The following is a 114040-nucleotide window of genomic DNA, read 5'->3' on the forward strand; positions in this document are numbered from 1 at the left end:
CATTTCCGCCGCCTGCGCCGTCAACAGGTCGGTAAGTTCCGGATTATCCAGATACCGCGCCGCCTTTGACGCCTTGGTCAGCGCCAGACGCCCCTCGCCAGAGGCCAGCGCCATCATACCATCGGACAGCGCCTGATAGCCCTTGCGCTCGCGTCCCTTGTCAAAATAGCGCGACATCGCCGTTTCGTCCCCGTTGAGGAACTTGAGCGTGGCGATCAGCAGGGTCAGCAGCTTCAGGAAGATCCAGACCCCCAGCACCAACAGACCCAGCGCCAGCACCGATTGCAGCGCCCCCAGGGTGTATTCGGTCCCCGCCACGGTGATCTGCACCCCGCCTGCAGTTTCCATCAGAATACCCGCTCCAAAGGCAAGCAAGGCCACGAGGGCAACAAAGACCAGAATTTTCAACAATGACCAGAGCATGGCGGCTTCCTTATTTTGCGTTCAGGCTTTGGGCCAGTTGATCAACAGCGGCGATCGCTGCCAGACGAGTTTGCGCGGAGGCCAGCCAATCAGCAAAGGCTGCGCGGGCGGGCGCGGGCAGGGTCTCTACCTCTGCCAGTGCATCGGCGATTGATCCGGACTGCAAAGCAGCCTCGGCGCGGGACAGCACAGCGTCCGCCCCGTCGCCGTCTTGTGGTGTCACCGAACGGGCCCCCAGATGGCGGTTGACGTAGTCCATCAGGCTACCGCTTCCTGCGCTGTCCTGCCGCGCCAGGGCCAATGCCTCGCGGGCGAGGGCCGGATAGCTGGCCTGCAGGCCAGACAGCGGGGTCACACCGGCGTCACCGCTGCCGGACAGGGCGGCGGGAACCGAGACCTGCAATCCCTGCAACTCAGCCAATGGCGCGGCAAAGCTGCCGCCGGCATCCAGCGAGATGCGAATTTTGGCCAAGGCCAATTGCGCCGAGGCAATACGCGCCGATTCCAAACTTGCCTGTTCCGTAAGACGGGCCTCGGCCAGCATGTCTTCGACCTCAGACCGCTGGGTGGCCAGGCTTTGTTGCAGCTTGGCCAACTCGCCCTCAAAGGCGGCAACCGCCTCGGGGGAGGCCGCATCGGTGAGCGGGCGCGCCTCAATCTGGTCCAATCTGGCGGTCAAAGCGGCAATTTCATCTGCACTTGCAGACCCGGACGCCGGATCATCGCGCAGGGCTGCTACAGTAGTTTCAAGCTCATCAAGCCGGGTCTGCAAAGGCGCTAGATCTGGCAGCTCAAGACCGCCCAATTGCCCCTGCAGCGCAGCAAGCTGCTCCTTGATCTCCGCCTGTTCCTTTGCATGAGCCGCCATATCGGCCTCATAAGAAGCCTTATCAAAGCCGGCGGATCCCAGCAGGCTGCTTGGCAATACCGAGTTGAGAAGCCCGCCTTGACCAACCGCAAAGCCCAAGACAGCGGCCACAGCCCCACCCAGGAGCGCCGCGCCGAAGCCACCGCGTTTTTCGATGATGCGTTCAATTTCGGGCTGAGCTGCGGGGGGTGCAGTCGCGTCGGAAGACACGTCTTCCTGGTCTTTGGCCTCGTCGGGATCTCCTGATGTCTCAGTCTCAGTCTCAGTCTCAGTCTCAGTCTCAGTCTCAGTCTCAGTCTCAGTCTCAGTCTCAGTCTCAGTCTCAGTCTCAGTCTCAGAAGAGATCACCGCGTCATCCGCGTCCTGATCAACCCCCTCGGCTGTGATCTGATCCTCAGCAACCGCGCTCTCTGTTTCAGAGATTGGTGCATCTTTTGCCCCAGGGTCCTGCGTGCCAGCCGCAGGCTTGGTCACTTCATCCGCAGTTGTCTTGTCAGCCACACCGGCCTCCCCTCGATTCTCAAATCACCTAAACGCCCTACAATGCCCCGACCCTACTGCGCCGGATTGCCACCCTCAAGGTGCGTCAATCGAACTGCGGCATCGCGGACCATCACAGCCATACTACTGGCATCTGGCGTCCTACTTACCTGCAAGTCCTTGTAGTTCAAACCCTTCAGCTCAGCCGCAACGGCCTGACTTAACGCAATCAAAGACAAATTAACTTGATCCAGCCCCAGACAGGCAAAATGCCGCGCAGTTCGTGGTGAAAAAAGCGGCGCTATTACGGCGTCTTGCGCCAGGATGCGCTGCTTTGCCTCCTCGCTGGGCGATAAAAGCTGCTGATCGTAGATCACCTGCCCTTCACAGGGCAGACCAGCACTGGTCAGCTTTTGCGCTATATCGCCACGGGTATGGCGCCCATGCAGATGCAACAGGGGCGTGACAGGTCTGGCTTTGGAAAGATGCGCAATCAGCTCTGCTGCCGAGGCACCACAATACCGCGCCTGCCACCCTGCCTGTTCAGCCGCTTGGGTCGTGCGCTGCCCAACGCAAAAGGCGGGCAGCGCGGCGGGTGCGCTACGGGCAGCGGCCACCCCATTGGCGGAGGTGAAAATCACACCCTGGTAGCCCGTGAGATCAACCGCTGTGGCAAGCGGCGTCACCTGCATCAGCGGTGCATGAATCACCTCTAACTGTGCCAGAATCTCCGCAGGCAGCTGCGCTACAAACCGCAAAGAGCCCTCCTGTGGCCGCGTCATCAACAGGGCAACCTTGGGCATTTTGCTACGGGATCCAGAGACCGGGGCGTCAGGCATGCTTTGGGCTCCTGGGATTGTTTGCATCACGTATAGGTGCTAGCTCCACCAGCAATCTGATGCAACGGGTAGACCATGACACAAAGCCTGACACTTTTGGGGTTGGAAAGCAGCTGTGACGATACTGCCGCCGCCGTGGTGCGGCAAGAGCCGGGTAAACGCGCCCAGGTGCTATCTTCCATCGTCTTTGGCCAAACCGAACTACACAGCGCATTTGGCGGTGTTGTCCCCGAAATTGCCGCCCGCGCCCATGCGGAAAAACTGGATCTCTGCGTTGTAGATGCACTGCAGGCTGCCGGGGTAACCCTGCAGGATCTGGATGCCATCGCCGTCACCGCCGGGCCCGGACTGATTGGCGGGGTGATGTCTGGCGTAATGTGCGCCAAGGGCATTGCCGCCGCCACCGGTCTGCCGCTGGTGGGGGTCAACCATCTGGCCGGTCACGCCCTGACCCCGCGGCTGACCGATGATGTGGCCTATCCCTATTTGATGCTGCTGGTCTCTGGTGGTCACTGCCAATATCTAATCGCCCGTGGCCCCGAGGATTTCACCCGGCTGGGCGGCACCATTGATGACGCCCCAGGCGAGGCCTTTGACAAGACCGCGCGACTGCTGGGCCTGCCGCAGCCCGGTGGTCCTTCGGTGCAAAAAGAGGCCGAGACGGGCGACCCCAAACGCTTCCGCTTTCCCCGCCCGCTAATCCAGCGGCAGGATTGCAACCTGTCCTTTTCCGGGCTAAAAACAGCGCTAATGCGGATGCGCGACCAGATTGTCGATGAAAAATCCGGCCTGACGCGGCAGGACCGCGCCGACCTTTGTGCTGGGTTTCAGGCGGCTGTGGCGGATGTCCTGGCCTCCAAAACCCGCCGGGCGCTGGCCATCTATCTGGCGGAAAACCCCACCACGCCGACCTTGGCCGTGGCCGGTGGTGTGGCGGCAAATACCGCCATTCGCGCCGCGTTAGAGACTGTTTGTGACGAGCTGAACACCCAGTTTACCGCGCCTCCGCTGGCCTTGTGTACGGATAATGCCGCAATGATCGCCTTTGCAGGTCTAGAGCGGTTCCGGGCCGGGGCGCGTGACGGCATGGATCTGACCGCCCGCCCCCGTTGGCCGCTGGATCAAACCAGCCCCGCCATGCTGGGATCAGGCCGCAAAGGAGCCAAGGCATGACAATTTCCGTGCTGGGCGCCGGCGCCTTTGGCACCGCCCTGGCCATTTCCCTGGCAAAGGAAACGCCAGTTACCCTATGGGCCCGCGACAGTGTTCAGGTGGCGGATATGCAGCGGCAGCGCTGCAACACAGCGCGCCTGCCCGATGTCCCTTTGCCAGCGCGTTTAACCCCGACCGGTGATTTCAGCCAGGCGACCGAGGCAGAGGTGCTGCTGCTGGCGGTCCCCATGCAAAAACTGCGCTCCGTTCTGCAGGCCCATCGCGCCGATTTGACGGGTAAGGTGCTGGTGGCCTGCTGCAAAGGGATAGAGCTGGAAACCGGGTTTGGCCCCATTTCGGTAATCAGCCAAGTCCTGCCCGCTGCCAAACCCGCCTTGCTGACCGGCCCCAGTTTTGCCGCTGATATTGCCCGGGGCCTGCCCACGGCCCTGACTCTGGCCTGCGGTGATGCCGAGCTGGGTCACCAGCTGCAACAGCAGCTCACCACCGCCAATCTGCGGCTTTACCGCACCACCGACACCAGCGGCGCCGAATTGGGTGGGGCGCTGAAAAACATCATCGCCATTGCCTGTGGCGCCGTCATTGGCGCCGGATTGGGCGAGAGCGCCCGCGCCGCCCTGATGACACGGGGCTATGCCGAAATGCAGCGTATGGCGCTGGCCTGTGGGGCAAAGCCGGAAACCCTGGCCGGGCTTTCAGGCTTTGGCGATCTTACCCTGACCTGCAGTTCCCCCCTGTCGCGCAACTATCAATTGGGATTGTCCATTGGCCGGGGCGACGGGTTTGATCCAAACATCACCGTCGAAGGTGCCGCCACCGCGCGCGCCACCGCTGCCAAAGCAAAAACCATGGGGCTGGATATGCCCCTGACCGAGACCGTCGTTGGGTTACTGAATGGTGACTTGACGATTGCCACTGCCAGCGCTCAACTGCTGGCACGCCCTTTGAAAGAGGAATAATATGCTGATAGCCCTGATCGCCCGTGACAAGCCGGATCACCTGCAAACCCGCGTGGACAACCGCGCCGCGCACCTTGCCTATATTGAAGACACCGGCGTTGTTGCACAGGCAGGACCCCTGCTGGACCAAAACGGTGAAATGGCCGGATCACTGGTTATCCTCGACGTTGAGGATATGGCCGCGGGCGAGGCATGGGCCGCAGAGGACCCGTATAACAAGGCCGGTCTGTTTGAGGCGGTTGAATTGATCACCTGGAAGAAAGTCATCGGCTGATGCGCTACTGGCTGTTCAAATCGGAGCCTTCGACCTGGAGCTGGCAAGACCAGATCGACAAGGGCGGGCAGGGCGAGGAATGGGACGGCGTGCGCAACTACCAGGCCCGCAACTTCATGCGCCAGATGGCCCTGGGCGACCGGGGCTTTTTCTATCATTCGCAAAAAGAGAAAGCGGTGGTGGGTATCGTTGAGGTCTGCGCCGAAGCACATCGCGACAGTACTGCCGAGGATGACCGCTGGGACTGCGTCGATATCAGGGCTGTTCGCAGCTTTTCCCAGCCCGTGACCCTGGATCAAATCAAATCGGACCCGCGCCTGGAAGAGATGAGTCTGGTCAAGAGCTCCCGATTGTCGGTGCAACCGGTCAGCCCGGAGGAATGGCAGCTGGTCTGTGCCATGGGGCAGACAGAAGCGGGCTGATCTGCCAATCTTGACCAAGACCTGATCTGGTTATGGGAGAGTAACTGTGGAAATTCTGAATGTTCTGGTGGCCGCCGCAGCAGGTTTTGCCCTGGGCGCGGTATATTACGGAATCCTGGCAGAGCCCTGGATGGTCGCCGCCGGGATAAGGCGCGGCACCGATGGCAAGCCTGAAAGCGGCCAGACTGCGCTGACATTTGCGATCGGTTTTGTGTTGCAACTGGTTGTCGCTGGCATGATGCGCCATGTCTTTACCATATCGGGAATCAACAGCGCCGGGGCCGGGTTTGTGGCTGGGCTTGGCGTGGGATTGTTCTTCATCACGCCCTGGATTGCGCTGAACAACCTGTATGCAGGGCGCCCGGTCAAACTGACAGTGATTGATGGTGGCTATGCCACCTTGGCCTGTGCTGTTATCGGCCTGGTGCTGTCGCTGTTCTGACAACCAGGCCGGGCAAAACCGCGCCAGGGTCGGCTGTCACTACAGCGCCCCAAAGCCTTTAAAATAGAAAAGGGAAGATCCAACCAAACAGTAGGATCTTCCCTTCCACCCCGCGTGCTCCACAGTCCACCACACGCGTATGAAAATTCCGTCCTAGCCATCCTGGCTGGTCTCTCTGTGGTAGCTTACTTGCAGTTGTTTTGGCAAACCCAATGCCCGGACAATACCATTCAAATGCAAGACACCCGGCAATATTGCCGGGTGTCTGGATCCTAAAGTCCTGAAATTTAAACAATTAAAACAGTATATTAGGATATAAATACTGACAAATCCACCTCAGCCGTAGACGGATTCTTTGCCGAAATGCTTGGTAAGCATGTAGTAAACGACGGCGCGATATTTGTTGCGCTCGGATTTGCCATAGGTCTCAACAACCTTGCCAATGGCTTCCATCAGCTCTGGCCCGTCCGCCAAGCCCAACTTTTTGATCAGGAAGTTGTCTTTTACGGTTTCCAGCTCGCTCTCCTGGCTGGAGGCAACGGTGGAGGCGTCGGCATTATAGATCGCAGGACCACAACCAATGGTGACCTTGGTCAGCAGGTCCATATCGGGTTCCATACCGCATTTGTTTTTCAGATCATCAGCATATTGCGCGATCAGATCGTCTCTCTTACCCATAAACGTTCTCCAGCTACAGTGTTGTGGTCGGCCAAAATCAAGAAATTGCAGAGGCTTAACATAAGCCTAACGCCAGACGCCCGAGAGACAAAGGAAAAGATTCGCCTGCTTTTCCCCGCTGAAAGAACTCTGGGGCTCTTATGCTAGGCAGCAAGGTGCGAACAGGGATCAGCAAGCAACAGAGACATCGCAGACTTACATTTCAACATGGAAGCTGCTGAGAATATCGCTTGGGTAAAACAGCGCGTTCAAAAAGGCACTGAAATGCAGAGCGCCACCCAAAGATTCTCTTGGGTGGCGTTCTTTCTAACAAGCTCTAAATGTCAGGCCCGGCTGACAGGCCGGGCAGTGCCCGACCCTCCCCACGGGAGGGCGCTTACGGCACCCACCCAGGGTCAGGCGATGCCCTATTAGGGATCTTAGTAGCGGTAATGCTCTGGCTTGAAGGGGCCTTCTGGGGTCACACCGATATAGGCGGCCTGCTCAGGGGTCAGGCTCGACAGTGTCACGCCGATGCGCTCAAGGTGCAGACGGGCAACTTTCTCATCCAGGTGCTTTGGCAGGATGTAGACTTCGTTTTTGTACTCATCACCACGCAGCCACAGCTCGATCTGAGCCAGAACCTGGTTGGTGAACGACGCCGACATCACAAAGGACGGGTGACCGGTGGCATTGCCGAGGTTCAGCAGACGCCCCTCGGAGAGCAGGATCAGACGGCTACCCGAAGGCATCTCGATCATGTCGACCTGTTCTTTGATGTTGGTCCACTTGTGGTTCTTCAGGCTTGCGACCTGAATTTCGTTGTCAAAGTGACCGATGTTGCCAACGATCGCCATGTCCTTCATCTCGCGCATATGCTTGATGCGGATCACGTCTTTGTTGCCGGTGGTGGTGATGAAGACATCAGCGCTGGAAACAACATCTTCCAGACGCACAACTTCAAAACCGTCCATGGCGGCCTGCAGGGCGCAGATCGGATCAACTTCGGTGACTTTGACGCGGGCGCCAGCACCAGCCAGCGAAGCGGCAGAGCCTTTGCCAACATCGCCATAGCCACAAACAACGGCAACCTTGCCGGCCATCATGGTGTCGGTGGCGCGGCGGATGCCGTCAACCAGCGATTCCTTACAGCCGTATTTGTTGTCGAACTTCGACTTGGTGACCGAATCGTTTACGTTGATCGCAGGGAAGGGCAGCTGGCCGTTCTTCTGCAGTTCATACAGACGGTGAACACCGGTGGTGGTTTCCTCGGACACACCCAGGATCGCTTCGCGGGTCTTGGTGAACCAGCCGGGGCTTGCCGCCATACGCTTTTTGATCTGGGCAAAGATGGCTTCTTCTTCTTCCGAAGTTGGCACTTCGATCAGATCGGTCTCACCTGCTTCCACACGGGCGCCCAGCAGCACATAGAGTGTTGCATCGCCACCATCGTCGAGGATCAGGTTGGCGCCTTCGGGGAACATGAAGGAGCGGTCGAGATAGTCCCAATGCTCAACCAAGGTTTGACCCTTGATGGCAAACACGGGAACACCGGCCTGCGCGATGGCGGCAGCGGCGTGGTCCTGAGTCGAGAAAATGTTGCAGGACGCCCAGCGTACATCGGCACCCAGCGCCACCAGTGTTTCAATCAGAACAGCTGTCTGAATGGTCATATGCAGCGAGCCAACGATGCGCGCGCCCTTCAGCGGCTTTTCTTCACCGTATTCAGCACGCAGCGACATCAGGCCCGGCATTTCGGTTTCTGCGATGTCCAATTCCTTGCGGCCAAACTCAGCAAGCGCAATGTCTTTTACAATATAATCCTCGGCCATGGTCCGCTCCGTTCTGGTTACGAGTTCACTTTGTCGCCGCAGGTAACATTGCAATGGTTTATAAGCAACGAATATAGGGGCATTCTCTGCCCAGAGCCCGCGTTTCCTGATGAAATTTTTATTTTCATCGCCGCAGCCCCGGGTTGGAAAGCCACCCCGGGGCGTGCAGGCTATCCGGCAAGACCTCGACCTGAAATAGCCTCGTCGCCCCCATAAAACCGCTTCCACAGCAGGACCCAAATCGCTAGGCAGGGGCAATCGCCCTACCACCGGACTTTACCCATGCCCGCTAAACCCGCCCGCGCCTGGCAACGTATGCTTTCAGGCCGCCGCCTGGATCTGTTGGACCCGACCCCGATGGATATCGAAATCAGCGATATTGCCCATGGGCTGGCCTTTGTGGCCCGCTGGAACGGTCAGACGCACGGCGATTTTGCCTATTCGGTTGCAGAACATTCGCTGCTGGTAGAGGTGCTGTTTTCGCGCATGTACCCCAAGGCGCCGGTAAAGTGGCAGCTGGCAGCCCTGCTGCATGATGCGCCTGAATATGTCATCGGCGACATGATATCTCCGGTGAAAGCCGCCGTGGGGCCGGGCTATAGCGAGCTGGATCAGCGCCTGACCTCCGCCATTCACATCAAATTTGGTCTGCCAGCGCTTTTGCCAAAAACCATCAAGGCGCAAATCAAACGGGCGGATAAGGTCAGCGCCTGGATGGAGGCGGTACAGATTGCCGGGTTTTCCGAATCCGAAGCAAACAAGCTGTTTGGCCGCCCCAAACCCGAAGTCATTTCCGGGCTGGCCATTGATCTGCGGCCGCCGCTGCAGGTGCGTCAGGCCTTTGTCGCCCGCCATGCAGATCTGTTGCGCAATCTGTAACAGCGCAACAACGCCCGGATCAGTCAGGTTTCTTGTTTTTGCGCTTTGGCTTGGCCTCGACAAAACCGCTCTGCCCACCGAGACCTTTTTCGTGCAAAATCTGGTCGCGCTCTTCCTCGGACAAGACCTGCCACTCAGCTGTTTCAGAGATGAAACCAAGGCGCGACAGGGTTTCGCCAATGATCTTGTGATTCAATTCACCAAAGCTCAACCGGCTGGATTTGCCGCCTTTTTCGGGCACCCATTCGGCGCGTAGCCCACCAATCACCACCGGATTGCATTTGCAAAAACTCTCAACGTGTTTTGCCAACAGATTGTTGGCACCGGAACTGCGCCGCAGGATCATCGCCACCTTTTGGTCAGGCCGGCCAACCATGGCAAAAAGATGTAACGCAGAGCCATCGGCGGCAATCACCTTTTTGGCGGCCTTGTAGCGGGCAACCTGCACCGTGAGACTGTGCTCCTGAGGATGGAAGATCTCATAGCCTTCGCCCTCAAGCAGGGACTCCAGCTGTTCTTCCCCCAACAACCCGCCCTTGCCCAGGCCCAGTTTTGAGCGGGAAATATAGATCTTTTCCGGGCCCTCGGGCTCTATGTGGGTGGCAAAACGGTCATGCACTGCGCGACGGAATTTGCGCGTCCCAACGGTGATCTTACCCAGGCCAAAGCCCTGCCCCGGCACCACCAGCTCTTCGACACAGGTTGGCCTGTCGACAACCTGAATAGGCAAATCCGTGCCAAACAGTGAGAGATACTCACGATGATAACCGCGCACCTCTTTGCCGACTTTGGGACGTTTGGGAATAAAGATAATGCCTCTGATATCCTCTTCGACACTGGGCAACGCCCACAGACGCGAAGAGCTTTCGACCAGGAAATGGCCAAAATGTGCCCAAAGCACCCCTCCCCAGAGCCAACGCCCCTGCAGGGTTTCCCGCACCCTTTTGGGCCGTTCCGGTTCAATGGAAATGGGGCGAAACTTGCGCCATAACGCAGCTTCGGGGCAATAACTGCCATCTGCGTAAAAAACCCCCGCCGGCTGCACCAAGGCGCTGATCTTGGGGGGCACCACACAGGCGTCCGCCAGATTCAGCATCTCTTCGGACCATCCTCCCGTTGGCAGGGGCTGGCCATCCGGATCAATTTCCGGTCCGCTGGTGTTGTTTGACATTATGATCCCTACCGAGGGCTGCGTTTTGCCAGAATACGCTGCAGCGTCCGGCGGTGCATATTGAGCCGCCTCGCGGTCTCGGAAACATTGCGGTCACACAGCTCATAGATGCGCTGGATATGCTCCCACCGGACCCGGTCGGCACTCATCGGGTTTTCGGGGGGTGGCGGCAATTCGTCGTCGCCGCTCAGCAGAGCATTCATAATATCCGCCGCATCCGCAGGTTTGGACAGATAATCCGTCGCGCCAATTTTCACCGCAGCAACAGCGGTGGCAATAGCGCCATATCCGGTCAGCACCACAACCCGGCTGTCAGGGCGCTTTTCACGCAGCACTTCGACCACATCCAACCCATTGCCATCTTCCAGCCGCAGATCAACCACGGCAAAGGCCGGGGGGCGGGCGGTGGCGATGGCGCGCCCGCCGGCTACGGAACCAGCAGTTTCTACTTCAAAACCGCGTTTTTCCATAGCTTTGGCCAACCGCCGCAGAAAAGGTTCGTCATCATCAACAAGCAAAAGTGACTTGTCTGGTCCAATGTCCTGCAGTGCGTTCTCGGCCATGCCCGGTTCTCCGCCAATTTTGCGCGTATTTATAAGCACATTCTTGAATTTGATACTAGCGACCCGGGCAGGAAGGTCAAACAGCTCATCCGCTGTTACATGTTTTCGACAAAGCAGCTGACCTTGTCCGCAATCTGTTCGGGGGTTTCATCGCGGCGGAAGAAATCGACAAAGCCAATTTCTGGAAGCACCAGATAGGCAAAGGTCGAATGATCGACCAGATAATAACCGTCATCGCCGGGCTGGCGTTTGAAATAGGTCTTATAGGCCCGGCTCGCCGCCTTGATCTGCTCCAGAGAACCCGTCAGACCGATCATCTTTTCATGCATGTTATAGGCAAAATCACCCACCACTTCGGGGGTGTCGCGCTCTGGGTCGATGGAGACAAAAACCGGCGTGGCACTGATGCCCTGCTCAGCCAGAACGTCAATGGCTTCGGCATTGCGCGAGACATCCAGTGGGCAGACATCCGGGCAGAAAGTGTAGCCAAAGTACAGAATCGACGGCTCGGTGAAGACGTCTTTGTCCGTCACCGTCTCGCCCTTGCTATTGACCAGCTCAAACGGGCCACCAATGGCATCACCACCGCTGGCGATCGTGCTGCCACGACATTGTGCAAACTGATCCGTCTCCCCACCACGGGTGAAAAACCAAGTGCCCCCAGCGAGGGCAGCGATAAATGCAACAGCAAGAAGAGAGTAGAGGCGAGCCATGTGATCACACTTTATGTTGGAGGAGGAGAGTTGATCGTTTTCGCCGCCAGACCTATCAAGAAACTCAGGCAATGCAACTGGGCGAGATGGTCACAGGTCTGCGAGCCGTCGTAAAATATCTCAAGCTCCAGGAGCTTTCGCATGCCCGACACAGAATTTGGCCTCATGCAGGGAGAAGACCGCAGCCATTGGATCCGGCTGCGGACCCTGATTATGCTGCGCTGGATCGCTATTGCAGGGCAGCTCATCGCCATCACCGTGGCGCAGCTGCTTTACAATCTGCAACTGGATCTCGGCCTGTGCCTTTTGGCCATTGGTGTTTCGGTGATCAGCAATCTGCTGGCGATCTTTGTCTTTCCTGAAAATAAACGCCTGTCAGAGTTTGAAAACTTTCTGATGGTGCTGTTCGACCTGCTGCAGCTGGGCTTCCTTCTCTACCTCACAGGTGGGCTGCATAATCCCTTTGCCCTGCTGGTGCTTGCGCCTGTGACCATTTCCGCTGCGATGATGGGGCTTCGGTCGACCCTGATCATTGGCGGCACTGCCATCATTCTAGTCACCCTGATGGCCGAATTCCACATGCCGCTGCGCACGGCGCAGGGCTTTGTCCTGCGCATCCCGGACATCTTTATTTTTGGCAATTGGACTGCCATCGTCATCGCCATTTTGTTCATGGGTGCCAACTCCTTTCGCATCAGTACAGAAATGCGACGCATGTCTGATGCGGTCGCCGCCACTCAGCTTGCCCTGTCGCGCGAACAAAAGCTCACCGATCTGGGCGGCGTCGTCGCTGCTGCCGCACATGAGCTGGGCACCCCACTGGCCACCATCAAGCTGGCCAGCGGAGAGCTGATTGACGAACTGGAAGACCATCCCGACCTGCGCGATGACGCCCAGCTTATCCGCGAACAGGCAGAGCGCTGTCGCCATATTCTGCGTGACATGGGCCGGGCTGGCAAAGATGACCTGCATCTGCGCCAGGCGCCGCTGTCGACGGTGATACACGAAGCCGCCGAGCCCCATCTCAATCGCGGCAGGGAGATCCTGTTTGATGAAGGTCCGCTGGAAGATGGCAGTTTTCAGCATCCAACTATTTTGCGCAAACCCGAGATCATTCACGGGCTGCGCAATCTGGTGCAAAACGCCGTCGATTTCTCCCGCACCAGAGTGTGGATTGATGCGACCTGGAACGACGATCAGATTTGCCTGCATATCTATGACGACGGGCGCGGGTTTCCACCACATCTGATTGGCCGCATTGGCGATCCGTTTATGCGACGGCGACGCAGCGAAAGTGATCGAAAACAGCGCCCCGAGTATCAGGGCATGGGTTTGGGATTGTTCATCGCCAAAACCTTGTTAGAGCGTACCGGAGCCGAGCTGACCTTTGCCAATGGCGCCAGTAAACCACTGCCACATCCAACGGAGCGGCGCGGGGCCATTGTCAACGTAACCTGGCCGCGTGAGAAAATTGACGCCCTGGTGGGTGAAAATGCTGTACCCAAGGGAGAAAATAAATGGATAGAAGTTTAACTATTCATTTTTAGGTAATTAATTAAACTACAGTTAACCATTTCTACGCCATCATAGGGAAAACCAGTCCAGACTAGAGGCAGAAAAATATGCAGAACATCATCTCGATTGAGTGGTTGATGCTGGCCACACTTTGCTGCGCCACTGCAGCCGTAGCCGTCTGGTGGCTGTCGCCCGAACAGCGTTCCAAAGGAATGGAGCAGGATCTGTTGGTCGGCGACGGGCGCACGGATGCCGTCTTTCTTTTTGACGACACCAACCTGATTGGATGGTCCTCTGGTGCGCGTAAATTCATCGGTGAACACGCGGAACATTTCAGCTGGAACATGCTGCGGGACCAACTGGCCCGGAACTACCCCGGTCTGCCGCAAAGCCCCGGTTTTCTCAAGGATGTGGGGCCGCTGGTTCTGTCTGGCACCGCCTCGGCCGAAAGCCGCGAGGCCCATTGTGAATGGATTGACGGCATCACCCGTGTGCAGCTGCGCCGCAGCACCTTGGAAGAACAAAACAAAAGCCTGGATCAAGAGCTCACCACCCTGCGCGCTACAGTCCATCAGGCCCCCTATCCGGTCTGGCTGCAATCCGACGAAGGCGCCGTGACCTGGTCCAACCTGGCCTATGATGATCTCAGCCATAAACTTCGCGGCCGCGACGCTGAATTCTCGGAACCAATGTTCGACAATCTGGATGAGCCGAAGAAGAGCGGCAAGGCCGAGCGGATCTCGATCCCGATGCCAGAAAGCACCAAACGCCTGTGGTACAATATCTCCACCACCGAAACCGAGGCCGGCTGGCTGTGCCATGCGGTGGATGTGAACGCCGTGGTCGATGCCGAGGTCGCCCAGCGCAACTTTGTGCAGACACTGGCAAAAACCTTTGCCCAGCTCTCCATCGGGCTGGCGATCTTTGACCGCAACCGTCAGCTGGTGCTGTTCAACCCGGTTTTGATTGATCTCACCGCCCTGCCCGCCGGCTTTCTCAGCTCGCGGCCAACTTTGATGACCTTCTTTGATCGGCTGCGCGACCAGCGCATGATGCCCGAGCCAAAGAACTATTCCAGCTGGCGCCACCAGATCGAAGACCTGCTCGAGGCCGCCGCCGAAGGCCGCTATCAGGAAACATGGTCGCTGCCCTCGGGCTCTGTCTATTCGGTGTCGGGACGCCCCCACCCCGATGGTGCCATTGCCTTTTTGTTTGAAGACATCACCGCCGAGGTCACCCTGACCCGTCAGTTCCGCTCTGAGCTCGAAATGGGCCAGTCGATCATGGACCAGATGGGCGAAGCCATTGCAGTTTTTGCCAATGACGGCACCATGACCTTCTCGAATGAGACCTATCATTCGCTGTGGAAAATGGACCCCGATGCCAGCTTTGCCAAGGTTTCCATCATGGATGCCGCCCGCATTTGGCAAGACACCTGCAGCGCAACCCCCGTCTGGGGAGAAATCCGCGACTTTGTTGCCGGCAGCGATGGCCGCACACCCTGGTGGGCACGGGTGCAGCTGCGAGACGGCACACCGCTGCTGTGCAAGGTGACTGCGATCCAGAACGGCGCAACCATGGTCAGCTTTCAGACCCCAGAGCCGGGCCTGCCGCCAAAAGAACAACAAAAGTTCGCCATCACTGATCAAAGCGGCTCTGTCTGACGACTACGGCAAGTCTCCAAAATCCAGACCCCAGAAGGGCGCGATCATCAACCAGGTGATTGCGCCCTTCGCGCTTGCAGCCCGTGCAGCCCAGAGGCATTGTACGGCCATGACCAAACCCAGTGATCCAGCCCTCTCTGACCCGCCCTCTGCAACACCGGCACAGAGTCCAGTTTCCTGTCAGCTGACCTCTCCCGAGGCAACAACACAGCTGGCCAAACAGCTTGCAGCACAGTTGTACCCCGGCGACTGTCTCTTGCTGGAGGGGCCGATTGGGGCAGGCAAAACCCATTTTTCCCGCAGTCTGATCCAATCGCTGATGACACATCCCGAAGATGTGCCTTCTCCCACATTCACTTTGGTGCAAACCTATGAGGTCCCCTCGGGTGAGCTGTGGCATGCGGATCTCTACCGTCTTTCTGCCCTCGAAGAGATTGAGGAACTTGGCCTGTCCGAGGCCTTTGATGACGCCATCTGCCTGATTGAATGGCCCGATCGTCTGGCCGAGCTGACACCGACGCATGCCCTGCACCTGGAGTTCTCGCTTGATCCGGCAGAGGAAGATTGCCGACACCTGACCCTGACCTGGAGCGATGCCAAATGGCAAAGCCGCATGGATGAGATTGCACATGACAGACCGTGACAGCCAGATATTGGCATTTTTGCACCGCGCTGGCCGGGGAAACTGGAGCCGTGCACCCTTGGCCGGCGATGCCTCGGCGCGCCGCTACGAGCGGCTGACCAGCCCGGATGGCCGCCGCTTAATCCTGATGGATGCCCCCCCGGGCAGTGGCGAGACCATTCGCCCCTTTGTCCGCATCGCCAATTACCTGCGCTCCCTTGACGTCAGCGCCCCCGCCATCCTGAGCGAGGATGCGGATAACAGCCTTCTGTTGACCGAAGATCTGGGCGATCAACGGTTCTACGAGGTGCTTGAACAGGACCCCAGTCAGGAAAAACAGCTCTATGCACTGGCCACCGATTTTCTGGTCCAACTGCACAAAGCCTCAGACGCAACTCCCCTGCCCGGCCTGGACACTCTGGGGCCCCGCGGCATGGCCGAGCTGTCCAGCCTGGTGATCGAGCGCTATTGCGACGCCATCACCGGATCGGCAAACTCGGACATGAAAGCCCGGTTTGAAAACCAGTTTGAGGATATCCTGCGCGACACCGTGAAAGAGAGCATGGTTTTTGTGCACCGGGATTTTCACGTGCAAAACCTGATGTATCTTCCAGAGCGCGACGGGTTGGCCCAGGTGGGCGTGATTGATTTTCAGGACGCCCTAATCGGACATCCCGCCTATGATCTTGTCTCGCTTCTGCAAGACGCCCGCCGTGATGTGCCAGCCGCCATCGAGGCGCAGATGATCAACCGTTACCTGCAGGCCACCGGATTGGACGACTCGGGGTTTCGCAGTGCCTATGCGGTGATTGGCGTCCAGCGGAACCTGCGCATTCTTGGTGTTTTTGCACGGTTGTCGCAGGATTTTGGCAAACCGCAATATCTGGAGCTGATGCCACGGGTCTGGACTCATGTCATCAACGGCTTGGAGCACCCTGCTCTCGCCCCTCTGGCGCAATGGCTGCTGCCAAAACTGCCTGCGCCAACCCCCGAAAACCTGGAAAAGCTGCGCTGATGAGCGGCGCAACTTCCCCCCGCAGCTGCCCCAATGTGATGCTTTTTGCCGCCGGCTTTGGCACCCGCATGAAGGCGCTGACCCAGACCTGTCCCAAACCGATGATTCCCGTCGCTGGCCAGCCGCTGATCGACCATACGCTACAGCTGGCTCAGGCAATCCAGCCACAACGGATCGTTGCCAATCTGCACTATCTGCCGCAACTCCTAGAGGCGCATCTCACACCCAAGGCGGTGCTGCTGAGCCATGAAAGCCCGCAGGTGCTCGATACCGGCGGCGGGCTGCGTCAGGCGCTGCCGCTGTTGGGGACGGACCCCGTCTTTACCGCCAATACCGATGTGATCTGGAAAGGGAATAACCCATTTCAGGTGGCGCTGAACGCCTGGGACCCGGCGCGAATGGACGCACTATTGGTCTGTATCCCGATCAGCCGCTGCCGCGGCCGCACAGGCAGCGGCGATTTCACCAGCGACAGCGAGGGCCGCATCAGCCGGGGTGGAGATCTGGTCTATGGCGGCGTGCAGATTCTCAAAACCGAAGGGCTGCACCGGATTAAAGAAGATGTGTTTTCCCTCAACCTTTTGTGGAACGATATCGCCAGCCGGGACCATCTGTTTGCGGTGGAATATCCGGGCCACTGGTGCGATGTGGGCCATCCCGAAGGGATCGCCATTGCCGAGGATCTGATTGCCAATGATGTTGTTTGAACCTCAGGACAGCCCACGCGTCTTTGCCGTTCCAAACGGAGTTGATTTCCCCCGCGCCCTGGCCCAGGGGTTGATCCAGCGCAGCAGATCGTTGCCGCCAGAAAACTTGGCGCGGGTCGAGGTTATCCTCAATACCTCGCGGATGATGCGCCGCTGCCGTGCCCTGTTTGAGGAAGGCCCGGCCCTGTTGTTGCCGCGCATGCGTCTGCTCACCGATCTGGCGCGCGAGGCCAGCCTGCAGGGTTTGCCCCCGGCACTGCCACCGCTGCGCCGTCGGTTGGAGCTGTCGCAGCTCATCGCCAAACTGCTGGATGCCCAGCCCGATCTGGCAGCGCGGTCCTCGCTCTATGATCTGTCGGACAGCCTGGCAAATCTGGTCGATGAAATGCAAAGCGAGGGCGTCAGTACCGAGGTCATTCGCAACCTGGATATCTCTGATATGTCCGGGCATTGGGCACGGGCACAGCAGTTTATCGGCATCGTCGACCAGTTTGTTGATCTACATAGCGACACCGTCGACACCCAGGCCCGGCAACGCCAGATGGTCGAGACCCTGATCGCCAAATGGCAAGTGGATCCGCCGCAGCATCCGGTGATCCTGGCCGGCTCTACGGGTTCGCGCGGGACCACGCATATGCTGATGGAAGCCATCGCCCGCCTGCCCCAGGGCGCGGTGGTGCTGCCAGGTTTTGACTTTGAGCAACCGCCCGAGGTCTGGCATCACCTGCGCGATGCGCTCACCTCCGAAGACCACCCGCAATACCGCTTTGCCAAGTTGGTGGCGGATCTCGACATGGACCCCGGCGATGTGCAGCGCTGGAGCCCGGATCAGCCCGCGTCACCAGCGCGCAACCGTCTGGTCTCGCTGGCCCTGCGCCCCGCTCCCGTCACCCACGCCTGGATGAGCGAAGGCCCAAGGCTCACCGAACTGGACAAGGCCTGCGCCGATGTCACCCTGGTGGAGGCTGCAAACCCCCGTGCCGAGGCCCTGGCGATTGCCTTGCGCCTGCGCCAAGCCGCAGAGGATGGCAAAACAGCCGCGCTGATCTCGCCGGATCGGATGCTCACCCGGCTGGTGTCCGCCGCATTGGATCGCTGGGGCATCTTGCCCGATGATTCCGCCGGCCTGCCGCTACAGCTGACGCCTCCGGGGCGTTTCCTGCGCCACGTGGCAGAGCTGTTTTGCCGACCGCTCACGGCGGATGCATTGCTTACCCTGCTGAAACATCCGCTCACCCATGATGGCACCAGCGCCGCGGCGGCGCGCGGCGAACATCTGCGCCACACCCGTGATTTTGAGCTGGACCTGCGCCGCAATGGCCCGCCCTTTCCCGATGCGGCAAGCTTTGAAGCCTTTGGGACGGACCGCGCCCTGACACCCGGTTGGACGGCGTGGCTATCGCAAAACTTTGCCGACCAGCAGGTCGCCAAAACACTGCATCTGACCGATTGGGTGGCGCTGCTGCGCACCCGCGCCGAGGCCATTGCCGCCGGCAGTCAGGTGCTGGCAGAGGGTGAATGCGGCACCCTGTGGGATAAGAAAGCCGGGCAAGAGGCGCGCGCGGTCTTTTCCAACCTGGAGGCTGAGGCCGCCTATGGCGGTGCGATGTCAGCCCGTGATTTTGCCGACCTTTTGTCCGCCATCCTGTCCCAAGGAGAGGTCCGGGACCGCGACGCGCCCTATGGATCTATCATGATCTGGGGCACGCTGGAGGCCCGTGTGCAGGGCGCCGATCTAGTGATTCTGGGCGGCCTGAATGAGGGCAGCTGGCCGGAAGCGGCCAAACCCGATCCTTGGCTGAACCGACAGCTGCGCCATCAGGCCGGATTGCTGCTGCCCGAACGCCGTATTGGCCTGTCGGCGCATGATTTCCAGCAGGCCATTGCCGCACCCGAGGTCTGGCTGACCCGCGCCGCCCGCTCGGATGAGGCCGACACAGTGGCCTCCCGTTGGCTCAACCGCCTGACAAACCTGCTCTCCGGGCTGCCGGATCAGGGCGGGAAAGCGGCCCTGGATGCGATGCGGCAACGTGGGCAGGAATGGCTAGACTGGGCAGAGGCTTTGGAACAACCAACCGAGTTGCCAAGTGCCCCACGCCCCTCCCCGCGCCCGCCCGTTGCCAGCCGCCCGCGCCGACTAACCATCACCGAAATCCCGCGCCTGATCCGTGACCCTTATGCGATCTACGCAAAACATGTGCTGCGCCTAAAGCCTTTGAACCCGCTGGTGCAGGAACCAGATGCCCTGCTGCGCGGCATCGTGGTGCATGAAATTTTTGAAGTGTTCATTCGTGACAGCCTGGAAGACCCCAGCCGCCTGACCCCTGAAAACCTGATTGAAACCGCCCGCAGCCTGCTGGAGCGGGATGTGCCCTGGCCGGTGGCGCGGATGTTGTGGCTCAGCCGGATCCAACGACTGGCAGGGGATTTCCTCCTGGCGGAACAAAACCGACAGTCCCGCGGCAAACCCCTAAAACTGGAAGCCCTGGGCGAGGCCCGGTTGCAGCCTTTGGATTTCACCATCGCCTGTCGCGCTGACCGCATTGATCAGGACGATCGCGGCTTTTTGCATCTTTATGACTACAAAACCGGCGCCCCCCCCTCGGAAGCGCAACAAAAGAAGTTTGAAAAACAGCTGCTGATCGAGGCCGCCATGGCCGAAGAAGGCGCCTTTAAGGAGATCGGCCCCGCCGAGGTCGCCAGCGCCGCCTTTATCGGGCTGGGCAGCACCCTGAAAGAAGTGCCCGCGCCGCTACAGGATCAGCCCCCGGCCAAGATCTGGGAAGAGTTGAAACAGTTGATCGGTGCCTATTTTGAACAGGACCAGGGCTATTCCAGCCGCCGCATGGTGCACCGGGATGACATTGCAGGCGATTATGACCACCTGGCCCGGTTTGGCGAATGGGACCGCAGCGCCACGCCCGAACCCGAGGATCTGACATGAGCAGCAGTGCCCCAAAACACCGCGATGCCGCCTCTGAGGCGCAGTTTCGCGCCGCCCGGCCTGACGCCTCCACCTGGCTGGCGGCCAATGCCGGCTCGGGCAAAACCAAGGTTTTGACGGACCGGGTGGCGCGGCTGCTGCTCAAAGGTGTGCAGCCGCAGCATATTCTTTGCCTCACCTATACCAAGGCCGCCGCCAGCGAGATGCAGAACCGTCTGTTCCAGCGGCTGGGGGAATGGGCGATGCTGCGCGATGATCAGCTCACCGCTGCGCTCAGCGAGTTGGGGGAAACCAATACCGCTTCTGAGGATCTGGCCCAGGCGCGCACCCTGTTTGCCCGCGCGATTGAAACCCCGGGTGGGCTGAAGATCCAGACCATCCATTCGTTTTGCTCCTCCCTGCTTCGGCGTTTCCCGCTGGAGGCCGGCGTCAGCCCGCAGTTTTCCGAGATGGAAGACCGCGCCGCATCCCTGTTGCGGGCCGAGATTGTCGAGGACATGGCCAAGGGTGAGCTGGCGCATCTGGTAGAACCGCTGGCGCGCCATGTTGGCGGCAGCGATTTTGAAGACCTCACCGCCGCCCTGTGTCAGCGCCGCGCCGAGTTTGAAACAAAGCTGGATTGGTCTGCATTGCTGGCCCGGTTTGATCTTACCGATGGGTTTGATCAGGCCGCGCTGGAGGCGCTGGTGTATCTGGGCGGCGAGGCAGAGCTGCTGTCACGCACCCGCGCCATGTTGGAAACCGGCGGCACCACAGACCAACGCGCCGCCGCCAAGCTGACGGGGATCACCACCCCGACACTGGGTGATCTGGCCACACTGGAAGACATCTTTCTGACAGGGGCCGGCGCCACTGAGCCGTTTACAGCCAAGATTGGCAAATTCCCCACCAAGAAGCTGCGCGAAGCAAATGTCAGCCTGATGGATCAGCTAGAGCCGCTGATGCTACGAGTGGAAGACGCCCGCGCCAAACGGCTGGCCCTGGTGGCGGCGCGAAAATCCCACGACCTGCATCAGTTTGCCCAGGCCTTCCTGCCGGAATATGAGGCGCGCAAACAGCAGCGTGGCTGGCTCGACTTTGATGACCTGATCCTCAACGCCCGCCAGTTGTTGAACGATCCGGCAGTGGCGGCCTGGGTGCTGTACCGCCTGGACGGGGGCATCGACCACATTCTGGTGGATGAGGCCCAGGACACCAGCCCGGTGCAATGGGACGTGATCGAAAAGCTGGCGCAGGAATTCACCGCCGGGATCGGCGCGAGATCGGACGTGGAGCGAACGATCTTTGTGGTCGGCGACAAAAAGCAGTCGATCTATTCCTTTCAGGGCGCTGACCCGGATGCCTTTGACCGGATGCAGGTGGAATTTGCCAATCGCCTGTCCGAATCCGGCTCAAACCTGCAAAATGCCGCCCTGGAGTTTTCCTTCCGCTCCTCTGCCGCGATCCTGCGGCTGGTGGATCTGGTGTTCAAGGACAGCCCGCGCGCCGGGTTCCACAGCGACGCCCTGCACCGTGCCTTTAAATCTGACCTGCCTGGCCGGGTGGACCTGTGGCCTGCCGTGGACAAAACCGACGACGACGATGACAGTGATTGGACCGACCCGGTGGATCGCCCCGGCAGCCGCCATCACACGGTTATTCTGGCGGAACGCATTGCCGGCCAGATCAAGGCGATGATCGACAGCGGCGTGACCATCCCCGAGGATGGCCCCACCCGTGGAACCTTTCAGCGCCGCCCGGTACATGCAGGTGATTTTCTTATTCTGGTGCAACGCCGGTCTGAGCTGTTTTCCGAGATCATCCGCGCCTGCAAGAATGCCGAGCTGCCCATTGCCGGCGCCGACCGGCTCAAAGTCGGGGCAGAACTGGCAGTCAAGGACATCGCCGCGCTCTTGTCCTTTTTGGCGACACCAGAGGATTCGCTCGCCCTGGCCGAGGTGCTGAAGTCGCCGCTGTTTGGCTGGTCCGAACAGATGCTGTTTGATCTGGCCCACCGCCGCAGCGGCAAACATCTGTGGCCGGCCCTGCGCGACCGGCGCCAAGAGTTTCCAGACACCCTGGCGGTGCTGGATGACCTGCGCGATCAGACCGATTTCCTGCGGCCCTTTGATCTGATCGAACGCATCCTGACCCGCCACCAGGGGCGGCAGAAATTGCTGGGCCGATTGGGACCTGAGGCCGAGGATGGCATCAATGCGCTGCTGTCTCAGGCGCTGGCCTATGAACGCTCTGATATTCCCAGCCTCACTGGGTTTCTGGTCTGGATGCAGACCGATGATCTGGAGATCAAACGCCAGATGGGGGCCTCGGGTGATATGATTCGGGTGATGTCGGTGCATGGCTCCAAAGGGTTGGAAGCGCCAATTGTGATCCTGCCCGACACCGCCAAACGCAACGCCCCCAGTGATGCGGAAATCATGGTGGCGGATGGCACCCCTGTGTGGAAATTGCCCAAGGATCAGATGCCAGAACTGTTGTTTTCTGCCCGCGAGGCGGCGCAGGAAAAGCAGCAAAACGAACGGCTCAGGCTGCTCTATGTGGCGCTGACCCGGGCCGAGAAATGGTTGATTGTAGCCACGGCCGGAACGCTATCGAAAGAGGGCGACAGCTGGTATCAGCGGGTCGAGGCGGCGATGCGCGAAGGCGGGGCCACGGCCTGCGATCTGCCCGGCGGCGAGGGCCTGCGGCTGGCCCATGGCGACTGGGAGGGGCTGGATTTTGTCGCGCGAGACGTGGCGGAAAAATCCACGTCAGTGTTGCCCGAGGTCTTTACCCGACCAGCGCCCAGCTATCTGCCGCCGGCGCAGACGCTCAAACCCTCCGACCTAGGTGGTGCCAAGGCCTTGCCCGGGGATCAGGGGCTGGACGAGGAAGAAGCCATGGCACGTGGCAGCAGGCTGCATCTGCTGCTGGAGTATTTGCCGCAAACGCCCCGTGCCGACTGGCAGACCCTGACCGAGCGCCTGCTGCCAGAAGCCGCTGATCGGGAGGAGCTATTATCTGAGGCACGCGCGGTTCTGGAAAACCCGGCGCTGGCGTCCATTTTTGCCCCTGAGGCCCTGGCAGAGGTGCCGATCACAGCCCAGCTGGGAGAGCAGCGCCTTTATGGTATCATTGACCGGCTTATTGTGACGTCGGACAGGGTGTTGGCGGTGGATTTCAAATCCAATGCGCAGGTTCCCGAAAGCGTGCGACACTGCCCCAAGGGCCTGTTGCGGCAGATGGCGGCCTATGGCCATGCCCTGACGCAGATCTACCCCGGCCGCCAGATTGAGACTGCGCTTTTGTGGACCCGCACCGCCAGCCTGATGAGCCTGCCGCACGATCTTGTGACAGATGCGCTCAAGGAGGTGTTGGAACCTTGACGATCTGTTACGCTCTACCTAGGTTCCAACTCCAGTTGCCATAGATCTCAGGAGACATTCCCATGTCCACCGTAGCCGTCACCGACGAAACATTTGACGCCGAAGTCAAGAATTCCGCAGTCCCCGTTGTGGTGGACTTCTGGGCCGAATGGTGTGGTCCTTGCAAACAGATCGGCCCCGCTCTGGAAGAGCTGGCGGCAGAGTATGGCGACAAGGTAAAAGTCGTCAAAGTGGATGTGGACAGCAACCCGAACTCCGCAGCTGCCATGGGCGTGCGCGGCATTCCAGCGCTGTTTATCTTTAAGGATGGCCAGGTTGTGTCGAACCGTGCCGGCGCCGCCCCCAAGGCCGCGCTGCAGAGCTGGATCAACGAGTCCATCTGATCCGATCCGCACAGAATTTTCGAAAGACGTCCCCGGGTGGGGGCGTCTTTTTCATTTCAAGGACAGTTTTATGACACCGGAATTTCGCCAAAAGGCCATTACCACCTGCAGCGATAAGATCGCCAAGAAAGGGGAGGGCGTTGGTCTGTCCTTTTACGCCTTTTTCAAGAACCGCAACGATGACCCTGAGCTGTTGATGCAGGTGGCAACCTGGTGGATTCGGGACCATCAGCTGGACCATTTTGAAAAGGCGGTAAAAATTCGCGATATGATGCGGGCCATATGATACGAGCCGGTGCCTGAGCCTCGCTGATCTTTCCAGATCGCGGCATGCATTCGTCAGGTAGGGCGCTGCCCCCGTCGCCGCAGGCGGCTCCCCCGGGATATTTTTGGCCAAATGAAGATATGGGGTTTTCTTTTGGGCCGTGGCGCGGAGAGTGGCGGAAGAAAACGACTGGGAGACAGCCATGGCCAAGACACGAGTATTGGTGGAATTCGGAATGGGCAGCTCGCTCAGACGGCAGGATTACACCGAGGCAGCAAAGCGCGCGATCAAGGATGCGCTGTGGCATAATTCGGTAAGCATCGCAGAGCTGTTTGATTTCCCCAAAGAAGCCATGATCATTGATGCGGAAATTGGTCTGGCAAAACCGGAACTGGTGGATGTCTTGGCGTTGAAAGCAATCTTTCCCTATGGCCAACCCAATATCACGGTGACAAAGGGCGGATTGGACGTGGCAAAACCTGATGGCGCGGGCGTGACCATCATTGCCAATGCTGCAGTCATTGTTTCCTTTGATATGGAGCGCCAGTCATGAGCGAAAAACGTATCATTTTAGAAATGGGCACCGGCAACGATCTATATGGTCAGGACTACACCAAGGCAGCGCGCCGTGCGGTGCAGGATGCCTTGCACCATTCCTCGATCACGCTGTTTTCCAAGCTGGGCATTGATCATAGCGAGATGCGGGTTGATGTCACCATTGCGGTGCAGGATCCGGCGCAGGTGGATTGTGATCTGGTGGCACAGGATCTGCCGCGCGGACGGGCCACAGTGCGGGCTGTCAAAGGCGGCTTGAATGTCACTGACCCCGCGTCCGATGGGGTGCATGTGGTGGTCACGGCCGCGATTGAAGCCTGGTTGCCGGATCAGTCTGCCAGCTACAAGCTCAGCTCCTGAAAAAGACAAAGCCGCCCCAAACTGGAGCGGCTTATCGCGTCTGGTGCTTCTGCACCCGGTCTGTGGGTCTCACAGTTTGTCGATATCCGCGCGGGTCACGCCGATGTCTTCCAGCTGTGCCGCAGAGAGCTGAGACAGCGCCTTGCGGGTCTGGCGGGATTCATTCCACTCAACCAGGTTGGTTTTGAAATTCATGATTCCGTCAACCAAACGAAGAACGGAGACTGCGCCCAGCGGCGCATGGAGGTTTGCGGTCGTCATTGCACTAGTCCTTTAAATTCGTGTGTGTTCGTGTTGTCTGTTTCTACGCCCCATGTAGGAGGGCTTACTGAGTCCTACAATTGCCCATTAAACAGCCCTGATTTGCGTTCTGTGCATAGCAAGTAAGCAATTTATTAACACCCTCTTTAGGCGTCATGCTGATTGGGCATCATGCTGAAAGCCGGGAAAACACGCCGCCCCGACCGAGCCTTGTACCGGATCGGAGATGGATCCATATAGAAGGCAACAAAACTGGAGGCATAAATGGCAGATGATCAATTTCCCGGCTGGCACGGAACCACCATTATTGGTGTCAAAAAGGGTGATGAAGTGGTTGTTGCCGGCGATGGCCAGGTCTCGCTGGGGCAGACCGTGATCAAAGGCACCGCCCGCAAGGTGCGTCGTCTGTCCCCAGGAGGCTTTGACGTTGTCGTTGGCTTTGCTGGATCCACCGCAGATGCCTTTACCCTGCTGGAACGGCTGGAGGCCAAGTTGGAAGCCTCGCCGGGTCAGCTGGCGCGGGCCAGTGTTGAACTGGCCAAGGACTGGCGAACCGACAAATACCTGCAAAAACTCGAAGCCATGCTGATTGTCACCGACGGAACCGAGCTTTTGGTGATCACCGGGGCAGGGGATGTGCTGGAACCAGAGAATAATGTGGCCGCTATCGGCTCGGGCGGGAATTTTGCCCTCGCTGCTGCCCGTGGTATGATGGACAGTGACCGCAACGCCGAAGCCATTGCCCGCGACGCCATGGCGATTGCCGCTGATATCTGCGTCTATACAAATGGGCAACTGACCGTCGAAAGCATCGCTGCCGAAACTGGCACAGATAAAACCACCTCGGAGAGTTGATGTGAGCCAGATCGACCAGAACGACATTCGCGCCGCCGTTGGGTCTGGCCTGATCAGCGAGGCCCAGGCGGCCTCATTGCTGGCGATATCTCATAGCCGGCGTGGTGCGCGCGAAGATCTGGCACCGGGTGATGAACCCTTTGAGCTATTCAAAGGGTTCAACGAGATATTCATCGTCATCGGTATGCTCATCCTGGCTTCGGGCTGGGCAGCGGTCACCGCTGCCTATATCGCTGGCTCTTTGGGGGGGTATGTCGAGAAAACCATCTCCTCTGCGGCTCTGGGGGCCGTGGTGCTGTGGATCCTTGCCGAGTATTTTATCCGCCGTCGCCGCATGATCGCCCCGGCCATTGCCCTGTCTCTTATATGGGCTGCAAATGCCGGGACCGGCATCACCGCCTTCTTTTCCGAGCCCTTTATGGTGGCGCAGAACGATCTTTCCAGCCTGCCGCTGCCAATGGCGCTGACCACTGCTGCGGTGGCGCTGTTCTGGCTGCGCTTCCGCGTGCCCTTTGCCATGGCGCTGATTGCCCTTGGCGTCTTTGCGCTGACCCTGATGGTGGCAGCAGAACAAGCGGGCCGCCCGGAGGGGATCAGCGACTTCTTCCTGTTTTCCGCATCTGGTCCCTTCGCCTGGGTGACACTGGCCGTTGGGATTGCCGTTTTTGCGGTGGCGATGCTGTTTGACCTCAGCGATCCTCATCGTGTCACCCGCCGCGCGGCACAGGGGTTCTGGCTGCATGTTGTTGCCGCCCCCGCACTGGTCAATACTATCGCGCTCAGCCTGCTGGAAAGCGGCACCTCCAGCGCCCAGATGACACTTGTTGCGGTGCTGCTAGGTTTTGCCCTGGTGGCCATTGTGATTGACCGCCGGTCTTTCCTCATCGCCGCAATCGGCTACAGCGTGACCCTGGCCGGCACCGTTTTTGACGGCGAGGGTGCCGCTATGACCGTCCTTCTGCTTGGCTTCTTCCTGGTGATCCTTGGTGCCTTCTGGGCCCGGATTCGGGCGGCCTTGCTCTCTCCTTTGGCTGGTGTGTTGCCGCTGCACCGCCTGCCTCCCTCTCACTAAACGGGACATCCCATGACAGACCTGACCCCCCGCGAAATCGTTTCTGAACTTGACCGCTTTATTATTGGCCAAGCCGATGCAAAACGCGCCGTGGCTGTAGCCATGCGCAACCGCTGGCGCCGTAAGCAGCTGTCAGACGATCTGCGCGACGAGGTATACCCAAAGAACATCCTGATGATCGGGCCCACCGGTGTCGGTAAAACTGAAATCTCGCGCCGGCTGGCAAAGCTGGCCCGGGCGCCATTCATCAAGGTGGAGGCAACCAAATTCACCGAAGTCGGCTATGTGGGCCGCGACGTGGAACAGATCATTCGCGATCTGGTGGACAGCGCCATCGTTCAGTCCCGTGCCTTCATGCGCGAAGACGTCACGGCCAAGGCTCAGAAAGCCGCTGAAGAGCGGGTCATCAGCGCCCTGGCCGGCGAGGATGCCCGCGAAATCACCCGCGAAGTATTCCGTAAAAAACTACGTGCAGGGCAGCTTGACGATGCGCTGATCGAACTGGATGTCGCTGACAGCTCCAACCCGATGGGCAATATGTTTGATGTCCCCGGCCAGCCTGGCGGCGGCAATATGGGGGTGCTCAACATCGGCGATCTGCTGGGCAAGGCAATGGGCGGGCGTACGGTGCGCAAAAAGATGACCGTTGCCGAAAGCTATGATGTGCTGATCGGCGACGAGGCTGACAAATTGCTGGATGATGAGGTCGTTAACCGCGCCGCCATTGAATCCGTAGAGCAAAGCGGCATCGTCTTTCTGGATGAGATCGACAAGGTCTGCGCCCGATCAGATGCCCGCGGCGGCGATGTCAGCCGTGAAGGTGTGCAGCGGGATCTGTTGCCGCTGATCGAGGGCACCACTGTCAGCACCAAACATGGTCCCATCAAAACCGACCACATCCTGTTCATTGCCTCCGGTGCCTTTCATGTCGCCAAACCCTCTGATCTGTTGCCAGAATTGCAGGGGCGTCTGCCGATCCGGGTCAATTTGCGCAGCCTGAGCGAAGCCGATTTTGTCCGCATCCTGACCGAAACCGACAATGCGCTCACCCTGCAATATACTGCGCTGATGAAAACCGAAGATGTCGAGGTGACCTTTACCGAAGATGGCATTTCTGCGCTGGCCAAGATCGCAGCCGAGGTAAACCATTCTGTGGAAAACATCGGCGCGCGTCGTCTGTATACGGTGATTGAACGGGTGTTTGAGGATCTGTCTTTTAATGCCCCGGAGCAGGGCGGCGAAAAGATCATCGTCAATGCCAGCTTTGTCAGCAAACACCTGGGCGAGCTGGCCAGCAAAAGCGACCTCAGTCGCTACGTGCTGTAGCAAAGGGTGTAGCGCCGGGACCTTCCCCCAACAGAGATGTGTTTTCATCTGGCTGTAGGCTTGCTAGCCTATGGCCAGTTCATCCGGCATTTTTCACCAAAGGTTATTTATGATTTTCCTCCGTTTGGCTGCTGGTCTCAGCCTTTGTCTGACTCTGGGCTGTACCGATCGCAGCCTGTCTCCGGTCACCCCCGAGGCATTGGAGCTTGGCACCGCAAAAACCATATTTGTCGCCACAAACCGGGTTGAACTGCCAGATGGATCCTTTGGCCCGGAACGCAGCGAAGACAACAGCCTGCTGGAGCTGACAGTCTCCATTCCGCCAAATCACACGCTGGGAAAACTGGAATTCGGATATGCCGACCCAGACCCAGAAACCCAATTCACCCTGGCCGCGCGTCACCGGTTTCAAAACCCTGGTGATTTTGACCGCCGCCTGAATGCTGTGCTGCGTCAGTCCCCTGCCAACAGCCGGGACGTGGTAGTCTTTGTGCATGGATACAACAGCACCCAGGCCGAGACCGCTTTTCGTGCGGCCCAGCTTACCCATGATCTGAATACGCCGGGCGCAACGGTGGTGTATTCCTGGCCAAGCCTGGGCAGTCCTTTGGGCTATGCCTATGACGGCGACAGCGTGATGTTTGCCCGCGATGGGTTGGAGCAGCTTTTGCGTCGCCTGAAAAACTCAGAGGCGCGGCGGATCATCCTGGTGGCCCATTCCATGGGCTCTGTCCTGACAATGGAGGCCCTGCGGCAGATCGAAATCAGATCCCCAAATTGGGCAGAGCAGAACCTAGCCGGGGTCATCCTGATCTCGCCGGACCTGGATCTGGATGTGTTTCGCAGTCAGATACGGCAGTTCAACAAGGTGCCTGAACCCTTTGTCGTCTTTGTGTCGAGCAAAGATACCATTCTCAACATCTCAAGACGTATTCGCGGAACCTATAGCCGCGAGCGCCTCGGTAGTCTCAGCTCCATCGAGGCGGTGTCAGACCTGCCCATAGATATTATCGACACAACTGCCTTTTCTGAAAATGCGGAATCTGGTCATTTTGTTGCGGCCACATCGCCCACGCTTTTGACCTTGTTGGTTGAGGCACAGGTCACCGAAAAAGCCTTTGATGCCAGACCCCATGATGTAGCGGAGTTCACAAAAGTTGTGCCAAGCGCTGGTCTAGGTAAAACAAATGTGGGCGAGGCCGTGTTGTTCACCCTCACCGGCGGCGAGCGCTGAACTGGTTAAGATCCTGACCCTGGCCTAACGGGTGCGACGCAGGTAGACATAATACGCGCCTTCGCCCCCATGGGTGACATGGGACTGGCTCACTTGCAATACGGCCTGCGCCAGTGGCGGCAGCGCCAGCCATTGCGGCACGTGATGGCGCAACACACCACGCGGTACCGGGATAGGGCCGGGCTCATCGCGATCTTTACCCTTGCCCGTGACCACCAGAACCAGACGTTTGCCCGAGGCCTGTGCAGACAGGATAAACCGGGTCAGCGCCGGATGGGCGCTATCCACCCGCATCCCGTGCAGATCCAGTTTCCCTTCGGGTTTCAATTTGCCACGCTTCATCCGGCGAAAGGCTTTTTCGTCCATCTGCAAGGGGCTTGCAGCCAGCGCCTTGGCTGGCGTTGGTTTCAGACTATGCCGTTGCGGTTTTGGCTTTGCCTTACTTCCCAGCTCAAAAGCCTCCAAGAAGCTTTCAGGGCGCACCTGAGGCGCCTTTGCTGGTTTTGGCTTGGGCAAGGGCAGGCTGGGCGGCGAGGAATGGCTGCCCGGATGCAGGCGCTCGGTGTGCTCTACCACCTGATGCCAGAGTTCAACCTCTTCGGAAGTCAGCTTGCGCCTGCTCATTAGTATTCATCCGGTACCAGCGCAAAGGCGCGTTGAATTGGCAACAGAACCACCATCCGGCCCGGATCGCGCAGCCGACCTGCCGCTTGGCCTGCACTGTCGCCGGTGCCGTAGAAAACATCGGCGCGTTGCGCGCCTTTAATAGCGGATCCCGTATCCTGCGCAATCATCAAGCGGTGCATTTTTGTCTCACCGCCCTTTTCCATCCAGACCGGCGCACCAAGCGGCGTGTATCTGGGATCAACAGCCAGCGTGCGCAGCGTCGTCACCGACCTGTTCATGGCACCAACCGGACCTTTGGAGGGACGGATTTTGCGGATTTCCCGGAAGAAGACATAAGAGGGGTTATGCAACAACAACTCGCGGCCAGCAGCCGGATTGCGCCGTACCCAGGCCTTGATCACCTGAGCACTGACCTGATGGGCCTTGTAGATCCCACGCCGGACCATTTCGGTGCCAATTGACCGATAGGGGTGCCCATTGGCACCACCATAACCGATCCTGATCGTACCGCCGTCAATCAGTCGGATACGGCCGGAGCCTTGAATTTGCAGAAAGAACAGCTCAACCGGGTCATCCACCCAGGCGATTTCCAATCCCCGCCCCTGCATCACCGGCCCGGTGAGGATATCGCGACGCGGCAGCCAGGGGTTACTGTGCTTTGCTTCGGGAGGCATGCGGTAGACCGGGTAGCGAAACCGCGACGTGCGATACCGCGAGCCCTCCAGCTCGGGTTCGAAATAGCCGGTGAACAAACCCGGCGTTCCATCCTCGATCAACACGGGTCGAAAGAACAACTCAAAGAAACTACGCGCCCCGGCTTTGCCCTGCTCCTGCGCCAAGGTCTGCGCCTGAGCCTGCGCCAAGGCACACAGGTTTTGCCAGTCCTGATCCTTGAGATCGGGACAGGTCTCCAGAAATACCTTCAGAGCCGCTGCGTGGTTGTCTTCCTCCCAGCCATCCAGCTGAGAGAAATCCAACATTTTGTAAGTGGTTTCGGCACCTGCGCCGCTGGCCGTCATCGCAGCCCCCGCAAGAACCGCTGCCCGGAAAAAATCCCGGAGCACTGCACTCATCCGTCCGTGGCCACCAACTGCCAGTTCGGATCATCACCGCCCATGCTGCGCGCAAAGACCCAGGTATCTTTCTGGCGTTTGATCGCTTTGGCATCGCCTTCGACGATTTCGCCCTCACGATTGCGCACAACCGAGGTCAGCTCGCCGACAAACCGCATGGTCAGTTCTGCCACGCCGCTTGCCTCATCAAAGATCGCATCCACCACGGCGGTTTCCCGCACACCAATGAACTCAGCCTCAATGGTCAGGCCCTGATCTTCGCGCTGTGCAACGGCTTCGACAAAGCTGTCGAACACATCTTCGGCCAGAAAGCCCTGAAGATCGTTCAGCTCACCGTGTTCAAATCCCATCAGGATCATCTCATAGGCGCTGCGGGCGCCCTGGACAAATTCGCCCACCTGAAACGAAGGTTCCACCCGCTTCATTGCCGCCAAAGCCTTTGCCGGCTGCGATCCTTCTTCGACATAGTCTGTGATGTCGCGGTCTGGTCCGCCCTCGATCACCTCGAGATCAGGTCCGCTGCTGCGCTTTTGCGAGGGGGCAACGGCTGGTTTTTCAAAACCCTCGCGAGTGCCCAGAACGCTTCTGAGACGCAGGATCAAAAACACCGCAATACCGGCCAAAACCAAAAGACTAATCAAAGGCGACTCCATAAGAACCTCTCGCTGGATATTCCAAGCCCGGTTTGAAACCTGGGCGATCTCTCCTTATGTAGGGTGTCGGGGGTGGCAAGTCTACCGTCCAGCGTCTGTTCAGAGGAAACCGCTATATGTATATTTTTCTCGCCTTTCTGATGGTGCCACTTATTGAAATTGGCCTGTTCATACAGGTGGGCGGCGCCATTGGCCTATGGCCGACATTGGCCATTGTGGTGCTGACTGCAGTGCTGGGAACTGCCCTCGTACGGTCGCAGGGGCGGCTGGCGCTGGGACAAATGCGTAACTCATTTCAAAACCTATCGGATCCGGCTGAACCTCTGGCCCATGGTGCGATGATCCTGTTTGCTGGTGCGCTGCTGCTCACGCCCGGTTTTTTCACTGATGCCATTGGCTTTGCCCTGTTGATGCCCCCGGTGCGGGTTGCGGTGTATCACTATATCAGCAAGCGGGTCACAGTGGCGCAGTTCCAGATGGGATCCGGCGCCATGCATGGGCAACGGCCAGGACAGGAGCGCGGACATCCCCACAGGGGCCACCCTGCTGGAAGCGACGACATCATTGATGGCGATTTTGAAGACGTAACGCCAAACCGTCCCGGAAAAAAACCTTCGGGCTGGGTTGAAGGGCCAAAATAGACCCTGCCGTCTTTGCAGATCTTCCTAGCCGTTGAGATACCGGAACCAAGCTGTTAAGCACGGATCAAACAAAATTTTAGGAGTATCTCAATGGCCGAAAATGGCGCAAACGGGGGCGCACAACAGCCCCAGGTTCAGATGAATATTCTGGGTCAATATATCCGTGATATGTCATTTGAAAACGTCATGGCCCAAAAAGGGGCCGGTGGCGAAGTTCAGCCCGACGTCAGCGTTGCGGTCAATCTGGATGCCAAGAAACGCTCGGTCGAGAACCAGTATGAGGTCATGACCAAGCTGAATATCGAATCCAAAAACAAAGAGGACGGCGACGTTCTGTTTGTGTTGGAACTGGAATATGTCGGCGTTTTCAACATTGAAGGCGTTCCAGAAGACCAGCTGCACCCCTTTTTGCTGATCGAATGCCCGCGCATGACCTTCCCCTTCCTGCGGCGCATCGTGTCGGATGTCACCCGTGACGGCGGTTTCCCACCGCTAAATCTGGACAATATCGATTTTGTCGCGATCTACCGCAACGAACTGGCGCGCCGTCAGGCCGACGCCGCTCCGCAGCAGTAATCTGCACTGACACCAAAACAAAAACGCCGTTGACCAAAGTCAGCGGCGTTTTTTTGTAGCTCTGAGGTATATTAGACCTAGGCCGGCTTTTGGTTCCAAAGGGCATCTTCACCCATCTTAGCAACAAAGGCCTCATGGGCCTCTGACTCCTGCGCTGTAAGGCGCGATGGCAGCGGGGTAGGGCGCGGGGTAGGGCGCCAATCTTCGGCCATCTGCCCACCAGAGGAGGCATTGGTCGACAGACCAAAGTCCGGCTGACGGCCCCCGATGAGCTCCAGATAGACCTCTGCCAAAATTTCGGAATCGAGCAGGGCGCCGTGTAGGGTCCGGTTGCTGTTATCAATCTGAAACCGTCGGCACAGGGCATCCAGCGTCGCCGGCGAGCCGGGAAAGCGTTTGCGGGCAATGGCCAATGTATCCAGCGCCTGCTCCATCGGCAGCTTGGGCAGGCCCATCCAGTCCAGCTCGGCATTGAGGAATTTCATGTCAAAGCTGGCGTTGTGGATCACCATCCGGGAATCACGCACAAAATCCAAGAAAGCCTGACCAAATTTGGCAAAAACAGGCTTATCCCGCAGGGTGACCTGGCCTTTTTCAGGTTTTTGCGGCGGCTCCAACAGGTCGGGACCAATGCCATGCACGCCAAAAGCTTCCTGCGGCATGCTGCGTTCGGGATTGATATAGACGTGAAAGGTCTCTCCGGTTGGCATGTGGTTCAACAACTCAACCGCGCCGATTTCGACGATGCGATCGCCGGAAAACGGGTCAAAGCCGGTGGTCTCGGTATCGAGAACAATTTCACGCATCTGCTGATGTCTTTCCGCCCAAAGCCGGTTTCGCCTGGGTCTGTCTGATCTGGTCCAATATCGCGCTCACCTGGGTCTTTGCATGGTCCAGTGTGTCCGTTTCAATGACATAATCTGCTCGGGCAGATTTTTCATCAATGGGCATCTGTTTTGCCAGGATCTGTTCAAACTGGGCCTCCGTCATGGTGCCCCGCTCCAACACCCGGGCGCGCTGCGTAGCGGCGTCGACCCGAACACAAGCCACCGCATCCATCGCGGCCTCACCACCGGTTTCAAACAGCAGTGGAATATCAAAAACCAGTATATCGCTGGTGGCGGTGTCTTTGAAAATCTGACGGTCCGCTGCCAGCAGCGGGTGCACTATTGCCTCCAGCTGCGCAAAAGCTGCGGGATCAGCGGCTAGAATCTGTTTCAAGGCCTCCCGGCTGACCGCGCCATCAACAATCGCCGATGGAAAAGCCTGCTGCAGGGGCGCAACAGCCGCGCCGCCCGCTGCATACAGCCGATGCACCGCAGCATCAGCATCCCAGACGGCACAACCCGCCTGCGCAAAGATCGCTGCGGTGGTGCTTTTGCCCATGCCAATGGAGCCCGTCAGCCCAAGATAAAATGTCATCGCAAAGCCGCCGCCCTGGTCGCGTCATCCACATCCGGGCGCTGACCAAACCAACGTTCAAATCCCGGCACCGCCTGATGCAGCAACATGCCCAAACCATCAACCACAGTGCAGCCGACATCTTCGGCGGCCTGCAACAGGTCGGTTTTGAGTGGGGAATAGATCAGATCAGTCACCACCATATGCGGCTTTAACCCATCCAATGGCACCCGCAGGCGCGGTTTTCCCACCATACCCAGCGAGGTGGTGTTTACCACCAAAGCTGCCTCTTCGATAATGTTGCCGGCCAGAACCCAGTCAACAACTTGAATACGCTTGCCAAATTCCTTTTGGAGCTGCTCAGCCCGGTCGCGGGTGCGATTGGAGAGCAGGATTTCCGGCACTCCAGCCTCAATCAGCGATGCCACCACCGCGCGGCAGGCCCCACCAGCCCCAAGAACCGCTGCAGGGCCACTGCCCGGAACCCAATCCGGCGCGCCCTGATGCAGGTTGGTGATAAAGCCATAGCCATCGGTATTATCTGCCAGGATACTGCCATCACTGCGAAAGATCACGGTATTAGCAGCACCCATCAATTTGGCCCGGTCGGTGACTTTATCCGCAATCTTCATCACCGCTTCTTTGTGCGGGATGGTGACGTTGACGCCAACAAACCCTGCCTTTGGCAGGGTGCGGATCACAGTCTCCAGGTCTTCCGGCTCCACATGCATCGGGATATAATGCCCAGCGATGCCATACGTCTCGAGCCAATGCCTCTGTAACTGTGGCGATTTGGAATGCGCTACCGGACAGCCAATCACACCGGCCAGAGGGATTTTTTTATCACTCATTGTTCAATGACACCCTGTAGTCCCAAGTAGTTGAGGAGTTCTACCAGAGGTAGACCCAAAACATTAAAGTAACTCCCTTCAATGTTAGAAAACAAGCGTACGCCTTCTTCTTCCAACTTATAAGCGCCCACCGCGTGCTGGATGCTCTGCCAGTTGCGCGCCACATAAGAGGATAGATAGCTGTCCGAACAGTTGTGCATTCGCAGCCGCACCTGACCAACATGACGCCAGATCGGTTCCCCATCCTGGTAGATCACAGCAGCCGACAGTAGCATGTGACGTTTGCCACGCATGGCGCTAAGCTGAGCCAGCGCTTCTTCTTCGCTTTTGGGCTTGGACAGCAAGCTGCCTTCAAAATCCAGCACCTGATCACACCCCAGGACCAGCGGGCCGGGGGTTTTCATGCTCACCTTGCGTGCTTTTGCCTCGGCCAGGGCATCGGCAATATCGCGCGGATCAGCGGCTTCGGCCAAAAGCGCCGCTTTGATCGCTTCTTCATCAACGCGGGCGACCTGGACCTCAAAGGGCACACCAGCCTGACGCAGAAGCTGCGCTCGGATCTCGGAACCAGAAGCCAGCAGGATGTGGGCAGACATGTGGAAAACCCCATGGAAAAGATGCGAAAGTTTATAGGATGGTTTGTATGGTTTTCCCAGATTTTGGCAAGTGCACAGGGAAAAGGGAAATTCCACCAAACTGCGCGCTGATTCCTCCGCCGGGGATTGGGATAACTTCTGAAGTCGGGATATCTTGTTCGTCCCCGATTCCTCCAAAGGTTATCCCCATGGTAATCTAGGTTAAAAAATCGTTAATTATCCTTATTCATAAGGGTGTTAACCAAAGTGTCACCAATGTGGCGGCAATGAGGCCGCCTAGTTTTCCCCACTGGGGATAAGCGGGTGAAAAACTGAATAATCCACTGAAATCCTTGTCCCTACAAAAACATCATCCTTTAAATCTTTCTTTATTATTATAAGGGTGGGTCATCTAAGCGTGAGAGAGAGACCGATGGACCTGACAGACTGGATGTTCACCCTCTACCCATATGCCAAATCGCTGCACATCATGGCGGTGCTCAGCTGGATGGCGGGTTTATTCTATCTCCCACGGCTGTTTGTGTATCACGTGGAGCAGGCTGAGAAGGTTCCTGAAAGCCTGTCGATCTTTGTGACCATGGAACATAAATTGCACCGTTTCATCATGCGCCCAGCGATGATGGCGACATGGGGGGCAGGGCTGTTCATGGCGGCGACGCCTGGATTGGTCGATTGGGGCTCTGTGTGGCCCTGGAGCAAGGCTCTGGCGGTGATTGGTATGACCTGGTTCCACTATTGGCTTTTGATGCGTCAGCGGGACTTTGCTGCAGGGAAAAACAGGTTCACTGGGCGACGCTACCGCCTGATGAACGAAGTCCCGACGCTTTTGATGGTGGTGATTGTGATCTCGGTGATCTTCAAGTTCTGACACAACCGCCCCATGGCCGCTCTGGACGGGACTCAGAGCGACTTTAAGCCTCTGTGAGAGGGTTTGACTTACGAGGTCTCACCCCCTATGTATGGCGTCCAACAGGCCCGTCCGGGCCCTCGTGTTCTCCGAACTTGATAATAATCGCTCTCCCCAAATAGCCGGGGCAAAAAGGCCATATGTTAATGACCGTCGAATCCCTCAATCTTTCTGATCTCAAGGCGCAAAGCCCAAAAAACCTTCTGTCTATGGCGGAGGAGCTAGAGATCGAAAACGCCTCGACCATGCGCAAGGGCGAGATGATGTTCCAAATTCTGCGTGAACGCGCAGATGAAGGCTGGGAAATTGGCGGTGATGGGGTTCTGGAAGTGCTGCAGGATGGATTCGGTTTCCTGCGCTCACCCGAGGCCAACTATTTGCCGGGTCCGGATGATATTTATGTTTCTCCGGAAATGATCCGCAAACATTCGCTGCGCACTGGCGATACCATCGAAGGCCAGATCAAGGCCCCGCTGGAGGCAGAACGCTATTTTGCCATGACCAGCGTCACCAAGATCAACTTTGAAGATCCTGAAAAAGCGCGTCACAAGATCGCCTTTGACAACCTGACGCCGCTGTACCCGGATGAGCGTCTGAAGATGGAAATCGAAGATCCAACGCTCAAGGATCGCTCAGCCCGGGTGATCGACCTGGTTGCGCCTATCGGTAAAGGCCAGCGTTCGTTGATTGTGGCGCCGCCACGCACCGGTAAGACGATGATTTTGCAGAACATCGCCAACTCGATCGAACAGAACCACCCAGAGTGTTATTTGATCGTTCTGCTGATCGACGAACGCCCTGAAGAAGTCACCGATATGCAGCGATCGGTCAAAGGCGAGGTTGTCTCCTCTACCTTTGATGAACCCGCAACACGCCACGTTGCAGTGTCGGAAATGGTGATCGAAAAGGCCAAGCGATTGGTCGAACATAAGCGAGATGTAGTTATCTTGCTTGATTCGATCACAAGACTTGGTAGGGCCTTCAACACCGTTGTGCCCTCATCAGGCAAGGTTCTGACCGGTGGTGTGGATGCAAATGCCCTGCAACGCCCCAAGCGATTCTTTGGTGCAGCCCGGAATATCGAAGAGGGTGGTTCGCTCACCATCATCGCGACCGCACTGATCGACACCGGCAGCCGTATGGATGAGGTGATCTTTGAAGAATTCAAAGGGACCGGTAACTCTGAACTGGTTCTGGACCGCAAAATTGCCGATAAACGGGTCTATCCTGCCATCGATATTCTCAAATCCGGTACCCGGAAAGAAGAGCTTTTGGTGGACAAGGCCGATCTGGCCAAAACCTTTGTCTTGCGGCGGATCCTCAACCCGATGGGCACCACCGACGCTGTCGAGTTCCTCCTGGGCAAGTTGAAGCAAACCAAATCCAACGCGGATTTCTTTGATTCGATGAACACCTAAAGCGCGAAGGCCAGTTAAAGAGGAAGGCCAAGATGGATACGATCTTTGCACTGGCCTCCGCACAGGGGAAGGCTGGAGTTTCAGTCATTCGCATTTCTGGCCCTCTGGCACTGACCGCAGCCAATCAGATTTGTGACCATCCTCTGCCTGCAAAAGGGCGGGGGCTGCGCTGCCTTCTGGATTTGGACGGCAGTCAGCTGGACGAAGCTTTGGTTCTTAGCTTTGCGGCGCCGGCCAGCTTTACCGGCGAAAACATTGTCGAATTTCAAGTCCACGGCAGTACAGCCGTGGTTTCGGCAGTTCTGGACCGTTTGACCAAAACCCCTGATCTTCGTCTGGCAGAGCCTGGTGAATTCACCCGGCGGGCGTTGGAAAATGGAAAATTGGACCTAGCACAGGTCGAAGCCCTGGCAGATCTGATTGACGCGGAAACCGAAGCCCAGCGTAAGCAGGCTCAGGTGGTTCTGTCTGGTGGTCTGGGACAGTTGGCCGAAAGATGGCGGGTGGATCTCATCCGGGCAGCATCGCTGATTGAGGTGACCATAGATTTTGCTGATGAAGACGTCCCTGTGGATGTAACACCCGAGGTGACAGCCCTGCTGAGTGCAGTCGCCCAAGACCTGCAGGCAGAGACCGAAGGCGTCAAGATAGCAGAACGCATTCGAGACGGTTTTGAGGTGGCGATCATCGGCGCGCCAAACGTCGGAAAATCTACGCTTCTCAATATGTTAGCGGGTCGTGAGGCGGCTATCACTTCAGAATATGCCGGCACGACGCGGGATGTGATCGAGGTCCGAATGGATCTTGGCGGGTTGCCGGTGACACTTCTGGATACTGCCGGTCTCAGAGATACTGACGATCACGTTGAAGGCATCGGAATTGAGCTTGCTCGCAAACGCGCTGAACAGGCCGATCTTCGTGTTTTTCTGGTAGAACCGGATGAAGCGATTGATTTGAAAATGCAGCCTGGGGATATCCGTCTTCAGCCCAAGGCTGATATGCGGCAAGATTCGGATAGCTCCATTTCCGGGAAGACAGGGCAGGGCGTAGATCGCCTGGTTTCCCATATCTCTGATACATTGAAAGATCGCTCCACTCAGGTTGGCGTCGCCACCCGGAATCGTCACCGTGAGATGATGCTTGCCGCAATGCACAGCTTGACCGAAGCTCAGCTTGTTTTGCAACGGGGATCGGAGTTCTATGAAATTGCCGCTGAAGATATACGGTCCGCCGTTCGATCCCTCGAAATGCTTGTGGGTCGTGTTGGCGTCGAGAATCTCCTTGATGAGATTTTCTCAAGTTTCTGTCTTGGAAAATAAGGAGTGTTTCACGTGAAACATTCAGATTTTGATGTCGTCGTCATTGGTGGAGGTCACGCAGGAAGCGAGGCAGCCCATGCTTCGGCGCGCATGGGCGCGCGTACAGCCCTCATCACACTAACACGCGATGGTATTGGGGTGATGTCCTGCAACCCAGCCATCGGTGGCCTGGGTAAAGGCCACCTTGTTCGCGAGATTGACGCGATGGATGGCGTAATGGGGCAAGTAGCTGATCTTGCCGGTATTCAGTTTAGACTGCTCAACCGCCGCAAAGGCCCTGCTGTTCAGGGCCCCCGTGCGCAATCTGACCGCGGTATCTATCGTCGTGAAATGCTCAAAAGAACAGAATCCCAAGAGAACCTTGAGATCATCGAGGGGGAAGCGACAGATTTTTTGATGCAGGGCGCTAAAGTGGGCGGCGTGGTCCTGTCAGATGGAAGTGAAATTCACAGCAGGTTCGTAATCTTAACGACTGGGACGTTCCTACGGGGGGTGATCCATATTGGCGATGTGTCAAAGCCTGGTGGCCGAATGGGGGATCGACCTTCGGTAAAACTGGCAGAACGGTTGGACAGCTTTGAACTACCGATGGGTCGACTAAAGACCGGCACGCCACCGCGCCTGGATGGGCGCACGATCAACTGGGATATCCTCGAAGGACAGCCAGGAGATGAGGATCCCACCTTCTTCTCCTTTATGACAAAGGCGTTGTCGGCCAAACAGGTTATCTGCGGCATTACGCACACCAATGAAAAAACCCACGACATTATTCGGAAGAACCTTTCTCGATCAGCCATGTATGGTGGGCATATTGATGGTGTTGGTCCCAGGTACTGCCCTTCAATCGAGGACAAAATTGTCCGATTTGCAGATAAGACCTCGCATCAGATTTTCTTGGAACCCGAGGGGGCGACGGATCACACCGTTTATCCAAACGGAATTTCGACAAGCCTACCAGTGGATGTACAGTCGGATTACGTTCGTTCAATTGTCGGATTGGAAAAGGCAGAAATTCTGCAGCCGGGGTATGCGATCGAATATGACTATATTGATCCTCGGGCGCTTTCCTTGGACCTATCACTTAAAGATGTTCCAGGTCTATATCTAGCGGGGCAGATCAACGGCACTACAGGATATGAGGAGGCGGCTGCGCAAGGTTTGGTTGCTGGCCTTAGTGCTGCCGCTAAATGTCGGGATGAAGAGCCGGTAATGTTTGGCCGGTCCAACAGCTACATTGGTGTCATGGTTGATGATCTTACCACGCATGGCGTTACAGAACCCTACCGTATGTTTACCTCGCGGGCTGAATTCCGTCTATCCCTGCGCGCGGATAATGCGGATCAAAGGCTAACACCTCTTGCGATTGAGGCAGGGTGCATCTCTGAAGAGAGAAGGATAGCCTTTTCGGAAAAGCTGGACCGTTTGGAAACCACCCGAAACGGTCTGGAAGCTGCTGTATTCACACCAAAGCAGATTTCGGCAGCGGGGATCTACGTCAATCAGGACGGGAACAAGAGAACATGTTTTGAAGTTCTTGCTTTCCCTGATGTAGGGTTTGAAGATCTCATCCCTTTGCTTCCAGATATCGCTGATACAGATATCGAGACAATGCGGCAATTGGAGAGAGACGCGCTATATGTGCACTATATTGCGCGTCAGGAGAAAGAGATCGCAGCGGTCAAGCGTGACGAAGGCCATGTGATCCCAGATGATTTTGATTATACAGCTATCGAAGGTCTTTCGGCGGAGTTACAACAGAAACTGACCGTCGCAAGACCTGAGACCTTGGCAAAGGCCAGTCGTATCAATGGGATGACGCCAGCAGGGCTGGCTCTGGTGTTGGCGCGGTTGCGTAAGAATATGCGTTCACAGGAGAAACTTGGATGAGCGAGAGAGCTCTGTTAGATCAGTTGAATGTTTCACGTGAAACAATAGAGCGGTTAGAAAAATTCGAGGAGGTTCTGCTAAAGTGGAACCCGAGAATTAATTTGGTCTCAAAAAGCAGCTTAACAGATCTTTGGCAGAGGCATATCGTAGATTCGGTGCAGGTCTTCACCTGCGTAGAAGATGCAGGTGAAAGCTGGGTGGATATCGGCAGCGGCGGCGGGTTCCCGGGAATTGTTGTCGCCATCATGGCTGCAGAACGCTCACCAAAAACCAGGGTTACGTTGATCGAAAGCGATCAGAGAAAATCGGCTTTTCTGCGAACTGCAGCGCGGGAATGCGGGGTTTCAATTTCTGTACTGACCGAGCGAATTGAACAGGCTGTGCCACAGAATGCAGATATACTATCCGCGCGTGCGGTTGCTGATCTAGATGCTCTTCTCGAATTTTCCCAACGCCACCTGGCTGTTGACGGTACAGCTGTGTTCCCCAAAGGGGTGAACTGGAAAAAAGAAGTGGATAAGGCAGCTCAGCGATGGCGATTCGACGTTGAACCAATTACAAGTTTGACTGAGACTGAAGCAGTTATTCTTAAGATCAAGGGAGTCGCTCGTGCCTGATTTATCCCGCCCGGAGGGGCCTCGAATTATCGCGGTTGCAAATCAAAAGGGCGGGGTGGGTAAGACAACAACAGCAATCAACCTCGCGGCCGCTTTGGTTGAGACAGGACTACGAGTGTTGGTGGTGGATCTGGACCCCCAGGGGAATGCTTCCACCGGCTTGGGCATCGAGAGTGCGGATCGAGACGCCACTACATATGATCTGTTGGTTGATGACGCCCCACTAAATGAAGTGATTCGTACTACGGAAATCGAAGACCTTTGCGTGATTCCTGCGACTGTCGACCTTAGCTCCGCTGATATTGAGCTTTTTGCCAATGAAAAGCGGAGCTTCTTGCTGCATGATGCGTTGCGGCAAACGGCGATGGACGAATACGATTGGGATTATGTGCTGATCGACTGTCCACCTTCTCTTAACCTGTTGACCGTCAATGCGATGGTAGCCTCCCATTCGGTGTTGATCCCCTTGCAGAGCGAATTTTTTGCCCTGGAAGGTGTGTCGCAACTGCTGCTCACAATTCGGGAAGTGCGGCAATCGGCCAATCCGGATCTGCGGATAGAAGGGGTGGTTTTGACGATGTTTGACCGCCGCAATAACTTGTCGCAGCAGGTTGAACAGGATGCGCGAGACAATCTGGGCGATCTGGTTTTTCAAACAAAAATCCCACGCAATGTGCGGGTCAGCGAGGCCCCGTCCTACGCTTTGCCAGTGCTCAACTATGATAGCAACTCCCTAGGGGCAAAGGCGTACCGTGCTTTGGCGCAAGAGTTGATATCGAATAACCAAACAGTCGCGGCTTGAGAGCGGAGTAGAAAATGTCAGAGAAAAGAAACAAACCCCGCGGATTGGGCCGTGGCCTGTCTGCCTTGATGGCGGATGTGAATTCGGAACCGGTGAGCACAGAAGTGCAGGCCGCACGAAACGCAGAGGTTCTGGTCCCGATCGAGAAGGTGATTGCCAACCCTGATCAGCCGCGCCGTCAATTCCTGCAAGAGGATCTTGATGATCTGACGGCATCGATCAAGGAAAAGGGGGTCCTGCAGCCCCTGATCGTGCGGCCTCGGGACGGCGACATGTATGAAATTGTTGCGGGTGAGCGGCGCTGGCGCGCGGCCCAGGCGGCACAGCTGCACGAAGTTCCGGTTCTTATTCGGGACTATTCGGATGTCGAGATGATGGAAGTTGCCATCATTGAAAACATCCAGCGCTCTGATTTGAATGCAATGGAAGAAGCCCAGAGCTATAAACAGCTGATGGAACGCTTTGGCCATACCCAGGAACGCATGGCAGAGGCGCTGGGGAAAAGCCGGAGCCATATTGCCAATTTGGTCAGGCTGCTGCACCTGCCAGAGGACGTGCGCGCCCTGGTCAATGACCGTAAACTGTCAGCGGGCCATGCGCGGGCTTTGATCACCTCGGACAATGCCTCTGAACTGGCGAGTAAAATTGTCAAAGGCGGGTTGTCGGTCCGGGCTACGGAAGCTTTGGTGAAAAAGGATGCCGCCGGGCTTCAGGCTTCTGCGGCTCCGCGCAGGTCGCCACGGTCAACAGATAAGGATGCAGATACCAAGGCGTTAGAGGGCGATCTTTCTGCCATTCTACGGATGAAGGTGTCGATTGATCACAAGGCAGGTGGCGAAAGCGGATCTGTCACCATTAGCTATGAGACGCTCGATCAGCTGGATGAGATTTGTAACATCCTGAGCAAATAGTCAGGCGCCAGGGCGGGTCCAGATAAAGGTCAGGACTGCTGTCAAGACGACAACCTGGATGAGCACCACATGGGAGGGGGCTCCCAATATAAGAGATAGCAACAGAACGGCGGCAATCGAAACGGTTGCCGCCTTTTTTGCGGCTGGACGAATGGCGCCACGTTCATTCCAATCCAGGATCATAGGGCCAAATGTGCGGTGGTTGATCAACCAGGAATGCAGGCGTTCGGATGAGTTGGCAAAGAAGAAGGCCGCCAGCAGAAGAAAAGGAACGGTGGGCAGAAGCGGCAGCACGATACCTATGACGGCCAGACCGAGTGACAGTAACCCAAGCGCGGCATAGAGAAATCTCATCTGTCTAATCCAACTTCAATTAGGTCAATCAACCAGAAGTTCCCGAAGCACCGCATTCAGGACTGCGCGGCCCTGATCTGTCGCGCGAATTACCTGATCCGATGTAGTTACCATGCCAAGATTAACAAGGTCGTCAACGCGGTCCTGTGGCAGGGCCTGACCCGACAGGGCAGTATAGCGTGGGATGTTCATGCCTTCGGCAAGGCGCATCGACATCATCATGTACTCAATTGCGGTATCTTCACGGGGTAGGGCTTGGCACAGGCTCTCCCCGGAGCCATCGGCCACCGCTTTCAGCCAGGCGCCGGGGGCGCGATGTGTTTCGGTGGCATAGCGCTGGCCGTTGCGTGTGACGCGGCCATGGGCCCCCGGACCGATGCCGAGGTAGTCGCCATAACGCCAATAGATCTGGTTGTGACGGGATTCTTCTCCAGGGCGGGCGTGGTTGGAGATCTCATAGGCGGGCATGCCATGGGCGGCACAGATTTCTTGTGTGGCCTGGTACATGTCAGCTGCCGTGTCATCTGTGGGCAGGTCGCGCAGTTTTCCACGGGCGTAGCGATCGCCAAAGGCGGTGCCTTCCTCGATGGTGAGCTGATAGAGCGACAGATGGTCAATCGCCATATTCAGGGCTTGGGAAAGTTCGCGCTGCCAATGGGCCAGGTCCTGTCCCTGACGCGCATAGATCAGGTCAAAGCTGACCCGGTCAAAACAGGTGCGGGCAATGTCAAAGGCGGCGCGGGCCTCCTCCACGGAATGGATACGCCCAAGGCGGCGCAGGTCCTCATTGTTGAGCGCTTGAATGCCCATCGAGATACGGTTGACGCCGCCGTCGCGATAGCCGGCAAAACGTCCTGCCTCAACAGAGCCTGGATTGGCTTCAAGAGTGATCTCGATGTCATTGGCAAAGGGCCATATTTCACGTGCGCCTTCAATCACGGCGGCGACGGTTTCAGGCATCATCAGCGAGGGGGTGCCACCGCCAAAGAAGATAGAGTTAAGAACCCGACCCTCCATCCCCTGTGAGACTCTTTTGAGCTCACTCAGGTAGGCTCTAACCCATAGTTTCTGGTCTATATTTGCGGTGACATGACTGTTGAAGTCGCAATAGGGGCATTTGGCCTGACAAAAGGGCCAATGCACATATAGGCCAAAGCCCCCATGTCGCCAATCATCCACTAAAACAGCCTTTGATAAAGGCGCTGACCGCGCGGCCACGGTGGCTGATACGGTTCTTTTCGGCCTTGTCCATCTGGGCGCAGGTCACGTCATAGCCCTCGGGCATGAACATCGGGTCATAACCAAACCCAGCTTCACCGCGAATGGGCCAGACCAGATCGCCGGCCATGACGCCTTCGAATACTTCATCATGGCCATCGGGCCAGGCCAGAACCAGGGTACAGCGGAACTGGGCGCTGCGCGGAGCATCGGGGCCTTTTGCGGTGATTTCATCATTGGCGCGAGTCATCGCCATCATAAAATCACGCCCATTGCCGGTTTCGGCCCAATCGGCGGTATAGACACCGGGGGCGCCATCCAGCGCATCAATGGTGATGCCGCTGTCGTCGGACAGGGCAGGGAGGCCGGTAGCCTGTGCTGCCGCATGTGCCTTGATCCGGGCATTGCCGACAAAGGTGTCTTCGGTTTCTTCCGGTTCCGGCAGGTTCATCTCGGCTGCGCCGACAACCTTGACGCCAAAGGGCGCAAGGATCTCGGTGATCTCCTGCAGCTTGCCTGCGTTGTGAGTGGCGACCAGAATCTGGTCGCCTTCAAACTTGCGGCTCATGCGCAGGCTGCCTTTTGCAGGGCTGCCAGCTCTGAGGTGCCTTTTTCGGCCAGATCCATCAGCTGGTTCATTTGATCGCGGGAAAAGATTGAGCCCTCGGCAGACATCTGCACTTCGATCAGTTTACCAGAACCGGTCATGATAAAGTTGCCGTCAACGCCGGCCTCAGAATCTTCGGGGTAGTCCAGATCAAGCACTGGCTGGCCGGCATAGATGCCGCAGGAAATTGCCGAGACAGGATCCATCAGCGGATCAATTTTTACGTCACCGGCTTTCATCAGCTTATTTACCGCCAGACGCAGGGCGACCCAGCCACCGGTGATCGCGGCGCAGCGGGTGCCACCGTCTGCCTGCAAGACGTCGCAGTCGATGGTGATCTGGCGCTCACCCAGGGCCACCCGGTCAACGCCGGCGCGCAGGGCGCGGCCAATCAGGCGCTGGATTTCAACGGTGCGGCCACCCTGTTTGCCTGACGCGGCTTCGCGACGCATACGGGTGTTGGTGGCGCGAGGCAGCATGCCGTATTCAGCAGTGACCCAGCCCAGACCGGAGCCTTTGATGAAGGGTGGCACCCGTGGTTCCAGGCTGGCGGTGCACAGCACATGCGTATCACCCATCTTGATCAGGCAGGATCCTTCGGCATGTTTGGTAAAGCCGGTCTCGATCGACACGGCGCGCATTTCATTTAGGTCTCTCTTTGAGGGGCGCATGGGCTATCCTTCTTTTTGCTGCCCATCCGATAGCCGCCGGGAGTGCGGGGATGCAAGCATGATTGACCTTTTCCCTGATCGCTCTTTAATGCAAATTGGCAAACAGGGTGTTCTCCAGCCAGAAATGATCGAAAAATTACAGATGACAGATGCCAAAGAGATACTGAGTGACATGAATGATCGCTCCCGGGAGGTATTCCGGGTGGTTGTTGAAAGCTATCTTGAAAGTGGCGAACCGGTTGGCAGCCGTACCTTGACGCGATCTCTCAATGAGAAGGTCAGCGCGGCGACGGTGCGTAACGTGATGCAGGATCTGGAGTATCTTGGATTGCTGGACAGCCCTCATGTCAGCGCCGGCCGCATTCCCACCCAACGCGGGCTGCGGATGTTTGTCGATGGCTTGTTGGAGGTCGAGGATCTGAAGGCCCATGACCGGGAAAAGATTGATGCCACTTTAGGCAAGAACGCCGGAGATGTTGGTGGCATGTTGGATCGGGTGGGCGCGGCCCTGTCCGGGGTGACTCAGGGTGCGTCCCTGGTGCTGACGCCGAAACAGGAAAGCGAAATCCGCCATATCGAATTTGTGTCGTTGGCACAGGATCGAGCGCTGGTGGTTTTGGTGTTCTCCGACGGTCATGTGGAAAACCGCCTGTTCACCCCACCACCGGGTCAAACCCCCAGTTCAATGCGCGAGGCGGCAAATTTTCTCAACGCGCTGATTGAAGGGCGCACCCTGAGCGGTGTACGGCGCGACATGCAGAAAGAGATTGATGCGCGGCGGCAGGAAATTGATGTTCTGGCGCAGGACATGATCGAAAGCGGGCTGGCCGCCTGGGAAGACGACGGCAATGAACAGGCCCGTTTGATCGTGCGGGGACGGGCGAATCTATTGGGCGAGGGTGGTGGAGTGCCAAAGGAGCTCGATCTTATTCGCAGCCTGTTTGATGACCTGGAGCGCAAGCAAGATATTGCTGAATTTCTTGAACTGACCGAGGACGGCGAAGGTGTGCGCATTTTTATCGGTTCAGAGAACAAACTTTTTTCACTTTCGGGTTCCTCTTTGGTGGTCTCTCCCTATATGAACTCGGATCGAAAGATCATTGGCGCGGTTGGGGTGATTGGCCCGACTCGCCTGAATTACGGACGGATTGTGCCGATTGTGGATTACACGGCGCAACTGGTTGGGAAATTGCTTTCTGACCGGAGCTAGAGGTTGAAAAAATGGCAGAGCCCAGAAACGACGATTTTTTGGACGACATCGAAAATGTCGAAGCGGAAGAGCTGGCGGCGGAAATGGCTGAAATGGACGATGCTGCAATTGAGTTGGATGAGCTGCGGGCAGAACGGGACGAGTATAAAGACCGGTTTATGCGTGCGCTGGCGGATGCCGAAAACTCCCGCAAACGCGGTGATAAGGCACGTCGCGAAGCGGAGCAATATGGCGGCTCAAAACTGTCGCGTGATATGCTGCCGGTGTTTGACAACCTGAAGCGCGCGGTTGAATCCGCCACGGATGAGCAGAAAGAAGTTTCTGCGGCGCTTATCGAGGGTGTTGAGCTGACCATGCGCGCGCTTGTTGGTGTGTTTGAAAAACACGGGGTGCGGGTTGTGTCACCCCAGGTTGGCGATCGTTTTGACCCGCAGGTGCATGAGGCGATGTTTGAGGCTCCGGTGCCTGGCACCAAGGCTGGCGATATCATTCAGGTCTCGGCTGAGGGCTTTATGTTGCATGACCGGCTGTTGCGGCCGGCCCAGGTTGGTGTGTCCTCCACTCCGGCCTGATGCTGGCAGCTGTAGCGGAACGGGCCCGCGGGGACCCGTGCCTGCGGCGCAGGTATTTTTGGTAAGATGAAAGAGCGGCGCCCAATCGGCAGCCGCCCTTTTTATTTTCTGGTTATTTGCTTGCTTCTTTTAGGCGGTAAAGCGCCTCCAGGGCTTCACGTGGGGAAAGCTCATCCGGGTGAATGTCGCTGAGCAGCTGGTCAACAGGGGAGGGACCAGCGGCAGGTTTTGGTTGTGGAGGCGGGGCAGCGGCAAAGAGTGGCAGATCATCGATCTTTATCTTTGCTCCTGCGCCTTCGCGGCTGCCTTGTTCCAACAGGTCCAGCACATCGCGGGCGCGGGCCACCACGCTGGTTGGCAGGCCGGCCAGCTGCGCCACCTGCACCCCGTAAGAGCGATCTGCGGCGCCCTTTTTGACTTCGTGCAGGAAGATCACCTCGCCCTCCCATTCCTTGACCGAGACCGTGGCGTTTTCGACGCCGGACAGCGTGGTCGAGAGCTGGGTCAATTCGTGGTAATGGGTGGCAAAGAGGGCACGGGATTGGTTCACCGCGTGGAGGTGTTCCAGCGTCGCCCAGGCGATGGAGAGCCCGTCATAGGTGGCGGTGCCGCGGCCGATTTCGTCGAGGATGACCAGAGCACGGTCGTCCGCCTGGTTGAGGATGGCGGCGGTTTCTACCATTTCCACCATAAAGGTAGAGCGGCCCCGCGCCAGATCATCTGAGGCTCCAACCCGACTGAATAGCTGGCTGACCAGGCCGATATGGGCGGTTTTCGCTGGTACGTAACTGCCCATCTGGGCCAGGAGAGCAATCAGTGCGTTTTGCCGCAGGAAGGTCGATTTACCCGCCATATTGGGACCGGTCAAAAGCCAGACAGCGGCGCCGTTGGTGGCCGAGAGATCACAATCATTGGCTACGAAGGTATCGCCGCCCTGTTGTCGCAGGGCGCGTTCCACAACCGGGTGACGCCCGCCGGTGATGGCAAAGGCACGGGAGGCATCGACGCGGGGCCGCGCCCAGTTTTCGCCGCGCGCCAGATCCGCCAGGGCGGTCAGCAGATCCAGCTCTGCCAGGCCTCGCGCGGCACCGTTTAGGCGGGCAGCCTGGTCCATGATGGCAGTCGAAAGTGCGGAATAGAGCCGCTTTTCAATCTCTAACGCGCGATTTCCTGAGTTCAGGATCCGGGTCTCAATCTCGCTGAGTTCAACCGTGGTGAACCGCACCTGATTGGCGGTGGTTTGGCGGTGGATGTATTTTTCCGACAGCGGCGCAGAGAGCATTTTTTCCGCATGGGTGGCTGTGGTTTCAATGAAGTAACCCAGCACATTGTTGTGTTTGATTTTCAGCGAGGTGATGCCGGTATGGGCGGCATATTCCTGCTGCATGCCAGCAATAATCGAGCGACCCTCGTCGCGCAGGGTGCGGGCCTCATCCAGGTCTTCATCATAGCCGACGGCGATAAAGCCGCCGTCGCGGGCCAAAAGCGGTGGCTCGGCGATCAGGGCGGCCTCCAGCAGATCCAACAGAGCCTCAAACCCGGTGAGATCCGTCGTGGCGGCGCTGACCAGCGGTGGCAGGTCTTCGCTGGCGTTTCTGTCAGCGATGGCATTGGCCTGGGCCAGGCCGTTGCGGATGGCAGCGAGATCCCGCGGGCCGCCACGTTCCAGGGCCAGCCGCGACAGGGCGCGGTCCAGGTCCGGGGTTTTGCGCAGGGCATCGCGCAGGTCTTCGCAAAGCTGATCGTGGTCTACCGCAAAGTCGAGCGCCGCAAGCCGGGCATTGATCACGTCCAGGTTTCGCGAGGGGCTGGAAAGGCGCTGTTCCAGCAGCCGGGCGCCGCCGGGGGTAACAGTGCGATCCACAGCCGAGAGCAGAGAGCCAGCCCGGGCGCCAGAGAGCGACCGTGTCAGTTCCAGGCTGGCGCGGGTGGAGGCGTCAATCTGCACTACACGGTCTTCGGCTTCCTGCACCGGCTGTTGCAGCAGTGGCAGTTTGCCTTTTTGGGTGATCTCCAGATAGTCGATCAGGGCTCCCATGGCCGAGATTTCAGCGCGGTTGAAGCTGCCAAACCCATCAAGCGCGCTGACGCCGAACAGGCTGCAGATCCTCTTTTCCGCTGCGGTGCTGTCAAAGCTTGCCTTGCCCAGCGGAGTCACGGGGATTTTGTATTCCTCAGCCAGGGGTGCGGTTGCTTCATAAGTGGGACCATCTGCCACAATCAGCTCTGAGGGCGCCAAACGGGCCAGTTCAGGCGAAAGGCGCACTTGGCTGATGGGCATGACGTGAAAGGCACCGGTTGAAATATCGGCCCAGGCCAGGGCGGATTCATCCCGCAGTTCGGAATAGGAGACGAGAAAATTATGGCGGCGGGCCTCGAGCAGCGAGTCCTCTGTCAGGGTGCCGGGGGTGACAAGCCGCACCACGTCGCGTTTGACCACCGATTTGCCACCGCGTTTTTTGGCTTCGGCCGGTGTTTCCAGCTGTTCACCCACAGCAACGCGAAAGCCCTTGCGGATCAGGGTGAGCAGATACCCCTCGGCGGCGTGGAACGGCACGCCACACATGGGGATGTCTTCGCCATCGTGCTTGCCCCGTTTGGTCAGCGCGATATCCAGGGCTTCAGCGGCGTTGACCGCATCATCAAAGAACATCTCGTAGAAGTCGCCCATCCGGTAAAACAGCAGCGCATCTGGATACTGTGCCTTGATGTCGAGGTATTGTGCCATCATCGGCGTAACTGACATTCCTGCTCTCCCGGTGGTGAATGCAGGATGTCTACAGTGGGGGCCGGGGAAGGAAAACCAAAATCAGAACGAGATGTCCCGGCGGTGAGAAGAGACACGCCGGGACAAGGCCGCTGGAGGAGTTGTGCTAGGTCTGAAACGGATCAGGAGATCGCCAGCAGGGTCTGGGGCGAGGCATTGGCGATGGCAAGCGAGGTTTGGCCCAGCTGGACCGCGACGCTTGCAGATTTTAGCCTGGCGGCGGCATCTTCGATGTTTGCATCCCGAAGTGCACTGGTGCCGGCTCGCGTGGCATCCGCAAGTTTACCAATGAATTCATTCTGACTGGTTATGCGACTGGTGGCGGCCCCCATCCTGGCAGCGCCTTCGCTGGCAAAGTTGAAGAACCCCTCGATCTCACCCAGAGCGGTCAGGGCCGAAGCACTGTCGGTGATCGCGGTACGGCTGTTGATATCGAAATCGGCGCTGCCTTCAAAATCGAGACTGTCGACAGAAAAGCTGGCCAGCCCGGCGAGCGCTGAGGAGCCGTCGCGTGACACGGCCTCTGGCACCGTCAAAGATGTATTGCCGGTGCCGTCAATATCCGACTTCAGCAGATTGACCCCGTTGAACTGGGTGGAAGAGATCACATTGTTCAACTGTTCTGTCTTTTGGACCATTTGCTCTTCTAGTTTGGCAAAATCCACCAGACCGGAGGTTCCAAGGATCGCCAGTTCTTTCATTTCTGTCAGAATCTCGGTGGCTTGCTCGGCCCCCAAGGCGGCAACAGATGTGGTCGCTTCGTTCAAGGACAGTGTGTCAGAGACTGCGGCATAGGCGCTTGTATCGCTTTCCATCACTTGAGTAATCGCCCAGAGCGCAGCCTGGTCCTTTGCTGAATTGATTTTCTTACCGGTAGAGACTTCTTCCTGGGCTTGCTCTTTTTCCTGAACCGCGCCGCCCAAAAGCTGCAGCGCCGTCGAGGAGCCAGAGTTAAACTGAATACTCGTCATATACTTTTCCCTTTACACTAAACGCTTAGCCAAGAAAATTGCCCCTGGAACCACGGGGGGCGATAGGTCATTCTGACGTGAGTTGCTTGGCGCAAACTGAGGAAGCCGCTTTAAGCTTGGGTTTACCTGTTAAGATCTTGGTTAGGAATTGGAGCGCTGAGCTGGCGAGAATGTGGCAGAAATGTGGCGAATACCCCCACATTTTAGCGGCATTTTAGGTGAAACCGCCGCAGGAAAATATTGCTGCGGCGGATTGAGGGGGGCGAAAGGCTGAGCTATGACTGAGCGCGACTAGGAGAGGACGCTGAAACCCCATGCCCAAAGCAAAGATCACCGACGAAGAGGCTCTGGCCTTTCACTTGGATCCAACCCCCGGCAAATGGGAGATCAACGCCACAGTCCCGATGACGACACAGCGCGATCTGTCGCTTGCCTATTCGCCCGGTGTTGCGGTCCCCTGCGAAGCCATCGCTGCCAACCCCGAAACCGCTTATGATTATACCAACAAGGGCAACCTTGTGGCGGTGATCTCTAACGGGACGGCGGTCCTGGGTCTGGGCAATCTTGGTGCATTAGGATCTAAGCCGGTGATGGAAGGGAAATCCGTTCTCTTTAAACGCTTTGCCGATGTGAACTCGATTGATATCGAGCTGGACACCGAAGATCCGGACAAGTTCATCGAAGCAGTGCGTCTGATGGGGCCGACCTTTGGTGGCATCAACCTGGAGGACATCAAGGCGCCGGAGTGTTTCATCATTGAGCAAAAGCTCAAGGAAGAGATGGATATCCCGGTTTTCCACGATGACCAGCACGGCACCGCCGTGATCTGCGCCGCGGGTCTGATCAATGCCTTGCATATTTCGGGGAAAAAGATCGAAGACGTGCGCATCGTGCTGAATGGGGCAGGGGCGGCGGGGATTGCCTGTATCGAACTGCTGAAACGCATGGGCGCGCGGCACGAAAACTGCATCGTCTGCGACACCAAAGGTGTGATCTATCAGGGCCGGACTGAAGGCATGAACCAGTGGAAATCGGCCCATGCCGTCTCTACTGAACTGCGCTCGCTGGAACAGGCGATGGAGGGTGCAGATGTGTTCCTTGGTGTTTCGGTCAAGGGGGCTGTGACCCAGGACATGGTGAAATCCATGGCCGACAATCCGGTGATTTTTGCCATGGCAAACCCCGATCCGGAAATCACCCCGGAAGAGGCCCATGAGGTGCGCGTTGACGCAATCGTCGCGACGGGACGTTCGGATTACCCCAACCAGGTCAATAACGTGCTTGGCTTTCCTTATCTCTTCCGTGGCGCGCTGGACATCCATGCCCGCGCCATCAACGACGAGATGAAAATTGCCTGTGCTCATGCTCTGGCGGCCCTGGCGCGCGAAGACGTGCCGGACGAGGTGGCGCTGGCCTATGGCAAATCGCTGACCTTTGGTCGCGATTACATCATTCCCACCCCATTTGACCCGCGCTTGATTCACCGTATCCCCCCTGCCGTTGCCAAGGCCGGCATGGATACCGGTGCCGCGCGCCGTCCCATCATTGATATGGAAGCCTATGAGATTGGTCTCAAAGGTCGTATGGATCCAACCGCCTCGATCCTGCGCGGGTTGAATGCGCGGGCACGGTCAGCGCAAAGCCGGATGATCTTTGCCGAGGGCGATGACCCACGGGTACTGCGCGCTGCTGTCAACTACCAGCGCTCTGGCTTCGGCAAGGCACTGGTCGTGGGACGTAGCGAGGACGTGAAACAAAAGCTGGAAGTTGCAGGGCTCGCTGATGCCGTGCGTGAGCTTGAAATCGTCAATGCCGCCAATACCACCCATTTTGATGTCTATAAGGACTTTCTCTACAAACGCCTGCAGCGCAAAGGTTTTGACCGCAAAGACGTGCATCGCCTGGTGGGGCGTGACCGCCATGTGTTCTCGGCCCTGATGCTGGCCCATGGTCATGGCGATGGTTTGGTGACTGGGGCGACCCGCAAATCGGCGCATATTCTGGACCAGATCAACCATGTGTTTGATGCCGATAATGCCCATGGCGCCGCTGGCGTAACTGCGCTGTTGCACAAGGGGCGCATCGTGTTGATTGGCGATACCCTGGTGCATGAATGGCCGGATGAAAACGATCTCGCCAATATTGCCGAGCGCGCTGCCGGCGTTGCCCGCCACATGGGGCTTGATCCTCGGGTGGCCTTTGTCAGCTTCTCTACCTTTGGCTATCCGGTCTCGGAGCGGGCAGAGAAAATGCACCTCGCGCCAGCCGTACTGGACAAACGCGGCGTGGATTTTGAGTATGAAGGCGAAATGACCGTCGATGTGGCGCTCAATGCCGCCGCACAAGAGGCCTACCCCTTCCAGCGTCTGACCGGACCGGCGAATATTCTTATCGTGCCAGCGCGGCACTCGGCTTCGATCTCGGTTAAGCTGATGCAGGAAATGGGGGGCGCAACGGTTGTGGGGCCAATCCTGTCTGGGGTCGATAAACCAATCCAGATCTGTTCCACCACCTCCACCGCCAATGACGTGCTGAACATGGCGGTCCTGGCTGCCTGCAACATCGGGTAAAGCCATGGCGATCTGGAATCTGGGCTCAATCAATGCGGATATGGTTTACACCATGCCGCATCTGCCAGTCGCCGGTGAAACCCTGGCGGCAAGTGGATTGGACCAGTTCCTGGGCGGCAAGGGGGCCAATATGTCGGTCGCTGCCGCCCGCGCCGGCTCAGTCGTGCATCACATCGGCGCTGTTGGCCCCGAAGGGGATTGGGCGGTGGCGCGTCTGATGGAATATGGCGTTGATACCCGCTCGATTGCGACGCTGGATTTGCCCACAGGCCACGCCATCATCGCGGTGGATCAGGCCGGTGAGAATCAGATCATTCTTTATCCCGGTGCCAATCGGGCCATTTCAGAAGATCAGATTGGTCAGGCGCTTAGCACCGCCAATGCCGGCGATATTCTGGTGCTGCAGAACGAAACCAATATGCAGGCGGAAGCCGCAAAAATGGCCCGGGATCTGGGGCTCAGGGTGGCCTATGCCGCCGCTCCTTTTGACGCCCTGGCCGTGCGCCAGGTTCTGCCCTACCTGGATCTGTTGTTTCTGAACCAGGTTGAGGCCGAGCAATTGCAACAGGTGACGGGCCAATCTGCGGATGCGCTGGGCGTTACTGACGTTATTGTCACCCTCGGCGCCCAAGGTGCGCGCCATTACTGTGCCAGTTCTGGTCAGGCTTTGGATGTGGCGGCTCTGCCGGTTACACCGGTCGATACCACAGGGGCCGGTGATACCTTTACGGGCTATGTGCTGTCGGCCTTGGACCGGGGCTTGCCGATGCCACAAGCAATGTCCCTTGCGGCGCGGGCAGCGGCGCTGATGGTCACACGGCACGGCACCGCAGATGTCATTCCTGATCTCAAAGAGGTGCAAAGCGCCCGCTTTTAATTATCTGCTGGGTTTCATTTGGGCAAAAATCTCCCAGGGGTGAATTACGCAAAGCGCAAGAGGGGGCTGCCCGCGTCCTGCGTCCCGAGCTTCGTTTCCTTAGTGATCTTGCGCAAAGGGCGCGGCGTTCCCCCACAGCTGCAGCACACGTGCGTCGCGGCCACAGGCCTGACGGTAGCGTTTATACGCTGCAGCCTGACGTTTGGGTCCAAACCGGGTAAAGATCAACTTGCTGCCTTTGTAGTAATCTTGGTGGTAGTCTTCGGCGCGGTAAAAGGTGTCGGCATTCAGAATTGGCGTGACAATCTTTTGTCCCAGCTCCGCCTCAGCCTTGGCCAGTGCTTTTTCAGCAAGGGCCTTTTCGCCTGGGTTAGAGACAAAAACAGCGGTACGGTAGGTCTCTCCACGATCACAAAACTGGCCGCCTGCATCGGTGGGATCAATGGAGCGGAAAAACATATCCAGAAGATCAGCACGGCTGACACGGCTGGGGTCAAACCGAATTTCAACCGCCTCAAAATGGCCCGTGTTTCCCTTACCAACCTCGCTGTAGGTCGGGTTCACTGTGTGCCCCCCGGTGTAGCCTGAAATGGCGTCAACCACCCCTGGAACTGATTCAAAATCGCTTTCCACACACCAGAAACACCCCCCAGCTAGGGTGAGCGTCTCTTGGGTTTGGGCCTCAGCCTCTTGGCCGCGCAACACGAGGGCGAGAAGCATAAATACAGTAAGGGCGACGGGTTTAAGGGTTTTGAAAATCTGCATGTTGACCTCCGTTTTGACCAAACTGCCGAGGCTTTGGGTTTGGCTCAACCCTGTGTCATCAAATGTCACGGGGAGGTGAGCGCAAGTTACCGCTTGGAAATTGGATCCAATCCTTCTAGCGTGCCGGAAAAGGAGCCCCCCAATGCAAGACATCCCGAGAAAATCAGAGAAGATGAGCACTCATCAGGCGACAGAAGACCAGCGTAATGAAGAGATCCTGATCTATCTGAACGGCCAAATCGTTCCCAAGGCCCAGGCCACGGTGAGCGTCTATGACAGTGGGTTTATGCTGGGGGATGGCGTCTGGGAAGGGCTGCGCCTGTATAATGGAATCTGGGCCTTTATCGACGAACATCTCGATCGGTTGTTCGAGGCGGCAAAGGCAATTGATCTGGATATTGGTCTGGACCGAGATGGCGTCAAACAGGCCGTGTTAGACACGCAAAAGGCCAATGAAATGACCACGGATGCCCATGCGCGCCTGATGATCACCCGCGGGGTGAAAACCCGCCCCTTCCAGCATCCATCGCTGTCGCAGCAGGGGCCAACCATGGTGATCATCATGGAGCACTCCAAGCCCAATCTGCCGCGTCCCATCCGGCTGGCCACGGTACCGCATCTGCGGGGGCTGCCGATGACCCAGGATCCAAAACTCAACTCTCATTCCAAACTGAACTGCATCCTGGCCTGTATCGCCGCCGAAAAGGCTGGCGCTGACGAGGGGTTGATGCTGGATGTGAATGGCTTTGTGAACACTACCAACGCCTGTAACTTTTTCATCGTGCGCAGGGGCGCGGTTTGGACTTCGACTGGCGATTACTGCATGAATGGCATCACCCGGCAAAAGGTCATCGACCTGTGCCGCGCCAATGACATCCCGGTGTTTGAGCGAAACTATTCCTTGGTGGATACCTATGGGGCCGATGAGGCCTTTCTAACGGGGACCTTTGGCGCTCAGACACCAGTTGGAGATATTGACGGGCGCCAGATTGGCAGTGGTGAAATGGGGCCGGTCACCGAACGTATTCGGGGGCTTTATAAAGCGATGATCGAAGCGGAGTGCACCTGATGCGAGTTGCCATGTGGTCTGGCCCGCGTAACCTGTCTACGGCAATGATGTATGCCTTTGGCAATCGCGGCGATTGTGCGGTGGTGGATGAACCCTTTTATGCGGCCTATCTGGCCCTGACGGGTTTGCAGCATCCCATGCGGGAAGAGATACTGGAGAGCCAATCACAAGAGGCCATCGAGGTTGCACAGGCGCTGGTAGGGCCGGTGCCGGCCGCAAAGCCCTATTTTTATCAAAAACACATGACCCAGCACATGATTGACGGGGTGCCGCGTGACTGGATGCGGCAGGTGACCAATGTGTTCCTGATCCGTCATCCGGCGCGGGTGATTGCCTCATATGCGGCGAAACGGGAAAACCCGACGCTGGATGATATTGGTTTCCGCCAGCAGGCAGAGCTGTTTGAACTGTGCCGAAGCTGGGGCCAGGACCCGGTGGTCGTCGACAGCCACGATATCCGCGACGACCCAGCGACCAAGCTGGAACAGCTTTGCGACAGGCTTGATCTGCCGTTTTCGTCCAAAATGCTGCGTTGGCCCCCGGGCGGACATCCCAACGATGGCGTATGGGCGCCGGTTTGGTATGGTGCGGTGTGGAACTCATCCGGGTTTGCCGGGCGGGAAGGGCCTTTGCCAGAGGTTCCGGATGATTTGCGTCCGGTGTTGGAGGCGGCCATGCCCTATTATGAGGCAATGAAAGCGCAAAAGATCTGACCAGGGCAGGAGTGGGGGCTTTGCCCCCCGCGCCAAAGGCGCTCCCCCCAAGGTATTTGGGGCAAGATGAAAGCTCAGCCGATCAGCTTACTCAGCTTCATCGCCGTGGCCATATCGCCGGAGATTTTGAGCTTACCCATCATTACACTGGTCATTGGGTTTAATTTTCCGGTCAGCAGTTTTACCAGATTGTCCTGAGAGAGTTTAATGGTGCAATCCGTGTCACGGTCGGTGGTTGATGCGGTGCCATCTGCCAGAATAATCACGCCGTCGCTGCCACAATCAAACTTCAAGGAGCCTGCAAAACTTTTGCCCTGAAGCTCTTTGGATATACCTTGTGCAATGTCGTGTAGCGCCATCGGATTACCTCATGAGACTGTCACCAAAGGGGTAAGCGAGCGCAGCTTCGCTCGCAACCTTGACGATGGGGAAAGTAACCGATGAAGTGGCAGGACGCTCAAATTAGAGCCTGTTTAGGCGATCGCTTCGAGGGTCACGTCGCAGGGGGTGGCTGCAAAGAATGTGGCGAGGACCTCGGCGAAGACATCGGGTGCGCCAGGGGTGGCGGCAAAAAGCGTCATGCTGGAACGTAGTTTTTTGGCGTCTGTGGTGCCCAGAATTGCTGCAGGGTCCTGACCCTGATGTGTGAGCATCAGCTCGGAAACTTCGATCAGTCGGGCGCGCAGGACGTCATGGCCTAGAAAAGCAGTGGCTTCTGACAGGTCTTCGATGCCGTAAAGTTGCGCCATATGGGACTGGCCAAGTTCCGCCAGTTGCGGAAAGACGAACCACATCCAGTGGCCGGTTTTCTTGCCGGATTTCAGCTCTGCCAAGACATCTGCCCAGACAGTGTCCTGGGCTTCGACAAACATCTCCAGCTCTTCCGCGAAATCATCTTCAAAGAGGTCATCCTCTTGATCAGTCATCCCAAACTCCGTCTGCGCCGATATTTTCCAGACCCTAGCGGATGCAGAACTACTGCGCCAGACGCTCTTTGAAACTATCGATTTTTCGGATGCGGTCGCGGCTTAGGGGGTGGTGGACGGCCAATCACGGCTGCTATCATGGGTTTTCTGATCTCGCCACATAACGGTAGGAAAAAGGACCACACCAATTGGTGCGGCCCTTTCAAAAATTCAGTTTTTTAGACTACTTACTTTTTCAGGCGACGATCGCGGGCCGCCAGTAGTTTAAGACGCAGGGCATTGAGCTGGATAAAGCCCGCTGCATCGGTCTGATCATAGGCGCCGGCATCTTCTTCAAAGGTCACATGGGCCTCGGAGTAGAGCGTGTGGTCCGACCAGCGGCCAACGCAGGTGGCGGAGCCTTTGTAGAGTTTGAGACGCACAGTGCCGGTGACATGGGTCTGGCTGGCGTCGATGGCGGCTTGCAGCATCTCACGCTCGGGGCTGTACCAGAAGCCGTTGTAGATCAGCTCGGCGTATTTTGGCATCAGCTCGTCTTTGAGGTGCATGGCGCCACGGTCCATGGTGATGCTCTCGATGCCGCGGTGCGCCTCCAGCAGCAGGGTGCCGCCGGGGGTTTCATAGATGCCGCGCGACTTCATGCCAACAAAGCGACCCTCAACCAGGTCGAGACGGCCGCAGCCGTGCTTGCCGCCGTATTCATTCAGCTTGGTCAGGATGGTGGCAGGCGACATTGCCTCACCATTGATCGAGACAGCATCGCCCTTTTCAAAGCCGACTTCGATGAACTCGGGCTCATTTGGCGCATCTTCGGGGTGAACGGTGCGCTGGTAGACGTAGTCGGGCGCCATGACGGCGGGATCTTCCAGCACTTTGCCCTCAGAAGAGGTGTGCAACAGGTTGGCGTCCACCGAGAACGGCGCTTCGCCGCGCTTGTCCTTGGCGACGGGGATCTGGTTTTGCTCAGCGAACTCCAGCAGGCGGGTGCGCGAGGTCAGATCCCATTCACGCCAGGGTGCGATCACCTTGATGTCGGGGTTCAGCGCATAGGCGGCCAGCTCAAAACGCACCTGGTCGTTGCCCTTGCCGGTGGCGCCATGGGCCACGGCATCAGCGCCGGTGGCTTCGGCGATCTCAACCAGACGTTTGGAGATCAGCGGACGCGCGATTGAGGTGCCCAGCAGATAGAGACCCTCATAGACGGCATTGGCGCGGAACATCGGGAAGACAAAATCGCGCACGAACTCTTCGCGGACGTCCTCAATGTAGATGTTTTCCGGCTTGATGCCGAGCAGCTCAGCCTTTTGGCGGGCGGGCTCCAGCTCTTCACCCTGGCCGAGATCGGCGGTGAAGGTAACAACTTCGCAGCCATATTCGGTCTGCAGCCATTTCAGGATGATTGAGGTATCAAGGCCACCGGAATAGGCCAGCACAACTTTCTTGGGCGCGGACATAGAATTTCCTCTCAGTCAGATCGACTGGGCGATAGCGGGTTTCGAACGTGAGGGCAAGGTTTACTGGCCTTTTCCTGTATTGCGCACTCGCATAGCGTGCGACATAAAGCGCAGTATTGTGATGGAGAGAATTTAGATGAAGTCTTGGTCGATTTTTGCCCATTCCTTTGGGATGGTGTTTCGCAACCTGAAACAAGCCCTGCAGATTGGGCTGGTGCCTGTGGTGATTGCTTTTGTCGGTGTCTTTGCCGCGCTTTCATATATCGGAGTGTCTGTTTCTGTCCTTCAGGATGAGCAGGCTTTGGGGCTGTTGATTGCCAATAGTTGGATGGTTTTCTTCGCCACCTGGGTGTTTGTGATGATCATGATGTTGTGGATCGTGACCTCCTGGCACCGCTTTGTGCTGCTGGAAGAATACCCGCAGGGATGGGTTCCGCCGTTTCGGTTTGACCGCATTCTCTCTTACATCGGGCATGCTCTTATGCTCGGGATCTTGATGATGATCGCGATGATACCTGCGGCGATTGTGATGTTTGGCTTAAGTGCGATGTCACCAGTTCTAGCAGGTGTCTTTGCCATTATTCTGGTGCTTTCTGCTGTGGTTGGGCTGTACCGCCTGTTGCCGGTGCTTCCTGCTGCGGCCATTGGTAAGTCCCTGAAGATCAAAGAAGCATGGGAGGCAACCACGGGCGAAACCTGGACCATTGTTGGGCTTATTCTTATTGGTTTCTTGTTTCAACTGTTGCTGAACATCATGGCGGCTCTGTTTGTGTTGGTGCCAATCATTGGGCCGATTGTTCTCTATGCAGTGTTGCTGGTCATGTCTTTGGTCAATGTCAGCATCCTCACCACACTTTATGGTCACTACATCGAAGGCCGCCCGATCTGACAAAGCCTGGATCGGTATTCTTCGGTATGCTTTGATCCTGCCCCCTTGCCTTGGGGACGGGGTTGCGCCAATCAAGGGATATGACCGATTTCATGACTCAGGCCCGTGCGGCCGAGGCGGCGATGCGCGATGTGTTTCCGCCCACGCCGCTGCAAAAGAATGTCCACCTGTCCGAGCGCTTCGGGGCGGAAATTTACCTCAAGCGTGAGGATCTGAGCCCGGTCCGGTCTTACAAAATCCGTGGTGCCTTTAATGCCATGCGCAAGCAACCTGGCAAGGAGCTGTTTGTCTGTGCTTCAGCCGGCAATCACGCACAGGGCGTCGCCTTCATGTGCAAACACATGGCCGTCAAAGGCGTGATCTTTATGCCGGTGACCACACCGCAGCAAAAGATCCAGAAAACCCGGATGTTTGGTGGTGACAATGTCGAGATCCATTTGGTCGGTGACTATTTTGACGACACCTTGACGGCAGCGCAGGAGTGGTGCGCCCGTGAAGGCGGGCATTTCTTGTCGCCCTTTGACGATCCAGATGTGATCGAAGGCCAAAGCTCCATCGCAGTAGAGATCGAAGCGCAGTTGGGCGGGGTGCCTGATCATGTGATTTTGCCGGTGGGCGGCGGCGGTATGTCCGCCGGGGTGACCAGCTGGTTTGGCGACCGGGTGCATAGTCTTTTTGTGGAACCTGCGGGCGGTGCCTGCCTGCGCGCGGCGCTGACAGCTGGACGGCCGGTGTCCTTGGACAAGGTGGATACCTTTGTTGATGGCGCAGCGGTGGGGCGGCTGGGGGAGCGCCCTTTTGAGGTGCTGAAACATGTGCCTTTGCCAGATGTGATCGCGCTGCCTGAAGACCGGGTTTGCACCACCATGGTCGAAATGCTGAACGTCGAGGGAATCGTCTTGGAACCAGCCGGAGCCTTGGCCATCGAAGCACTGGGCGATCTGCGGACCTGGATTCGGGGCAAGACGGTTGTTTGCGTTACCTCTGGCGGGAATTTTGATTTTGAGCGCCTGCCCGAGGTCAAAGAACGGGCACAGCGATACTCTGGCGTGAAAAAGTACTTTTTACTGCGGTTGCCACAGCGACCCGGCGCATTAAAAGAGTTTCTGGGCATTCTGGGGCCTGAGGATGATATTGCCCGATTTGAATATTTGAAAAAGTCGGCCCGCAATTTTGGCTCGGTCCTGATTGGGATCGAAACCAAACGACCAGAAAACTTTACGGACTTTTTAGCACGGCTGGATGACGCGGGTATGTCCTACACAGATATCACCAATGATGAGACTTTGGCTCAGTTTCTGATTTGAAGGATGGCGCTGAGGGGGAGGCTTGGTGGTGCCGGTCGACAGGGCGTCGTCTGGTTGCCGCAACCGGGGCCGCCCGCAGGGCGGCAGGCTGGCCGCAAGAGGCCAACCCAGGTTACAGTCTGTAGATCAAAGAAAGGGCGTTAGATTTTTGTAAAATTTGATGAAATTAAAGTGACAAACGTCAAACACCGGAGTGATGTAAACTAGCCTTGATTGGGAAGTTCCGTGAGAAAGCTGTGTTTTGAAGCTTCAAACATATCAAGAATCGCCGGCAGATCGACTTCGCTGGCCTGACCTTCAGCAGCCTGACGTTCACCTTGCAGGCAGAGCTTTGAAAAGCTGTCAAACCCGAGATTTAGGGCGCAGCCCTTGAGAAAATGCAGGTCCTGTTCAAGCTGGCTGCGATCATCGTCACGAAGTTTTTTGATAATTTCTTCGACTTCTTCCAGAAAAAGTTCCACAACTTCGCCGAAATCATCTTGACCGATCTCGTCTTTCAGCTCGTTTACCCGAGGCCAATCTATCATTGCGTGTTCCTATTTGCCTTCAGTTTGAGAGAGACAGTTAGTTTGTATGTAGTAAATTTAAGGTGAAAAAGGGGGCGAGAGACAATTTTCAATATTCATATCCTATTAAAGGTCTGCCCTGATAGTGACAGCAGATAGAAGACCGCGATCATTTTGTAAGAGGTACCGAGGGTGCTGCCGGACAGTTCACTGGACAACGAGGAACACGCTATGAGCGGGTCTATCAACCGTGTGTTGGTGGTCGACGACAGCCGTTTGCAGCGCCGCATTCTGGTTGCCTCTTTGCAGAAATGGGGATTCGATGTTGTTGAGGCCGAAAGCGGAGCCGCAGCAATGGAGATTTGCCGGCAAGATCCGCCTGATTTGATTCTCAGCGATTGGATGATGCCGGGGATGAATGGCCTGGAATTTTGCCAGGCCTTTCGCGAACAATCCAAAGACAACTATGCCTATTTCATCCTGCTGACCTCCAAAAGTGAAAAGAATGAGGTGGCCGAAGGTCTGGATGCCGGGGCTGATGATTTCCTGACCAAGCCGGTGAGCTCGGATGAGCTGCGGGCGCGGATTTCGGCAGGGGAACGTATCCTGAAAATGCAGCGAGAGCTGTCAGAAAAGAACCGAATCGTTTCTGACACTCTGGATGAGCTGCAGAGCGTCTACGATGCCATCGACCAAGATCTCATTCAGGCCCGCAAGATACAGGAATCTCTGGTGCCCGAACTCTCAAAGGAGTTTGGGTCTTCTACCGTGAGCCTGTTGCTCAAACCCTGTGGCCATATCGGTGGCGATTTGGTTGGCATGTTCTGCCCAGGGGTGAATCGGATCGGCTTCTATTCGATTGATGTGTCCGGCCACGGGATTACCTCGGCGATGATGACAGCCCGTCTGGGGGGCTATCTGTCTTCGACCTATTTTGATCAGAATGTCGGTATGGAGCAGCGGTTCAAAAGGTTCTACGCGTTGCGTCAACCGGATGAGGTTGCCCGCTTGCTGAACGCGCGCCTGATTGCCGATACCGGCATCGAAGAATACTTCACCATGGCCTATTGTATCGTAGATCTGCGCAGCGGTGTGCTGAAGATGGTGCAGGCGGGGCATCCGCATCCCTTGCTGTTACGACGGGATGGCAGCACCGAATTTTTGGGCAAAGGTGGCGTTCCAATCGGTTTGGTGCCGGATATCAGTTATAGCCAGGAAGAAGTGGTTCTGGAAAAGGGTGACCGGTTGTTGCTCTATTCTGATGGCTTTACCGAAGCGCGGCTGGAGAACGGCGAGATGCTCGAGGTTGAAGGCCTGCTGGACCTGATCAGCAAATGCGATTCGCGTCAGAGCGGCAAGGAATTCCTGGATGATCTGTACTGGAACCTCACTCAGATCCTGTCGCAGGAATACGGGCTAGAGGACGATGTGTCCGCAACCCTGTTTGAATATGAGGGCCCCTGATCTTCAGTTCAGGGGTATTCCTCTGTTCAAGCCCAGGGGGAGCTCCCGCCAATCGTCAGATTATAAAAAATAATCTGCTCTTGTTGGGCCCGGCAGACCGCTAAAGCGGTCTGCGGTTGCGCGTCGGTTTGAGCTTTTGATGACAGGCAAAGGTGAAAACAGGAAAATGTGCCTTGCTCCCCTGAGAAAAGGTCGCCAACCGCAGCACGCTAAGGCGTGCTGCCCGGCCCAACCCTGTTGATTGGCTTTAGCCCTTCAAAAAGGGGCGGGAGCATTTGGGCTGTGTTTTGGCTTGGCTGCGGCGGTAGAACAGAGTGGCAAAATGGCGATCACCGTCATTTCCCAGGCGTTGAATCGCCTCCTCTGGCGACATCCAAACCGCCTCATGCTGGGATTCTGTCGGCGGCCCCAGTTTGCGCAGAGGGCGCGCCAGGTAGATGTGGCACAGTTTTTCTGCCCAGAGATCGTATTCCGGCATGAAAGTGTAGCGCCGAAATGCTCCGAGCCTTTGAGGTGCAGCGATGGACCAGCCGGTTTCTTCATAGACCTCGCGGTGCAGAGCGGGCAGGGGTGACTCTCCAGGATCGATACCGCCGCCGGGCAGCTGGATGTCGGGATGCGGGTCCATCTGGCAGGTCAGCAAAAACCGCCCATTTCGCGGCAATATTGCATAGGCTCCGGGGCGCATCTGATACCGCTGATTATGCCGTGGCACCGCGCCAAACCGTCTGATCATCTGCGCCCCCTTCACTCTATCGTGGAAAACCCTATATAGGCTCGATATGCCAATCATCGGCTCCTAATGAAACCCCCATGACCGTTGGATCAAACATGACTCTTGGATCAAAAATCGCATGGGACGATACCGTCCTGCCTTTTCAGCTTGATGCATCTGATATGCGGGGCCGTGTGGTGCGGCTTGATTCCGCGCTTGATGGCATTTTGAAACAACACAACTATCCGCCTCAGGTCGAAGCCCTGGTCGCGGAAATGGCACTTCTGACCGCGATGATCGGGCAAACGATCAAGCTGCGCTGGAAACTGTCGCTGCAGATTCAGTCCAAGGGCCCGGTTCGGATGATCGCCACCGATTATTACGCCCCGGCGAGCGAAGGCGAACCGGCCCGCATTCGTGCCTATGCCAGCTTTGATGCAGAGCGTCTGACCGATTCCGCGCCGTTTGATCAGGTGGGAGAAGGCTATTTTGCCGTGATGATCAACCAGGGCGAAGATACCAAACCCTACCAGGGGATTGCCGCGCTGGATGGCGAATCGCTGGCTGCCTGTGCTGGCGCCTATTTTGCTCAGTCCGAACAGCTGCCGACGACCTTTACCCTCACCTATGGGAAATCCTCCAGCCCCGGTGTTGCCGAACATTGGCGCGCCGGTGGCGTGATGATGCAGCATATGCCAAAGGCTTCGCCTTTTGTGGCCGCCGATGCAGAGGGCAGCGGTGCCACGCTCCGGGCTGCGGATCTGGTCGAAGGCGAGGCTGAGGAAAACTGGAATCGCGTCAACACCCTGCTGAACACCGTCGAAGAGCTGGAGCTGATTGGCCCCTCAGTGACCCCAACAGAGCTGCTTTTGCGCCTGTTCCACGAGGAAGAGCCACGGGTCTATGATGCGCAGGCGGTCCATTTTGGCTGCACCTGTTCCGAGGATCGCGTCCGTCAAAGCCTGTCGATCTACTCGGCCAAGGATATTGCCACCATGACGACGGATGAGGGCCGGGTAACAGCCGACTGTCAGTTCTGCAGTGCGCATTATGATCTGGACCCAAAAACGGTTGGCTTTGAAGCGGAAACTGCTACCGATGAGTGAGCTGCGGCGCAGTCTGAAGGCCGTGCTGGCGGATCAGAGGGCGGGGTCTTCGGATTTTGATCTCAACCCTGATCTCGCCCTTCCACCAGAACGCAGGCTGCGCCCTGCCGGGGTTCTGGTGGCGATCTCGCTGGTGGAAGACGCGCCACGGGTTATCCTGACAAAACGATCCTCGGCGTTGAAACACCACCCTGGCCAGATCGCCTTTCCCGGTGGGAAGGTGGATGAGGGTGATGTCGATGTCACTGCCGCCGCCCTGCGCGAGGCCTGGGAGGAGATTGGTCTACCCAAAGACCTGCCGGAGGTCATCGGCCTGTTGCCCAGCCACGAGACCGTCACCAGCTTTCAGGTGACCCCCGTGGTGGCATTGCTGCATGAGCCCTTTGATATTCGCCCCGAAGCCGGGGAAGTGGCCGAGGTCTTTTCCGTGCCACTCAGCCATGTGCTGGACCCGCACAATTATATCGTGACCTCACGCAGTTGGCGGGGCACCCGGCGGCACTATTACACGGTGCCCTTTGGCCCCTATTATATCTGGGGCGCCACGGCGCGGATGCTGCGCAATCTTGCCGGGGTACTGCAGAAATGACCCTATTGGCGGGGCAGCCTTGGCTGACGGATCCAGCAACCCAAGCTGTTTGTGCGGCTTTGACCGCAGAGGGGACCGAACGGGGGGCGGCGGCGTTATTTGTTGGTGGCTGTGTGCGCAATGCCCTGATGGGCGTGCCGGTTTCCGACATTGATATTGCCACCGATGCCACCCCAGATGAGGTCGTGGCCCTGGCCAAAGCCGCAGGAATCAAGGCGATTCCAACCGGGATTGACCATGGCACGGTGACGCTGGTGCAAAACCAGATCCCCCACGAGGTGACGACGTTTCGCAAAGATGTTGCAACGGATGGCCGTCGCGCTGTGGTGGCCTTTTCCAAAGAGATCGCCGAGGATGCCGCGCGCCGCGATTTCACCATGAATGCCATCTATGCGCGCCCCGATGGCACAGTTGTCGATCCCCTGGGGGGTATGGCAGACCTGAAAGCGCGCCGGGTGCGGTTTATTGGTACCGCTGAACACCGCATTCGCGAAGACTACCTGCGCACCCTGCGCTATTTCAGGTTCCACGCCTGGTATGGCGACACCCAAGCCGGGTTTGACCCGGAAGCTCTGGCCGCGATTGCTGCCAATCTTGAGGGGTTGTCGCAGCTATCGCTGGAACGTGTCACGGCTGAGCTGTTGAAACTTCTCGGTGCGCCCGACCCAGCCCCGGCGATTGCAGTGATGCGCCAAATTGGTGTGTTGGGGCAAATTCTTCCGGGCGCAGATGACCGGGCGCTGGCACCGCTCATTCATTTGGAGGCCGGTGCACAGGTTGATCCGGTGCGGCGCCTGGCAGCGCTGGGCGGCGCTGAGATGCAGGGGCATTTGCGATTGAGCAAGGCAGAGGCCCGCCAGCTGGTGCAGCTGCGCGATGCCGTCAGCGCCTCTGCCACGGCGACCGAGCTGAGCTACCGGCTGGGGCGGGATCTGGCCCACAGTGCCTGCCTGTTGCGGGCGGCGCTGTTGGAACAGCCCATTTCACCCGAATTAGAGACTGATTTGGCGCGTGGCACCGAAGCGATCTTTCCGATTGTAGCGGCTGATCTGATGCCTGATCTTTCGGGTGCGGCGCTGGGCGCGGCATTGAAACAGCTCGAGCAAGCCTGGATCGCGTCGGGCTTTGCTTTGGACCGTGCAGAGCTGCTGCAACAGTTGAAATAACGCCACAGACACCGGGCTTTGCGATGCAGGCCAAAATCTGAGGGTGACAGGTGATGGAATTTATGACTATTTCTGCCTTAGCCAAAACAATCATGCCGGGAGGAATGCGAATGTACTACGGGATCTGGTTTAGCTAACGCCGTACCACCCGTTTGAAGGGGGGCACGGTCACGCCTCTTGTCTGCATTTTTGCATTCCCTATTTGCTCAAGTAACTGGAGCACACTGTCATGTTTCGTTTTTTTGAAAACCTTATCGACCCCTATTGCGACTATCCGGAAACGGATCAACCGCCGACCCGGCTTTGGCCCTTTCTGAAGGCCTATTCGCAGCCGTTCAAAGCTGTGTTCATCCTGACCGCCTGCATGTCGGTGGTGGTGGCCGCAATCGAAATTGGTCTGATCTACTACATGGGGCGGGTGGTTGATCTGCTGTCCAACCCACCAGAGCAGGTCTGGCAGAGCTATGGCACCGAGCTCATCCTGGTGGCGCTGTTCATCCTGGTGTTGCGCCCGTTGCTGCAGCTGGCGGATGTCTTGCTGCTCAACAACGCCATTTTGCCGAACTTTGGCACCTTGATCCGTTGGCGGGCCCATAAACATGTGCTGCGCCAGTCGGTGTCCTGGTTTGAGAATGATTTTGCCGGCCGGATTGCCAACCGCATCATGCAAACGCCGCCTGCAGCGGGCGAGGTGGTGTTTCAGGTCTTTGACGCGATTACCTTTTCGCTGGCCTATCTGGTGGGCGCGGCAATCATGCTGACGGTGGCAGACCCGCGACTGATGCTACCGTTGCTGATCTGGTTTGTGCTTTATGGGGTTCTGGTGCGCTGGACGATTCAGCGGGTGGGACCGGCCAGCCAGGCGGCCTCGGATGCGCGGTCCACCGTGACCGGCCGGGTGGTGGACAGCTATTCGAATATCCATTCGGTCAAGATGTTCGCCCATGATGACCGGGAACTTTCCTATGCCAAAGACGCGATTGAAAAGACCCGCGAGACCTTTCAGCAGGAAATGCGCATCTTCACCGTGATGGACGGGGTTCTGGTGGGCTTGAACGGGTTGCTGATTGTTGGGGTTGTCGGCTGGGCGCTGCATCTGTGGATGATCGGGTCTGCCTCTGCCGGAGTGGTGGCGGCTGCAACGGCGCTGACCCTGCGGCTGAACGCCATGACCGGCTGGATCATGTGGGCGCTGACTTCGTTCTTTCGGCAGCTTGGTGTGGTGGCCGAGGGCATGGAGACAATCGCCCAGCCCATTGATCTGGTGGATGTCACCAATGCCGTACCCCTGCGTCTGAGCCAGGGCGAGGTGGTGCTAAAAGATCTGTCGCATCACTATGGTCGCGAGGCTGGCGGGTTGGATCAGTTGAACCTGACCATCAAGCCGGGTGAAAAAATTGGTCTGGTGGGGCGCTCGGGGGCTGGCAAATCGACCTTGGTCAAACTGCTGTTGCGGTTTTACGATCCGGATGCAGGGCAGATCCTGATTGATGGTCAGGATATCGCCTGCATCACCCAGGACAGTCTGCGCAGCAATATCGGTATGGTTCAGCAAGACAGCGCCCTGTTGCATCGCTCGGTGCGCGATAACCTGCTCTATGGGCGACCGGATGCCAGCGAGGAGCAGATCCTGTCAGCAGCCAAACAGGCGCAGGCACATGAGTTTATTCTGGATCTGGAGGACCCGCAGGGGCGGCGTGGCTATGAGGCCCATGTGGGCGAGCGCGGCGTCAAGCTTTCTGGTGGCCAGCGTCAACGGATCACTCTGGCGCGGGTGATCCTGAAGAATGCGCCAATACTGCTGCTGGATGAGGCCACCTCGGCGCTGGATTCCGAGGTCGAAGCCGCCATTCAGGAGACTCTTTATGGGATGATGGAGGGCAAGACGGTGATTGCCATTGCACATCGGCTGTCCACCATCGCACAGATGGACCGCATTCTGGTACTGGATGACGGGAAGATCGCAGAGCAAGGTTGCCACGAGGAGCTGTTGCAGGCTCAAGGGCTTTATGCCCAGTTCTGGGCGCGTCAGTCCGGCGGATTTTTGAATATCGAGGCAGCTGAATGAAACTAGGCAATCTGATCGACGCCTTCCAACCGGCCAAGGGACCACCGCCACAACAACTGGGGGGGTTCCTGCGCTGGGTGCTGGCCGGAGCCTGGCCGATGCTTTTTCTGGCGGCGGCGATTTCGGCCGTTGCCGGCGCCATGGAGGCGGGGACCGCTTTTTTCCTTGGGCTGGTGATCGACACCGCCCTGGCCAGCGGGCCGGATGCGTTTTTCACCAGTGGCAATATCCTGGTGATCCTGGGGGCGCTGGGCTTTTTCATGCTGGTGCGGCCAGTGCTTTTTGGGCTTTCTGCGGCGTCTAATGCCATCATTGTACAGCCGAATGTGAACCCGCTGGTGTTGTCGCGGCTTAACCGCTGGACGTTGGGCCAGTCGGTGCGGTTCTTTGACGATGATTTTGCGGGACGTATTGCGCAAAAGCAGATGCAAACGGCCTCGGCGGTGACCTCGGTTGCGACCGAGATGATCAATGTGGTGGCCTTTGCCCTGGCTTCATTGCTGGGCTCGCTGGCGCTGCTTGGGGCGATTGATAGCCGCATCACCCTGTTGTTTTTGGTCTGGCTGGTGGGGTATTTTGCCCTGATCCGCTGGTTCCTGCCGCGGGTGCGCCAACGGTCGGGCAAACGCGCAGGGGCGCGGGCGATGGTGTCCGGGCAGGTGGTGGACAGCATCACCAACATCAAGACGGTAAAGCTGTTCGCCCATGCCACCCATGAGGAACGCAGCGCCCAGGATGCGATGGCGAAATTCCGCGATACCGCACTGGACTTTGGCTATCTAGCCGCCAGTTTCCGGTTTTGCCTGATGACCCTTGCGGGGCTTTTGCCGGTGCTTTTGATCGGCGCGACCCTGCTGTTGTGGCGCAACGGTATGGCCAGCGAGGGCGATATTGTCGCCGCCGGAGCTGTCTCGATCCGTATCGCCCAGATGACCGGCTGGGTCAGTTTCACCCTGATGGCGATCTACTCGAATGTGGGGGAGATCGAAAACGGCATGAAGACCCTATCCCGCCCTGATCGGGTCGAAGATATCGAAACTGCAAAGCCGTTGCTGGTCAGCGAAGGGGCGATCAGCTTTGATGATGTTGCCTTTGCCTATGGCCGCGATATGGGCGGCATCCGCAATATCTCGCTCGCGATCAAACCGGGTGAAAAACTGGGCATTGTTGGCGCCTCGGGGGCGGGGAAGTCTACCCTCGTGTCGCTGCTGTTGCGGCTCTATGACGGGGAAGGTGGCAAGATTCTGATCGACGGGCAGGATATTGCCGGGGTGACGCAGGATTCCCTGCGCGGCCAGATTGGCATGGTCACTCAGGAAACCGCGATGTTCAATCGTTCGGCGCGGGATAACATCCTGTATGGTCGGCCCGATGCCAGCGAGGCAGAACTGATCGCAGCGGCAAAACAGGCTGAGGCACATGAGTTTATTCTCGATCTCGAAGACGGGCAGGGACGTCAGGGTTATGATGCCTTTCTTGGCGAACGGGGGGTCAAACTGTCAGGCGGGCAGCGGCAGCGGATTGCTCTGGCGCGGGCGATTCTGAAGGACGCTCCGATTCTGATCATGGATGAGGCCACCTCTGCGCTGGATTCCGAGGTCGAGGCGCTGATCCAGGCCGCATTGGAACGGGTGATGCAGGGCAAGACGGTGCTGGCTATTGCGCATCGCCTGTCTACGCTGAGCGAAATGGACCGGATCATCGTGATGGAGCAGGGGCAGATTGCCGAGATTGGCAGCCATAGGGAATTGCTGGATTTGGGCGGGCTCTATGCCCAGTTTTGGGCGCGCCAGTCGGGTGGGTTTATCTGCACCGATGCCGAGGACAGCGCCGCCGCCGAGTGATTTTGCCAAAACCGCGGCCTGCACGCATAAAACCCGGCTTTCTCTGCGTTTGTCGGGTTTTGTCCTTTTTTCATTAGGCCGCAGTCGCTATCTAGCCTGAATGACAGATGTAGCCAGAACCACAGCAACCATCCTTCGACTCGGCCACCAAGGTGACGGAGTCGCCCATGGCCCGCTTTTTGCCCCCCGCACCCTGCCAGACGAGCAGGTGAGCGGCGTGCAAGAGGGGTCACAATTGACCGATATCCGTATCGAGACCCCGTCCGAGCACCGTATTCAGGCGCCCTGCCGCCACTACAAATCCTGCGGTGGCTGCCAGCTGCAGCACGCCAGCGATGGGTTTGTTGCCGATTGGAAGCTGGGAATTGTGGAAAAAGCACTGGCGGCCCAGGGGGTGGAGACAACATTGCGCCCCATCCATACCTCGCCCGCGCAGACGCGACGCCGCGCTACTCTGGCGGTACGGCGCACCAAAAAGGGGGCCATGGCCGGGTTTCACGGGCGGGCCTCTGGGGTGATCACGCCGATCCCGGATTGCCAGTTGCTGGACCCGGATTTGATCGCTGCCATCCCCCTGGCCGAGGCCCTGGCGATGACTGGCGCCAGCCGCAAGACACCGCTTTCTGTGACGCTCACCACTTCTGAAACCGGGCTGGACGTATTGGTGCGGGATGGCAAACCATTGGACAGCACCCTGCGCAGCGCGCTTGCTGAACTGGCGGGGCAACACGGGGTTGCGCGTCTGACTTGGGAGGATGAGCAGGTGGCGATGGAACAACCGCCCTTGCAAGCCTTTGGCACCGCGCGGGTTTGTCCGCCGCCGGGCTCCTTTCTGCAGGCGACCCGTGACGGCGAAGCCGCGTTGCTGGCTGGCGTTCTGGAGATCACCAAAGGCGCCAAGCGCATCGTTGATTTCTTTGCGGGCTGCGGCACCTTTTCGCTGCCCCTCGCAGCCCATGCCGAAGTTTTGGCGCTGGAAAGCGAGCCCGCGATGATCGAGGCGCTGAATTTGGGCTGGCGTCAGGGCAAGGGGCTGAAAAAGCTCACCGCCGAGGTGCGGGATCTGTTCCGCAATCCGCTGCTGCCCGAAGACCTGAAACCCTTTGGCGCCTTTTTTGAGGCGGCAGTGATTGACCCGCCCCGCGCCGGGGCCGAGGCCCAGGTGGCGCAGTTGGCCGAATCGCGGATACCGGTGATCGCCTATGTTTCCTGCAACCCGGTGACCTTTGCCCGTGATGCCAAGATCCTGGTGGCAGCCGGCTATAAGCTCAACTGGGTGCAGGTTGTTGACCAGTTCAGATGGTCAGCCCATACCGAAGTTGTTGCCAGCTTTACGCTGGATGACTGATGCAATTTTCCCCTGATGAGCAGAGCCGGATAGATTCTGATGACTGTGATTGATCGCCTGAACGGACTTTTGGAAGACACCCGGTTTACCCGCTTCATTATGGCGGTGATCATGGTCAATGCGGTGACTCTGGGGTTGGAAACCTCGCAAGTGGCGATGGCGCGGGCCGGTGAGCTGATCCATCTGATCGACAAGATTTGCCTGGGTGTCTTTATCGTCGAAATCCTGCTCAAGCTGATCGTGCGGCGCTTCAAATTTTTCCTGAGCGGCTGGAGCCTGTTTGATTTTGTGATTGTTGGTGTTGCCCTGATTCCAGGTGCACAGGGGTTTTCAGTGCTGCGCGCCCTGCGAATCCTGCGGGTGTTGCGGGTGATTTCTGTCGCCCCCAGCCTGCGCCGGGTGGTTGAGGGGTTTGTCACCGCGCTGCCGGGCATGGGCTCGGTCTTTCTGCTGATGGCGATCATCTTCTACATTGGCTCGGTGATGGCGACCAAACTATTTGGCGCCAGCTTTCCGCAGTGGTTCGGCACCTTGGGGCAATCGGGATATTCGCTGTTTCAGATCATGACGCTGGAAAGCTGGTCCATGGGGATCGTGCGGCCGGTGATGGAGGTCTATCCCCATGCCTGGGCGTTCTTTGTGCCCTTTATCATGGTGACAACATTTGCGGTGGTGAACCTGCTGGTTGGTCTGATTGTGAACTCGATGCAGGATGCGCACTCAGCCGAAGAAGGGGAGCGGACAGATGCCTACCGTGACGAAGTCCTGGAACGCCTGAAGGCAATCGAGGGGCAGCTTGCGGCGGTGAAATCCGCTGAAACCGTGCCCAGCGAGCAACCAGACAGCAAGTTGTGATTTTGATATTTTGCCGATTCGGAGTATGGCGCTAAAAAGACGAGCAGGCGGTACAGGAAAAACACATGGACAGACGCGCATTTGGATTAAGTGCAGTTGCCAGCCTGGCAGTGGCGGGCTGCGGCAGAAGCAATTACGTGAGCCGTTTCAAGACCTATCACGGGCCAAAGGTGACCAGCGTTGTGGTCAACAAGGGCGCCCGCAAGGTCTATTTGTTGAACGGCGAAGGCATCCTGCGGGAATATAAGATGGACCTCGGCTTTGCGCCGCTTGGTCACAAGCAAGTCGAAGGCGATGGCAAAACCCCCGAAGGACTGTATCGCATCGACCGGCGCAACCCCAACAGCGCGTTCCATCTGTCCCTTGGTATCTCTTATCCCAACGCTGCCGATCGCGCCTATGCTCAGTCACTGGGCAAACGCCCCGGTGGTGAGATCTTTATTCACGGTGAGCCCAACAGCGAAAAAGAGCGCAAGCGTGCCGCGCGGGTGTCTGACTGGACAGCAGGCTGTATCGCAGTGCGCAACCAAGAAATCGAAGAAATCTATGCCATGGTCCGAGACGGCACACCTATCGCGTTGCGGGCATAGTTCCGCGCTATTCATCCAAAAAAGAAGGGGCCCTGGCGGCCCCTTTTTGCTGTTCTGTTGTGGTGATCCCTGGCCTAGTTGGCCGTCACCAGAGTCCACCAGATCTTGCCATTGGGTTCCTGGAACCAGGAAAAGCCCATTTGGGTTGCCTTGGGGTCCAAAATGACCGCGCGGGTGCTTGCCTCTTCCATCCAGGCGGTGAGCGTCTGAAGCTCATTTTCATAGGTTTCAGAGATGTTTTCACCCAGAACTGAGCCAGTATATCCAGTCCGCGCAACCCGGTCCAATGGGGAGGACCCATCGGAGCCAAAGTGCCAGGGTCGGTTTTGCACAGACATGTCACGCGAATGGGTTGCAGCAGCAGCATTGAGCTGCGCGTTAAGCTGTATCGCTGGTGCGGCCGCAGCCTGGCGTAGCGCATTGACCGAATCCAGCATCCGCAGCTGAACCTTGTCGGCGTTTCGGATGCGGTAAGCCTTGCCGCCGCTTCCGTTTTCAGTCGTCGGCGTGCAGGCCGCTGCCAGCGCCAGTGTGGCGGCCATCAGAAATAAAAATACACGCTTCATCACAAGTCTCGCTCTATCATTCGTCCAAGCACTTAGCCTATCAAGCAGTCGCTGCGCAAACAGGCCTGCACCAATCTGCCCGGATATTTCATGGTTTGATTTGCGACTGCGGCTTTCAGGCCATACTATGGTGGGCAGCCTGGATTATAATGAGCAGGAAATTTCAGATGACACGATCCTTTTTCAATGGCGGTTCCCGTCGGCAGTTCCTTGCTGGAACTGCAGCCATGATAGCCTCGCCTGCCTTGTCCCAAGTGGCGCCAGAACCTGAGGAAGAACAAGCCTTTGACCCCTTGCGCCCGCCGCCCGAACCAGAACCGCCGGTAAAGCGAAATATCTCTGCTTTTCGGGCAAAACGCTGGCAGCCGTACTTTGATCATCTGCGCAAGGGAGCGATTCTTGTGGATATCGACAGCCGCGCTCTGCACTACTGGTCTGAAGATGGGAATAACTACAGACTTTTCCCCTCATCTGTCCCGCTGTCGAACGATCTGACCCGTCGGGGGCGAACGTCAATCACCCGTAAAGTAGACGGGCCCGGCTGGGCGCCGACACCGAATATGCGTAAGCGCAATCCGGAGTGGCCCGCCTACATTCCGCCCGGTCCTGATAACCCATTGGGAACACATGCTTTATATCTGGGTTGGAAGTACTATCGAATCCACGGAACCCACGATACGCGCAAGATTGGCCGCAGATCTTCCAATGGCTGTATCGGGCTCTATAACGAGCATATCGCCGAGCTGTTTGAGATGGCGAAAGTGGGTACGCAAGTGTTGCTTATTTGACGACATGCAGCGTTTCGAAAGCTGGAAAACACCAACAAGCAATTGCAATCTTGGGGCTTTGCTGGTTAGAAAAAATCACGAGGTAAGTCTTGGGTGCGTAGGCCATTTTTGGGTCTGCGCTAATTCTGGAGGTTAACATGAACAAACTTGTACTCGCAGCCGCACTGACCGCCGCTGCATCCACCGCTTCTGCTGGCAACCTGGCTGAGCCAATCGTTGAGCCCGTAGTAATCGAAGAAGCTGCAACCAGCTCTTCCAGCGGCATCCTGCTGCCACTGCTGCTGCTCGTCCTGGTTGGCGCTGCTGTTGCAAGCAGCTAATTGCTGTGCATACGACTTTAAAAAGGCGGTGATTTATCACCGCCTTTTTTATTGGGCGCTTGCTGTCTGGGAGCGCTGAGGCTGCCCGTGCTGAGCAGCACGGAAACAGCCCCAAGTCCGGTTTCTAGGACTGCGCGACCTCGGACAAAATGCTGTCCAAAGCGGCCAGAATCATCTCGACCCCTTCACTATCAATGGTCAAAGGCGGGCGGATCTTGAGGATGTTGTCCTTTGGCCCTTCGCTGCCGATCAGAATACGATGGTCCCGCATGCGGTTTTTCACATAGGAACAGATCTGCGTCGCCTCAGACCCATCCTCTGTGATCAGCTCTACCCCCAGAAACAGCCCCATGCCGCGCACATCACCAATGCTGGCGTGTTTGTCTTGCAATGCCGTGAGGCCCGTGATCAGTTCTGCGCCCATCATGCGGGCGTTCTGCTGCAGGGCTTCGTCATCCACGATGTCCAGAACCTCTTTGCCCATGCGACAGGACAGTGTTGAGCCGCCAAAGGTCGAAAAGAACTCAGGCCCCTTGGCAAAGCTGTCGGCGATGGCGCGGGTGGTGACCAGCACGCCAATGGGATGGCCATTGCCAATGGGTTTGCCCATGACCACGATATCAGGGCTGGCGCCCTGGTGTTCAAAGCCAAAATAATACTCTCCCAGACGGCCCAATCCGGTCTGAACCTCATCAGCGATACAAATGCCCCCCGCGGCGCGGATCTTGTCATAGACCGCTGGCAGGTAGCCCTTGGGCGGGATGATCTGGCCCCCAACCGAGGGAAAGGTCTCAGCGATGAAACCGGCAATCCCCTGGCCGCGCTGTTGCAACGCGGCAATGGCGGGATCTACCAGATCGGCAAACTTCTGCGCCCGGTTAGGATCATCGCGGCGATAGCTGCCACGATAGTCATCCGCAACTTCGACAAGCTCGACCCAATCAGATTTGCCAATGCCGCCCTTGGAGTTGAATTTATAGGCAGAGACGTCAACCGCCCCGGTGGTGTTGCCGTGATAGCCGTGATCTGGCGTCACCATGCCTTTGGCACCAGTATGGGCGCGGGCCAGCCGCAGAGCCAGCTCGTTGGCTTCACTGCCGGAATTGACAAAAAAGCACACCTCCAAATGGTCCGGAAGCTTGGACAGGATCTTATCGGCAAAGGCGGTTTGCGCCGGGTGCAGGTAGCGGGTGTTGGAGTTCATCCGTTTCAGCTGGTCCGCCGCTATGGCCTGAATGCGGGGATGGGCGTGGCCGACGTGGGGCACGTTGTTATAGGCGTCCAGGTAGGGGCGCCCCCATTCATCAAAAAGATGGTGTTTCCAGCCGCGCACCAGCATCACCGGATCAGCATAGGTGAGGCTGAGATTGCCGCCAAAATGATCCTTGCGACCCTGTTGGATCGCCTCCTTGCTGGTGGGCTCATAGCGACACTTGTCATCTGGCAGGTTCAGCAGCGCCCCCGGATTGGGGCAGACGGCCCGCCACAGATACATCTCGTCCGGGTCACCAACGCCGGGCCAGTCGGCCTCGATCCCTTGGGTGGTCAGCGCCAGCTGGAAATGCACATGTGGCGCCCAGCCGCCATTCATGCTGGCATCGCCCAGGCGGCAGAACGCGGCGCCTTGCTCGATTTGGTCGCCAACCTTGAGCCGGGAGCAGCATTCGGGGTTGAGATGGCCGTAAAGCGTGTAAAACGGATCTCCCGCCGGGGTCACATGGCGCAGGATGATCACCCCGCCATAATCAAGATGCCCGGTGCGGTTTTCCACCACAAAGACCTCGCCGGCCAGGGGCGCAAACATAGGCGTGCCAGCCGGGGCAAAGGCGTCCACTGCCAGATGTACGGTGCGCCGGTTGCTGGCCTTGTAGGGCCCTTTTCGAAAGGCGGGTTCGGCATAGATCAGCCGTGGCTCGTGGTAATACCCCAGCCAGATCTTGCCGCCATCTTCGAATTCTTCCCCAACCCGCGCGGCCTCTGCCAGGGGCATGTGGAATGGGTTCTGCGGCCAGGTGGAGTTTTCCACCGAGAGCGAGCCCATGGGGGCATCAGACAGGTCTTCGCCCATGAGGTTGGCAAAATTGCCGCGCTCAGACTCGATCCATTGCATGACACGATCGGCACCATCCACGACTGGCATGTCGCAGGCGGCCCGCAGCCGCGCCGACAGCAATCCGGGGTGGATGCCCACCCCTTCGAGAAAGCGCCAGGCCGGGGCCTGGGAAATGGTCACATAGGGGTCATCGGGGTTTTCCGCCGCCATCAGGGTCGAATTCACCACGCTGACTGCCAGTCGCATCCGCAGCAACGGATAGACCAGATCAACCTCCTGCGGGGTCAGCGGATAGGCGCTGTGATAGCCTGCCACCAATGCGGCCAGCGCCGCCTCGGGATCTGCGTGATCCAGTACGATATAGGCGGCGGCAATCGCCAGGTCACAGACACGCGGCGCGGCGCATATATCACCCAGATCAATCAGGCCCGAAACCTGGCGTGGTTCGGTCAGCTCTCCCGTGACCATGATGTTGTAATCATTGGCATCATTGTGGATGGCCTGCTTGGGGAGGGTTGCCAAAACAGGCTCTAACTTGGCAAACTCAGTGTCGATTTCCCGAATAAGGCTCTGTCTGGCGGGCTCCGCAATGGAGTCGATTTCAGAGCCTACCCAGCCGGCGCGCATCAGGTCCCATTTGAAATCGCGTTGCAATCCGGGGTGCTGGAAATCGGCCAGAGCCTTGCCTGCGCCGCCCAGCACCGCGCCGACCTCATGGATCAGCGACAGGGTTTTGGGGGCGGTATTGGCGTAGCATTTGCCGGGCAGGCATTCGAGCACCCAGCACAACCGCGCAGCGCCCTCTGCGTCCGGCAGCGACAACATGGCAGCACCGTCAGCGGCAGGGATAACCCGTGGGCAGGGCAGATCCGGGCTGCGGGTGGCGATATGTTGAAAGGCCTGCACCTGCATCTCGACCAGCGAGGCCTCGCAGCCGGGGCGCATAGCCTTGAGGATATAGCCGGTGCCCTCTGTGTCTGTAGCCATGAAGTTGAGATCATATTCGCCGTCCAAGCGGCGCAGATCTGCGGTGATGCCCCAATGGGAATTCAGGGCATCAGCCCAGTGCTGTAGGTTCATTATAATCGTCTCCCCGTCTGCCGAAAACTGGCAGTCCAATATTGGATCCTATTTGGACCAGGGAGGGGAGATTAGTCCAGCCAACCTTTGAGATTATTCTCGATGACGCCGGCAAGCGCCGCGATATGGTCGTCATCATCGTTGAGGCAGGGGATATAGAGGAAGTCCTCGCCGCCGGCCTCTTCAAAGCTCTCTTTGATCTCTTCGTTGATTTCTTCCAGGGTCTCGATGCAGTCGGCGGAAAAGGCCGGGGCCATTACCGCGATGTTTTTCTTGCCTTCTTTGGCCAGGGTGGCGACGTGATCAACGGTGTAGGGTTTCAGCCATTCCTCTGGGCCAAAGACCGATTGAAACGTGGTGGTGATCTGCGTGTCGTCCCATCCGAGCCGCTCGCGCAGCAGTCGCGTGGTTTTCTGACACTGACAGTGGTAGGGATCCCCCTGCATCAGATAGCGTTTTGGCATGCCATGGTAGGAGACCACCAGAATGTCGGGACGTTTGTCGGCCTTACCATAGGCCTCTTCCACCGAGCGGGCCAGGGCTTCGATATAGGAGGGTTGGTCAAAATAGGGTTGAATCGTGCGCGCAGCCGGTTGCCATGTTTCCTCCATCAGGGCGCGAAAGAACTGGTCATTGGCGGTGCCGGATGTGGCGCCGGCATATTGCGGGTAGAGCGGCACAAACAGGATCTTTTGGCAGCCGGCCTCAACCATGGCGCGGACTTTGGATTTCGTTGACGGGTTGCCATAGCGCATGCAGTAATCGACCATGACCTGATCGCCATACCGCTGGGACATCACCTCAGCCATCTTGGCTGTCTGGTCTTTGGTGATAGTCATCAGCGGGCTTTCGCCCTTGTCGTGATTCCAGATCGATTTATAAGCCGCGCCCGAGGAAAATGGCCGTTTGGTCAGGATGATCAATTGCAGCAGCGGCTGCCATTTCCAAGATGGGTAGTCGATCACACGCTTGTCCGACAGGAATTCGCCCAGATAGCGGCGCATCGGCCAATAGCTGTAATCATCCGGAGTGCCGAGGTTTGCCAGCAGGATGCCGACCTTTTCGCCTTTGATCTTTGGATGATCTGCTGGCGCGTGGGCGGGGCAGGTGGCGGGAGCGGAAGAATCCAACATAGGGGCGGTGGTCCTGTATTTGCGGCAAAGCGTTGCTTGTGGAAACCATGGCGTGGGTCACACTTGGCCATAATCTATGACGTTACGGTGCCAAAGGCCAATTGGATCATATTGGCGCAGTGATTTGTTTTTCTTATTGGCGCGGTTGCGGGCCTATTTGGGCAATTTTGTCTCTGGCACTTTCAGCGCCTCTGACAGGCGCATCTTGGCAGAGCCGGGGCGCAGGGGTTTCTGCTGGGTCTCAGACGGCGACCAGCCGGTAAGGCAGACCAGCTCGAATGTGGCGGGCAGCTTGCCGTTGTCCAGGGCGAAATGCTCCCGGTAGATCGCCTCGGTCTCGGCAAACAGAGCGCGGGGGCTGGGGTGTTTCAGGCGCTGGTTCAAGGCATTGGCCTCACCCATGGCGCGCAGCTCTTGCATCAGGTGCAGACTGTCACGGTATTGCGCTGTCAGGGGAACGACATCTGCAACCGGCAGGGAAAATCCGGCCCGTTGCAGCAGGCCGCCGAGATCGCGAACCTCCCCCATGGGGGCAATACGCGGCGACAGCCCGCCGGTCACACGGGTTTCAGCCTCGGTCAGGGCGCTACGCAGCTCGTTTAGGGTGCGCCCGCCCAGCATCACAGCCAGCAGTAACCCATCCTCGGCAAGGGCACGCCGACATTGAATCAGCTGCCCAACCGGATCATTGGCCCAATGCAGGCCCATCGCGTGAATCACCAGATCATGGGCTCCAGGAGTAAGGTCCAGCACCTCCTCATCGGGCACAATCCGGGCCTCTGGGAAGCTATTTCGCCAAATATTAGCAAAAGGTGAAACAATCGCAGGTTTCGTAAAGGTCCTGTTAACCAATGTTAAGCGATCTTCAACCTCATCCCGTGCCAGCTCGTGAAGGAACAATGCCTCAGGCTGGTGGCGGGCGCGATGGATTGCCAATGCTTGGCGGTCAAACAGCTCTGGCTGTGATTTGGGTGCTTGCGTCATGGGGGCTATTTAGATGTTGCGCGCGCAGTTTCAAACCGCTGTTTCGCTTGTTTATCCCCCAAAATGTCTGGGCTGTGATGAATTGGTTGAGCAGGACTTTGGCCTGTGTGGCACCTGTTGGGGGGAGGCTCACTTCATCAGTGGCACGGTCTGCGAAGGCTGCGGTGTGCCATTGCCGGGTGATGAGGACGGGCACCGTCTGGACTGCGATGAATGTATGTCGATGGCGCGCCCCTGGAGCCAGGGCCGGGCGGCGATGCTGTATAAGGATAAGGCGCGCAATCTGGTTATGGCCTTGAAACATGGCGATCGCACCGATCTTGCGGCGCCGGCCGCGAGCTGGATCGAACGGGCCGCGGCGCCGCTGCTGCGTGACAATCCTTTGGTGTGTCCGGTGCCGCTGCATTGGTCGCGGCTGTTGAAACGGCGGTATAATCAGTCTGCCCTTTTGGCTGAACACCTGTCGCGCCAGGCGCGGCTGGACCACTGGCCGGATATGTTAAAGCGGGTAAAAGTGACCCCCAGCCTGGAGGGCAAAACCCGGGCGCAGCGGTTTTCGGCATTAAGTCAGGCCATTGTGGCGCATCCCCGTCACCAGACCCTGATGCAGGGGCGGGTGGTTTTACTGGTGGATGATGTGATGACCTCGGGCGCCACCCTGACGGCCTGCGCCGATGCCTGCCGTGCTGCCGGGGCGGCAGATGTGCGGGTTGCGGTGCTGGCGCGGGTCACACGGGCGTGATCCGGGCGTGCTGTGACTGGCAATGATTGCAATGCGGGCCCATATGGCTCAGAACCAAGACAACCTGACAAATGGAGACCCGCATGAAATCGGTCGAAATCTACACCTCGCCACTTTGTGGTTTTTGCCACGCGGCCAAACGCCTGCTGAACCAGAAAGGCGTGGAATTTTCTGAGGTCAACGTGTTGACCAACCCGAGCCGTAAGCAGGAGATGATCCAGCGCGCCAATGGCGGCTATACCGTGCCGCAGATCTTTATTGGCGATACCCATGTGGGCGGCTGTGATGAGCTCTATGCGCTGGAGCAAGCGGGCAAGCTGGATCCACTGCTCGCCGCCTGAACCCCAGATAATAGTACCGGAAGGGGCCCCTGATGCGCGCCGCCTTGTTGCAGATCACATCGAGCGACTCTCCCAGTGAAAACCTTGACCTGCTTCAGCGTCTGATCGCTGAGGCGGTTGAAAACGGCGCCGGGTTTGTTCTCACCCCAGAGGTGAGCAATTGCGTTTCCCTAAGCCGGGCGCATCAGCAAGAGGTTCTGTGTCTTGAAGAAGACGACCCGACGCTTGCTGCCCTGTGTGCCAGTGCCGCTGACCATAACATCTGGCTGTCGCTGGGCTCATTTGGGGTCAAAACCCATGACGGCGATGGACGCTTTGCCAATCGGCAGTTTTTGATTTCCCCACAGGGGGAGATCACCGCGCGCTATGACAAGATCCATATGTTTGATGTCGAGGTCACCCCGGAAGAGACCTTTCGGGAATCCGATGGCTACCGGCCAGGCAACCGCGCTGTTGTGGCCAAGACCCCCTTTGGTACTTTGGGGCTGACCATCTGTTATGATCTGCGCTTTGCGCATCTGCACCGGGCCCTGGCCCAGGCAGGAGCTGAAATTCTAATCGCCCCGGCGGCCTTTTCGCCGGTTACAGGTGCGGCCCATTGGCACGCATTGTTGCAGGCCCGCGCGATTGAGACAGGGTGTTACGTGCTGGCCGCTGCGCAGACGGGGACCCATAAAACCAGCAGGGGCGCGGTGCGAAAAACCTACGGTCATTCCTTAGTGGTTGCCCCCTGGGGTGAAATTCTGTCGGACGCGGGCAGGGCTGCGGGGATAAGTTACGTTGATCTTGATATGGGAAAAGTGGCAGAAGCACGCAGGCGTGTCCCTGCGCTGACCCATGATCGAGAGTTTAACGGACCCTGATGGAAGAATCCCATTCCCTGGCGGTCTCGCTGTTTAGCGAGATCTTGATGGCGGACCAGCTGGCGCGTTCGCGTCTTAGCAAAGCCTTACCCAAGGGAATGGAACTGTCGCATTTCTCTGTTCTCAACCACCTGACTCGCACCGGGGTCGAACGCTCTCCGGCGCAATTGGCCAAGGCCTTTCACGTCACGCGCGGCGCCATGACCAATACGCTGAACAAGCTGGAAGTGGCGGGCTATATCCATATCCGCCCGGATTGGGACGATGCCCGGCGTAAGATGGTAGCGATCAGCCCGGCGGGTCGCCAGGCCCGTGACGCAGCCCTGGCCAGCATTGTGCCGCTGATTTCCGAGGTGGTGAATGATCTTGGTGGCGACCGTGTCCGCGCGACGCTGCCAATTCTGCGTGAGCTGCGGGCAAAACTGGAATCCACAGCCTAATTCTTTTCCGACAATTTGGACTGCAAATTGAAAAAGGGATGCCAGTGCCAAACTATGTCAGTTTGGGGCAGGCATCCCTTTGTGTCCAACTGAACCCACTGTCGAGATGTGAGTGGTGGCAGAACCAAAGCAATAATGCGCTTTGGCATATGGGTTCAACTGGGCGCTTCGGTCTGGTGGCCATATGCTGGCCAGACTGAGCGCTGCGACACGGACTTTGAAACGGGCCATAAAAGAACAAGCCCTAAAAGGTAAGTCATAATTACCTTATTTGTTTTGAGCCGATTTCCAAAGGTGGCAAAAGATTACGACCCACCTATCCAAAAGGATAGGTGGGTCACATCATCAAGGTGTCCCAGGGGAGGGGTTCTGCGCCTTAGCGCTCTTTAATGCTGGCGGTAACATAGTTGACCGACAGGTCCCGGTCCGAGATCGACCATTTCCAGCTTATCGGATTAAACACAAATCCCTTGCGGTCTACCGGTGTCAGCCCGGCCTTTTGCAGCAGCTCCACCAGCTCGTCCGGGGTGATGAATTTATGCCATTCATGGGTGCCACGCGGCAGCCAACGCATCACCACCTCAGCGCCAAAAATGGCCATGGCATAGCTTTTGGGATTGCGGTTGATGGTTGAACAGATCTCCAACCCGCCGGGTTTCAGCAGCTGACGGGTGGCGGTGAGATAGCTCAGGGGGTCTGCCACATGCTCGACCACCTCCATGTTCAAAACCACATCAAACTGTTCCCCTGCGGCGGCCATGTCTTCGGCGGTGGTATGGCGATAGTCGATGGTGAGGCCGGTCTGTTCCGCATGCAGTCGCGCCACCGGCAGATTGCCCGCTGCCGCATCGGCGCCGGTGACCTCGGCGCCAAGACGCGCCATGGGTTCACACAGCAGGCCGCCGCCGCAGCCAATATCCAGCAGGCGCAGCCCTTTGAACGGTTCTGGCTGAGTCAGATCGCGGTCAAATTCTCCGGCAATCTGGCTGGTGATATAGTCCAGACGGCAGGGGTTCAGCATATGAAGAGGCTTGAATTTGCCATTGGGATCCCACCATTCGGCTGCCATCGCCTCAAACTTTGCGATTTCTGCCGGGTCGACCGTGGATTGAGGCGCTTGCATTCCTGTCTCCGTATGTTCTTTTGTACGCTATGATGTCATCTAGGTCAGTAATGGACAAATTCTCGGATCAAAAGCGCGCAGTGCATTATCTTTATCCTCCGGTTGATACTTTTGACCAGCGGATGCTGGAGGTAGGACAGGGCCACAAAGTGTATGTGGAGCAATCGGGGAACCCGCGGGGGATCCCGGTGGTGGTCTGCCATGGCGGCCCAGGTGGTGGCAGCAGCCCAGCGATGCGGCGCTATTTTGATCCCATGGTCTACCGGATTATCCTGTTCGATCAGCGCGGCTGTGGACGGTCGCAGCCCCATGCCTCCTGCGAGGATAACACCACCTGGCATTTGGTTTCCGACATGGAGGAGATCCGCAGGCAGCTGCAGATTGAAACCTGGCTGGTCTTTGGCGGCAGCTGGGGTGCCACCTTGTCGCTGATCTATGCACAAACCCACCCGGAACGGGTGATGCAGATCATACTGCGCGGGGTGTTTTTGATGACCGCTGCCGAGCTGGACTGGTTTTACGGTGGCGGCGCTGGGCGGTTTTGGCCGGAGCCCTGGGCTAAATTTGTCGCCCCTATCCCCGAGGCTGAGCGCGGCGATTTGATCGCGGCCTATAACAAACGGCTGTTTTCAGGCAACCGCAGCGAAGAGGTCCGGCTTGGCCGCAGCTGGTCGGCCTGGGAAAATGCGCTGGCGTCGATCCATTCCAACGGCACCTCGATTGAGGGCCCCGGCGACTATGCCCGTGCCTTTGCCCGACTGGAGAATCATTATTTCACCCATCGCGGTTTTCTCGATTTTGATGGGCAAATTCTGGCCAATATGGGCCGGATCTCGCATATTCCGGGCACCATTGTGCAGGGGCGCTATGATATGATCTGCCCGCCTGTGTCGGCCTGGAAACTGAATGAGCTGTGGCCAAATGCGGAATTGATCATGGTGCGCAATGCAGGGCATGCTTTGTCAGAGCCGGGAATCAGCGCAGAGCTGGTGCTGGCCATGGACCGCATTGCCGAGGAACTGCTGCCTTGACCCGTATCGACCGCCGCGCCCTTTTTACCTCTGGTGCCGCTGCCGCTTTGCTGGCGGCTACTGGCACCTCGCTTGCGGCTTCGCCGCGGGCAGGCGGCGCACTACGTCTGGCCTTGCCACGGGAAAGCGGCCTGCTGGATCTGGTGGCCCGTGGGGCGGTGCTGGATTGTCTGACCGAGATTGCCCCGGATGGGCTGCTGCGGGCGGAACTGGCCTCCGCCTGGGAAAGCCGTGACGCCGCACAGATCTGGCGGTTTGATCTGCGCCAGGATGTGTCGTTTCACGATGGCACGCCGCTGCAGGCTGCAGATGTTGTGGCTTCGCTGCAGGGGCGTTCTGTCGCGGGGGCTGACCAGATGGTTGACCAGATGTCGGTGACCGCGCTGGATCTGTACCGGGTTGAAATTCAACTGGCCCAGCCCAATCCGCATCTGCCCTATCTGTTGGCAGGCCCGGACCATGTGATCGCGCCACAGGGGGCGGTCGATGTGCCCCTGGCACAATTGGTGGGCAGCGGCTGTTACCAGGTTGAACGCGCCCAGGACGGGCGGCACTTTCGCGCCACCAAGGTGGCGGGGCACTACAAGGACGGTCAGGCCGGTTGGGTTGATAGCCTGGAGGTGATTGTCATTCCCGATGCCGCTGTCCGGGCTGAGGCTTTGCGCGATGGCTTTGTCGATGTGGCAGCCCTGCCGCAGCCAGCCGAATTGTTGAAACGCGGTGGCTTTCTTTATCACCCTTCGGCTGAGGACATGGCCCTGGCGACCCGATCAGATGTGGGCATTCCCCGCGTGGTGGGGCAGCAATCCGCCCTGGACGATGGCCGTATTGCCGAACGCTGGTGGCGGCTGTGACCTGAGCTGCCGTTGCGCTTGGCAGGGCCGCTGACAGAGGCCGGGTTTTGGGCCGACCCGCTGCAACCCTGGCCTTGGCAACAGAAGGCTTGCAGATTCGTAACAAGGGGCGTATATGGCTTTTCAACAGCGGCGTGTTGAGCTCTGGTTCAAGACACCTCCGGATTAGTTCAACGGGCCGCGCGCCCGTTTTTTTGTGTCCTTCGGGATGCTGAATCCACCGCCCAACCTGATTGTGGCCAACCCGATTGTGGGAAGCTTAATGACCAACGACCTGATTGCCAAAGCCGCGATTGACCGCCGCCTGGCCGAAATCCTTGTCCCTGTGATCGAGGATCTCGGCTATGAGCTGGTGCGCATTCGCCTGATGTCCGGCAAAACCACGACGCTGCAAATCATGGCTGACAAGCCTGAAGGCGGCATCGAGGTGGATGACTGTGCTATCGTTTCCAGCGCGGTGAGCGCCACACTGGATGTTGAGGATCCGATCCTTGATACCTATACGCTGGAGGTCTCCAGCCCTGGCATCGATCGGCCGCTGACCCGGCTGAAAGACTTTGATATGTTTGAAGGCTACGAGGCCAAGCTGGAAACCGACGAGCTGGTTGGTGGGCGCCGCCGCTTTAAGGGTGAGCTGGCGGGCACCGAAGGGGATGAGGTCCTGATCAACATCGAAGATCAGGGCAAGACTGTTACCATTGGTCTGAAATTTGATTGGCTCTCGGATGCCAAACTGGTTCTGACTGATGATCTGATCACGGAAATGCTGCGTCAGCGCAAAGCTGCCGGCACATTAAACGAAGACGCATTCGACGAGATCGAGGCCGAAGGGTCCGAAGAGGAGAACAAGTAATGGCTATCACCTCTGCAAACCAGCTAGAGCTGTTGCAAACTGCCGAAGCTGTGGCACGCGAAAAGATGATCGACCCCGGTCTGGTGGTTGACGCGATGGAAGAGAGCCTCGCCCGTGCCGCCAAGAGCCGCTACGGCAGCGAGATGGATATCCGCGTGTCGATCGACCGCAAGACCGGCAAGGCGACCTTTACCCGTGTGCGCTCGGTTGTTGAGGATGAGGCGCTGGAAAACTACCAGGCTGAATTCACCGTCGAGCAGGCCAAACAGTATATGGAAGATCCCAAAGTCGGGGATACCTTCGTCGAAGAAGTTCCCCCAGTGGAAATGGGCCGCATCGCGGCGCAATCGGCCAAGCAGGTTATTCTGCAGCGGGTGCGCGAAGCAGAGCGGGACCGCCAGTTCGAAGAATTCCAGGATCGCGCCGGCACCATTATCAATGCGCTGGTCAAACGCGAAGAATACGGCAATGTCATCGTCGATGTGGGCGCGGGCGAAGGCATCCTGCGTCGCAACGAGAAAATTGGCCGCGAGAGCTATCGCCCCAATGACCGTATCCGCTGCTACATCAAGGACGTGCGCCGCGAGCCCCGTGGCCCGCAGATCTTCCTGAGCCGGACCGCGCCAGAATTCATGGCCGAATTGTTCAAGATGGAAGTACCGGAAATCTATGACGGCATTATCCAGATCAAAGCTGTAGCCCGGGATCCCGGTTCGCGCGCAAAAATCGCTGTGATCTCCAACGATGGTTCGATTGATCCGGTTGGTGCCTGTGTGGGTATGCGCGGCAGCCGGGTTCAGGCTGTTGTCAACGAACTGCAGGGTGAGAAGATCGACATCATTCCATGGAATGATGATCAGCCCACCTTCCTGGTGAACGCGCTGCAGCCTGCCGAGGTCTCCAAGGTTGTTCTGGACGAAGAAGCCGGCAAAATCGAAGTTGTGGTGCCCGAAGAGCAGCTGAGCCTGGCGATCGGTCGCCGGGGTCAGAACGTGCGTCTGGCTTCGCAGCTGACCGGGCTTGATATCGACATCATGACCGAAGAAGAAGAATCGGCCCGCCGCCAGAAAGAATTCGAAGCGCGCACCGGCCTGTTCATGGAAACGCTGGATCTGGACGAATTCTTTGCTCAGCTGCTGGTTTCCGAAGGGTTCACCAACCTGGAAGAAGTTGCCTATGTTGAGCTCGACGAGCTGACGGTTATTGACGGTGTTGACGAAGGCACTGCCGAGGAATTGCAGGCCCGTGCCCGCGACTACTTGGAAGCCAAGGCAAAAGCAGCAATTGATGCGGCCCGCGCGCTGGGCGCCGAGGACAGCCTGATCCAGTTTGATGGCCTGACCCCGGTCATGATCGAAGCCCTGGCCAAGGATGACATCAAGACGCTGGAAGATTTTGCCACCTGTGCCGATTGGGAACTTGCCGGTGGCTGGACCAACGACAACGGTGAGCGAATCAAGGATGACGGCATTCTGGAGCCCTTTGGCATGAGCCTGGAAGAGGCACAGGACCTGGTTATGACCGCGCGTGTCATGCTGGGCTGGGTGGATCCTGATGATCTGATCAGTGCCGAGGATGGTGCGGAAGAACTCGTCGAAGGTGACGAAGAGGAAGCCGAGGCGTAAGCCTCGGGTTTCCGGATAGGAGAGAGACAGCATGGGTCGCGCAGGCGCCAGTAAAAATCACGACGATGGTCCGGAACGCAAATGTATTGCGACCGGTGAGACTCAGCCAAAGCAGGGTCTGATTCGGTTTGTGATGGGGCCTGAGTCTCAGGTGGTGCCCGATGTCTTTGGCAAGCTGCCGGGACGTGGGGTTTATGTGACAGCCAGTCGCGAAGCACTGGATTTGGCGGTAAAGAAGAAACTCTTTGCTCGTGGATTCAAGGCTCCGGTGACGCTGCCGGATAGTCTGGCAGATGAGGTGGAGCGCCAGACGCTACGCCGGTTGGTTGATCTGCTGAGCCTGGCGCGTAAATCTGGCCAGGCTGTTGGTGGATATGAAAAAGTCAAGGATTGGCTAGGTAAAGAGCATGCCACAGTTCTGATTCAGGCAAGTGATGGATCAGGGCGCGGCAAATCGAAATTGAGTACCCCGCATCGGGGAAGTTTCATTGGATGTCTCACTGCGGATGAGCTGGGGATGGCATTTGGGCGTCAAACTATGATACATGCGGCGCTCGCCTCTGGTGGACTCAGCAAACGTGTTGTAGACGAGGCGCAACGGTTGCAGGGTTTGCGTGAAATGGTGGGCGGCAGCGGCCGCACAGAAGGATAAAGAGCTTTATGAGCGATAGTGACGGCAAAAAGACCTTGGGTCTGCGTGGCGGCGGTTCCCGGCCTGGGAATGTAAAACAGAGCTTTAGCCACGGGCGGACCAAGAATGTCGTGGTGGAAACCAAACGCAAACGCGTTGTGGTGCCCAAGCCGGGTGGCAACAAGGGCGGCAATGCCGCGCCTGCAACCGACGGTTCGCGTCGGCCTGCCGGGATTACCGATGCAGAGATGAGCCGCCGCCTGAAGGCGTTGCAGGCTGCAAAGGCCCGCGAAGTTGAAGACGCGGCCAAGCGCGAAGCGGAAGAAAAAGCCCGCGAAGAAGAACGCGCCCGTCGCCGTGCCGAGGCTGAGGCCAAGGAACGCGAACAGCGCGAAGCGGAAGAAAAGGCCCGTCAAAAGGCCGAAGAAGAAGAGCGCAAAAAGCGCGAGGCCGCAGAAGCTGCAAAACGCTCTGCCGAGCCCGCAGCCAAGACCGCAGCCCCTGCGGCTGGGGCTGGCGCCGCCGCGCCACGCAACAACCCTGCCTCAAAGCCAGCGCCTGCGCAGACACCGCGCAAATCTGATCGTGAACGTGAAGAGCGTGGACGCAGCGCCAAGGCGCGCACTGGCGACGACAACCGTCGTTCCGGCAAGCTGACACTGGGTCAGGCCACAGGGGGTGCGGGCAACCGTCACCGGTCCATGGCCTCGATGAAGCGTAAGCAAGAGCGCGCCCGTCAAAAAGCCATGGGTGGCACGGTCGAGCGCGAAAAGGTTCTGCGCGAAGTGCAGCTGCCCGAGGCGATCCTGGTTTCTGAGCTGGCAAACCGGATGTCAGAACGTGTTGGTGCGGTTGTGAAATCGCTGATGCAGATGGGTATGATGGTCACACAGAACCAGACCATCGACGCCGATACAGCGGAATTGATCATCGAAGAATTCGGCCACAAGGTTGTCCGCGTTTCGGCGTCTGACGTCGAAGATGTGATCAACGAAGTGAAAGATAAAGAAGAAGATCTGAAGTCGCGTCCTCCTGTGATCACCATCATGGGTCACGTTGACCACGGTAAAACCTCGATCCTAGACGCCATCCGCAACGCCCGCGTTGTGGCCGGTGAGGCCGGTGGCATCACCCAGCACATCGGTGCCTATCAGGTCACCACCGAAAGCGGCACCGTGCTGAGCTTCCTTGATACGCCGGGTCACGCTGCCTTTACCTCGATGCGGTCGCGCGGTGCGCAGGTTACGGATATCGTGGTTCTGGTTGTGGCTGCAGATGACGCGGTGATGCCGCAAACCATCGAAGCTATTGCGCATGCCAAGGCAGCCGAAGTGCCGATGATTGTTGCGATCAACAAATGTGATAAGCCCGCTGCGGATCCGATGAAGGTGCGCACAGACTTGTTGCAGCACGAAGTCATCGTTGAAGCCATGTCCGGTGATGTTCAGGACGTTGAGGTGTCTGCCCATACGGGACAGGGCCTGGATCAACTGCTGGAAGCCATCGCGCTGCAGTCCGAAATTCTGGAACTGAAAGCCAACCCCGATCGTGCCGCCCAGGGTGCCGTGATCGAGGCTCAGCTGGATGTGGGCCGCGGCCCCGTCGCCACTGTTCTGGTTCAGAACGGTACTCTGCGCCAGGGTGATATCTTTGTTGTGGGTGAGCAATACGGTAAGGTCCGTGCTCTGATCAACGACAAGGGTGAGCGGGTGCAGGAAGCCGGTCCTTCGGTTCCTGTCGAGGTTCTGGGTCTCAATGGGACACCCGAAGCGGGTGACGTGTTGAACGTGACCGACACCGAGGCACAGGCCCGTGAGATCGCTGAATACCGCGCCCAGGCTGCAAAGGACCAGCGCGCTGCTGCTGGTGCTGCGACAACCCTGGAACAGTTGATGCAGAAGGCCAAGGACGACGAAACCGTCTCTGAGCTGCCCATTCTGGTGAAAGCTGACGTGCAGGGCTCTGCCGAAGCCATCGTTCAGGCGATGGACAAGATCGGCAACGAGGAAGTTCGCGTACGGGTTCTGCACTCTGGCGTTGGCGCCATCACCGAGACAGATATCGCCCTGGCCGAAGCCTCCGGCGCCCCTGTCATGGGCTTTAACGTTCGGGCCAATACCTCGGCGCGGAACACTGCCAACCAAAAAGGCGTTGAGATCCGCTATTATTCGGTGATCTACGATCTGGTCGACGACGTGAAAAAGGCCGCTTCTGGACTGCTCAGCGCCGAGATCAAAGAGACCTTTATTGGTTACGCGCAGATCAAGGATGTCTTTAAGGTCTCCAACGTTGGCAAGGTCGCCGGCTGTCTGGTTACCGAAGGCGTTGCCCGCCGGTCTGCTGGTGTGCGTCTGCTGCGTGACAACGTGGTTATCCACGAAGGCACCCTGAAGACCCTGAAGCGTTTCAAGGACGAGGTTGCCGAAGTGCAGTCTGGTCAGGAATGCGGCATGGCCTTTGAGAACTACGAAGATATCCGCGCTGATGACGTTATCGAGATCTTTGAGCGTCAAGAAGTTGAGCGTAACCTCGACTAATCGCTTTGATTGATCCCTGATCAGTTAAGACACAGAAAGCCCTGGCAGTTCAGCCGGGGCTTTTTCTTTTGCAGACTGGTTTTTGTCTGCCTTCGTTTTTGTGGATGTCGGTGCGCCCGTGCAACCAGGTCAAAACGCAGATGGGGCAGCCAATGGCTGCCCCGGTTCTGTGAGTGAGTGGTGGTCTTTCGAGAGCAGCGCGATAAGTTGTGATCCTTGAGGATCTTATAGCTGCACTGCACGATAGGTACTGCCTGTATGAACCTGCCGAGGATCTCTTGTTGGCGTCCTGGGGAGAACATAGAGCCGTTTTGAGATCCTCTGGTCGTCTGTGTTGACCCTGAATAAACGCTATTTTGAGTGGGTTTGTTAATGTTCTGCCCAATTTCTGACAAAATAGTTAACAAAAGGTTTCTGGTGATTCGCGGTGCGAATCATTTTTAGAAAATTCCAGGCATTTGACGGTTATTTTCTGGTCGCTAGGCATGAAGGCCCACATGATGGCCCTGTTTAGTGCAAAACAGGCTGCATGGAGCGCATAAACAGGGCCGCACGCGATGATGCAGAGGCCCTGTTTGCTTTGGGTTCTAGCGCCGGTCTACAGCCAGTCGCGCAAAATGGGGATCAGCGGGATGTCTGCGGCAGGCATGGGGTAGCTGCGCAACTCCTGCGGACGGACCCATTTGAGGGTTTGCCCCTCGCGGGCCTGAGGAATGCCGTCCCACTTGCGACAGGCAAATAGCGGCATCAGCAGGTGAAAGGTTTCATAGCTGTGGCTGGCAAAGGTCAGCGGTGCCAGGCAGGAAGACCAGGTGTCGATGCCCAGTTCCTCCTGTAATTCGCGTATCAGGGCTGCTTCGGGTGTTTCACCGGTTTCGATCTTACCGCCGGGAAATTCCCACAGACCAGCCATGGATTTGCCTTCAGGGCGCTGCGCAAGCAGCACTCGCCCCTCAATATCAATCAGCGCGACAGCGGACACCAGAACGGTTTTCATGATCGGTAATCCGCATTGATGGTGATGTATTGATGGGTCAAATCGCAGGTCCAGACAGTGCAGGTTCCATCCCCCAGGCCCAGGTCCACCTTGATGGTGATCTCATCGCGGGTCATCTGGGCAGCGCCGTCTTCTTCGCGGTAATTGGGGGAAACCCAGCCCTTTTCGGCCACCAGAACATCACCAAAGGAGATCGACAGCAGGTCTCTGTCAGCTTCGGCCCCGGATTTGCCAATAGCCATCACCACCCGACCCCAATTGGGATCTTCGCCGGCAATTGCGGTTTTCACCAGCGGTGAGTTGGCAATGGAGAGCCCGTGGATCTTTGCCTCGGCATCTGACACTGCACCGGTTATCTGGATCTCGACAAATTTTGTCGCGCCCTCGCCGTCGCGCACCACCTGGTGCGACAGGTCCAGCATCACGGCTTCCAGCGCCTGGGAAAATTCAGCACTGTCAGAGACATCAACCCCGGAAGCACCGGTAGCACAGAGCATCAGACTGTCCGAGGTGGAGGTGTCACTGTCCACAGTGATGCAGTTGAAACTGCGGTCACAAAGACGGCTGAGCTCGGCCTGTAGGGCGGCTTGCGGCAGCTGTGCATCGGTGAAGATATAAACCAGCATGGTGGCCATATCCGGTGCGATCATACCGGAGCCTTTGGCGATACCGGCAATCGATACGGTTTCACCACCAATGGTCACCTCGGCCGAGGCCCCCTTTGCAAAGGTGTCGGTGGTCATGATCGCCTCTGCAGCGGCTTCCAGCGCCGTCGCGTCCAGGCCATCGTTCAGATCTTTGATCTGGGCGATGATGCGGTCATGGGGCAGGGGCTCGCCAATGACACCGGTGGAGGCGGTAAAGATACGCGCCTCGGGCAGGCCGGTGATGTCAGCCACTGCGGCACAGATCTCTGCCACCGAGGTTTGGCCATAATGGCCGGTAAAGGCGTTGGAATTGCCAGAGTTTACCAGAATGGCAGCTCCGGCAGAACTGTCACCGCCAAGTTTTGCCTGACAATCGCGTACCGGCGCCGAACGGGTTTTGGATCGGGTGAAGGTGCCGGCAACCGTGGTGCCGGGATCCATCACCGCCAGCATCACATCGTTGCGGCCCTGGTATTTCACCCCGGCGGCCCCGGCGCAAAGACGCAGGCCTTTAATCACGGGCAGTTGCGGAAAGGAAGAGGGCGCCAAAGGCGAACGGGGGAGGCTATCGCCCATAATTAGTTCCTTACCAGGCTCAGATCGCGCAAAATCGCGGGGTCGAGATCGTCAATTTCAGGACGTTCTATGATTGCTGCAGCGGTCAGATCGCTGACGCGGGCCTCGACAGCGGCACTCTGCAGTTCTTGTTGAAGCGCTTCGCGGACCTCTTCAAAGGCGGGGGCAGCGGTCTTGCGCCGCTCTTTGAGCAGGATCAGGTGCCAGCCAAACTGGGTCTCTACGGGATCAGAGATTTCCCCGGCCCGCAGCTCCAGCACGGCCTGTTCGAATTCGGGCACCATGCGTCCCTTGGTAAACCAACCCAGATCGCCGCCATTGGGGCCAGAGGGCCCGGTCGAGCGTTCTTTTGCCATGATCGAAAAATCGGCTCCGGTATCCAGCTCGGATTTGATCTCTAGCGCGTCTTCCTGGGTTTCAACCAGAATATGCGCGGCGTTGAATTCGTCACCGCCGTCGCCATCCGAGTATCTATCCTCATAGGCCTGACGCAGAGCCTCTTCATTGCTTGCGGAGTTCATCACGGTTTCGATGACATTGGCGGCCAGCAGGGCGCGTTGTTCGTTCTCAACCGCCAGCTGTACATAATGGGGCACACCGCCGTGCAGCTCCTGCTTTAGCGCGGTTTGCTGCACCAGCTGATCAAGGATGGCATTGTACAGCACATCATCCGGCAATTGCTTGTACTGCTCTGGCAGACTGTCGCGGGCCATGATCATGTGACCCAGCGTGATCTCTTCGCCGTTGACGGTTGCAATCACGGTATTGGCATGTGGCGCGGCCAATGCAGGCAGGGGCAGGGCCATAAATAGAGCCACTGCTGTACCTTGCAAAAAAGTGAGACCTTTACGCATTGAATTCTTCCTATTCCCGGGCCGCAAAGGGGCGCGGCGTTGACACTTATTTTCCTGCCCCTTACATCCCAAAAGAGGCCCGGGGCCGGACCGTCGTTTCCACTATTGTTTATGGGTTGCGACCACGACGGGCAAGCCTGCCTGACATCAGGGCCACCAAGAGGATCGTTGGAGAACACATGCTGGGTATCGGAACACTCGCCAAAAAGGTTTTCGGGACACCGAATGACCGTAAAATCAAGGCGACACGGCCATTGGTTGCTCAAATCAATGCGCTGGAAGACACGTTCGAGAAACTCAGCGACGAGGGTCTCAAAGACAAAACCGTTGAGCTGCGCAAGCGGGCTCTGGAGGGCGAGTCACTGGATGCGCTGTTGCCAGAGGCCTTTGCCAATGCGCGCGAAGGTGCACGCCGGGCTCTGGGCTTGCGGGCCTTTGATACCCAGCTGATGGGCGGGATCTTCCTGCATCAGGGGAACATCTCCGAGATGAAGACCGGCGAGGGGAAAACCCTTGTGGCGACCCTCCCGGCCTATCTGAATGCGCTGACCGGACGTGGCGTGCATGTGGTGACGGTGAACGAATATCTGGCCAAACGTGACTCCGAATGGATGAGCAAGGTCTTTGATGCGCTTGGCATGACAACTGGTGTGATCTGGTCGGGGCAGCCTGATGAAGAAAAGATGGCGGCCTATGGTTGCGATGTCACCTATGCCACCAATAACGAACTTGGCTTTGACTATCTGCGCGACAACATGAAGCCCAGCCTGGATCAAGTTTTCCAAAAGCAGCACAACTTTGCCATCGTGGATGAGGTCGACTCGATCCTGATCGACGAAGCGCGGACACCGCTGATTATCTCTGGCCCGGCAGAAGATCGTTCGGAGCTCTATATTACCATCGACAAGATGATCCCTCTTTTGTCGGAAGAACACTACGAAATTGATGAAAAAACCCGTGGTGTAACCTTCACCGAGGAAGGCAATGACTTTCTCGAACAGACCCTGCGCGAGCACGGCCTGCTGGAGGCAGAAGCCTCATTGTATGACCCTGAAAGCACCACCGTGGTGCACCATGTGAATTCGGCTCTGCGGGCACATAAGTTGTTCCAGCGGGACAAGGATTACATCGTGCGCGATGGCGAGGTGGTGCTGATTGATGAATTCACCGGACGGATGATGGCGGGGCGCCGTCTTTCTGAGGGGCTGCATCAGGCGATTGAGGCCAAGGAAGAGGTCAATATCCAGCCGGAGAACACCACGCTGGCCTCTGTCACTTTCCAGAACTACTTCCGCCTTTATGACAAGCTGTCCGGCATGACCGGCACAGCCCTGACCGAAGCCGAGGAATTTGCTGAAATCTACGGTCTGGGCGTGGTTGAAGTGCCGACAAACAAACCCATCGCACGGGTGGACGAGGACGACCGGGTCTACCGCACGGCGGCTGAAAAGTTCCAGGCCATGGTGGATGAGACAAAGACCGCCCATGCCAAAGGCCAGCCGGTGTTGTTGGGGACCACCTCAATCGAGAAGTCCGAACTGCTGAGCATGATGCTGCAGAAAGAGGGCATCAAACATAACGTGCTGAACGCCCGTCACCACGAGCAGGAAGCCCAGATCGTTGCGGATGCGGGTCGGCTCAACGCGGTAACCATCGCCACCAATATGGCGGGCCGGGGGACTGATATTCAGCTGGGCGGCAATGTCGATATGATCGTGATGGCGGCGCTTGAGGCCAACCCAGATGCGGATCCTGTTGCTCTGCGGGCCGAGGAAGAAGCCAAGCACGCCGAAGAAAAGAAAAAGGTTCTGGAGGCGGGTGGCCTGTGTGTGATGGCCTCTGAACGTCACGAAAGCCGCCGGATCGACAATCAGCTGCGCGGCCGTTCTGGTCGCCAGGGGGATCCGGGGCGCACCTGTTTCTATCTCAGTCTCGAAGACGATCTGATGCGGATCTTTGGCTCTGAGCGGCTGGATAAGGTTCTGTCGAGCCTTGGCATGAAGGAAGGCGAAGCGATCATTCACCCCTGGGTGAACAAATCGCTGGAACGCGCCCAGGCCAAGGTCGAAGGTCGTAACTTTGACATGCGTAAGAACGTGCTCAAATTTGACGATGTGATGAATGACCAGCGTAAGGTGATCTTTGGTCAGCGTCGTGAAATCATGGCAGCCGAAGACCTGTCTGAAATCGTCGGCGATATGCGCCATGAAGTGATCGAAGAGTTGATCGACACCTATATGCCGCCCAAAACCTATGCCGAGCAGTGGGACATTGAAGGCCTACATGCCGCCGTTTTGGAAAAGTTGAGCATGGATGCGCCGGTAGCTGACTGGGCCGCCGAAGAGGGCGTCGACGATGAGCAGATGTCGGAACGCCTGGCCGAAGCCGCTGACCAGATGATGCAGGAAAAGACCACAGCCTTTGGTCCGGAAAGCATGCGCAACATCGAAAAACAGGTGCTGCTGCAGACCATTGATGCCAAATGGCGTGAACATCTGTTGACGCTGGAACATTTGCGCTCGGTCGTGAGCTTCCGCGGCTACGCACAGCGTGATCCGCTGAACGAGTATAAAAACGAGAGCTTCCAGCTGTTTGAAACCATGCTCGATTCCCTGCGCGAAGATGTGACCCAGCAGCTGAGCCGGGTGCGTCCAATGACCGATGAAGAGCAGCAGAAGATGTTGGCTGAAATGGCCGCACGTCAGGCTGCCATGCAGCAAATGGCGTTGGGTGGGGCTGCTGCAACACCAGAAGCCAACCCAGAGGATGCGGCGCCCGGATTTGTTGAGGATGATCCCTCAACCTGGGGCAACCCGTCGCGCAATGACAAATGTCCCTGCGGATCGGGTAAAAAGTTCAAACATTGCCACGGACGTCTGACCTGACCCTGGGCCCGTTGGGATACATCATAAACTAATCATAAATAGCCCCGGCCTTTGGTCGGGGTTAATTCTTTTTGGCTAGCTCTTATCCCGAGTTCACCAAAACTGCGTGGCAGATCGCTGCGCCCTATTTGGTCAAACTGAGGATAAATGCCCAAATCATATCAACGGGTGGCCATAAACCGGCCTCCTTTTGCGGGTCAGATCTAAAGGCCCGAATTAGGTTTATTGATCGGGCGTTGGAGAGTTGAAATGCTGAACAAACGCATACTTCTGATCAGCGCGGCCACGGCGGCCTGTGCCTTGGGGATTGGCTTCTTTATGCAGCCTTCCACCGTTGCGCCTGCGGGTTCGGGCGGCGATTCTGATCTGGCTGGACAGCAGTTGCCGCAGGAACCGGCGTTGGCCAAACCGATTTCCATCGAAAAAATTACCCTGACATCTGCGAACCCTGATCTTGCGGATGAAGATGAAACCGCTGCTTCGGAACGACCGACAGGGGGCCGTCAGCTGCCGGTTGCAGCCTGCGGTGTGACAGCCGGTGCTACCGCTCTTCCTGGCGCCTTGGTGGCGCTGAAAATCGCCGCGACTTGCCGGGGAAATGAACGGATTACCCTGCACCATCATGGCATGATGGTCACAGAAACACTTGGACCGGACGGGCAGCTGGATCTGGTGATCCCAGCGCTGTCCAGCATGGCCACCTTTATTGTTGAGCCTGCCAGTCTTGCGACGGATACCGACCCGGCGCCTTTGGGTGCGGTTGTGCAGGTGGCGGTGCCGGATATGGCAGAGGTCGACCGGGTTGTGGTGCAATGGAGTGGCAACAGTGGGTTCGAAATACATGCCCGCGAATTCGGGGCGCAATACGGCGAAAACGGTCATGTCTGGCATGGGGCTGACCCCAATCAGGCCTCCGCTGGCAAGATGGTTCAGCTAGGCGATGCCGCTCAACTGGTGCCGCGCCTGGCAGAGATTTATAGCTTTCAAAGAGATACGGGCGAGCCCGCCGCACAAGCGGGTGTCATCGAAATCAGTATCGAGGCAGAGATCACCGAAATAAATTGTGGCCGCGAAATCGCAGCGCAGAGCCTGCGGGTTGTCGCCGGACGGGTTCAAACGCGGGATCTGGTTCTCAACATGCCAGATTGCACGGCAACTGGTGATTTTCTGGTGTTGAATAATCTGGTAGAAAACCTGAAAATCGCTGCAAGATAATCTGCAGCTAATTCAGGACTTCACATGGTCAATTTTCGTGCGGCGGTTTGCGCCGCACTTCTCCTTTTTGTCACTGCGCTCAGTGGACGGGCGCAGGATGTCACCCTGTCGTCCCCCGATGGCGTGGTTGAGATCAGCGGCAATCTTTTGGGATTCGATGGAGAATTCTATCGGGTCGAAACCAAGTTTGGAGAGTTGACGCTTGATGGATCAGGGGTCAGTTGCGAAGGGCCAGGCTGTCCCAGCCTGTCGGACTTTGTCGCCGAGGTTACCCTGTCCGGTTCAGCGCAGATGGCAGAGGTTCTTTTGCCGGCCTTGATCGAAGGTTTTGCCCTGCGCAATGGCTATAAAACCCAACGCGAATCCCTGCCTGACGGCAATTTCGAATATCTTTTGGTCCAGCGTGAGGGGCGCCCTGTGGCGCGGTTTTCCTTTCTGGTCAGCACCACCGATGTGGGTTTTGCCGATTTGATCGCACAGCAGGCCGATATCGTGATGGCCCTGCGTGAAATGCGCCCCACGGAACAAACACTGGCCCGTGCCGCTGGGCTGGGGGATATGACGGTGGCTCAGCGTAGCCGGATTGTGGCGCTGGATGCCATGGTACCGGTGGTCTCGCCCGAGAACCCGGTCACGCGGATATCGATCCCGGATCTGGCGGCAGTGTTTTCCGGTGCAATCACCAATTGGCAGACGCTGGGTGGACCGGATGCGCCGATTTCCGTGCATATGCCCCTGGCGAACTCTGGATTGACCCAGGGCTTTGCAGATCGGGTTTTGGCCGCGTCAGGGGTGCAGCTGACGCAGGATCTGCGGTATCACGAGCGCGGGGCGGCCCTGGTGCGGAGGGTTGCGACCGATCCCTTTGCAATTGGCATCAGCAGTTTTTCCAACGTCGGCTCTACCCGGATGTTGACCCTGACGGGGGGCTGCGGGTTTTCGCTTCGGGCCAATCGGCGTGGGATTAAAACCGAAGACTACCCGCTGACGGCGCCGATGTTTTTATATCTGCCGCAACGCCGTCTGGCCAAGGTCGCGCGAGACTTTCTTGCCTATGTGCGTGGTCCAGGGGCGCAGATCGTGATCAGACGGGCCGGATTTGTCGATCAGGCGCCTGAGCATATTTCGATGAACGCCCAAGGGGATCGGTTGAGCAATGCAATTTTGGCGGCCGGCCCCGAGGTGGAACTGGCAGAATTGCAACGGCTGGTGCGCAGATTGACCGGGTTTCGCCGTCTGACCACCTCATTTCGCTTTGAGGCAGGCTCCGCCCGCCCGGATGCGCAGTCTCGCAGCAACGTGGAACAATTGGCCCGGGCGCTGGAAACCGGGCTTTACGACGGTAAGGTGCTCAATTTTGTAGGGTTCTCCGATGGAGATGGGGCGGCAGCCGGCAACCGGAGTATTGCGTTGAAGCGGGCGGAGAGCGTGCGTGATGCAGTGCTGGCCACGGCGGAGCCAGGCAGCGTCGCGCGGGTTTCGGTGCAGGTGGATGCCTTTGGGGAGGCGCTGCCCATGGCCTGCGATGACAGTGGCTGGGGCCGCCAGGTCAACCGCCGGGTCGAGGTCTGGGTGCAATAACCCAAGGCCCGCTTGCCCTGTTGCCAAGCCGCTTTGTTGCGCCGCCAAAGGGGGGGGGGCTCCCGCAGCTTTTGGCCTCATCACAGATGAGACAAAGCGCTTTGGGCCCGGCGCCGCTGACGCGGCGCAGTTGGCGCCCCTGGCCACCGTGGCGGTTACAACAACAGACCTTCTGCACGGAAACTGAGTTCAGCATTACTGCCAATGATCAGATGGTCATGCAGGGTGATCCCCAGCGGAGTGAGCGCCTGATTGATTCGCTCGGTCATGTCGATGTCACTGGCAGAGGGCGTCGGATCGCCAGAAGGATGGTTGTGCACTAAAATGAGCGCGCTGGCGTTCAGGTCCAGCGCCCGCTTGGCCACCTCACGGGGGTAGACCGGCACATGATCAACGGTGCCGCGGGCCTGTTCCTCATCCGCGATCAGACAGTTTTTGCGATCCAGAAACAGCACCCGGAAGTGTTCCGTACTGCGGTGGGCCATGGCGGTGTGGCAATAGTCCAGCAAAGCGTCCCAGCTGGAAATCACCTGCCGCTGCATCACCCGGGCGCGGGCCATACGCTGAGCGGCGGCCTCCAGCACCTTGAGGTCAGTGATCAGTGCCTCGCCGACACCTTTGACCTGGGCCAGCCGTTCCGGCCGGGCGCTGACAACGCGGGCGAAGTCGCCAAACTGTTTCAGTAGTTGATGCGCCAGCGGTTTCACATCCTGGCGCGGCAGGGCGCGAAACAGAACCAGCTCTAGCAGCTCATAGTCCGGCATCGCAGCAGCCCCGCCTTCGCGGAACCGTTGCCGCAGGCGTATGCGGTGGTCCTTAATGTAAGAGGGCAAGCGCCCGGCCTTGAGCGGCGCTGGAGCCGGGGGCTCCTGTGTCGTCAGAGCCTCGTTTGCGAACAGCGGTAGGGTGCCAGTGCTGCCTGCCTTGCCATGTGCCATCTGGAGCCCTCTGCTGCTGGTCTGGAGCGGGGTCAAGGCTAGGCGGTGAAAGGCAGGCCGCAAAAGAAAAGCGCCCCCAAAGGAGCGCTTTTAATGGTGATGTTTTGGTTTTGAGGGGGTGAGCGAGGCTCACATCACCCTTTCATACCGTCCCAGAAGCCCTTGACCGAGGAAAAGAAGCTGCGGGATTCGGGGTTGGTGGTGTCTTCCGACAGGTCCTCGAATTCGCGCAGGATTTCCTTTTGCCGGGCGGTCAGGCTGACGGGTGTTTCCACCGCCAGTTCGATGAACATGTCGCCAACGCCGCCGCCACGCAGGGCGGGCATGCCCTTGCTGCGCAGACGCATCTGGCGGCCAGACTGGCTGCCCTCGGGGATCTGCACGCGGCCCCGGCCACCGTCGATGGTGGGCACCTCGATGGCGCCCCCAAGCGCGGCCTTGGCCATGGAGACGGGCACCCGGCAATAGAGATTGTTGCCGTCGCGTTCGAACAGATCATGGGCGGAGACATCGACAAAGATGTAAAGATCACCCGGAGGACCACCACGCAGGCCAGCCTCGCCTTCACCAGCCAGGCGAATGCGGGTGCCGGTTTCCACTCCCGCGGGGATATTCACCGACAGGGAGCGGTCCTTTTCAATCCGGCCATGACCGTGGCAGGTTTTACACGGGTTCTTGATGATCTGACCCAGACCGGAACAGGTCGGGCAGCTGCGTTCCACGGTAAAGAAACCCTGTTGCGCGCGCACTTTGCCCATACCGGAACAGGTTGGGCAGGTGGTGGGTTCTACGCCACCTTCGGCACCGGAGCCGTCACACGAGGTACAAGAGACCGACGTGGGTACCTTGATGGTCTTGTGCAGCCCAGAGAAGGCCTCTTCCAGAGAGACGCGCAGGTTATAGCGCAGATCAGCCCCACGAGAGGCGCGCTGACGCCCGCCGCCGGCCTGACCACGGCCGCCCATGAAGTCCCCAAACAGATCGTCAAAGACATCGGAGAAGGCCGAGGAGAAGTCCCCGTTGCCGCCACCGGGTCCACCAGGGCCACGACCACCGCCGCCGCCGCCCATGCCGTTTTCAAAGGCAGCATGACCAAAGCGGTCATAGGCGGCCTTCTTCTCGGCGTTTTTCAGGACGTCATAGGCCTCGTTAGCCTCTTTGAACTGTGCTTCTGCATCCGGGTTATCGCTGTTGCTGTCCGGGTGCAGCTCTTTGGCCTTCTTGCGAAAGCCTTTTTTGATTTCATCAGCGCTGGCGCCTTTGGCCACACCGAGAATATCGTAATAATCGCGTTTCGACATCGGTTTACCCCTGCTGCCTCAACGACAACGAGCCGGTCCGTGGTCGGACCGGCCCGTTGCGGCCAAGTAGTTCAGACCTTAGCGCTTGTCGCCGTCCAGATCTTCGAATTCGGCGTCGACAATGTCGTCGTCACCGGGAGCGGCACTGTCGTCAGCGGCAGAAGGCTCATCGCCCGCGTCTTCCTGAGCAGCCTTGTAGATGGCTTCGCCCAGACGCATGGAGGCCTCGGTGACGTTCTGGACGCCTGCCTTGATCTTTTCGGCGCTGGCGTCGTCTCCTTCCAGATCATCCCGCAGCGCGGCCAGAGCCAGCTCGATGGCTTCGACAGTGGAGGGATCCACTTTGTCGCCATGCTCTTCGACGTGCTTTTCGGTCGAGTGGATCAGGCTTTCGGCCTGGTTCCGCGCTTCGATCAGCTCGCGACGCTCTTTGTCCGCCTCGGCGTTGTCTTCCGCGTCCTTGACCATCTGGTCGATGTCGGCATCGGACAGACCACCAGAAGCCTGGATGGTGATAACCTGCTCTTTGCCGGTGCCTTTGTCTTTGGCCGAAACCGAAACGATGCCGTTGGCGTCGATGTCAAAGGTTACTTCGATCTGTGGCAGGCCACGGGGCGCTGGTGGGATCTCTTCGAGGTTGAATTGACCCAGCATCTTGTTGTCCGCCGCCATTTCGCGCTCACCCTGGAAAACCCGGATGGTCACAGCCGACTGGTTGTCTTCGGCGGTCGAGAAGACCTGAGACTTTTTGGTCGGGATGGTGGTGTTGCGGTCGATCAGGCGGGTGAATACACCGCCCAGGGTTTCGATACCCAGCGACAGAGGCGTCACGTCGAGCAGAACAACGTCTTTGACATCGCCCTGCAGAACGCCGGCCTGAATGGCGGCACCCATGGCAACCACTTCGTCAGGGTTCACACCTTTGTGGGGCTCTTTGCCAAAGAATTTTGTGACCTCTTCGATCACTTTTGGCATCCGGGTCATACCACCAACCAGAACAACTTCGTCGATGTCAGAGGCCGACAGGCCAGCGTCTTTCAGAGCGGCAGCGCAGGGCTTCATCGAGGCTTTGATCAGGTCGTTGACCAGCGATTCCAGCTTGGCACGGGTCAGTTTCATAACCATGTGCAGCGGCTGACCCGAGGAGGGATCCATCGAGATGAATGGCTGGTTGATTTCTGTCTGGCTGGAAGACGACAGTTCGATCTTGGCTTTTTCAGCGGCTTCTTTCAGACGCTGCAGGGCCATTTTGTCTTTGGTCAGATCAACGCCGTGTTCTTTTTTGAACTCACCCGCCAGGTAGTTGACGATGCGCATGTCAAAGTCTTCACCGCCGAGGAAGGTGTCGCCGTTGGTCGATTTCACTTCGAACAAGCCGTCGTCGATTTCCAGGATGGTCACGTCGAAGGTACCACCACCAAGGTCATAAACCGCGATGGTCTGGGTTTCTTCCTTGTCGAGACCATAGGCCAGCGCGGCGGCTGTTGGCTCGTTGATGATGCGCAGCACTTCGAGGCCAGCAATTTTGCCGGCGTCTTTGGTGGCCTGACGCTGGGCGTCGTTGAAATAGGCAGGAACCGTGATCACCGCCTGGGTTACGTCTTCGCCCAGGTAGGATTCTGCGGTTTCTTTCATCTTGCCGAGGATGAAGGCGGAGATCTGCGAAGGAGAGTATTTCTCATCCTTGGCTTTGACCCATGCATCGCCATTGCCACCGCTGATCAATTCAAACGGCAGGTTCTTTTTGTCTTTTGCGAGGTCTGCATCGTCAAACCGGCGACCGATCAGGCGCTTGACGCCAAAGACGGTGTTGTCCGGGTTGGTGACGGCCTGGCGTTTGGCGGCCTGACCAACCAGACGCTCGTCGTCGGTGAAGGCAACGATCGATGGTGTGGTGCGTGCGCCTTCGGCGTTTTCAATAACGCGCGGCTGCGAGCCATCCATGATAGCAATACAAGAGTTGGTGGTTCCGAGGTCAATCCCGATAACTTTGCTCATTTTGATCCCTTTACTTACTAAGGCGATTACCCGCGGCCTGAACCCGTTGTGGCATCCAGGCCCCGATTTTGTTGCAGCGGGGTCTGCACCTCACTGCGTCACGGCGTATATAGGGAGCAGAAATTGACCCTGCAAGCGCCAGAACGCACCGAGAAATGCGATTCAGTGCGCTTTTTTGCATGTGATGTAGTTAAGAATGGAATAATCGGCATGAGCTTGTTGCGATTGCGTGGGTTTGAAATCCACAAGGGCTATCTGGATCTCGCCTCTCAGCGCGCCCTGATTGAGGTCCTGCGCCCGATTTTACGGACTGCCCCGCTGTTCTCTCCTACCGCGCCGGGGGGAAGAAAATTGTCGGTGCGTATGACATCGGCAGGGAAATTCGGCTGGATTGCGGATGAGACCGGCTATCGCTACGTCGAAAATCACCCCAAGGGCATGGGCTGGCCTGCGATCCCTGACAGGCTGCTGGAGCTTTGGCATGGGGTTACGGGTTTGCAGCGGCAACCGGAGTCCTGTCTGCTGAATTATTTTGGCCCGGATGCCAAGATGGGGCTGCACCAGGACAAGGATGAGGCGGATTTTTCTTTTCCCGTGGTGTCGGTCAGCCTGGGGGACGATGGGCTGTTTCGGATGGGTGACACCCGGCGCGGCGGCAAAACGGATAGTATCTGGCTCAATTCTGGCGATGTGGTGGTGATGGGTGGCGCGGCGCGGCTTGCCTATCACGGGGTGGACCGGATCCGGTTCCAATCATCGCGACTGCTGCCCAAGGGCGGGCGCATAAACCTGACCCTGCGGGTGGTGACCTAGTTAGAAGTTAGCGAGCAACAGCCCGAGTACTGAACCCATTCACCATTCTGGTTGATCAAGAAATCGGCCGTCAGGCCAAACACCCTGTCCGACATCCCGTCTGAACAGACCTGACGTGAGATTACGTAGTGACCGGAAAGCGACTGCCCAGTGAAGCTGCCGCTTTCGCGCGTTTGATTGTTGCGCGAGCGACGCTCGATCAGCGGAACCGTCTCTTCTGGGCCTCCGAGCAGCGAAAAGGTCAGCGTTCGGCCTTGATATTGCGAGAGGGCACGGGCTGACCAGAACGGTTCGGTGCCAAAACAGCTGGGGCCGTGATTGTTTGGTTGTGAAGCGGTGAGAAAACGCATGGAGACCCAGCCTGAGGTTTCACCAACATTCACCAGCCCCCAGTTTCCGGTCTCATCTTGGGTTATGACCTCGATTTGATCTTCAGCGGGAGCGAAGAAGCCAATGATCTGCGATTTTGCGGATGCAGTTGAGCGTATGTTCAAAACGTCATTCTCAGACACATCGACGACGTGAAACAGCGCCGGGAGATCTTGCGCTGCGACGGGAAAAGTCAGGCAGGTCAATCCAAAGAGGACGGCAGCCAGACTTTGCCTCATCGCCGCGCACTCCAGCTGATCGAGACATGCCGACGGGTATAGAACTCTCCCATCAGGCCAATCACCACCAGGATCAGCGCCACCCAGGCGGCGTATTCCCAGTTGCTGTAATGGGGGTTGTAGTTGATAAAAACAAAGCCCCGCGCCTGATCAATACAGTGAAACAGCGGGTTCCAGTCAAACATCGCCAACATGAAACTGGGCAGGGTATTGGCCAGGAACATCTTGCCCGAAGCGATCATATTGGCACGTTGATAGATGGTGGTCATGATGCCCACTACGCCAGGCGCCCAGGGTTTCAGTACCAGAAACACCAAGCCAACAGCGGCCCCGGTGACCCAGGACAGCAGGATCATGCCGTAGGCCTGAATGGGCTGTTCGATCTCCAGCGGGGTAAAGGCCACATGGTAGACAAACAGGATCAGAAACAGCGACACCGTCTGGATGTAAAGCGAGCCAAGCGCTGCCGAGAGAATCGCCACCATTGTATTCATTGGTGCGTGTTGCATCATCGGGCTGGCAGGGCCTTCGGCGCCGGCAACGGCACCAACGGTTTTGGTATGGGTCAGGAACAGAAAGATACCCGACATCACATAGAGCAGGAAGTCGCCCCGAATAGCAGACCCGCGCATCCCCAGCACCGAGAACATAAAGTAGAAGACAGCGACAAACATCACCGCCTGCATAATATTCATTCCCAAGGCGATGAGCGCATTATTGTGTTTTGAACGGACACTGCGCACGACAGAATGAAACACCACCTCAAAGAGTGAGATGGCGCTGAAAATTCCTGTCGTTTTTGGACGGATCTGAAACATTTTGCCTGCGATCTGTATGGGGGCCAAAAAAGCTGACCGATATTCCAAGGGACTTCTTGATGATCCACCTGCGAGTCAGCATAAGGGGGCGGAGGCAAATTTTCAATTAACCCTTTCGAGCAAGGAGCGCGTGTGTGACCTACGAAGAGCTTATTCCAGTGATCCGCCGCCTGGCGATCGAAGCCGGCAACAAGATCATGGAAATCTACAACTCCGATGAGTTCGAGGTGAAGGTAAAGTCTGATGACAGCCCGGTAACGGCTGCGGATGAGGCTGCGGATGCTCTGATCTCTGCGGGGCTGCGCGGTGCATTTCCTGACGTGATGCTGGTCACCGAAGAGCAATCCGAATCGCACAAGGCACGCGGTGATACCTTCCTGATCGTGGATCCCCTGGACGGAACCAAAGAATTCATTCACCGGCGCGGCGATTTCACCGTGAATATCGCTCTGGTTGAGAAGGGCATGCCCACCCGCGGTGTGGTCTATGCTCCCGCCAAGAACCGCATGTTCTTTACTCTGGCGGATGGGTCCGCTGTGGAAGAAACTGGCGCCTTTGATCCGGCTGTGATGGGCGAGACGCGCCCCATCCGGGTTGCCAAAAGCGACAATGCAGCGCTGATGGTTGTGGCCTCCAAATCACACCGGGACCAAGCGACCGAGGACTACATCAATAAATACGCCGTCAAGGACAGCAAAAGCGCAGGTTCTTCGTTGAAATTCTGTCTGGTGGCTACTGGCGAGGCGGACATCTACCCCCGCGTTGGTCGCACTATGGAATGGGACACCGCAGCCGGCCATGCGGTGCTGTCTGGGGCCGGTGGCAAAGTGGTCCGCTTCGACGATCATTCGCCGTTGCTCTATGGCAAGGAAGACTATGCCAACCCCTTCTTTATTGCCCATGCACCTGATGTTGAGTTGAAAGAAGCTTAATGTCTGTTCTGATCGTTATTCCCGCCCGCTATGCCTCCAGCCGTTACCCCGGCAAACCGCTTGTCGAACTGACCGGCGCCAATGGAGATAAGCACACCTTGATTGAACGCTCCTGGCGCGCGGCCTGTGCCGTGCAGGGGGTTGATCGGGTGGTTGTGGCGACTGATGATGATCGTATCCAGACAGCAGCCCGAGGGTTTGGCGCCGAAGTTGTGATGACCTCGCAGAGTTGTGCCAACGGCACCGAACGCTGTGCCGAGGCCCATGCGGCGCTGGGCGGCGGCTATGAGGTGGTGGTGAACCTGCAGGGAGACGCGCCTTTGACGCCCCATTGGTTCATCGAGGATCTGGTGGCGGGGCTGCGTGCCGCCCCCGACATGGGGCTGGCAACACCGGTGCTGCAATGCGATGGAGAGACGCTCAACAGTCTGCTGGCCGATCGCGCAGCGGGGCGCGTTGGCGGCACCACAGCGGTTTTTGGCCGCGATCACAGCGGGCTCTATTTCTCCAAAGAGGTTATTCCCTTCTGCGCCGAGCACTTTGAGGGCGCGGCGCCAACGCCTGTTTATCATCATGTTGGGGTGTATGCTTATCGACCTGATGCGCTGGCTGACTACCCAAGCTGGCCAGTTGGTCCGCTGGAGCAGCTAGAGGGCTTGGAGCAACTGCGATTTCTGGAAAACAACCGCAAGATACTTTGCGTTCAGGTAGAGGCACGTGGCCGGGAATTCTGGGAGCTGAATAACCCCGAAGATGTGGCGCGTATTGAGGCAATGATGGTGAAAATGGGCAATAATTAAGCAAATTCCCCTATGCGGCGCAGTCTTTATTCGACAGATCTCAGGTGCGGAGTTGAGCCACGTCATGAAAACTACCCAATTTGTAGTTATAATACTCCGTGTGGGAGCATCGCTATTTGATGCATTTGGGTCGGCTGCGCCCATGCCTGCCCCTAAAGGGGTGACTGGCTAACGAACTAAAAGTCCAGGTGACTGCCTTTTGCAGACAAGTTCGCCTTAGACGTAGATGAGTGAGAAATTTGATGCGTAAAAAAGTGACAAAAGCGATATTCCCGGTTGCGGGTCTTGGCACCCGGTTCCTGCCCGCCACCAAATCGGTGCCCAAGGAAATCATGACCCTGGTGGATCGCCCCCTGGTGCAATACGCCATCGACGAGGCCCGCGCGGCAGGCATCAAGGAGTTCATCTTTGTCACCTCCCGCGGTAAGGGCGCTCTGGAGGATTACTTTGATCACGCCCCGGTGCTGGAACAGGAGCTGCGCAAAAAAGGCAAGGATGATCTGCTGGAGATCCTCAAGAACACCTGTATGGACAGCGGCGCCATTGCCTATCTGCGCCAGCACAAGGCCCTGGGTCTGGGCCATGCGGTTTGGTGCGCCCGCCGTCTGATCGCCAATGAACCCTTCGCGGTGATCCTGCCCGATGATGTTATTGCCGCAGAAAAACCCTGCCTGCAGCAGATGGTCGATGCCTATGCGGACATTGGTGGCAATATGGTCGCCACCATGGAGGTTTCCCCCGCGCAGACCGCCTCTTATGGGGTTCTGGATCCCTGCGCCGGGGCCGAGACTTCCGGCGCGGTGGTTGCCGCCCGTGGCATGGTCGAAAAGCCCAAACCGGCCGAGGCGCCCTCGAACCTGGCGGTGATTGGCCGCTACATCCTGGCGCCTTCGGTGCTGCGCAATCTCAACAAGATGAAATCGGGCGCCGGCGGCGAGATCCAGCTCACCGATGCCATTGCCGAGGATATCGCCGCCCAGGTGCCGACCCATGGCTTCCGCTTTGAGGGCGAACGCTTTGACTGCGGTTCCAAGGCGGGTTTCTTGCAGGCAACGGTCTCATTTGCCCTGTCGCGCCCAGAGCTGCGGGACGATCTGATGCAGCACCTCCACAAGGTCACCCAGATGGACCAGGCCGCCGAGTAAATCGACCATGGCCCTGCCGGGTGGGGGGCTTTGACGTTTGGGACCTTTGAAAAGGCAATATTGACGTGAAGACTGTTCTTGTGACCGGCGGTGCCGGATATATCGGATCACATGCCTGCAAGGCGCTCAAGGCGGCGGGCTATAGCCCTGTGACCTTTGATAATCTTGTGACCGGCTGGAAGGATGCGGTGAAATTTGGCCCCTTTGAGCAGGGGGATTTACAGGATCGTGCTCGGCTGGATGAGGTCTTTGCCAAGTATAAGCCAGTGGCGGTTATGCACTTTGCGGCGCTGAGCCAGGTTGGCGAAGCGATGAGCGAGCCGGGGCGTTATTGGGCCAACAATACCGGCGGGTCGCTTAATCTGATTGAGGCCGCCGTGGCGGCGGGATGTCTGGACTTTGTGTTTTCCTCCACCTGCGCCACCTATGGAGAGCATGACAACGTGGTGCTCGACGAAAATACCCCACAGTTGCCGCTGAACGCCTATGGCGCCTCAAAGCGCGCGGTTGAGGATATTCTCAAGGATTTTGGCGCCGCCTATGGGCTGCGTTCGGTGATTTTCCGCTATTTCAACGTGGCAGGCGCGGACCCAGAAGCCGAAGTGGGCGAGTTCCACCGCCCCGAAACCCATCTGGTGCCACTGGTGCTGGATGCCATTGATGGCAAACGCGATGCCCTGACCATTTTCGGCACCGATTACGACACCCCCGATGGCACCTGCATTCGGGACTATGTGCATGTCTGTGATTTGGTGGATGCCCATGTTCTGGGTCTGAAATGGCTGGAAGCAGACAAGGGCAGCCAGGTGTTTAACCTGGGCACTGGCAGCGGGTTTTCGGTGCGCGAGGTCATGGACCGGGGCGCGGCTGTTACCGGGCGGCCGGTGCCCTGCAATACTGGCCCACGCCGGGCTGGAGATTGCACCAAGCTGGTTTCGGGGTCGACCCGCGCCATCACCGATCTGGGCTGGGAGCCAACGCGCTCTGACCTCGACACCATGATCGCTGATGCCTGGAAATGGCATCAGGCGGGTCATTACGAGGCCTGATGTGAAATCTACCGGTGCACCCGCTCTTTTGCCGCCGAACTGGCGACAACGGTATCGGTTGCGCCTGAAGCGGCGGCGGCTGTTGTGGCGGTCGCTGCGCGCGCGTCACCAGCTGCGCAAGCTGGCGGACCGCAGTGACCAGATTACCGAGGGCGATCTGCTGGCTTTTGTGGTGTTGCGCAATGAAAGCACGCGGCTGCCCTATTTTTTGGACTATTACCGCGCGCTTGGGGTGGCGCATTTTCTGGTGGTCGATAATGGCAGCACGGATGGCAGTGCAGACTATTTGAGAGATCAGCCAGATTTATCGCTGTGGCAATCGTCGGCGGGCTACAGAGAGGCGCGCTTTGGCCTGGACTGGAGCACCTGGCTGCAGATGCGCTATGGCCATGGTCACTGGTGCCTGACGGTCGATGCCGATGAGCTGCTGGTCTATGATGGCATAGAGCGACATGATCTGTGCGATTTGACCGCGCGCCTGGATCATCAGGGCCTGCCGGGGTTTGGTGCCATGATGCTGGACCTTTACCCCAAAGGCGCACTTGGCGATCAGCCCTATGCGGCGGGACAGGATCCGCTTGAGGTGCTGAACTGGTTTGATGCCGGCCCTTACCGGGCGATACGGCAACCGCCCATGGGCAATCTCTGGCTGCAGGGCGGCGCGCGTGAGCGGGTGTTTTTTGCCACCGAACCAGAGCGCTCCCCCACCTTGAACAAGATCCCGCTGGTGAAGTGGAACCGGCGCTATGCTTATGTGAATTCAACCCATTCGCTATTGCCCCCTGATTTGAACCGTCTATACGCCGGGCCGGGCGGCACAGAGCCCGCCGGGGTATTGCTGCACACCAAATTCCTGCCCGAGATTGTTTCCAAATCAGCAACCGAAAAGCAGCGCCAACAGCATTTTCACACCCCGCAGGCCTTTGATCATTACTATGACGACCTCAGCACGGCGCCTGATCTTTGGCAGGAGCATGCGCAGAAATATAAGGGGCCTGCGCAGCTTTGTGCATTAGGCTTGATGCCAGAACTGCGCTGGTAAAGACCTGAGCGGCGACAGGTGCCCGGGAAATTTAACGGTTTTCTGCCGCCAAGTTGGCCCATAACTGTTTCTAAATCCGTTGTTAGTAGTGTTTTTCCATGACATATTAACCGTTAAGGCAGGGATCAATTCACCGCCGAAATTGACACCTGAATTTAGCTGCGGCGTCTGCCACGGGGCATTCTGCAAAATGGGCATGGAGTTGTTGTGGGGCTTTGGGATTCTTACCGTATGCGCGTTCGGCGCAAGCGCTGGCTGGTCCGGGCCGTGCGCAAGTCGGGTGAGCTGACCTGTCTGCAGGACAATACCGGCACCATTCAACGTGACGATGTTTTGCTGGTCTCAACCATGCGCAATGAACAGATCCGGCTGCCTTACTTTCTCGAATATTATCGCAAACTGGGGGTGAATCACTTTCTCTTTGTCGACAACGGCTCGGATGATGACACCACGCAGTATCTGAGCGGCATGGGCGATGTATCCTTGTGGCAGACCCATGCCAGTTATCGGCGCTCCCATTTTGGGGTCGACTGGATGAATTATCTCAAGCGCAAATATGCCCATGGGCA

Annotated in this window: 110 protein-coding genes (2 of these 110 running past the window's edge); 69 read left to right on the plus strand and 41 right to left on the minus strand. The window is 57.8% G+C overall.

The window, feature by feature from the left end; translation table 11 throughout:
• The 3 genes in view from QZ268_RS05575 to QZ268_RS05585 are tightly spaced (at most 53 nt apart) and all read right to left on the minus strand, a layout consistent with a single transcriptional unit that may run on beyond the window.
• Nucleotides 1–423: the 5' portion of a heme biosynthesis HemY N-terminal domain-containing protein gene (locus QZ268_RS05575; RefSeq protein ID WP_295449299.1), read on the minus strand. Its footprint begins 1095 nt before the window's first position; the window shows 423 of its 1518 coding nt (coding positions 1–423); its start codon is at nt 421–423; the stop codon falls past the left edge of the window.
• Between the two features lie 10 nt (nt 424–433).
• Nucleotides 434–1792, minus strand: a complete 1359-nt coding sequence (locus QZ268_RS05580; RefSeq protein WP_295449302.1) for a hypothetical protein — start codon at nt 1790–1792, stop codon at nt 434–436.
• Nucleotides 1793–1845: 53 nt separating this feature from the next.
• Entirely contained in the window at nt 1846–2610 is a 765-nt protein-coding gene (locus QZ268_RS05585) for a uroporphyrinogen-III synthase (RefSeq protein ID WP_295449305.1), read from the minus strand.
• Nucleotides 2611–2685: 75 nt separating this feature from the next.
• Here QZ268_RS05585 and tsaD point away from each other — a divergent pair, with 75 nt between their 5' ends.
• From tsaD to QZ268_RS05610, 5 genes are read left to right on the plus strand one after another with little or no spacing between them, the layout of a single operon-like run.
• Nucleotides 2686–3783 (plus strand): tRNA (adenosine(37)-N6)-threonylcarbamoyltransferase complex transferase subunit TsaD, encoded by a 1098-nt coding sequence (gene tsaD / locus QZ268_RS05590; RefSeq protein ID WP_295449308.1) that lies wholly within the window; start codon nt 2686–2688, stop codon nt 3781–3783.
• Nucleotides 3780–4742, plus strand: coding sequence for an NAD(P)H-dependent glycerol-3-phosphate dehydrogenase (locus QZ268_RS05595; protein WP_295449311.1), 963 nt, complete (start codon nt 3780–3782; stop codon nt 4740–4742). The genes tsaD and QZ268_RS05595 overlap by 4 nt, the downstream gene beginning before the upstream one ends.
• A gap of 1 nt (nt 4743) precedes the next feature.
• Nucleotides 4744–5016, plus strand: a complete 273-nt coding sequence (locus QZ268_RS05600) for a YciI family protein (protein ID WP_295449315.1) — start codon at nt 4744–4746, stop codon at nt 5014–5016.
• Nucleotides 5016–5438, plus strand: coding sequence for an EVE domain-containing protein (locus QZ268_RS05605; RefSeq protein ID WP_295449318.1), 423 nt, complete (start codon nt 5016–5018; stop codon nt 5436–5438). The genes QZ268_RS05600 and QZ268_RS05605 overlap by 1 nt, the downstream gene beginning before the upstream one ends.
• Before the next feature lie 46 nt (nt 5439–5484).
• Nucleotides 5485–5880, plus strand: coding sequence for a DUF1761 domain-containing protein (locus QZ268_RS05610; RefSeq protein WP_295449321.1), 396 nt, complete (start codon nt 5485–5487; stop codon nt 5878–5880).
• 336 nt (nt 5881–6216) lie between these two features.
• Here the strand turns inward: QZ268_RS05610 and QZ268_RS05615 are convergent, their stop codons facing one another.
• Complete coding sequence (locus QZ268_RS05615) at nt 6217–6558, minus strand: DUF2853 family protein (RefSeq protein WP_295449324.1); 342 nt, start codon at nt 6556–6558, stop codon at nt 6217–6219.
• A 419-nt stretch (nt 6559–6977) separates the two neighbouring features.
• A complete protein-coding gene (gene ahcY / locus QZ268_RS05620; RefSeq protein WP_295449327.1) occupies nt 6978–8369 on the minus strand; it encodes an adenosylhomocysteinase in 1392 nt (463 codons plus the stop codon).
• A gap of 282 nt (nt 8370–8651) precedes the next feature.
• On the opposite strand from ahcY, the gene QZ268_RS05625 reads away from it, so the two are divergent.
• Nucleotides 8652–9248 carry an HD family hydrolase gene (locus tag QZ268_RS05625; protein ID WP_295449330.1) on the plus strand — a complete coding sequence of 199 codons (597 nt, stop codon included), beginning with the start codon at nt 8652–8654 and terminating at the stop codon, nt 9246–9248.
• 19 nt (nt 9249–9267) lie between these two features.
• On the opposite strand, the gene QZ268_RS05630 is transcribed toward QZ268_RS05625, so the two are convergent.
• From QZ268_RS05630 to QZ268_RS05640, 3 genes are all read right to left on the minus strand, one after another.
• Entirely contained in the window at nt 9268–10419 is a 1152-nt protein-coding gene (locus tag QZ268_RS05630) for a glycosyltransferase 61 family protein (protein WP_295449333.1), read from the minus strand.
• A gap of 8 nt (nt 10420–10427) precedes the next feature.
• A complete protein-coding gene (locus tag QZ268_RS05635; RefSeq protein ID WP_027242086.1) occupies nt 10428–10982 on the minus strand; it encodes an ActR/PrrA/RegA family redox response regulator transcription factor in 555 nt (184 codons plus the stop codon).
• A gap of 95 nt (nt 10983–11077) precedes the next feature.
• Nucleotides 11078–11695, minus strand: coding sequence for an SCO family protein (locus tag QZ268_RS05640; RefSeq protein ID WP_295449339.1), 618 nt, complete (start codon nt 11693–11695; stop codon nt 11078–11080).
• Nucleotides 11696–11836: 141 nt separating this feature from the next.
• On the opposite strand from QZ268_RS05640, the gene regB reads away from it, so the two are divergent.
• The 11 genes from regB to QZ268_RS05695 all read left to right on the plus strand — a co-directional run bounded on the left by regB (nt 11837) and on the right by QZ268_RS05695 (nt 25090).
• Entirely contained in the window at nt 11837–13228 is a 1392-nt protein-coding gene (gene regB / locus QZ268_RS05645) for a sensor histidine kinase RegB (RefSeq protein ID WP_295449342.1), read from the plus strand.
• 89 nt (nt 13229–13317) lie between these two features.
• Complete coding sequence (locus tag QZ268_RS05650; RefSeq protein ID WP_295449345.1) at nt 13318–14874, plus strand: PAS-domain containing protein; 1557 nt, start codon at nt 13318–13320, stop codon at nt 14872–14874.
• Nucleotides 14875–14983: 109 nt separating this feature from the next.
• Complete coding sequence (gene tsaE / locus QZ268_RS05655) at nt 14984–15517, plus strand: tRNA (adenosine(37)-N6)-threonylcarbamoyltransferase complex ATPase subunit type 1 TsaE (RefSeq protein ID WP_295449349.1); 534 nt, start codon at nt 14984–14986, stop codon at nt 15515–15517.
• Entirely contained in the window at nt 15504–16511 is a 1008-nt protein-coding gene (locus QZ268_RS05660; RefSeq protein WP_295449352.1) for a phosphotransferase, read from the plus strand. The genes tsaE and QZ268_RS05660 overlap by 14 nt, the downstream gene beginning before the upstream one ends.
• Nucleotides 16511–17218: a nucleotidyltransferase family protein gene (locus QZ268_RS05665; protein WP_295449355.1), complete on the plus strand. Its 708-nt coding sequence runs from the start codon at nt 16511–16513 to the stop codon at nt 17216–17218. Before QZ268_RS05660 ends, QZ268_RS05665 begins: the two co-directional genes overlap by 1 nt.
• Complete coding sequence (addB, locus tag QZ268_RS05670) at nt 17208–20162, plus strand: double-strand break repair protein AddB (RefSeq protein WP_295449972.1); 2955 nt, start codon at nt 17208–17210, stop codon at nt 20160–20162. Before QZ268_RS05665 ends, addB begins: the two co-directional genes overlap by 11 nt.
• Nucleotides 20159–23527 carry a double-strand break repair helicase AddA gene (gene addA, locus QZ268_RS05675; RefSeq protein WP_295449358.1) on the plus strand — a complete coding sequence of 1123 codons (3369 nt, stop codon included), beginning with the start codon at nt 20159–20161 and terminating at the stop codon, nt 23525–23527. The genes addB and addA overlap by 4 nt, the downstream gene beginning before the upstream one ends.
• Nucleotides 23528–23589: 62 nt before the next feature.
• Nucleotides 23590–23910 carry a thioredoxin gene (gene trxA, locus QZ268_RS05680; RefSeq protein WP_039966187.1) on the plus strand — a complete coding sequence of 107 codons (321 nt, stop codon included), beginning with the start codon at nt 23590–23592 and terminating at the stop codon, nt 23908–23910.
• A gap of 70 nt (nt 23911–23980) precedes the next feature.
• Nucleotides 23981–24196 carry a DUF6500 family protein gene (locus QZ268_RS05685; protein ID WP_295449365.1) on the plus strand — a complete coding sequence of 72 codons (216 nt, stop codon included), beginning with the start codon at nt 23981–23983 and terminating at the stop codon, nt 24194–24196.
• A gap of 181 nt (nt 24197–24377) precedes the next feature.
• Nucleotides 24378–24728, plus strand: coding sequence for a Lin0512 family protein (locus QZ268_RS05690; protein ID WP_295449368.1), 351 nt, complete (start codon nt 24378–24380; stop codon nt 24726–24728).
• Nucleotides 24725–25090 (plus strand): Lin0512 family protein, encoded by a 366-nt coding sequence (locus QZ268_RS05695; RefSeq protein ID WP_295449371.1) that lies wholly within the window; start codon nt 24725–24727, stop codon nt 25088–25090. The genes QZ268_RS05690 and QZ268_RS05695 overlap by 4 nt, the downstream gene beginning before the upstream one ends.
• Before the next feature lie 69 nt (nt 25091–25159).
• Here QZ268_RS05695 and QZ268_RS05700 read toward each other — a convergent pair whose 3' ends face one another.
• Complete coding sequence (locus tag QZ268_RS05700; RefSeq protein WP_295449374.1) at nt 25160–25351, minus strand: DUF1127 domain-containing protein; 192 nt, start codon at nt 25349–25351, stop codon at nt 25160–25162.
• A 264-nt stretch (nt 25352–25615) separates the two neighbouring features.
• Here QZ268_RS05700 and hslV point away from each other — a divergent pair, with 264 nt between their 5' ends.
• The 4 genes from hslV to QZ268_RS05720 all read left to right on the plus strand — a co-directional run bounded on the left by hslV (nt 25616) and on the right by QZ268_RS05720 (nt 29838).
• Nucleotides 25616–26206 carry an ATP-dependent protease subunit HslV gene (hslV, locus tag QZ268_RS05705; protein ID WP_295449377.1) on the plus strand — a complete coding sequence of 197 codons (591 nt, stop codon included), beginning with the start codon at nt 25616–25618 and terminating at the stop codon, nt 26204–26206.
• A 1-nt stretch (nt 26207) separates the two neighbouring features.
• On the plus strand, nt 26208–27278 hold the full coding sequence (locus QZ268_RS05710) for a hypothetical protein (protein ID WP_295449380.1): 1071 nt from the start codon (nt 26208–26210) through the stop codon (nt 27276–27278).
• Nucleotides 27279–27290: 12 nt separating this feature from the next.
• Nucleotides 27291–28604, plus strand: coding sequence for an ATP-dependent protease ATPase subunit HslU (gene hslU / locus QZ268_RS05715; protein WP_295449383.1), 1314 nt, complete (start codon nt 27291–27293; stop codon nt 28602–28604).
• A gap of 109 nt (nt 28605–28713) precedes the next feature.
• Nucleotides 28714–29838: an alpha/beta fold hydrolase gene (locus QZ268_RS05720; RefSeq protein WP_295449386.1), complete on the plus strand. Its 1125-nt coding sequence runs from the start codon at nt 28714–28716 to the stop codon at nt 29836–29838.
• Between the two features lie 24 nt (nt 29839–29862).
• Here the strand turns inward: QZ268_RS05720 and QZ268_RS05725 are convergent, their stop codons facing one another.
• The 3 genes from QZ268_RS05725 to QZ268_RS05735 are packed head-to-tail and all read right to left on the minus strand — an operon-like array spanning nt 29863 to nt 32191.
• Nucleotides 29863–30462 (minus strand): Smr/MutS family protein, encoded by a 600-nt coding sequence (locus tag QZ268_RS05725; protein ID WP_295449389.1) that lies wholly within the window; start codon nt 30460–30462, stop codon nt 29863–29865.
• A complete protein-coding gene (locus tag QZ268_RS05730; RefSeq protein WP_295449392.1) occupies nt 30462–31538 on the minus strand; it encodes a murein transglycosylase A in 1077 nt (358 codons plus the stop codon). The genes QZ268_RS05725 and QZ268_RS05730 overlap by 1 nt, the downstream gene beginning before the upstream one ends.
• Nucleotides 31535–32191 carry a Tim44/TimA family putative adaptor protein gene (locus QZ268_RS05735; RefSeq protein ID WP_295449395.1) on the minus strand — a complete coding sequence of 219 codons (657 nt, stop codon included), beginning with the start codon at nt 32189–32191 and terminating at the stop codon, nt 31535–31537. Before QZ268_RS05735 ends, QZ268_RS05730 begins: the two co-directional genes overlap by 4 nt.
• A gap of 116 nt (nt 32192–32307) precedes the next feature.
• Between QZ268_RS05735 and QZ268_RS05740 the strand changes: the two genes are divergently transcribed.
• The gene (locus QZ268_RS05740) at nt 32308–32832 is read left to right on the plus strand and encodes an FxsA family protein (RefSeq protein WP_295449398.1); all 525 of its coding nucleotides are present in this window, start codon (nt 32308–32310) and stop codon (nt 32830–32832) included.
• Nucleotides 32833–32922: 90 nt separating this feature from the next.
• Nucleotides 32923–33408, plus strand: a complete 486-nt coding sequence (gene secB / locus QZ268_RS05745) for a protein-export chaperone SecB (RefSeq protein WP_295449401.1) — start codon at nt 32923–32925, stop codon at nt 33406–33408.
• A gap of 77 nt (nt 33409–33485) precedes the next feature.
• Here secB and dnaQ read toward each other — a convergent pair whose 3' ends face one another.
• Genes dnaQ through QZ268_RS05765 form a run of 4 tightly spaced genes read right to left on the minus strand, consistent with a single transcriptional unit; the run spans nt 33486 to nt 36256 of the window.
• Entirely contained in the window at nt 33486–34214 is a 729-nt protein-coding gene (gene dnaQ / locus QZ268_RS05750) for a DNA polymerase III subunit epsilon (RefSeq protein WP_295449404.1), read from the minus strand.
• Nucleotides 34207–34830 carry a dephospho-CoA kinase gene (coaE, locus tag QZ268_RS05755; RefSeq protein ID WP_295449407.1) on the minus strand — a complete coding sequence of 208 codons (624 nt, stop codon included), beginning with the start codon at nt 34828–34830 and terminating at the stop codon, nt 34207–34209. Before coaE ends, dnaQ begins: the two co-directional genes overlap by 8 nt.
• A complete protein-coding gene (locus tag QZ268_RS05760) occupies nt 34827–35660 on the minus strand; it encodes a shikimate dehydrogenase (protein WP_295449410.1) in 834 nt (277 codons plus the stop codon). Before QZ268_RS05760 ends, coaE begins: the two co-directional genes overlap by 4 nt.
• Nucleotides 35657–36256 (minus strand): nucleoside triphosphate pyrophosphatase, encoded by a 600-nt coding sequence (locus QZ268_RS05765; RefSeq protein WP_295449413.1) that lies wholly within the window; start codon nt 36254–36256, stop codon nt 35657–35659. The genes QZ268_RS05760 and QZ268_RS05765 overlap by 4 nt, the downstream gene beginning before the upstream one ends.
• A 412-nt stretch (nt 36257–36668) precedes the next feature.
• Between QZ268_RS05765 and QZ268_RS05770 the strand changes: the two genes are divergently transcribed.
• The 7 genes from QZ268_RS05770 to QZ268_RS05800 all read left to right on the plus strand — a co-directional run bounded on the left by QZ268_RS05770 (nt 36669) and on the right by QZ268_RS05800 (nt 44117).
• Nucleotides 36669–37124: a CopD family protein gene (locus QZ268_RS05770; RefSeq protein WP_295449416.1), complete on the plus strand. Its 456-nt coding sequence runs from the start codon at nt 36669–36671 to the stop codon at nt 37122–37124.
• A gap of 185 nt (nt 37125–37309) precedes the next feature.
• A complete protein-coding gene (gene rho, locus QZ268_RS05775; protein ID WP_295449418.1) occupies nt 37310–38581 on the plus strand; it encodes a transcription termination factor Rho in 1272 nt (423 codons plus the stop codon).
• A gap of 32 nt (nt 38582–38613) precedes the next feature.
• Nucleotides 38614–39900: a tRNA uridine-5-carboxymethylaminomethyl(34) synthesis GTPase MnmE gene (gene mnmE / locus QZ268_RS05780; RefSeq protein ID WP_295449421.1), complete on the plus strand. Its 1287-nt coding sequence runs from the start codon at nt 38614–38616 to the stop codon at nt 39898–39900.
• Between the two features lie 12 nt (nt 39901–39912).
• Nucleotides 39913–41787 (plus strand): tRNA uridine-5-carboxymethylaminomethyl(34) synthesis enzyme MnmG, encoded by a 1875-nt coding sequence (gene mnmG / locus QZ268_RS05785; protein WP_295449424.1) that lies wholly within the window; start codon nt 39913–39915, stop codon nt 41785–41787.
• A complete protein-coding gene (gene rsmG, locus QZ268_RS05790; RefSeq protein ID WP_295449428.1) occupies nt 41784–42404 on the plus strand; it encodes a 16S rRNA (guanine(527)-N(7))-methyltransferase RsmG in 621 nt (206 codons plus the stop codon). Before mnmG ends, rsmG begins: the two co-directional genes overlap by 4 nt.
• The gene (locus tag QZ268_RS05795; protein WP_295449431.1) at nt 42397–43206 is read left to right on the plus strand and encodes an AAA family ATPase; all 810 of its coding nucleotides are present in this window, start codon (nt 42397–42399) and stop codon (nt 43204–43206) included. Before rsmG ends, QZ268_RS05795 begins: the two co-directional genes overlap by 8 nt.
• 14 nt (nt 43207–43220) lie before the next feature.
• Nucleotides 43221–44117 (plus strand): ParB/RepB/Spo0J family partition protein, encoded by an 897-nt coding sequence (locus QZ268_RS05800; RefSeq protein ID WP_295449434.1) that lies wholly within the window; start codon nt 43221–43223, stop codon nt 44115–44117.
• On the opposite strand, the gene QZ268_RS05805 is transcribed toward QZ268_RS05800, so the two are convergent.
• Genes QZ268_RS05805 through rph form a run of 4 tightly spaced genes read right to left on the minus strand, consistent with a single transcriptional unit; the run spans nt 44118 to nt 46967 of the window.
• The gene (locus tag QZ268_RS05805; RefSeq protein WP_295449437.1) at nt 44118–44471 is read right to left on the minus strand and encodes a YbaN family protein; all 354 of its coding nucleotides are present in this window, start codon (nt 44469–44471) and stop codon (nt 44118–44120) included.
• Between the two features lie 24 nt (nt 44472–44495).
• Entirely contained in the window at nt 44496–45650 is a 1155-nt protein-coding gene (gene hemW, locus QZ268_RS05810) for a radical SAM family heme chaperone HemW (RefSeq protein WP_295449440.1), read from the minus strand.
• Entirely contained in the window at nt 45643–46257 is a 615-nt protein-coding gene (rdgB, locus tag QZ268_RS05815) for an RdgB/HAM1 family non-canonical purine NTP pyrophosphatase (protein ID WP_295449443.1), read from the minus strand. The genes hemW and rdgB overlap by 8 nt, the downstream gene beginning before the upstream one ends.
• Complete coding sequence (gene rph / locus QZ268_RS05820) at nt 46254–46967, minus strand: ribonuclease PH (RefSeq protein WP_295449446.1); 714 nt, start codon at nt 46965–46967, stop codon at nt 46254–46256. The genes rdgB and rph overlap by 4 nt, the downstream gene beginning before the upstream one ends.
• A 142-nt stretch (nt 46968–47109) precedes the next feature.
• Between rph and hrcA the strand changes: the two genes are divergently transcribed.
• Nucleotides 47110–48177, plus strand: a complete 1068-nt coding sequence (hrcA, locus tag QZ268_RS05825) for a heat-inducible transcriptional repressor HrcA (protein WP_295449975.1) — start codon at nt 47110–47112, stop codon at nt 48175–48177.
• A gap of 11 nt (nt 48178–48188) precedes the next feature.
• Nucleotides 48189–48749 carry a nucleotide exchange factor GrpE gene (locus tag QZ268_RS05830; RefSeq protein ID WP_295449449.1) on the plus strand — a complete coding sequence of 187 codons (561 nt, stop codon included), beginning with the start codon at nt 48189–48191 and terminating at the stop codon, nt 48747–48749.
• A 112-nt stretch (nt 48750–48861) separates the two neighbouring features.
• On the opposite strand, the gene mutS is transcribed toward QZ268_RS05830, so the two are convergent.
• The gene (gene mutS, locus QZ268_RS05835; RefSeq protein ID WP_295449452.1) at nt 48862–51495 is read right to left on the minus strand and encodes a DNA mismatch repair protein MutS; all 2634 of its coding nucleotides are present in this window, start codon (nt 51493–51495) and stop codon (nt 48862–48864) included.
• 143 nt (nt 51496–51638) lie between these two features.
• Entirely contained in the window at nt 51639–52487 is an 849-nt protein-coding gene (locus QZ268_RS05840; protein WP_295449455.1) for a flagellin, read from the minus strand.
• A gap of 314 nt (nt 52488–52801) precedes the next feature.
• On the opposite strand from QZ268_RS05840, the gene QZ268_RS05845 reads away from it, so the two are divergent.
• Nucleotides 52802–55057 (plus strand): NADP-dependent malic enzyme, encoded by a 2256-nt coding sequence (locus tag QZ268_RS05845; protein ID WP_295449459.1) that lies wholly within the window; start codon nt 52802–52804, stop codon nt 55055–55057.
• Between the two features lie 4 nt (nt 55058–55061).
• The gene (locus tag QZ268_RS05850) at nt 55062–55934 is read left to right on the plus strand and encodes a ribokinase (protein ID WP_295449462.1); all 873 of its coding nucleotides are present in this window, start codon (nt 55062–55064) and stop codon (nt 55932–55934) included.
• 99 nt (nt 55935–56033) lie between these two features.
• On the opposite strand, the gene msrA is transcribed toward QZ268_RS05850, so the two are convergent.
• The gene (gene msrA / locus QZ268_RS05855) at nt 56034–56699 is read right to left on the minus strand and encodes a peptide-methionine (S)-S-oxide reductase MsrA (protein WP_295449464.1); all 666 of its coding nucleotides are present in this window, start codon (nt 56697–56699) and stop codon (nt 56034–56036) included.
• Between the two features lie 142 nt (nt 56700–56841).
• Here msrA and QZ268_RS05860 point away from each other — a divergent pair, with 142 nt between their 5' ends.
• Nucleotides 56842–57768 (plus strand): D-amino acid aminotransferase, encoded by a 927-nt coding sequence (locus QZ268_RS05860; RefSeq protein ID WP_295449467.1) that lies wholly within the window; start codon nt 56842–56844, stop codon nt 57766–57768.
• On the plus strand, nt 57768–58481 hold the full coding sequence (locus tag QZ268_RS05865) for an HAD family hydrolase (RefSeq protein WP_295449470.1): 714 nt from the start codon (nt 57768–57770) through the stop codon (nt 58479–58481). The genes QZ268_RS05860 and QZ268_RS05865 overlap by 1 nt, the downstream gene beginning before the upstream one ends.
• Before the next feature lie 74 nt (nt 58482–58555).
• On the opposite strand, the gene QZ268_RS05870 is transcribed toward QZ268_RS05865, so the two are convergent.
• The 3 genes from QZ268_RS05870 to QZ268_RS05880 all read right to left on the minus strand — a co-directional run bounded on the left by QZ268_RS05870 (nt 58556) and on the right by QZ268_RS05880 (nt 60861).
• A complete protein-coding gene (locus tag QZ268_RS05870) occupies nt 58556–58840 on the minus strand; it encodes an SCP2 sterol-binding domain-containing protein (protein ID WP_295449473.1) in 285 nt (94 codons plus the stop codon).
• A gap of 114 nt (nt 58841–58954) precedes the next feature.
• Nucleotides 58955–59407, minus strand: coding sequence for a DUF1810 domain-containing protein (locus QZ268_RS05875; protein ID WP_295449477.1), 453 nt, complete (start codon nt 59405–59407; stop codon nt 58955–58957).
• Between the two features lie 227 nt (nt 59408–59634).
• Complete coding sequence (locus tag QZ268_RS05880; protein WP_295449480.1) at nt 59635–60861, minus strand: argininosuccinate synthase; 1227 nt, start codon at nt 60859–60861, stop codon at nt 59635–59637.
• A gap of 136 nt (nt 60862–60997) precedes the next feature.
• On the opposite strand from QZ268_RS05880, the gene QZ268_RS05885 reads away from it, so the two are divergent.
• Entirely contained in the window at nt 60998–61750 is a 753-nt protein-coding gene (locus QZ268_RS05885; protein ID WP_295449483.1) for a hypothetical protein, read from the plus strand.
• An 80-nt stretch (nt 61751–61830) separates the two neighbouring features.
• Nucleotides 61831–63057, plus strand: a complete 1227-nt coding sequence (gene ilvA, locus QZ268_RS05890) for a threonine ammonia-lyase IlvA (protein ID WP_295449485.1) — start codon at nt 61831–61833, stop codon at nt 63055–63057.
• A gap of 203 nt (nt 63058–63260) precedes the next feature.
• Here the strand turns inward: ilvA and QZ268_RS05895 are convergent, their stop codons facing one another.
• The gene (locus QZ268_RS05895; protein WP_295449489.1) at nt 63261–63584 is read right to left on the minus strand and encodes an Hpt domain-containing protein; all 324 of its coding nucleotides are present in this window, start codon (nt 63582–63584) and stop codon (nt 63261–63263) included.
• 171 nt (nt 63585–63755) lie between these two features.
• On the opposite strand from QZ268_RS05895, the gene QZ268_RS05900 reads away from it, so the two are divergent.
• Complete coding sequence (locus QZ268_RS05900; RefSeq protein ID WP_295449491.1) at nt 63756–65027, plus strand: SpoIIE family protein phosphatase; 1272 nt, start codon at nt 63756–63758, stop codon at nt 65025–65027.
• 247 nt (nt 65028–65274) lie between these two features.
• On the opposite strand, the gene QZ268_RS05905 is transcribed toward QZ268_RS05900, so the two are convergent.
• Nucleotides 65275–65763, minus strand: a complete 489-nt coding sequence (locus QZ268_RS05905) for an NUDIX hydrolase (protein WP_295449494.1) — start codon at nt 65761–65763, stop codon at nt 65275–65277.
• A 95-nt stretch (nt 65764–65858) separates the two neighbouring features.
• On the opposite strand from QZ268_RS05905, the gene QZ268_RS05910 reads away from it, so the two are divergent.
• From QZ268_RS05910 to QZ268_RS05945, 8 genes are all read left to right on the plus strand, one after another.
• Entirely contained in the window at nt 65859–66848 is a 990-nt protein-coding gene (locus tag QZ268_RS05910; protein ID WP_295449978.1) for an Hsp33 family molecular chaperone HslO, read from the plus strand.
• On the plus strand, nt 66841–67437 hold the full coding sequence (locus tag QZ268_RS05915; protein ID WP_295449497.1) for a CoA pyrophosphatase: 597 nt from the start codon (nt 66841–66843) through the stop codon (nt 67435–67437). The genes QZ268_RS05910 and QZ268_RS05915 overlap by 8 nt, the downstream gene beginning before the upstream one ends.
• Complete coding sequence (locus QZ268_RS05920; RefSeq protein ID WP_295449501.1) at nt 67434–68603, plus strand: CCA tRNA nucleotidyltransferase; 1170 nt, start codon at nt 67434–67436, stop codon at nt 68601–68603. The genes QZ268_RS05915 and QZ268_RS05920 overlap by 4 nt, the downstream gene beginning before the upstream one ends.
• 229 nt (nt 68604–68832) lie before the next feature.
• Entirely contained in the window at nt 68833–70671 is a 1839-nt protein-coding gene (locus QZ268_RS05925) for an ABC transporter ATP-binding protein (protein ID WP_295449504.1), read from the plus strand.
• Nucleotides 70668–72515, plus strand: a complete 1848-nt coding sequence (locus tag QZ268_RS05930; protein ID WP_295449506.1) for an ABC transporter ATP-binding protein — start codon at nt 70668–70670, stop codon at nt 72513–72515. The genes QZ268_RS05925 and QZ268_RS05930 overlap by 4 nt, the downstream gene beginning before the upstream one ends.
• 100 nt (nt 72516–72615) lie before the next feature.
• Nucleotides 72616–73863: a class I SAM-dependent RNA methyltransferase gene (locus tag QZ268_RS05935; RefSeq protein WP_295449508.1), complete on the plus strand. Its 1248-nt coding sequence runs from the start codon at nt 72616–72618 to the stop codon at nt 73861–73863.
• Between the two features lie 39 nt (nt 73864–73902).
• Nucleotides 73903–74718, plus strand: coding sequence for an ion transporter (locus QZ268_RS05940; RefSeq protein ID WP_295449511.1), 816 nt, complete (start codon nt 73903–73905; stop codon nt 74716–74718).
• 65 nt (nt 74719–74783) lie between these two features.
• Nucleotides 74784–75308: a L,D-transpeptidase family protein gene (locus QZ268_RS05945; protein WP_295449514.1), complete on the plus strand. Its 525-nt coding sequence runs from the start codon at nt 74784–74786 to the stop codon at nt 75306–75308.
• 74 nt (nt 75309–75382) lie between these two features.
• Here QZ268_RS05945 and QZ268_RS05950 read toward each other — a convergent pair whose 3' ends face one another.
• A complete protein-coding gene (locus tag QZ268_RS05950; protein ID WP_295449517.1) occupies nt 75383–75874 on the minus strand; it encodes a CAP domain-containing protein in 492 nt (163 codons plus the stop codon).
• A gap of 167 nt (nt 75875–76041) precedes the next feature.
• Between QZ268_RS05950 and QZ268_RS05955 the strand changes: the two genes are divergently transcribed.
• Entirely contained in the window at nt 76042–76662 is a 621-nt protein-coding gene (locus tag QZ268_RS05955) for a L,D-transpeptidase family protein (RefSeq protein WP_295449520.1), read from the plus strand.
• A 137-nt stretch (nt 76663–76799) separates the two neighbouring features.
• Complete coding sequence (locus QZ268_RS05960) at nt 76800–76982, plus strand: hypothetical protein (RefSeq protein ID WP_009810308.1); 183 nt, start codon at nt 76800–76802, stop codon at nt 76980–76982.
• Between the two features lie 124 nt (nt 76983–77106).
• Here QZ268_RS05960 and QZ268_RS05965 read toward each other — a convergent pair whose 3' ends face one another.
• The 3 genes from QZ268_RS05965 to QZ268_RS05975 all read right to left on the minus strand — a co-directional run bounded on the left by QZ268_RS05965 (nt 77107) and on the right by QZ268_RS05975 (nt 82232).
• The gene (locus tag QZ268_RS05965) at nt 77107–80115 is read right to left on the minus strand and encodes an aminotransferase class III-fold pyridoxal phosphate-dependent enzyme (protein ID WP_295449528.1); all 3009 of its coding nucleotides are present in this window, start codon (nt 80113–80115) and stop codon (nt 77107–77109) included.
• Nucleotides 80116–80186: 71 nt separating this feature from the next.
• A complete protein-coding gene (hemH, locus tag QZ268_RS05970; protein ID WP_295449531.1) occupies nt 80187–81248 on the minus strand; it encodes a ferrochelatase in 1062 nt (353 codons plus the stop codon).
• A gap of 153 nt (nt 81249–81401) precedes the next feature.
• Entirely contained in the window at nt 81402–82232 is an 831-nt protein-coding gene (locus tag QZ268_RS05975; RefSeq protein WP_295449535.1) for an SAM-dependent methyltransferase, read from the minus strand.
• Nucleotides 82233–82245: 13 nt separating this feature from the next.
• Here QZ268_RS05975 and QZ268_RS05980 point away from each other — a divergent pair, with 13 nt between their 5' ends.
• From QZ268_RS05980 to QZ268_RS05995, 4 genes are all read left to right on the plus strand, one after another.
• Complete coding sequence (locus QZ268_RS05980; RefSeq protein ID WP_295449538.1) at nt 82246–82974, plus strand: double zinc ribbon domain-containing protein; 729 nt, start codon at nt 82246–82248, stop codon at nt 82972–82974.
• A gap of 83 nt (nt 82975–83057) precedes the next feature.
• The gene (grxC, locus tag QZ268_RS05985; RefSeq protein ID WP_295449541.1) at nt 83058–83315 is read left to right on the plus strand and encodes a glutaredoxin 3; all 258 of its coding nucleotides are present in this window, start codon (nt 83058–83060) and stop codon (nt 83313–83315) included.
• A gap of 32 nt (nt 83316–83347) precedes the next feature.
• Nucleotides 83348–84178 carry a carbon-nitrogen hydrolase family protein gene (locus QZ268_RS05990; RefSeq protein ID WP_295449544.1) on the plus strand — a complete coding sequence of 277 codons (831 nt, stop codon included), beginning with the start codon at nt 83348–83350 and terminating at the stop codon, nt 84176–84178.
• Nucleotides 84178–84618 (plus strand): MarR family transcriptional regulator, encoded by a 441-nt coding sequence (locus tag QZ268_RS05995; RefSeq protein ID WP_295449547.1) that lies wholly within the window; start codon nt 84178–84180, stop codon nt 84616–84618. Before QZ268_RS05990 ends, QZ268_RS05995 begins: the two co-directional genes overlap by 1 nt.
• 376 nt (nt 84619–84994) lie before the next feature.
• Here the strand turns inward: QZ268_RS05995 and ubiG are convergent, their stop codons facing one another.
• Nucleotides 84995–85741 carry a bifunctional 2-polyprenyl-6-hydroxyphenol methylase/3-demethylubiquinol 3-O-methyltransferase UbiG gene (gene ubiG, locus QZ268_RS06000; protein ID WP_295449551.1) on the minus strand — a complete coding sequence of 249 codons (747 nt, stop codon included), beginning with the start codon at nt 85739–85741 and terminating at the stop codon, nt 84995–84997.
• Between the two features lie 50 nt (nt 85742–85791).
• On the opposite strand from ubiG, the gene pip reads away from it, so the two are divergent.
• The 6 genes from pip (at nt 85792) to infB (ending at nt 93272) form a co-directional block, all read left to right on the plus strand.
• Nucleotides 85792–86772: a prolyl aminopeptidase gene (gene pip / locus QZ268_RS06005; protein WP_295449554.1), complete on the plus strand. Its 981-nt coding sequence runs from the start codon at nt 85792–85794 to the stop codon at nt 86770–86772.
• On the plus strand, nt 86769–87626 hold the full coding sequence (locus QZ268_RS06010) for an ABC transporter substrate-binding protein (RefSeq protein ID WP_295449557.1): 858 nt from the start codon (nt 86769–86771) through the stop codon (nt 87624–87626). Before pip ends, QZ268_RS06010 begins: the two co-directional genes overlap by 4 nt.
• Before the next feature lie 262 nt (nt 87627–87888).
• Nucleotides 87889–88479: a ribosome maturation factor RimP gene (rimP, locus tag QZ268_RS06015; RefSeq protein ID WP_295449560.1), complete on the plus strand. Its 591-nt coding sequence runs from the start codon at nt 87889–87891 to the stop codon at nt 88477–88479.
• Nucleotides 88479–90104: a transcription termination factor NusA gene (gene nusA, locus QZ268_RS06020; protein WP_295449563.1), complete on the plus strand. Its 1626-nt coding sequence runs from the start codon at nt 88479–88481 to the stop codon at nt 90102–90104. The genes rimP and nusA overlap by 1 nt, the downstream gene beginning before the upstream one ends.
• 31 nt (nt 90105–90135) lie before the next feature.
• Nucleotides 90136–90756, plus strand: a complete 621-nt coding sequence (locus tag QZ268_RS06025; protein WP_295449566.1) for an RNA-binding protein — start codon at nt 90136–90138, stop codon at nt 90754–90756.
• A gap of 8 nt (nt 90757–90764) precedes the next feature.
• Nucleotides 90765–93272, plus strand: coding sequence for a translation initiation factor IF-2 (gene infB, locus QZ268_RS06030; protein ID WP_295449569.1), 2508 nt, complete (start codon nt 90765–90767; stop codon nt 93270–93272).
• Between the two features lie 598 nt (nt 93273–93870).
• Here infB and mutT read toward each other — a convergent pair.
• The 3 genes from mutT to QZ268_RS06045 are packed head-to-tail and all read right to left on the minus strand — an operon-like array spanning nt 93871 to nt 96346.
• A complete protein-coding gene (mutT, locus tag QZ268_RS06035) occupies nt 93871–94269 on the minus strand; it encodes an 8-oxo-dGTP diphosphatase MutT (protein ID WP_295449572.1) in 399 nt (132 codons plus the stop codon).
• A complete protein-coding gene (argJ, locus tag QZ268_RS06040) occupies nt 94266–95492 on the minus strand; it encodes a bifunctional glutamate N-acetyltransferase/amino-acid acetyltransferase ArgJ (RefSeq protein ID WP_295449575.1) in 1227 nt (408 codons plus the stop codon). Before argJ ends, mutT begins: the two co-directional genes overlap by 4 nt.
• A gap of 2 nt (nt 95493–95494) precedes the next feature.
• Nucleotides 95495–96346, minus strand: a complete 852-nt coding sequence (locus QZ268_RS06045; RefSeq protein WP_295449579.1) for a peptidylprolyl isomerase — start codon at nt 96344–96346, stop codon at nt 95495–95497.
• 179 nt (nt 96347–96525) lie between these two features.
• Between QZ268_RS06045 and secA the strand changes: the two genes are divergently transcribed.
• From secA to QZ268_RS06060, 3 genes are all read left to right on the plus strand, one after another.
• Complete coding sequence (gene secA / locus QZ268_RS06050; RefSeq protein WP_295449582.1) at nt 96526–99231, plus strand: preprotein translocase subunit SecA; 2706 nt, start codon at nt 96526–96528, stop codon at nt 99229–99231.
• 249 nt (nt 99232–99480) lie between these two features.
• The gene (locus QZ268_RS06055; protein WP_295449585.1) at nt 99481–100446 is read left to right on the plus strand and encodes a hypothetical protein; all 966 of its coding nucleotides are present in this window, start codon (nt 99481–99483) and stop codon (nt 100444–100446) included.
• A 24-nt stretch (nt 100447–100470) separates the two neighbouring features.
• Nucleotides 100471–102027: a phosphate ABC transporter substrate-binding/OmpA family protein gene (locus QZ268_RS06060; protein ID WP_295449587.1), complete on the plus strand. Its 1557-nt coding sequence runs from the start codon at nt 100471–100473 to the stop codon at nt 102025–102027.
• Between the two features lie 155 nt (nt 102028–102182).
• On the opposite strand, the gene radC is transcribed toward QZ268_RS06060, so the two are convergent.
• From radC to dnaK, 3 genes are all read right to left on the minus strand, one after another.
• A complete protein-coding gene (radC, locus tag QZ268_RS06065; protein ID WP_295449590.1) occupies nt 102183–102965 on the minus strand; it encodes a DNA repair protein RadC in 783 nt (260 codons plus the stop codon).
• 134 nt (nt 102966–103099) lie between these two features.
• A complete protein-coding gene (dnaJ, locus tag QZ268_RS06070) occupies nt 103100–104266 on the minus strand; it encodes a molecular chaperone DnaJ (protein WP_295449593.1) in 1167 nt (388 codons plus the stop codon).
• A gap of 78 nt (nt 104267–104344) precedes the next feature.
• Nucleotides 104345–106264, minus strand: coding sequence for a molecular chaperone DnaK (gene dnaK, locus QZ268_RS06075; RefSeq protein WP_295449596.1), 1920 nt, complete (start codon nt 106262–106264; stop codon nt 104345–104347).
• 210 nt (nt 106265–106474) lie between these two features.
• Between dnaK and QZ268_RS06080 the strand changes: the two genes are divergently transcribed.
• Nucleotides 106475–107077, plus strand: a complete 603-nt coding sequence (locus tag QZ268_RS06080; protein WP_295449599.1) for an alpha-ketoglutarate-dependent dioxygenase AlkB — start codon at nt 106475–106477, stop codon at nt 107075–107077.
• Here QZ268_RS06080 and QZ268_RS06085 read toward each other — a convergent pair.
• A complete protein-coding gene (locus QZ268_RS06085; RefSeq protein ID WP_295449603.1) occupies nt 107074–107685 on the minus strand; it encodes an SH3 domain-containing protein in 612 nt (203 codons plus the stop codon). The two genes, QZ268_RS06080 and QZ268_RS06085, sit on opposite strands and share 4 nt — an antisense overlap.
• A complete protein-coding gene (locus tag QZ268_RS06090; protein WP_295449606.1) occupies nt 107682–108503 on the minus strand; it encodes an ABC transporter permease in 822 nt (273 codons plus the stop codon). The genes QZ268_RS06085 and QZ268_RS06090 overlap by 4 nt, the downstream gene beginning before the upstream one ends.
• A gap of 134 nt (nt 108504–108637) precedes the next feature.
• Here QZ268_RS06090 and cysQ point away from each other — a divergent pair, with 134 nt between their 5' ends.
• The 6 genes from cysQ to QZ268_RS06120 all read left to right on the plus strand — a co-directional run.
• Nucleotides 108638–109435: a 3'(2'),5'-bisphosphate nucleotidase CysQ gene (cysQ, locus tag QZ268_RS06095; protein ID WP_295449609.1), complete on the plus strand. Its 798-nt coding sequence runs from the start codon at nt 108638–108640 to the stop codon at nt 109433–109435.
• The gene (locus QZ268_RS06100; protein WP_295449613.1) at nt 109435–110235 is read left to right on the plus strand and encodes a manno-octulosonate cytidylyltransferase; all 801 of its coding nucleotides are present in this window, start codon (nt 109435–109437) and stop codon (nt 110233–110235) included. The genes cysQ and QZ268_RS06100 overlap by 1 nt, the downstream gene beginning before the upstream one ends.
• Nucleotides 110236–110477: 242 nt before the next feature.
• Nucleotides 110478–111380: a UTP--glucose-1-phosphate uridylyltransferase gene (locus QZ268_RS06105; protein WP_295449616.1), complete on the plus strand. Its 903-nt coding sequence runs from the start codon at nt 110478–110480 to the stop codon at nt 111378–111380.
• A 65-nt stretch (nt 111381–111445) separates the two neighbouring features.
• Nucleotides 111446–112429, plus strand: a complete 984-nt coding sequence (gene galE / locus QZ268_RS06110; protein WP_295449619.1) for a UDP-glucose 4-epimerase GalE — start codon at nt 111446–111448, stop codon at nt 112427–112429.
• Between the two features lies 1 nt (nt 112430).
• On the plus strand, nt 112431–113471 hold the full coding sequence (locus QZ268_RS06115; RefSeq protein WP_295449622.1) for a glycosyltransferase family 2 protein: 1041 nt from the start codon (nt 112431–112433) through the stop codon (nt 113469–113471).
• Nucleotides 113472–113702: 231 nt separating this feature from the next.
• Nucleotides 113703–114040: the 5' portion of a glycosyltransferase family 2 protein gene (locus QZ268_RS06120; RefSeq protein ID WP_295449625.1), read on the plus strand. 649 nt of this gene lie beyond the right edge of the window; only the first 338 of its 987 coding nucleotides appear in the window; its start codon is at nt 113703–113705; its stop codon lies off the right edge, out of view.

The sequence above is a fragment of the uncultured Pseudophaeobacter sp. genome (assembly GCA_905479575.1).
Classification (GTDB): Bacteria; Pseudomonadota; Alphaproteobacteria; order Rhodobacterales; family Rhodobacteraceae; genus Pseudophaeobacter.

Coding starts and splice junctions, on each gene's coding strand:
- hemH (WP_295449531.1), bottom strand. CDS start 81,248: ATGTTGGATTCTTCCGCTCCCGCCACCTGCCCCGCCCACGCGCCAGCA.
- QZ268_RS05685 (WP_295449365.1), top strand. CDS start 23,981: ATGACACCGGAATTTCGCCAAAAGGCCATTACCACCTGCAGCGATAAG.
- QZ268_RS05735 (WP_295449395.1), bottom strand. CDS start 32,191: ATGGAGTCGCCTTTGATTAGTCTTTTGGTTTTGGCCGGTATTGCGGTG.
- QZ268_RS05980 (WP_295449538.1), top strand. CDS start 82,246: ATGTTGCGCGCGCAGTTTCAAACCGCTGTTTCGCTTGTTTATCCCCCA.
- rdgB (WP_295449443.1), bottom strand. CDS start 46,257: ATGAGCCGCAAGTTTGAAGGCGACCAGATTCTGGTCGCCACTCACAAC.
- mutS (WP_295449452.1), bottom strand. CDS start 51,495: ATGTCAGTTACGCCGATGATGGCACAATACCTCGACATCAAGGCACAG.
- QZ268_RS06100 (WP_295449613.1), top strand. CDS start 109,435: ATGTCTGTTCTGATCGTTATTCCCGCCCGCTATGCCTCCAGCCGTTAC.
- coaE (WP_295449407.1), bottom strand. CDS start 34,830: ATGACATTTTATCTTGGGCTGACGGGCTCCATTGGCATGGGCAAAAGC.
- mutT (WP_295449572.1), bottom strand. CDS start 94,269: ATGAAAACCGTTCTGGTGTCCGCTGTCGCGCTGATTGATATTGAGGGG.
- QZ268_RS05805 (WP_295449437.1), bottom strand. CDS start 44,471: ATGAGATTTCTCTATGCCGCGCTTGGGTTACTGTCACTCGGTCTGGCC.
- radC (WP_295449590.1), bottom strand. CDS start 102,965: ATGGCACATGGCAAGGCAGGCAGCACTGGCACCCTACCGCTGTTCGCA.
- dnaJ (WP_295449593.1), bottom strand. CDS start 104,266: ATGTCGAAACGCGATTATTACGATATTCTCGGTGTGGCCAAAGGCGCC.
- QZ268_RS05760 (WP_295449410.1), bottom strand. CDS start 35,660: ATGAGTGATAAAAAAATCCCTCTGGCCGGTGTGATTGGCTGTCCGGTA.
- QZ268_RS05955 (WP_295449520.1), top strand. CDS start 76,042: ATGACACGATCCTTTTTCAATGGCGGTTCCCGTCGGCAGTTCCTTGCT.
- QZ268_RS05935 (WP_295449508.1), top strand. CDS start 72,616: ATGACAGATGTAGCCAGAACCACAGCAACCATCCTTCGACTCGGCCAC.
- QZ268_RS05725 (WP_295449389.1), bottom strand. CDS start 30,462: ATGAGCAGGCGCAAGCTGACTTCCGAAGAGGTTGAACTCTGGCATCAG.
- QZ268_RS05960 (WP_009810308.1), top strand. CDS start 76,800: ATGAACAAACTTGTACTCGCAGCCGCACTGACCGCCGCTGCATCCACC.
- QZ268_RS05695 (WP_295449371.1), top strand. CDS start 24,725: ATGAGCGAAAAACGTATCATTTTAGAAATGGGCACCGGCAACGATCTA.
- hslU (WP_295449383.1), top strand. CDS start 27,291: ATGACAGACCTGACCCCCCGCGAAATCGTTTCTGAACTTGACCGCTTT.
- rsmG (WP_295449428.1), top strand. CDS start 41,784: ATGAGCGAGAGAGCTCTGTTAGATCAGTTGAATGTTTCACGTGAAACA.
- QZ268_RS06060 (WP_295449587.1), top strand. CDS start 100,471: ATGGTCAATTTTCGTGCGGCGGTTTGCGCCGCACTTCTCCTTTTTGTC.
- QZ268_RS05665 (WP_295449355.1), top strand. CDS start 16,511: ATGAGCGGCGCAACTTCCCCCCGCAGCTGCCCCAATGTGATGCTTTTT.
- QZ268_RS05730 (WP_295449392.1), bottom strand. CDS start 31,538: ATGAGTGCAGTGCTCCGGGATTTTTTCCGGGCAGCGGTTCTTGCGGGG.
- QZ268_RS05920 (WP_295449501.1), top strand. CDS start 67,434: ATGACCCTATTGGCGGGGCAGCCTTGGCTGACGGATCCAGCAACCCAA.
- QZ268_RS05905 (WP_295449494.1), bottom strand. CDS start 65,763: ATGATCAGACGGTTTGGCGCGGTGCCACGGCATAATCAGCGGTATCAG.
- QZ268_RS05650 (WP_295449345.1), top strand. CDS start 13,318: ATGCAGAACATCATCTCGATTGAGTGGTTGATGCTGGCCACACTTTGC.
- tsaD (WP_295449308.1), top strand. CDS start 2,686: ATGACACAAAGCCTGACACTTTTGGGGTTGGAAAGCAGCTGTGACGAT.
- QZ268_RS05635 (WP_027242086.1), bottom strand. CDS start 10,982: ATGGCCGAGAACGCACTGCAGGACATTGGACCAGACAAGTCACTTTTG.
- QZ268_RS05930 (WP_295449506.1), top strand. CDS start 70,668: ATGAAACTAGGCAATCTGATCGACGCCTTCCAACCGGCCAAGGGACCA.
- QZ268_RS05740 (WP_295449398.1), top strand. CDS start 32,308: ATGTATATTTTTCTCGCCTTTCTGATGGTGCCACTTATTGAAATTGGC.
- QZ268_RS05800 (WP_295449434.1), top strand. CDS start 43,221: ATGTCAGAGAAAAGAAACAAACCCCGCGGATTGGGCCGTGGCCTGTCT.
- QZ268_RS05865 (WP_295449470.1), top strand. CDS start 57,768: ATGCGAGTTGCCATGTGGTCTGGCCCGCGTAACCTGTCTACGGCAATG.
- mnmE (WP_295449421.1), top strand. CDS start 38,614: ATGGATACGATCTTTGCACTGGCCTCCGCACAGGGGAAGGCTGGAGTT.
- QZ268_RS05945 (WP_295449514.1), top strand. CDS start 74,784: ATGGACAGACGCGCATTTGGATTAAGTGCAGTTGCCAGCCTGGCAGTG.
- QZ268_RS06045 (WP_295449579.1), bottom strand. CDS start 96,346: ATGCGTAAAGGTCTCACTTTTTTGCAAGGTACAGCAGTGGCTCTATTT.
- QZ268_RS05910 (WP_295449978.1), top strand. CDS start 65,859: ATGACTCTTGGATCAAAAATCGCATGGGACGATACCGTCCTGCCTTTT.
- QZ268_RS05975 (WP_295449535.1), bottom strand. CDS start 82,232: ATGACGCAAGCACCCAAATCACAGCCAGAGCTGTTTGACCGCCAAGCA.
- msrA (WP_295449464.1), bottom strand. CDS start 56,699: ATGCAGATTTTCAAAACCCTTAAACCCGTCGCCCTTACTGTATTTATG.
- hslV (WP_295449377.1), top strand. CDS start 25,616: ATGGCAGATGATCAATTTCCCGGCTGGCACGGAACCACCATTATTGGT.
- secB (WP_295449401.1), top strand. CDS start 32,923: ATGGCCGAAAATGGCGCAAACGGGGGCGCACAACAGCCCCAGGTTCAG.
- QZ268_RS05660 (WP_295449352.1), top strand. CDS start 15,504: ATGACAGACCGTGACAGCCAGATATTGGCATTTTTGCACCGCGCTGGC.
- hrcA (WP_295449975.1), top strand. CDS start 47,110: ATGACAGATGCCAAAGAGATACTGAGTGACATGAATGATCGCTCCCGG.
- QZ268_RS05845 (WP_295449459.1), top strand. CDS start 52,802: ATGCCCAAAGCAAAGATCACCGACGAAGAGGCTCTGGCCTTTCACTTG.
- grxC (WP_295449541.1), top strand. CDS start 83,058: ATGAAATCGGTCGAAATCTACACCTCGCCACTTTGTGGTTTTTGCCAC.
- QZ268_RS06080 (WP_295449599.1), top strand. CDS start 106,475: ATGAGCTTGTTGCGATTGCGTGGGTTTGAAATCCACAAGGGCTATCTG.
- QZ268_RS05965 (WP_295449528.1), bottom strand. CDS start 80,115: ATGAACCTACAGCACTGGGCTGATGCCCTGAATTCCCATTGGGGCATC.
- secA (WP_295449582.1), top strand. CDS start 96,526: ATGCTGGGTATCGGAACACTCGCCAAAAAGGTTTTCGGGACACCGAAT.
- nusA (WP_295449563.1), top strand. CDS start 88,479: ATGGCTATCACCTCTGCAAACCAGCTAGAGCTGTTGCAAACTGCCGAA.
- addB (WP_295449972.1), top strand. CDS start 17,208: ATGTTGTTTGAACCTCAGGACAGCCCACGCGTCTTTGCCGTTCCAAAC.
- QZ268_RS05765 (WP_295449413.1), bottom strand. CDS start 36,256: ATGTCTGCCCACATCCTGCTGGCTTCTGGTTCCGAGATCCGAGCGCAG.
- QZ268_RS05880 (WP_295449480.1), bottom strand. CDS start 60,861: ATGTCCGCGCCCAAGAAAGTTGTGCTGGCCTATTCCGGTGGCCTTGAT.
- regB (WP_295449342.1), top strand. CDS start 11,837: ATGCCCGACACAGAATTTGGCCTCATGCAGGGAGAAGACCGCAGCCAT.
- QZ268_RS05885 (WP_295449483.1), top strand. CDS start 60,998: ATGAAGTCTTGGTCGATTTTTGCCCATTCCTTTGGGATGGTGTTTCGC.
- QZ268_RS05700 (WP_295449374.1), bottom strand. CDS start 25,351: ATGACGACCGCAAACCTCCATGCGCCGCTGGGCGCAGTCTCCGTTCTT.
- QZ268_RS05895 (WP_295449489.1), bottom strand. CDS start 63,584: ATGATAGATTGGCCTCGGGTAAACGAGCTGAAAGACGAGATCGGTCAA.
- ahcY (WP_295449327.1), bottom strand. CDS start 8,369: ATGGCCGAGGATTATATTGTAAAAGACATTGCGCTTGCTGAGTTTGGC.
- QZ268_RS05940 (WP_295449511.1), top strand. CDS start 73,903: ATGACTGTGATTGATCGCCTGAACGGACTTTTGGAAGACACCCGGTTT.
- QZ268_RS06105 (WP_295449616.1), top strand. CDS start 110,478: ATGCGTAAAAAAGTGACAAAAGCGATATTCCCGGTTGCGGGTCTTGGC.
- QZ268_RS06090 (WP_295449606.1), bottom strand. CDS start 108,503: ATGTTTCAGATCCGTCCAAAAACGACAGGAATTTTCAGCGCCATCTCA.
- addA (WP_295449358.1), top strand. CDS start 20,159: ATGAGCAGCAGTGCCCCAAAACACCGCGATGCCGCCTCTGAGGCGCAG.
- QZ268_RS05840 (WP_295449455.1), bottom strand. CDS start 52,487: ATGACGAGTATTCAGTTTAACTCTGGCTCCTCGACGGCGCTGCAGCTT.
- QZ268_RS05600 (WP_295449315.1), top strand. CDS start 4,744: ATGCTGATAGCCCTGATCGCCCGTGACAAGCCGGATCACCTGCAAACC.
- QZ268_RS05770 (WP_295449416.1), top strand. CDS start 36,669: ATGGACCTGACAGACTGGATGTTCACCCTCTACCCATATGCCAAATCG.
- QZ268_RS05870 (WP_295449473.1), bottom strand. CDS start 58,840: ATGGCGCTACACGACATTGCACAAGGTATATCCAAAGAGCTTCAGGGC.
- QZ268_RS05925 (WP_295449504.1), top strand. CDS start 68,833: ATGTTTCGTTTTTTTGAAAACCTTATCGACCCCTATTGCGACTATCCG.
- QZ268_RS05720 (WP_295449386.1), top strand. CDS start 28,714: ATGATTTTCCTCCGTTTGGCTGCTGGTCTCAGCCTTTGTCTGACTCTG.
- QZ268_RS05615 (WP_295449324.1), bottom strand. CDS start 6,558: ATGGGTAAGAGAGACGATCTGATCGCGCAATATGCTGATGATCTGAAA.
- rph (WP_295449446.1), bottom strand. CDS start 46,967: ATGCGCCCCTCAAAGAGAGACCTAAATGAAATGCGCGCCGTGTCGATC.
- QZ268_RS06085 (WP_295449603.1), bottom strand. CDS start 107,685: ATGAGGCAAAGTCTGGCTGCCGTCCTCTTTGGATTGACCTGCCTGACT.
- ubiG (WP_295449551.1), bottom strand. CDS start 85,741: ATGCAAGCGCCTCAATCCACGGTCGACCCGGCAGAAATCGCAAAGTTT.
- QZ268_RS05850 (WP_295449462.1), top strand. CDS start 55,062: ATGGCGATCTGGAATCTGGGCTCAATCAATGCGGATATGGTTTACACC.
- dnaK (WP_295449596.1), bottom strand. CDS start 106,264: ATGAGCAAAGTTATCGGGATTGACCTCGGAACCACCAACTCTTGTATT.
- ilvA (WP_295449485.1), top strand. CDS start 61,831: ATGACCGATTTCATGACTCAGGCCCGTGCGGCCGAGGCGGCGATGCGC.
- infB (WP_295449569.1), top strand. CDS start 90,765: ATGAGCGATAGTGACGGCAAAAAGACCTTGGGTCTGCGTGGCGGCGGT.
- rho (WP_295449418.1), top strand. CDS start 37,310: ATGACCGTCGAATCCCTCAATCTTTCTGATCTCAAGGCGCAAAGCCCA.
- QZ268_RS05625 (WP_295449330.1), top strand. CDS start 8,652: ATGCCCGCTAAACCCGCCCGCGCCTGGCAACGTATGCTTTCAGGCCGC.
- tsaE (WP_295449349.1), top strand. CDS start 14,984: ATGACCAAACCCAGTGATCCAGCCCTCTCTGACCCGCCCTCTGCAACA.
- QZ268_RS05690 (WP_295449368.1), top strand. CDS start 24,378: ATGGCCAAGACACGAGTATTGGTGGAATTCGGAATGGGCAGCTCGCTC.
- QZ268_RS05860 (WP_295449467.1), top strand. CDS start 56,842: ATGCAAGACATCCCGAGAAAATCAGAGAAGATGAGCACTCATCAGGCG.
- QZ268_RS06055 (WP_295449585.1), top strand. CDS start 99,481: ATGCTGAACAAACGCATACTTCTGATCAGCGCGGCCACGGCGGCCTGT.
- argJ (WP_295449575.1), bottom strand. CDS start 95,492: ATGGGCGATAGCCTCCCCCGTTCGCCTTTGGCGCCCTCTTCCTTTCCG.
- QZ268_RS06025 (WP_295449566.1), top strand. CDS start 90,136: ATGGGTCGCGCAGGCGCCAGTAAAAATCACGACGATGGTCCGGAACGC.
- pip (WP_295449554.1), top strand. CDS start 85,792: ATGGACAAATTCTCGGATCAAAAGCGCGCAGTGCATTATCTTTATCCT.
- QZ268_RS05830 (WP_295449449.1), top strand. CDS start 48,189: ATGGCAGAGCCCAGAAACGACGATTTTTTGGACGACATCGAAAATGTC.
- QZ268_RS05995 (WP_295449547.1), top strand. CDS start 84,178: ATGGAAGAATCCCATTCCCTGGCGGTCTCGCTGTTTAGCGAGATCTTG.
- QZ268_RS05640 (WP_295449339.1), bottom strand. CDS start 11,695: ATGGCTCGCCTCTACTCTCTTCTTGCTGTTGCATTTATCGCTGCCCTC.
- QZ268_RS05585 (WP_295449305.1), bottom strand. CDS start 2,610: ATGCCTGACGCCCCGGTCTCTGGATCCCGTAGCAAAATGCCCAAGGTT.
- QZ268_RS05875 (WP_295449477.1), bottom strand. CDS start 59,407: ATGACTGATCAAGAGGATGACCTCTTTGAAGATGATTTCGCGGAAGAG.
- QZ268_RS05605 (WP_295449318.1), top strand. CDS start 5,016: ATGCGCTACTGGCTGTTCAAATCGGAGCCTTCGACCTGGAGCTGGCAA.
- QZ268_RS05990 (WP_295449544.1), top strand. CDS start 83,348: ATGCGCGCCGCCTTGTTGCAGATCACATCGAGCGACTCTCCCAGTGAA.
- QZ268_RS05630 (WP_295449333.1), bottom strand. CDS start 10,419: ATGTCAAACAACACCAGCGGACCGGAAATTGATCCGGATGGCCAGCCC.
- dnaQ (WP_295449404.1), bottom strand. CDS start 34,214: ATGCGTGAAATTGTTCTCGATACCGAGACCACCGGCTTTGACCCGTTT.
- QZ268_RS05950 (WP_295449517.1), bottom strand. CDS start 75,874: ATGAAGCGTGTATTTTTATTTCTGATGGCCGCCACACTGGCGCTGGCA.
- rimP (WP_295449560.1), top strand. CDS start 87,889: ATGACCAACGACCTGATTGCCAAAGCCGCGATTGACCGCCGCCTGGCC.
- QZ268_RS05595 (WP_295449311.1), top strand. CDS start 3,780: ATGACAATTTCCGTGCTGGGCGCCGGCGCCTTTGGCACCGCCCTGGCC.
- QZ268_RS05915 (WP_295449497.1), top strand. CDS start 66,841: ATGAGTGAGCTGCGGCGCAGTCTGAAGGCCGTGCTGGCGGATCAGAGG.
- trxA (WP_039966187.1), top strand. CDS start 23,590: ATGTCCACCGTAGCCGTCACCGACGAAACATTTGACGCCGAAGTCAAG.